This is a genomic window from Rhizobium sp. AC44/96, from assembly GCF_001692185.1.
In the GTDB taxonomy this organism is placed as follows: domain Bacteria; phylum Pseudomonadota; class Alphaproteobacteria; order Rhizobiales; family Rhizobiaceae; genus Rhizobium.
In genome coordinates this window covers 287,723-403,065 of the sequence record NZ_LXKO01000025.1, presented here as the reverse complement: position 1 = coordinate 403,065, position 115,343 = coordinate 287,723, and the positions used below count along the sequence as shown (strand labels likewise).

Genomic DNA, 115,343 nt, shown 5'->3' with positions numbered 1-115,343 from the left:
CGACGGCGCTCCATCGCCCTCGAAAAAGAAACCAACAGGTACGCCAAGGATCTCCGCTATACGCTGGAGTCTCCCTGCGCCAATGCGGTTGGTCCCCTTCTCGTATTTCTGGATCTGCTGAAAGGTGATCCCCAGCGATTCCGCCAAAACACCCTGGCTGATACCAAGGCTCTTGCGCCGGGCCCGGACACGCTCACCGACATAGGCGTCTATCGCATTCGCAGATTTCGCCTTCATGGCGCGCCTCCATCATTATTTATGGTACATCATGATGCATTTCTAAAAAAATGCAACCAAGAGTAAAATTCTTCCGAGGCGTCAGTCCGCGGTTTTTTCCGCTTTTGCCCGGCTCTTGGCGGGTGCCTTCTTCTTCAACTTGCCTCGATTGAGATCGATGGCAGCGCGAATGAGATTCGTCAAACCCGCCCCATCAACCTGATCACCCTCGAAGAAATCGATCGCCCGCCTCGCATTGCCTTCCAGACCGGCGTTGAACAGGTTTTTGGGATCCGCGAGGCTCGCGCCGTGGAGAAACGTAAGCTTGACCTTCCCCTTGTGCGCGTTGGCCACCGCAATCATTCCGTCGCAATACCAGACCGGGCTGCCCATCCATTTCCAGTCCTCGACAATCTCGCTGTCCGCCGCAAGGATGGTTTTGCGAATGGCAGCGAACGTCTTGCCGCGCCAGTCCGGGATCTCCGCGATCAGCTGATCGATACGTTCCGATGGGTTCATTGGATCTCTGCACCTCTCTCATGCGATCCCGTTGCAAACCGGCCGACATCGCCATCGCGATCTTGAAGATCTTCTGCATCGCGCGCTATAAAAATTCGACGATGCAGTTCCCGGTCTATCTAGGTGCAGAAATCCGGAATGCAACCTTATCTGGTGTCACATCGATTTCACGGGTCACGTCCGCTCTTACGGACTATAGTCCGATCGTCAATGCTCGAGGCGTCCGTGACGCCTTGAGGTTGGCCGGGGCAGTTGCAGGCGCGCATGATATCGCGACCTCCTTGCCGTCACGAGACGAGCATGCCGCCTGGCCAAAATCAAATCATCGATGGACCGGAGTTACGACTGTTATGGAATTGCCTTCTATACAAATCGATCATGCCGACCGCCTCTATGCCTGCAGGCAGAAGATTGAGGAGGCCGTTCACCGGATCATCTTTGGCGAGGAGCTCGTCGAATTCTCCTCCGCGGAAATCGCCATGGCAGTCGCCGACATTGCTGATGACTACATTCTGTCCATGGCAAAGAAGAACACCGCGCGCCACTAGGCCGGTTTCCTCCTCATTTCATCCTAGCGATCCGCCATCGCCCAGCGACGGTCTGGGTTTTGCTGCGCGCTCATTTCCCTGCGCGGTGGTCATCTGACCTTTCGACCCGACATCACTCCTCGCGCGGAAATCACCTCGCAGCCTAACCGACGCAAAACACCTCAGACGAAGCGAACTCTTCACACGGTAAAGATTGGATTCAGCATTTCGTGTCAGACTGGCGCAGTTTCTGAATCCCGACGACTGCGTTTTTTGTCGTCGCCAGTTGTGCGTGTGAGTATCTATGCGTCTATCAGGTGTGCCAGCAATCCTCCTCACCTGCCTTGCTTTGTCGGGCTGCAGCTCCAGCCTCGATTCAGAAAGCGTCCTGGCGCGCGCCCCGTCTCGGGAAACGACAAGTTCAATCACGCTTCCGCCTGCGCCTGTTCCCGCAGCCAATGTTGGAGCGCCTGTCGCACAGGCTGCGCCGCCGCAAGAAGAACTGGCATGGGCCGGTCCGGTTCCGAACGCGCCACAGTTCGCGCCGGTGATGCAGACGCCGGACGTTCCAATGCCGAACGAAAGACCGGTGGCAGCGGCCCCCATGCCTGCTAACCCGACACCCCGTGCCAACAGAATGCAGATCTACAGCCACCGCTTTCGCGACGCCAAGCCCATCAACTTCGGTTCCGCCTCGCCACGGAATCTCGCCGTGCATGGCGTCGACGTCTCGCGCTGGCAGGGTGACATCGATTGGGTAAAGCTGCGGACGCAGGGGGCGAACTTCGCCTACATCAAGGCGACTGACGGCGGCGATCACTTGGACCCGATGTTCAAGACGAACTGGCGCAAAGCCAAGGAAGCCGGCCTGAAGCGCGGGGCCTATCACTTCTTCTACTGGTGCCGAACCGCCGGGGAGCAAGCCGACTGGTTCATCCGCAACGTTCCGAGGGATCCCGACGCGCTGCCGCCTGTCATCGACGTCGAATGGAACGGCGAGTCCAGCTGCAAGAACCGCCCGTCGCCTGAACGGGTGCTGGAAAAGATGCAGGTGTTCATGGACAAGCTGGAAAGGCACTACGGCCAGCGTCCGATCATCTACACCGCACCGGACTTTTATCGCGACAACCTGCAGGGCGAGCTGCTCGACTATCCCTTCTGGCTACGCTCGGTGGCAGCCCATCCGTCCAAGATCTACCGCGGACGGAAGTGGCTCTTCTGGCAATATTCGGGCTCGGGCCTGTCGCACGGCGTCGAGGGACGCATTGACCTCAACGTGTTCCACGGCAGCGGCGACGACTGGCACAGCTGGGCGTCAGGACGATCCACCTGAGCCGGCGGGCGACGTTTCCTGCGCGATTTCCTGATCCAATCAGAGAGATCTCCCCCGCACCCGGAGCGCGCGGGCAGCAGCAGTGACTGCCGCGCGCGGCCAAAATGTGATAGCTGAACGCTTGGGCAGCCGAATGGAGAAGCCGACCGATGGCAGCAGTCACCCGTGCTGACGAAACGATAGCCGCATTTGTCGAGCAGATCCTTGTTCAATCGCCGCTGAAGGCGGCAGGTTTTATCGTAACGATCTACGGCGACGTCGTCGAGCCGCGTGGCGGCGTGGCATGGATCGGAAACCTGATCGAGACCTGCGCCGAGGTCGGCATCAGCGAGACACTGGTTCGAACAGCCGTCTCGCGGCTAGTCGCCTCCGGGCAGCTTTCCGGCGAGCGTGAAGGCCGCCGCAGCTATTATCGCCTGTCGCCGTCCGCTGGTGACGAATTTGCGGCAGCCGCCCGCGTCTTGTTCGGCGAACAACAGGACAACAGCTGGCAGTTCGTGCATGTCACCGGAGCAGCGCCCGAGGACACGATGCTGGCGCTCGATCGCGCCGGATACGCGCGGATCGGCGCTCGCTTGGCAGTGGGACCAACACGTCTCCTGGCCATACCCGCCACGCTCGTGTTCAAGGCAGACGCCGCGCAGGACGCCCCGGCACTGCAGGATTTTGCGGCCGAACACTGGGATCTTGACCGCCATGCCAGCGCCTATCGCGCTTTCATCGCTCAGTTCATGCCGATCGCAGATCACGCAGACGCCCAGGCCCTTGCGCCGAAAACAGCGCTCACCGTGCGACTGCTACTGATCCACCGTTTCCGTAGCGTCTTGCTGCACGACCCTCGTCTGCCGGCGCTTGCACTGCCCGCCGACTGGCCGGGGAAAACGGCGCGACAGCTCTTCGCCCGCCTCTACCAGCAGCTTTCGCCGCACGCAGATGAATATGTGACGCGAAGCTTCGTCACGGCGTCTGGACCATTCGCGCCGCTGACCCGAGCGACCGATCTTCGCCTCGCGATGCTTGCGCGCGAAGTGCTCTAAAGCCGCGTCCTACAGTTTGTGAACCGGTCGCTCGGCATTTGTGCTAACCTTGATTAGCACCACCAAATATCACAGAAATTATAAAAAATCGCATTGCCTTGTGACATATCCCATGCTAATACATGACCGATCGGTCGGTTAATCAATTGAGGTCGGGCCGGCTTTGCGCAGCAGGAGGAATTGGCGCATGTCAGAAGCATTTATCTGTGACGCCGTTCGCACTCCGATTGGTCGCTATGGCGGCGCACTTGCCACCGTACGCGCCGACGACCTGGCGGCCATTCCGCTCGTCGCCTTGATGCAACGCAATCCCACCACCGACTGGAGCAAGGTCGACGACCTGATCTATGGCTGCGCAAACCAGGCCGGCGAGGACAATCGAAACGTGGGGCGCATGGCCGTGCTGCTCTCCGGCATGCCAACCACCATTTCTGCCACCACGATCAATCGCCTCTGCGGCTCCGGCATGGACGCCGTCGGCATGGCGGCGCGTGCGATCCGCGCTGGCGACTGCGACATGGTGATTGCCGGCGGCGTCGAAAGCATGAGCCGCGCACCCTTCGTCATGCCGAAAGCGGACAGCGCCTTTTCCCGCACCAATGCGATCTATGACACGACCATCGGCTGGCGCTTTGTCAATCCGAAGCTGAAGTCCGCCTTTGGCGTCGACTCCATGCCGCAGACCGCCGACAACGTCGCCGCCGATTTCAATATCAGCCGCGCCGATCAGGACGCGTTTGCGGCCCGCAGCCAAGCCCGCTGGGCAGCCGCTCAGGAAGCCGGCGTTTTTGCCGAGGAGCTGGTCGACGTACGCGTCCCGCAGAAGAAAGGTGACCCGATCGTCGTTGATCGCGACGAGCATCCGCGCCCCGGCACCACGGCTGAGCAGTTGGCCAAGCTCAAGGGCGTCAACGGCCCGGATCTCAGCGTCACGGCCGGCAATGCATCTGGCGTCAACGATGGAGCAGCCGCCCTGGTGATCGCCAGCGAAGCGACGGCGAAGGCACAAGGTCTGACACCGAAGGCGCGCATCGTCGCCATGGCCGCAGCCGGCGTCGAACCTCGTATCATGGGCATCGGCCCGGCCCCGGCCGCAAGGCGGGTTTTGGAGCGCGCCGGACTTTCCATCGGCCAGATGGACGTCATCGAGCTCAACGAAGCCTTCGCGGCCCAGGCGCTCGCCGTTCTGCGCGATCTCGACCTGCCCGACGATGCACCCCACGTCAATCCGAATGGCGGCGCGATCGCGATGGGTCATCCGCTCGGCATGAGCGGCGCCCGGCTGGTGACGACCGCCGCCTATCAGCTGCATCGCCAGCGCGGTCGCTACGCGCTTTGCACCATGTGCATAGGCGTCGGTCAGGGCATCGCAATCATTCTCGAGCGCGTCTGACGCGCGACGGCAAAGGAGACGAAACCATGTATGCACAGATGGTCAAAACCGACAGCGCCCGCGTCAAGACGCTCGACGAGATGGACCCGATCGAGCGCGCCTTCCAGGAACGTGTCGATGCCGGCCAGAAGATCGAGCCGAAGGAATGGATGCCCGAAGGCTATCGCAAGACGCTGATGCGCCAGATCAGCCAGCACGCGCATTCCGAAATCGTCGGCCAGCTGCCGGAAGGAAACTGGATCACCCGCGCGCCGACCCTCGAGCGCAAGGCGATCCTGCTCGCCAAGGTTCAGGACGAGGCCGGACACGGGCTCTACCTCTATTGCGCCGCCGAAACGCTCGGCATCAGCCGTGACGAAATGTACGAGCAGCTTCACAGCGGCAAGGCGAAATACTCATCGATCTTCAACTATCCGACGCTGAGCTGGGCCGACATCGGCGCCGTCGGCTGGCTGGTGGATGGTGCCGCGATCATGAACCAGGTGCCGCTGCAGCGCTGTTCGTACGGGCCTTACGCCCGCGCCATGGTCCGCATCTGCAAGGAAGAGAGCTTCCATCAGCGTCAGGGCTTCGACATCCTGATGAAAATGGTGAAGGGCACGCCGGCGCAAAAGGCCATGGTGCAGGATGCGCTGAACCGCTGGTGGTGGCCGTCCCTGATGATGTTCGGCCCTTCGGACGACGCGTCGGTCCACTCGGCCCAGTCCATGGCCTGGAAGATCAAGCAGAACTCGAATGACGAGCTCCGGCAGAAGTTCGTCGACCAGACCGTGCCGCAGGCCGAATATCTCGGCCTCACCGTTCCGGATCCAGATCTCAAGTGGAACGAGGAAAAGGGTGGCTACGATTTCGGCGAGCCTGACTGGACCGAATTCTTCGCCGTGATCGCCGGCAACGGCCCGTGCAATGCCGAGCGTCTCAGCGCAAGGCAGAAGGCATGGAACGACGGCGCGTGGTTCCGCGACGGCCTCGTCGCGCATGCCGAAAAGGCACAATCGCGCCGCGCCGCAGCACGGATCGCCGCCGAGTAACAACTGACGCCGGGCTTGGCCCGAACAGCCGAAACACGATGCGTTCCCGGACAGCAAGCCCAGAGGAACGCAAGCCAGGGAGAAATGTCCATGTCCAGCGAATGGCCCCTTTGGGAAGTTTTCATCCGCGGCCAGCACGGCCTGAACCATCGCCACGTCGGCAGCCTGCATGCGCCCGACGCCGAAATGGCCGTCAACAATGCCCGCGATGTCTATACGCGCCGCAACGAAGGCGTCAGCATCTGGGTGGTGCGCTCCAGCGACATCACTGCCAGCGCGCCATCCGACAAGGGCCCGCTGTTCGACCCGTCGAATTCCAAGGTCTACCGCCACCCGACCTTCTTCGACGTGCCTGAGGAAGTGGGGCATATGTGATGAGCGCGACCGCTGCCTCGACCGTCGACCAGACGGCTCTGTTCGAATTCCTGAAGCGCATCGGCGACAATACGCTGATCCTCGGCCATCGCGTATCCGAATGGTGCGGGCATTCGCCGGCACTGGAAGAGGATATTGCGCTCTCCAACACCGCCCTTGATCTCATCGGCCAGACGCAACTCTGGCTCGGTCTTGCCGGCGAAGTCGAGGGCAATGGACGCACGGCCGACAACCTCGCCTATCTGCGCGACGCGACCGAATTCCGCAACGTCCTGCTCGTCGAACGTCCGAACGGCGACTTTGGCAAGACGCTGATGCGCCAGTTCCTGTTCGATGCATGGCATTTCCTGATGCTCAAGGCACTACTCGGCTCGACCGACAAGCGCATCGCCGACATCGCGGAGAAGGCATCCAAGGAAGTCGCATACCATCTCGATCGCAGCCGCGATCTGGTCATCCGTCTGGGTGACGGCACGGCCGAAAGCCATCGCCGCATGCAGGAGGCGCTGGACGACCTGTGGCCCTATACCGGTGAACTCTTCGCCGGCGACGCAGCCGACGCCGCACTCGCTGAAGGCGGGATCGCACCTCAGCCCCAGAGCCTGAAAGCCGACTGGGACGAACTGGTTGGCGAAACGCTCTCTGAGGCGACGCTGAAGAAGCCCGCCGACGGCTACATGCACAAGGGTGGCAAGCGCGGCGTCCATACCGAGCACATGGGCTTCATCCTTGCCGATCTGCAATTCCTCCAGCGCGCCTATCCCGGCGCGACCTGGTAACCAAGGGAGGCGGTTATGACGACCGCGACATTGCCGTCGACCGCCGATGTCTGGCGGTGGCTCGCCGAAGTGCCCGACCCGGAGATCCCCGTGATCTCGCTGGTCGATCTCGGCATTATCAGGAACGTCGGCTGGGACGGCGAGACGCTGATCGTAACCGTGACACCGACCTATTCCGGCTGTCCGGCGACCGCGATCATCAATCTCGATATCGAGAGCGCGCTCGCAGCCAAGGGCATTGAGAAAATGCGGCTCGAGCGGCAGCTCTCGCCGGCCTGGACGACCGACTGGATCAGCGCCGAGGGCCGCGAAAAGCTCAAGGCCTATGGCATTGCGCCACCAGTGGACGGCACCGCCGTCGACGGCCTGCTGCGCCAACGCGTCGACCGCCTCTCGGGGCGGTCCAACCTGACGATTGAATGTCCGCGCTGCGGATCGACGAATACCGAGAAGATCAGCCAGTTCGGCTCAACGCCCTGCAAGGCGAGCTATCGCTGCACCGACTGTCTGGAACCCTTCGATTATTTCAAGTGCATCTGACCCTTTGCCTAGTGAGGTTCGCAATATGGCACGTTTCCATTCCCTTCAGGTCACCGACGTCAGGCGCGAAACGCGCGATGCCGTGGTCGTCACGCTTGCCCCGCAAGACGAAGACCGCAACGCGTTCGATTTCACGCAGGGCCAGTACCTGACCTTCCGCCGCAAGTTCGATGGCGAGGAATTGCGCCGCTCCTATTCGATCTGCGCCGGGCGGGATGAAGGTGTGCTGCGCGTCGGGATCAAGCGCGTCGATGGCGGCTGCTTCTCGACCTGGGCCAACGAGGAACTGAAAATCGGCGACATGCTGGAAGCGATGCCGCCGATGGGCGCGTTCTTCACGGCGATCGAACCCGAGGTCTCGAAGACCTATCTCGGCTTTGCGGCCGGCAGTGGGATTACGCCGGTGCTGTCGATCATCAAGACGACCCTTGCCCGCGAACCGCATGCCCGCTTCACGCTGGTCTATGCCAACCGTCAGATCAGCTCGATCATGTTCCGCGACGAGCTGGACGACCTGAAGAACACCTATCTCGGTCGCCTGTCGATCTTGCACATACTGGAAAGCGAAGCGCAGGACATCGACCTGTTTACCGGTCGCATCGACGCCGAAAAATGCACAAGCCTGTTCCGGCACTGGATCGATCTGAAGTCGGTCGATACCGCCTTCATCTGCGGCCCGGAGCCGCTGATGCTGACGATCGCTGCAGCGCTTCGCGATCACGGCATGGCGGAAGAGCGGATCAAGTTCGAGCTTTTTGCCTCCTCGCAGCCCGGGCGCGCGCGCCGCAAGGCCGAGAGCGCTGTTGCTGCGGACAAGGCCGCCGCCTGTGAGGCGACCGTTACGCTCGATGGCGCAACCCGCATCTTCAAGATGCCGAAGCACGGCCAGAGCCTGCTCGAAGCCGCGCTCGAAAACAACATCGACGCGCCCTATGCCTGCAAGGCGGGCGTCTGCTCCACCTGTCGCGCCAAGGTTATCGAAGGCGAGACCGAGATGGAGGTCAACCATGCGCTGGAGGACTACGAGGTCCGCCAGGGCTACGTGCTCACCTGCCAGTGCTATCCGCTGAGCGACCGGGTTGTCGTTAGCTACGACCAGTAGCCGACAAGGACGGAGGGAGGAACAGCGATGACCGATACGATGCCGATCGAAGAATATCTCCTCAAGGGGGGCCTGCTGACGTCGCCCGCCAACGCCTCGCCGCGCTATCGCGGCGAGCTGCTGCGGCTGATGGCAAGCTTTGTAGACAGCGAGCTTGCGGGTGCCGCGGGCTTTGCCGATACGATCAACGATGCGCCCGGTATCAAGGAGCGCATCGCCTCCGCCCGCATCGTGCTCGAGAAGACCGATCACGCCGGCCGGGTTCTGGAGATCATGGGCACCTTCGGAGCCGATACCGACCGCTATGCCGTCCACCATCCCTGGGACGCACGAATCGCCCGCGAAGCCGATATCGGCGCGGTACGGCAAGGCGCCGACATGCGCCTGTCCGTGTTCCACTACCCGCTTCAAGGTTGGGTGGATGCCGTGGTCATGAATGTTCTCATGGGCATGGCCGGTGCCATCCAGCTGCGGGAGCTGACGCACGTCTCCTATCAGCCGCTGGCCGAGGTGTTTCGAGGCATCCTGCCGCGCGAGACCCACCATACCGAACTCGGCATCGAAGGCCTCAAGGCCATCGCGCAGACCGAAGCCGGCCCCCGCGCGGCACAGGATGCAATCGACTACTGGAAGCCGCGCGTCGCTGCGAGCTTCGGCCTCTCGGGGTCGACGCGCTATGACACGCTGGCGCGCTTCGGCCTTCGCCACACACCCAATGAAGCGCTGCTCTCCGAATGGCGGGCCGCGACCGACAAGCAGCTCGCTGCGTTGAACCTGAACTGATCAGGAAGGAAATGACGATGAACATTGTGGCAAACGGAGCGCGCCGGCTCGAAAGCTATGTCTACGGAAGCTGGCATCCCGGCAAGAAGGATGGCGTGACGCTTCTCGATGCCTCCACCGGCAGCCCGGTCGCCATGATTGATTCAAGCGGCATCGATTTTGCCGGCGCGCTTGCCTATGGCCGTGAAAAGGCCGGCCCGGCGCTGCGGCGGATGTCCTTCCACGAACGCGCCGCCATGTTGAAGGCGCTCGGCCAGGCGCTGATGGACAAGAAGGAAGAGTTCTACGCGCTCTCGTCTGCAACAGGCGCGACGAAGGCCGACAGCTGGGTCGATATCGATGGCGGCATCGGCACGCTCCTCTCCTATGCCTCGAAGGGCCGGCGCGAACTGCCGAACACCCGCGTCCTTGTTGACGGCGATGTCGAAACCCTGTCGCGTGACGGAACGTTTTCGGCGCGCCATATCCTCACGCCGCTGCAGGGCGTGGCCGTTCACATCAACGCATTTAACTTCCCGGTCTGGGGCATGCTCGAAAAGCTTGCCCCGACGCTGCTTGCCGGCATGCCGGCGATCGTCAAGCCGGCCAGCCAGACGGCTTATCTGACCGAACTCGTCGTGCGCCGCATGGTCGAAACCGGGCTCCTGCCGGAGGGCGCGGTGCAGCTTATCTGCGGGTCCGTCGGCGACCTGCTCGACCACGTCGACGGCCAGGACGTCGTCACCTTCACCGGGTCGGCCTGGACCGGCCGCAAGCTGAAGACGCATCCCGCCATCATCGCGAACTCCGTTCGTTTCACCATGGAGGCCGACAGCCTCAATGCCTCGGTGCTTGGCCTCGACGCGGCACCCGGGACCGAGGAATTCGACCTCTTCGTCAAGGAAGTGGCGCGTGAAATGACGACGAAGGCCGGGCAGAAGTGCACGGCGATCCGCCGTGTCATCGCGCCGCGCGCCTATTGCGACGCGCTCGTCTCTGCGCTCGGCCATCACCTCGGAAAGACCACCCTCGGCAATCCGGCCGATGAAGGGGTTCGCATGGGTCCGCTTGCAAGCCTCGACCAGCGCGAGGAAGTCCGTGCCCGTATCCGCGAACTCGCAGCCGATGCCAAGATCGTCGCCGGCGATCCCGACAATCCGCGTGTCGTCTCCGGCGATGCGCAGGCAGGGGCTTTCCTCAATCCTGTCCTGCTTTATTGCGACAAGCCGTGGGAAGCCAGGGCGATCCATGACGTCGAGGCCTTCGGTCCTGTCAGCACCGTCATGCCGTACGATAGTGCCGAAGAGGCGGTCGATCTTGCCCGTCGCGGCAAGGGTAGCCTTGTCTCCTCGGTCTTTACCAACGACCCGGCCTTTGCCGAAGAGGTGGTGCTCGGCATGGCGCCGTTCCACGGCCGCGTCCTGATCGGCAACCGCACCAGCGCCAAGACCTCCACCGGCCACGGCTCGCCCCTGCCCGGTCTCGTGCACGGCGGCCCGGGTCGTGCCGGCGGCGGCGAGGAACTTGGCGGCCTGCGCGGCGTCAAGCATTACATGCAGCGCACCGCGGTGCAGGGATCGCCGACCCTTCTGTCAGCCGTGACCGGTCGCTGGGTCGCGGACGCCGACGTGCGCCGGGACGGCGAGCATCCGTTCCGCAAGTCGCTGGCGGAGCTTCGGATCGGCGACCAACTCGTCACCGCTACGCGCACGGTCACACTTGATGATATCGAACACTTCGCCAACTTCACCGGCGACACCTTCTACGCCCACATGGACGAGGAAGCAGCCAAGGCCAATCCCTTCTTCGACGGGCGCGTTGCGCATGGCTATCTGATCGTTTCGTTTGCAGCGGGGCTGTTCGTCGATCCGGCACCGGGCCCGGTGCTTGCCAACTACGGCGTCGACAATCTGCGCTTCCTGACGCCGGTCAACCCGGGCGATACGCTTCAGGTGCATCTCACCTGCAAGGAAATCAACCCCCGTATCGGCGCCGAGCATGGCGAGGTCCGCTGGGATTGCCGTGTCACCAACCAGAACGCCGCGACCGTTGCCCAGTACGACGTCCTCACCATGGTCGCCAAAACCCGGAGTTAGAACGATGGCGCAGGTCTATTCCTATGACGGCATCGTGCCGGTCATCGACAAGGCGGCCTTTGTTCATCCGGACGCCGTGGTGATCGGTGACGTGATCGTGGGTCCCGGCTGCTATGTCGGGCCGTGTGCAGTGCTCCGCGGCGACTTCGGCCGCATCGTCATGGAGCGCGGGTCGAACGTGCAGGAAACCTGCGTCGTCCACAGCTTCCCGAATGTCGAAGTGGTGATTGGCCAGGACGGCCATATCGGCCACGGCGCCGTGCTGCACGGTTGCCGTATCGGCCGCAACGCCATGGTCGGCATGAACGCGGTTATCATGGATGAGGCGGTCATCGGCGAGAACTCGATCGTAGCCGCCATGGCGTTCGTCAAGGCGGGTGCCGAGATCCCGCCCAATAGCCTCGCCGTTGGGTCGCCGGCCCGCGTCATTCGCGAACTCAGCGAAAAGGAAATCGCCTGGAAACGTCAGGGAACCGGCGTCTACCAGCGACTGGCGCTCGAAGCGAAAGACAAGCTGCAGGCAGTCGAACCGCTGACCGAGCAGGAAGCAGACCGCCGGCGCATCGTCGCACCGGAATATGATCCACTGATCCTTGAGCGGCTGAAGTTTGACGAATGAGGCCGTTCAGCGAACGGCCTTGACGCCCTCGAGGATCAAAGTCGTTGCAATATCCGCATATTCGTCGCGGCTGATCGGACCGCCGGGGCGGAACCACATGTAGACCCAGTTCATCATGCCGAAGAGCGACATGGTCACCGGCGTCAAGAGCGGCCGGTCCTTGTTGAGGTCTGGGTTGATGTCATTGATCGTGTTGGAGAACCGCTTGACGATCCGCCGTTCGATCGCCCTGAGCTCATCGAGCTGTTCAGGCGACAGGGCGCTCGTGCCGTTGAGCTGGACCTGGTGCTCGTTGTCGGCTCCACGGTAGTTTTCAAGAACCTGCCGCACCAGAAGGCGAAGTCTTTCTTCCGGCTTCAGATCGGGACGATCGGCCGCGGCGACGCCTGCCTCCAGCTCTTCGAGATGGTTACGGATGATATCGAAGATAAGGGCGTCCTTGCCCGGATAGTAGTGGTAGAGCAGTGCCTTAGACACATTGCTGCGCGAGGCGATGTGCGCCATCGACGCCTTTTCCATCCCCATTTCAGCGAAGACGGCAGCTGCGCTACTCAAGATGCTGCGTTGCTTTTCTTCAAAATCGATCGCGCGTGTTCTTGCCATACTGATCCTGCGTTCCTGTTCGTCCTCCGCGCCCCCCACTCCGAAAACCTCTTGCGAGGCTTCCGTGTCCGCTTCCCGCCGCGACGCCGCTGCGGGAAGCGACATCAGTCATTCCTTCGGTCGGTTGTCCACAACCCGCTTAGCCTTGCCTTCGGATCGGGCAATGCCGCCCGGGTCGCGAATCTCGATCTTCGTGGTAACACCAACGATGCTTTTGATGTAGTGGGCAAGAGCCTTGGCCGACGATGCACGGGCATTTTCGTCCGCGGCATCAGCGGTGCACTCGACATGCACAGTCATCGCATCCATCCGACCGCTGCGGCTGAGCTCGATCTGGAAGTGCGGTGCCAAGCCCTGACACTTGAGGATCTGCTCCTCGATCTGGGTCGGGAAGACGTTGACGCCACGCAAGATCATCATGTCGTCCGATCGGCCGGTAATCTTCTCGATGCGGCGCATCGAGCGCGCCGTGCCTGGCAGAAGCCTGGTCAGGTCGCGCGTGCGGTAGCGAATGATCGGCAGACCTTCCTTGGTCAATGTCGTGAAGACAAGCTCGCCCATTTCACCATCGGGCAGAACCTCGCCAGTAACAGGATCGATCACTTCAGGATAAAAATGATCCTCCCAGATGTGCAGGCCATCCTTGGTCTCGACACACTCGCTGGCAACCCCCGGCCCCATGACTTCCGAAAGGCCGTAGATATCGACCGCATGCATGTCGAAGGACTGCTCGATTTCCTGGCGCATCGCATTGGTCCAGGGTTCGGCGCCGAAGATGCCGACGGCGAGCGAGCTTTCACGCGGATCTATGCCCTGGCGGCGGAATTCATCGAGGATCGACAGCATGTAGGACGGCGTCACCATGATGACGCGCGGCTTGAAATCCTGCATCAGCGTGACCTGACGCTCGGTCATGCCGCCTGACATCGGAACGACCGTACAGCCGAGACGTTCGGCACCGTAGTGCGCTCCGAGCCCGCCCGTGAAAAGGCCGTAACCGTAGGCCACATGCACCATGTCGCCACGGCGGCCGCCGGCCGCACGGATCGAGCGGGCCACCATATCCGCCCAGGTATCGATATCCTTTTGGGTATAGCCCACAACCGTCGGCTTGCCCGTCGTACCCGACGAGCCGTGAATACGGGTCAGCTTCTCCCGCGGGACGGCAAACATCCCGAACGGATAGGTATCGCGCAGGTCCTTCTTCGTTGTGAACGGAAACTTCGCGAGATCGGAGAGTGATTTCAGATCGGAGGGATGGACGCCCGCTTCGTCAAAGCGCGCCCGGTAAAAGGCCGAGTTCTGATATGCGTGATTCAGCGCCACTTCATTCGGCCAAGCTGAAGTCCCGCGATCTCATCACGCGACGCGGTCTCGATGGCCTCGAGATCGCCGGGGCGGGGTGAAAGGTCTTCCATGTCTGTCTCCTCCGAGATAAGTTCCGGCGGCTTACGCCTGATCCGGCAGATGCGTGCCCTTGACGGTGCGCGAATGGCCACGGAATTCGGCCACATGCTCCCCGTTCTGATTGATGATGTTGATGTCGTAGATGGCGCCGCGCCCGCGTCGCGAAACCTCGCGTGCGGTGGCTGTCAGCCGGTCACCGGCAAAGGCCGGAGCAATGTAGGTGATCGAACAATGCTGGGCGACCGCGCGCTGATTGTAGCTGTTGCAGGCAAAGGCAAAGGCCGAGTCCGCAAGTGTGAAGATATAGCCGCCATGGCATGTGCCGTGACCGTTGGTCATTTCGGGCTTGATGAGCATAGACACCACGGCGACGCCTGGCGCAACGCGCTCGATCGCCATGCCGAGATGACGGGAGGCATTGTCCTCGCGCCACATGGAGTCGGCACAGGCGTCGGCAAGCTCCTGCGCCGTCAGACTTGCCTGCATCATTGTCCCCTGAACTCCGGCTTGCGTTTTTCCAGAAAGGCCGTGACGCCTTCGGCATAGTCGCCGCTGCGGCCGGCCTCACGTTGCAGGTCGCGCTCTAGGTCCAGTTGCTGGTCCAACGAATTGGTGGCGGCCGCCTGCATGGCTTGCTTCGTCATGCCCAGGCCCTTCGTCGGACCCGCGGCGAGCTTTGCCGCCAGCGCTCCCGCCTCATCGAGCAATGTCGCGTCATCGACGGCTTTCCAGATCAGCCCCCAGTTCGCCGCCGTCTCGGCGTCGAGCGGCTCGGCGGTCAGCGCGAGCGCCTTGGCGCGAGCCTCACCAAGCAGGCGCGGAAGGCTCCAGGTTCCTCCGGAATCGGGTACCAGACCAATCTTTGCGAAAGCCTGGATGAACCGCGCAGACCGGGCCGCAAGCGTGATGTCGCAGGCAAAGGCAATGTTGGCGCCCGCCCCGGCTGCGACGCCGTTCACGGCGCAGACAACCGGCTTCTCAAGACTTCTGATCAGGCGCACGAGCGGATTGTAGAAGGTCTCGATCGTGTGTCCGAGATCGGGTGCGCCCCCTCCCTTGCGAGGGTCACGATCGCCAAGATCCTGCCCCGCCGAGAAACCACGACCGGCGCCTGTCAGCAGGACGGCGCGGACGGATCTGTCCTCATGGGCGCGCTCGAAACCGGCGCGCAATGCCAGGTGCATCTCTTCATTGAAGGCATTGAGTTTGTCGGGGCGGTTGAGAGTCAAACGCAATACGCCATCGGCAAGCGCCGACAGGACGGTGTCGGATTCGGGCATGATTCCTCCTGTTCCGCCATGATCCGTTCGGCGGTTCATGAAAAAATCCTTGCATAAACCGACCGGTCAGTCAATTATAAACGCAGAGCATGAGAGGAAGATATGATGGATGCTTTGTTTGACCGGCACCAACCGACACTTGCCGCAGCCCTGAAGGCGGCGCAGGATCGCGGCTATTGGTCGGCTTATCCGGAAGTTCCAAGCGGCAAGATCTACGGCGAAACCGCCAAGGACGACGGCCTGGCATCCTATCGCGCTCATCTGGGAAAGGCTTTTGCCTTGCCAGGGCACCCGGCAACAACGGCCGTTGGCGCCGAAGTATCGCCCTTCGGGGCCGCGCTTGACATCACCTATCCCGCAGCGGACGCCAAGACACTGATCGCGGCTTCGCAGGCGGCTGCGCCCGCATGGACGGCGGCAACGCCTGAGGTGCGTGTCGGCATCTGCCTTGAAATTCTTGCGCGCCTCAATCGCATCAGCTTTGAGATGGCGAACGCCGTCATGCACACGACCGGCCAGGCTTTTGCCATGGCGTTTCAGGCCGGTGGCCCGCACGCCCAGGATCGCGGCTTGGAAGCTGTCGCCTACGCCTGGGCGGAGATGACCCGCACACCGGCACAAGCGACCTGGACCAAGCCACAGGGCAAGGCAGATCCGATCGTTCTCGAAAAGCATTGGCGGATCGTGCCGCGCGGTGTGTCGCTGGTGATCGGCTGCCAGACATTCCCGACCTGGAACAGCTATCCCGGCCTGTTCGCCAGCCTTGCGACCGGCAATACCGTCATTGTCAAACCGCATCCGGGCGCGATCCTGCCGCTTGCGATCACCGTGTCCATCGCCCGAAAAGTTCTGGCGGAACAGGGCTTGCCCGCTGATGCCGTGCTTCTCGCCGCCGACGCGCCCGGCGCTGAAATCACGCGCGATCTCGTCAGCGACAGGGCCGTAGAAATCATCGACTACACCGGTTCGAACAGCTTCGGTGACTGGGTTCGAAAGCACGCTGGCGACGCCCAGGTCTACACCGAGGAAGCCGGCGTCAACTCGATCGTGATCGCCGCCACCGACGATTTTGCCGGCATGTGCGCCAACATCGCCTTCTCCCTGTCGCTTTACAGCGGGCAGATGTGCACCGCTCCGCAAAACATTTATGTCCCTCGCGGCGGCATCGAGACCAATGAGGGACACAAGAGCTTCGAAGCGGTCGCACAGGCCATCGCGGCCGCAGTGGACGCATTGCTTGCCGATCCCACGAGAGCTGCCGGCGTCTGCGGAGCCATTGCGAACCCTCTCACAGCCGATCGGGTCAAGGTCGCACGCCGCCTCGGCCGCATCGTCCGCGATTCAGCCGAAATCGAAGGCCTGCCTGAAGCCCGCACCGCGACCCCTCTGATACTGGCGGTGGACGGCGACCACACGGATGCGCACGAAGAGGAGCGGTTCGGCCCGATAACCTTCGTCGTGGCTGTTTCCGACGGCGCAGACGCTGTTGCCCGCGCAGCTGATCTCGCCCGCAGGAAGGGCGCAATCACGGCGGCATACTACGGCGCTGAGGAAGCGGGCATCCTTTCGGCCGCCGATTCATTTGCGGCAGCGGGCGTGAACCTGTCCGTCAATCTGACCGGCGGAATCTTCGTCAACCAGAGCGCGGCCTTCAGCGACTTTCATGTCACAGGCGCCAACCCTGCCGGCAATGCAAGCCTGACCGACACGGCCTTTGTCGCCAACCGTTTCCGCACCGTCATGTGGCGCCGGCCGAAATCGGCATAGAGCCTGCCTCTTTGACCTGAACAGCATTCGCGAAGCTAATAATGGGGTTTCAACCATGACCGTCACCATCACGCATAATGGCGAGATCGCCGTTGTTACCGTGGACAATCCCCCCGTGAATGCCCTCTCGCAGGACCTGCGCCAAAGCCTGTGGGACGCTGCCGAAACGCTGGACAACGACCCGTCGGTGCGTGCCGTGGTTCTCATCTGCGCCGGACGAACATTCATTGCCGGAGCCGACGTCAACGAGTTCGGCAAGCCACCGATGCCGCCGCACCTGCCGGATCTCGTCAAGCGCATCGAACGCGCCACCAAGCCCTGGATCGCGGCAATCCATGGCAGCGCATTGGGCGGCGGGTTCGAGATCGCGCTCGGCTGCCGTTTCCGCGTCGCGGTCGCCTCCGCGAGCGTCGGGTTGCCGGAGGTTCGCCTCGGCATCGTGCCGGGCGCCGGCGGAACCGTCCGCCTGCCCCGACTGGTCGGGCCGGCGCTGGCCGCTGACATGGTCACGACAGGCACGCCGGTCGCCGCACCAAAAGCACGGTCCCAAGGGCTGATCGATGCCATCGTCGATGGCGATCTCGAAAAAGGCGCGATCGACTTTGCTCTTGCTGCACTCGCTCACTCCTTGCCGCTTGCGCTTAGCGACCGCGCGGTACCGGCTGTCGATACCGCCTTCTGGGACAAGACTGCCAAATCCGTCGCCACACGTGCGAAACGCGAAGAGGCGCCCTTGCGCGCGCTTGCCTGCGTGAAGAGTGCAGCGGAAGCAGATTTTGAAACAGCCCTTGCGTTCGAGAGAGAAACCTTCCTCCAACTGCGGGGTTCGGATCAGGCGGCGGCGTTGCGACACGTGTTCTTCGCCGAGCGCGCAGCACCGCGCCCGCCTGAACTCTCCGGCGCCTCGCCGCGCCCGATCCGGTCGGTGGCCGTCATCGGTGGTGGCACGATGGGCGCCGGCATCGCAGCATCGCTAAGGGATGCCGGCCTGCCCGTGACCCTGGTGGAGCGCGATCAGGCAGCCGTCGAGCGCGGACTTGCCAACCTGCAGGCAATTTTCGATGGCGCCGTGAAGCGCGGCCGGATAGACCCCGAAACCGCCGTGGCACGGATGGCCGGGATCGCAGGCACGACGGACTATGCAAGACTTGCCGATACCGATCTGGTCATCGAGGCCGTCTTCGAGGATCTGGATGTCAAGCGGGCCGTGTTTACCCAGCTGGCGGCGATCTGTCGGCCCGATGCGGTCCTTGCCACCAACACGTCCTATCTCGATCCAGATCATATCGCCGCCTTCATGACTGGGCGCGAGCGCTTTATCGGGCTGCATTTCTTCAGCCCGGCAAACATCATGAAGCTGTTGGAAATCGTGCCAGCAGCCTCAACGGCTCCCGACGTGCTGGCAACCGGTTTCGCCCTTGCCCGCATGCTCGGCAAGATCCCGGTGCGCGCCGGCATCTGCGATGGCTTCATCGGCAACAGGATCCTGAAGGTGACGCGCGCGCAGGCCGAGCGCCTGCTTTTGTCGGGCGCAACGCCACAGGCCGTGGATGCCGCCATGCGCGCTTTCGGCCTACCGATGGGTCCCTTCGAGGCACAGGACCTCGGCGGCCTCGACATTGCAGCCTTCCAGCGGAAGGCCGCGCGGGCCCGTGGGGAAACCCCGTTTGCGCCCATCGCGGATCGGCTGTGCGAAGAAGGGCGCTTCGGCCAGAAAAGCGGCGGCGGCTGGTACGATTACGCCAAGGGCGACCGCACCCCACTGCCGTCCGCGACTGTTACACGCCTCATCGCCGCGGCAGCGGATGGAACGCTTCAACGCGACTGGGACGAAGCGGGCATTGTCGATTGCATCGTCCTGCCAATGGTCAACGAGGCAGCGAAGATCCTTGAGGATCGCACCGCATTGCGGGCATCCGACATCGACTTGGTGAAAATCCATGGCTATGGCTTCCCGCGCTGGCGCGGCGGGCCGATGCATTATGCGCAAGCGCGCGGTCTGTGCGAGGTCGTCGCTACTCTGGACAGGCTGGCCGAAGACGGCTTGGCAGAGCATCCTTGCGACCTCTTGCGGCAAAGCGCAACCAGCGGCACCTTCGAGGTGCCTCGCTAATACCTCTTACAATCTGGCAGCGACGACTGCGGGGCGGCCACGGCCGGTCCGCATCGTCGAAAGACGTACTTGAGATTGTGCAGGCACCAGCGATAATCGAATAAGCGAAACGAGCGGCTACCGAGCCGTTGATCCTTGCGCGCGTAACGGTGTTTTGAGGGCTTGCCCTCGCAGAGTGGTCCCTGATGAGTTCCTTGATCGAAGATCCGACGAGCCCGGCGCCCCTTAAGTCTCCTCTTCGCCCATTGTTGATCGCCGAAGCCGCAAACCCGGAATGGGCCAGTGTCCCACTGGTCGGATGGAACTTCGCGCATGCGATCCTCAAGAAGACCAATGGGCTGATAGCCACCCACATCAGAAACCGCGACGCCATCCTGCGGGCGGGGCTGGTGGAAGGACAGGATTTCGTTGCGATCGACAACGAAAAGGTCGCACGCGCCGCGTTCTTGATGGGCGAATACCTGCGCGGTGGTTCCAACAAGGGGTGGACGGTCGTCACGGCCATATCCGCATTCTCCTATTACAGCTTCGAGAAGGAAGTCTGGCGGCAGCTCGGCCATCGCCTTGCCGCGGGAGAATTCGACCTCGTCCACCGCATCACGCCCCTTAGTCCGACCATTCCGAGCGGCATCACGGGACGGCTGAAGAAACACGGCGTCCCCTTCGTGCTCGGCCCCCTCAACGGCGGCGTGCCGTGGCCGGCCGGCTTCGGAGATGTTCGAAACCGCGAGCGGGAATGGCTGTCGGCGATCCGACGGCTCCACCGGCTGATGCCGGGCTACCGGGCAACAAGGACGAATGCCTCTGCGATCATCGCAGGCTCGCGGTATACGCTGAGTGAATTGCCGGGAAGCTGCGCACAGCGCAGTTTCTTCATTCCGGAAAACGCTGCCGACCCGACACGCTTCCCCTTCCGCAAGCGCGAACTGACAGGCGACACGCTTCGCATTGCCTTTGTCGGACGGCTGGTTCCCTACAAGGGGCCGGACATGCTGCTTGACGCGGTCGCCGCCTACAAGGGAGAGCGCCGGCTGGAGATCGTCATCGTTGGCGACGGACCCCTGCGCCAGGAACTGGAAGACAAGGTGCGCCGTTACGGGCTGGAGGACCAGGTGCGTTTCCTCGGTTGGATACCGAACGAGACACTGGCCGACGCCTTGCGCGATTGCCATGTCATGGCACTCCCCAGCATCCGCGAATTCGGCGGTGGCGTCGTCCTGGAAGCCATGTCGCTCGGGCTTGTGCCTGTTGTCGCCAACTACGGGGGACCGCCCGAACTGATCGATGCCGGCAGCGGCATTGCCATCGACTTTTCCGATCGCGAAAGCCTCATTGCCGGTCTGCGTGAGACGCTGGAACGGATTGCAGCAAACCCATCCCTGATCGCGGAGCTCAGTGCCGGAGCCAGCCGACGGGTACGCGAACTCTTTACCTGGCAGGCCAAGGCCGATCAGGCGCTTGCCATCTATCGATGGGTACTGGGTCAGGGATCCAAGCCGAATCCGCTTGAAGCCGATAAGCCGATTGCCGGCAGCCCCGTTTTAGGCGCCGGCTCTCAATACGCGCATCTGGGGCTTTGAAACGATCGGCTCGGCAGTCTCTTGACGGGTACTGCCGAGCCCCATGCGCATCAACGCAACGCCCATGGCTGCAAACGTCCAGTAGATGTAGGGGACGAAGGTGACGCTGCTCGTCGTGGCAATTGTGAACATGATGGACAAAAGCACGCCGAGAATGCCGACGTAATTGACATGCTTCGGCGCTTTCCGCATCGCAAGGATCGCAAGCTGAGCGGCGTTCAGGATAAAGAACGCAGCAAAGAAGATCAGCGTCACCACCCCAAACTCGAGCGTGATCTGCAAGTAGGAGTTCACGATGTCGATAAGGCCCTGCCCCTGCATCATCTTCTGTAGCTCGGGCGCCTTGAGAAAGGTCGGCGAACCGAACCAGGGATGTTGCCGAATGACCAGCAATGCAGCGTCAAAGAGGTCGGACCGATAGGTTTCGCTCGCCTTGTCGGCCCTGCCCACAAAGGGAAGAAGATTGATGAAGCGGTAGATGAAAGACGCCGAAATAAGCGCCAATCCGGCGCCCACGGGAACGGCGGCCGCAACGAACTTCGAGGCCGCCTTGAGATTTGTCGATAGTATCACCGCCACACAGATAGCCAGACCAAGCCACGGCCCGCGAGAGACACTCGCAAACAGGCCCGCGAGCAGCACTGCCGTCGCGGCGTAGTGCCAAAGGCCGAAACGTTCCTTGGTCTTGAGCGCGAAAAGGCATCCCGCGCCAACCATGCACATGAAACCGAACGAAATCGATATCATCGATGTCGCGCTGGCACGCAGCATGCCGTCCCGGAAAAGATAGCCCGAACCGGTTGCACTGTCCCACCGGGCCGCTACCCCCGGATAGACCGGCCAGCCTTTCAGGAACTCAAACGTACCGATTGCGGCGATCGGTAGTGCAGCAACGGCAAAGGCCAGAAGCGTGCGGTTGACGTCCGAGGCGGTTCGCAGGGCGCGGCTAAAGACAAAATACGGTACGACCACACCAAGGAACTGCGCCATGCACGCCCTCAAGACGGAGTTCAGATCTCCCAACCGCGACGCAAGCGCACAGATCATGAGAACGTAGCCGCCAGCAAAGATATCCGCCAGGCTGACTTTTCGGTTGCCTTTGTCGCGCCAGAGGGAGACCCCGATGGGCAGGAGAATGAAGACGGCAAGCAGCCTGGGTGGATCAAGCGCCGTGATACTGGCGAAAAGGCCGGGAATTCCGAAGTTGACCGACACGCAGGGCGCCGCAAACATCAACACAATATAGAGATACAACGGCTCGCGCGCTTTCTTGAAGCCGTACACACAGACCAGGAGAAGCAAACCCGAAAACACCAGGAAGCTGTTGGACAGAAAGGAAATACAGGTGGTCGCGAGCCAGCAGTTACGCCAGACCAGAAATTCATCCTCGCCAATCACGGGAACGGCAATCCGCCTCACGATGAACACTGTCGGGCCGCTGGCGATGAGAACGTAGATAAGGGCCTTGATATAGTCGGGCATCACGCGGCCCACCCTTGGGCTTGGTAATCAGATTCCATCGTTCTACTCATCACCAATACTCTTGCCCCACCCGTTACATGACACCAAGCGTTCTGCCGCGTGGCGTCGGAGCGTTTGTACAGAAACCCGATCCCGCTCTACTCGCGTGAAACGGGAGCAATGGTATCGGCCGCAGTAACCGACGTGCTAGACTAGGCACGAACTTGGCCGCCAGGCAGTTGCCTAAAAGACGTAGATCGCACCTCCATCAGTGCGGGAGTCAGCAATTTGGCGTTCTTGTTCGCTGATGCGAAACCATCCTAGATAGCTGCAACTACCATGACGCGTAGAGTGCGTCTTCATGTGCGCCCGCGAGGCTTCTCGACAGGTGCGGCCAATAGAAGGAATTTTCCGTGAACCGTCGTGAACTCCTGCAGCTGATCTCCGCTTCCGCGCTTCTCCCTCTCATCGGCGGACCACGGCAGGCGAGTGCCACCGCCGCAAAGTCGACAGCCAAGCTGGGGCTTAATCTGACCGGTATCTCCTACGCTTCCACAGAGCAGGCCTTTTCCAACCTGGCTGCAAATGCGTCCCGCTGGCGCCTGCAGAAGGATAGCGACAAGCAGTGGACTTGGGACAATCCGCTACCGCCGCTCACCGACGACCTCTATCCGAAGGTGGTTCCGCCGAAGTCCATGCTGGAAAGTTTTCTCATTTTCACGCCATATCGTACCAACCTGCCGGTCGCCCTTTCGGTCTACCATGACGGAAAGGGCAAACTGGGCTATCTCAGCGGTGCGGAGCTCGAAGCCCGGATGCCCGGCTACGACAACGTCAGAAACCTTCGCAACGACGCGCCATTCAGTTGCATCCTGCTTGAGACCGATCCGAACGACCCTGTTCGAAACATTCGCGTCTACGAGCGCGGCGAGCAGCCGAAAGGAACATTTCGCGATGCGTTCCTGAAGCGCATGAGTGGCATGTCGACGCTGCGCTTCATGGATTGGATGAACACCAACAACTCGGAAGTCCAGAAATGGGATGATCGCGCCAAGGTGGGCCAGTTCAGCCAGCCGCGCGGCGTTGCGCTCGAGCATATGGTGGAACTTTGCAATATCACCAAGGCAGATCCCTGGTTCAATATTCCTCACAAGGCCGACGATGATTACGTGCGCCGTTTTGCGCAGCAGGTAAAGGACACCCTCGATCCCAAGCTCAATGTCAACGTCGAGTATTCGAACGAAGTCTGGAACCCGCTCTTTGATCAAGCACGGTATGCCGACGAACAAGGCGCGCGACTGGGGCTTCCGGAAGGTGGTCGATCCCTGCTCTACTATGCAAAGCGTACCAGCGAGATCCTGGCCATATGGGAAGATGTATTCGGGGCCGACAAGGACCGCGTCATCGGTATCTACGCCTCAATGGCTGCCGGCAACTGGGTAAGTGAGACGATCCTTTCCGGTGAAGGCGTAAAGGAACATGCCGACGTTCTGGCGGTCGCGCCCTATTTCGGCGGCAGCATCGGCTCTCGTGACCGCGCTGCCGAGGCCGCCAACCTGACGCTCGACAAGCTCTTCGCTGAACTCGAGCGAGAAATCGGAGACGAAAATCGCAAGGCGATGCAAACGCAAGCCGACATCGCTGCTAAAAACGGTCTCAAGCTCTTCGCCTACGAGGGTGGTCAGCATCTCGTCGACACCAGGGGGATCGACGACAACAACGCCCTGACGAACTTGTTCATGGCCGCAAACCGCGATGAGCGAATGGGCCCGCTTTACGTCAAGTATCTGCAGAACTGGGCCGACGTCGGTGGAGATACCTTTGGTCTCTTCTCATCCATGAGCACACCCTCCCAATGGGGAAGCTGGGGCCTTCTGGAGAAGGAAGGCGCTCCCAATCCCAAGTGGACGGCGGTACAGGAAGTCATGCAACGCTGGACCAGCGGCTGAGCGAGCGCGATATCTGCTTTTCCTTGGATACAGAAAGACTAGGGAGCGGCCATCCGGCCGCTCCCTAGTCGTGTCGCGTACGATCGGTTCGCACCCAGGCAACCGCGTTGCCGGCCAACAGCGTCTTCGGATAGAGCTTGAACTTCGACGCGGCATAGAGCGGCACCTGTGCCAAGCTGCGGGCAGGCAAAACGGCTCTTCCATGGGCGAGCCAGCTGGCAGCGACCGCGACAGACAACAGAGCAACATTTGCCGCAGCGATCACCAGCGGCAGCAGACCGATGCCAAGAAAGGCGATGATTGCGGCAAGCGGCACGATCGCCAGCGTCACGAGTACGAGAAGCGTAAGCGGCGGTATGGTGACGTCGAGCAGGAGTGCGGCATAACTGCCCCTCGTCCAGCTTGAGGGAGAGAGCAGCCGGCCGATTGCATAGCGCATGATGCTCAGATGCCCGCCTTCCCATCTCTGGCGCTGCGTATCGGCCCCCTCCTTGGAATAGGGAAACAGGCTCGTCACCAACGCGTCAGGGCAAAACAACGGCGCATGCCCCGCGCGCGCAAGATCCAGGCCGAACTTCATGTCCTCCACCTGATGCCCGCTGGCAAGGCTTGCGTCTTCCAGCAGCGACCACGGGAGCGCCATCCCCGTCCCCGTCATCAGGCACGGCAGCCCTAGGCGTGCGAGGCCAAGTGGCCGGACCTGGTTCTTGACCAGGAAGGCAAATTCCGCGACGGCCAGGTTCAGCCCCGCATCTGTGGGGGCGATCTGGAGATTGCGGGCTTGTATCGGCCGGTTGCTCGAGAACGCAGCCGCAGCCAGACTGTCGAGCGCATCCGCCGCAAGCCGGCAATCGGCATCGACGAAAACGACGACGCGTGGAGGCGACTGCCGCAGGTGCTGAATGCCTGCATCCAGCGCGTAGCCCTTCCCTCGACGCTCCTTGTCCGCTCGCTCGACAACCTCCGCCCCCTCGGCCCGCGCGACCTGCGCGGTATCGTCGTCGCAGTTGTCGGCGACGACCACCAGCCTGTCTCCGTCGCGCATCTGCGCGCGGATGTTTCTCAGCGTATCGGCAATGCCGGCGCTCTCATTGTGTGCCGGGACCAAGATCGCCACCGGCGGCCGGATTGTCATTTCTACGCGTTGTCGTCTCTTTGCCGGCCAGCTTCCGGCAACGCATTCGAGGAAGAAAAATGCAATCGGAACGGAGAGAACTGCAGGCAGCAGCGTCGCGACGGATAGTATTGCCGTGTCAATCACAGTATTGCCCCTCTAATAACGCAGAATTTGGAACATTACTCTGTTTATACCATGAAAAAATGAGCAACCGCCAACGGTCTATGTAGTTCTTTATGATGATCTCGGAGATATCCATTTTCGCTTGAATATCGCGAATCCAAGCGCCGCTTACCTCGAAATGGTAAGCGCGGGGTTAATTGCGTCGGCCTGTTATTCGTATAGTCTGAAATCACCAATAAAAACATATGCTTGCTGAAATTGTTCTTTCAGCGGAGCTGGTTGTGTGCGCGCTTTCAACCGCGGGGAAATACACTATGAGTGCAGTGGAAATACCTACGGCAAGATCTGCATACGTCGCCGGCCACAACCGGCATTATTTCCTCGGGGCGCCCTTCGACCCCATCCCGCAGGACGTAGCCGTCGACCTCGTCGCAGCGCCGGAAGACCAGAGCAAGTTTCGCTATGTCGTGACGCCGAATGTCGATCATGTCGTTCGGCTGAGCAGCAACCGAATGCTGGCGCAATACTATGACGACGCGTGGATATCCCTTTGCGACAGCCGGCCGATTGCAGCGCTGGCCCATGCGGTATCGCTCGACCTGCCCCTGGTCACGGGATCGGACCTGACAGCACGCATCTTCAAGACGGTGGTCAAGGACGGCGATGTGGTCACGCTGATAGCAGCCGACCCATCGATTGTTCACGACATGGAGCTCGCCTACCCCAAGGTCCACTTTCGCAGCCACGTTCCGCCCAAGGGCGTCATGAACGATCCCACCGCCCTTCAGGCCTGCGTCGACTTTGTCGCCGCGGAGCCGGCGCGTTTTGTGTTTATCGCGATAGGATCGCCGCAATCGGAGAAGATTGCGCATGCGCTCGCCCAGCGCACGGATGCCTCCGGCGTGGGTTTCTGTGTCGGCGCCTCACTTGAATTTCTTGTCGGCACCAGAAAACGGGCGCCGTTATGGATGCGCCAGACCGGCCTAGAATGGGCCCACCGCCTCGCATCAGATCCCAAGCGGTTGTGGCGTCGGTATGTCTTTGCGGTAGCACCGCTTACGCAGTTGTTCGTCAAGGAACTCTTCAGCCGCCAGCAGCGCCGCGCCTGACCAGTACCGGCGCGTGTTACACCACGACCGCCGTTGCGATATGGCCGGCGGCAAACCGGATGCGGCCCGACAATCGCTCGCCGGCGCGATAGGGCAGGACATCCTGCTCGAATGTCGCGGCAAATGTCCCGCTATCGACGTCAAGCTCAATTCCGATTGCATCGAAGCCGATCAGCTGCCGGGTGACAGGATACTGGCACTTGTAAGCGCTTTCCTTGGCACAGAAGATTGCTTTCAGGTACAACCCGCGCTCCACGTCCGGCTTTACCGCGAGCCAGCGGCGCTCGGACGCAGTACAGATCTCAACTTCCAGATCAAGCTCCAGTGGCGTCGCCTCCTCGAGGTCGATGCCGATCGAGCGAACGCCATCAGACGTCGCGGCAACCGCGGCTGCGCAATGCGTTCTTGAATGGGTGATGCTTCCAACCAACCCTGCCGGCCATATCGGGGCACGATCTGACCCCATGGGAACCGCAAGTGCCTGCTGTCCAATCCGCGACATCGCAACACGGGCACAGAAGCGACCAAAGGCGAACTCTCGCTGGCGGCCAGCGACGGCACCGCGCACGGCAACCGCCTCCTCAGGCAGCAAAGGCGGGCATTCGCCATCGAGAAGCGTCTCCGCCGTCGCCACGGAACCGTCAAAAAGACCTTCGAACAGCTTCATCACCGCCCGCTAGCTACGCTGAAATTCCCGGCGCCGATCCCCCATCGCGTTTCTCCGCATGGCGGCGCGATCGGCGACCTTAGCCAGGTGCTTCTCGCTCGCTCCGCGATCGGCGATGAAGTCCGCGAGTTGCCCGACGGTCGGGAAACGGAAGAGATCGGTGATCGACAGATCGGGCGCGACGACCGCCTTCAGGTCGCGATGGACCTGCACGGCCAGCAGAGAATGACCACCCAGGGCAAAGAAATTGTCGGCAAGGCCAACCCTCTCGACGCCCAGCACACGTTTGAACGCCTCGGCAATCGACCGCTGCAGTCCGTCGGCAGGAGCTACAAACTCTGCCGCAACGACGCGGTCTCCACCGGCGCCCGGCGCCGGCAGTCGGCCACGATCGACCTTGGCGTTCGGCGTCAGCGGAAACGCATCCATTCGTACGATATGGCTTGGCACCATGTAGTCCGGCAGCGTCTTTGACAGATGCTCGGTCAGCTTCGTTTCGTCCAGAACAGCGCTCGTGCGGACATAGGCGACGATCCTGATATCGCCCGGCTGATCCTCCCGTGCCAGAACCACCGTTTCCTCCACGCCGGGGAACGCATTCGCCCTCGCCTCGATCTCGCCGAGTTCGATGCGATAACCGCGCACCTTGACCTGGTGGTCGGCGCGGCCGAGAAACAGCAATTCGCGCGCCGGCGTCATGCGCACCATGTCGCCGGTGCGATACATCCGCCCTTCATGGAAAGGGTTCGCAAGGAACCGTTCATCGGTCAGTTCCGGCCTGTTCAGGTAGCCACGCGTCACACCGTCTCCGCCGATGTACAGTTCGCCATCCACGCCGCACGGAACAGGTTCGAAGTGCTCATCGAGGACATAGAGCTGCGTGTTGGCGATCGGTTCGCCCAGCGGCACGATCCCGGCGGTCGGTTGTGCGACGCGGGTTGCCGACCAGATCGTCGTTTCCGTCGGGCCATACATGTTTGTCACGGGCGCGCTGGCGACGCGCCGCATATCGTCCAGCAGCGATCCATGCAAAGCCTCTCCGCCGATGAAGATCTGCTCCAGATCGACGAACGCGGCGCGGTCTTCCTCCGAGATCAGGAACATGCGAGCCATCGACGGCGTGCACTGGAAGTGCGTGACCCCATGGCGGCTGACTTCGCCCGCAAATCCGAGCTCGGCGGCAGGTTCGCTGACGGTGACCGTACGGGCTTCGCGCACCAATTGCGCCAGCGGTTCCAGGCGATCGAGGATGACATTGTCGCTGACGCCGAAGTCGATCAGGCAGGCGATTTCGTCCACGCCGATGGCTGCGACCTGGCTGAGCCGAGCGTGGGCATCCTCGAGCGTTCCGAACAGACCGCTATCTTCGAAATACCGCAGGAACGCGAATTCGAGGATGGCATCAAGCTCGTCCGTTGAAAGCGACTGCAGATCGATATCGGACGGAGCCGACAGGCCCTGCGGCTTCTTGAACGCCGGGAAAGCCCAGGCATATTGCTTGATCAGTGCTGCGGCGCTCTTCAGATATTCCTTCATCGGACCGCGCGCGAGATTGCGTACCTCGTCGCGGTCTTCGCCGAGCAAGGTGTGCAACATCAGGGTGACCTTGTAGTCGTCGGGGTTGCGCCCCGTTTCGACAAGAGTCTGCCGATAGATCGCAATCTTTTCCGCAAGCTCTTCGACCGATTGCCCAAGAAGGTGTGTCAGCACATTGGCGCCCGTGCGCGCCGCTTCCCTGTAGCTTTCAGGATTGCCCGCCGTCGTCAGCCAGATCGGCAGTTCCTTTTGAACAGGCCGCGGCTGCGTGACGACGCTAGCCGTTCCCGAACCGAAGCTGTACTCGACGCTTTCGCCGCGCCAGAGCTTCCGGACCGTTTCGATCTCGGTGACGAGGTTCGCCTTGTTGCGCGGCGGCGCATTCTCCGGCCGCAGCACGAAGTCTTCCGGCATCCAACCGGAGGCAAAGGCGACCGCCACGCGTCCATTGCTGATATTGTCGACCACCGCCCATTCCTCGGCGACGCGCAGAGGGTGATGCAACGGCAGAACGCAACTGCCGGCGCGGATCGATACATTCTTCGTGACAGCCGCTACGGCAGCACCCGTGACAGCCGGGTTCGGATAGGGTCCCCCGAAGGCATGGAAATGACGCTCCGGCGTCCAGACCGCCTGAAAATCGTTCTGATCGGCGAACTTCGCCCCTTCCAGCAGAAGGTTATACTTTCCGGCATCGGTTCCGTTGTCGTTGCCCCAGTAGAACAGGCCGAAATCCAGCACCTTGCCCGTCGGGCGCCGCGACGGCGTCTTGTTCTTGGCGACCGCGCTTGCGTGGATCACGACCTTGAAACCGCGCGACAGCGTCCAGAAAAGCTCCAGCACCGAAATATCGAAAGAAAGGCTGGTCACGGCAAGCCAGACATTCTGGCGGTCCGCACGCCGACCAATGCGCTCGTCCATACCGGCGAAGAAATTGACGACGTTGCGATGCTCGACCATCACGCCTTTGGGATTACCGGTCGAACCCGAGGTGTAGATGACATAGGCGAGATTTTCGGGACGAGCGGCGCTTTCAATGCTCTCGACCGACGGATCGCCAGCAGCGATATCGTCCACGAAGACGATGCGAACATCGCCCAGCCCCGAGGTTACCATGCCGCGTTTGGCAATGACCAATCTGACCTTGCTGTCCTTTGCCATGAAGGCCAGCCGCTCGGCCGGAAAGTCCGGGTCGAGCGGGACATAAGCGCCGCCGGCCTTGTGGACGGCGAGTGCGGCGACGACGAGTTCGAGCGAACGGGGCAGATGCAACCCGACCAGAGCATCCGGCCCAACGCCCTCGCGGGACAGCACCTGCGCAATCCGGTTGGCCCAACTGTTCATTTGCGCGTAAGTCAGCGACTGATCTCGATATGCCAACGCCTCGGCATCCGGTGTCAGCCCAACTTGTCTTTCGATCAATTGGTGTACGCAAAGATGACGCTCGTAGTCGAGCGCAGTCTCGTTCCAGTCAAACAGCACCTGCTTGCGCTCGCCGGCGGACATCAAGGGCAATTCGCCCAATGTTCCCGATTTTTCCGCGAACGCCGCGCCAAAGGCCGCAAGCCTTTCACATAGTTGCTTGATGAAGTCACTGGTGACCCGGTTTTCGTCGTAAGCCACCTGTACCCGCTCGCCGAGCACAAACGTAACGGCGCATCCCTCGATCACATCTACGCGAGCATTCTCGCCCACGGCAATTCCAAAGGTCAGGCGCGGCTCGGACACGTCAGGCGAGCGGTCGACCAGGTCACCAAGGTAGGAGCCCCGCTTCACCAGCTGATCAAGCGATTGCTGTGTCTCCTCGGCAAAGGCCGCAGTCTGCATCCCACGCTTTGCCGTTACTGTCAGTGGCACGGCATCGGAGAAATAGCCGGGAAAGCGCCGATTGGGCGCGCGGAGCTCTTCGTCAGCATAGGCGATGCTCAAAGCTTCCCGCTTCGAAAGCCTGCCGATGAATGCAGCAATCATGGCGACTTTGTCACTGTCTGACGCTGCTGGCAGCGGCAGTTCGATGCTGTTGACGCGGGCCGGGCGCGATGACAGATACCCGCCGATATCAAGAAGGTCGACGTCCACGACGTTGGCCAACGCACGGCGATGCCAGGCCTCATGACGAGCAGCCTCGGCCACCATCGCATCCAGTGCATGAGCCGCGTCGTCATCGAACTCTGGCAACCGCTCACCCGGGCGCACGACAGTGGAAAGATCGATGTCACGATGTTCAAGATCGACGCGCACGGCTCCATCCGGCGCAGCCACGACCAGACTGCCCATTGCCGCCGACAGGACTGTTCCCGGCTCTGCAAAGACGGGCTCATCGTGCTTGGCGATATCTGCAACATGGAACAGTTGACGGCCCACTCTCAGCTTCGGCTTGACGAGCGCATTCGCCCTGTCGTTGCCGAAGCTCAGCGCACGCACCAGACGGGAAATCTCTTCGACCGGTCGCCGGAAGGAAATGGTTCCCGCTGCTGCGGGTCGCTGATCACGGCTGAAATAGCGTCGGCTCGAAAACTCCTGGGGTACGGGGACCAGAGAACCGCGCTCGATATCCGAAAGCATGGTGGCAAACGCGCTCATCCCGGCTTCGAAGCACTTCGCGTTCAGCGTCAGTGCCGTCTCGTCCTCTGCCACGTCGAAGAGCGTCTGAGCATAGATCGCGCCTTCGTCGATGCCCGAGGTGATTTCATGCCAGGTGATGCCGTATCGTCTTTCCCCAGCCATGAGCGCCCAGGAGGGGGTGTTCAATCCGGCATAGGTAGGCAGCGGTCCGTCATGGAAATTGACGGCGCCGCGCTTGGCGCCACGCCAGACTGCGTCCGGTACCAGCTTCAGGTTGACGATGCTGAAGAGCCAGTCGTAGTCGAGACCCGCGAGGTGGGATGCATAGGATGCGTCATGGGCGAAAACTGGGACGTCCCTTTCGGCAGCCCATCTCCGCACGGGCTCGCTGGCAGTCACGACGGCAAGGAGTTCATGTCCTCCGTCCCTCAACATCTCCGCGCATTGCGCAAGAAGAAATCCATCTCCAACTAAAACGCACTTGAAATTGGCCATGATCCCTCACTTCCGCTGCACACACATCTACAAAATGCGCCAAAAATGAACGCCGCGGCTTTCGGCCGGCGGCAATACTATCATTGTTATACTTCAATCCTGCACGCAATAAATCAACAAGGCAATTTAGTCTTAATTTGCATAGAATATCTAAGGGCATACCCTAAAGGCGTAATTGAGCTTGTCTGCCCGCGCGAGCACAATGGGATATGGTGATTGCGCCAACACTCAAGTCTTGGTAAGCAACACCAAAGCATTTCGATGTATATCGTTTAAATAGAGTTCGGGATGTTAGATAAATCTGAAGAAGTCGGCAGCAACGATATCGCAATTGTTGGCATGGCACTTAGAGTGCCCGGCGCTCGCAACATTGGCGAATTCTGGTCTAACATTCGCAACGGCGTTGAATCTGTTCGAGATATTTCCGATGAGGAACTGAAATCATCGGGAGAACCAGCCGCGAAGCTACACCATCCAAATTACGTCAGGCGAACTGCTGACCTTCCCGACATGGAGATGTTCGATGCCGAATTCTTTGGGATGAGCCCCAAAGAAGCTGCCATCATGGACCCGCAGCACCGCCACTTTCTCGAGTGTACATGGGAAGCGATGGAAGATGCCGGGATTACGCCTGATAGCAGCGACGGCCCGGTCGGGGTCTTTGCCGGCAGCGGGATGGGCAGCTACTTCTACTTCAATGTCTGCAGCAACAAGCAGCTGGTCGATCAGGTCGGCATGTTCCTGCTGCGCCATACCGGCAACGACAAGGATTTCCTCGCTACGCGCACATCGTTTGCGCTCAACCTTCATGGCCCCAGTGTCAACATCCAGACGGCCTGCTCGACCTCTCTGGTCGCGGTGCACTACGCATGCCAGAGCCTGCTCAGCGGCGAATGCGACATGGCCCTTGCCGGCGGCGTGACCATCGAATTTCCCCATCGTCGCGGCTACATCTTCCAGCCTGGCGAAATACTGTCGCCGGATGGCCACTGCAGGCCGTTCGACCATCGCGCCGCCGGCACTGTTTTCGGTAGCGGCGTTGGCGTCGTAGCGCTGCGCCGTGCATCCGATGCAATCCGCGACGGCGATATTATTCATGCGATCATCAAGGGAACTGCGGTCAACAACGACGGCGCAAGCAAGGCCAGCTATCTGGCGCCGAGCGTAACCGGCCAGGCGGAAGCGATCATCGAAGCACAGGGGCTGGCAGGCGTATCGGCCGACTCGATCGGCTATGTCGAATGCCACGGCACCGGGACGCCGCTCGGCGACCCGATTGAAATAAGAGCACTGACCGAGGCCTTCAGGCAAACCAGCGCCCGCAACGGCTATTGCCGCATCGGTTCGGTCAAGTCGAACATCGGGCATCTGGATACTGCGGCCGGTGTCGTCGGCTTGATCAAGGCATCATTGGCGCTGAAACACGGAGAAATCCCGCCGACCGTAGGCTTCGAGGAACCCAATGAGGCGCTCGATATCGGCAACACGCCATTTGTCGTTGCTGACCGCCTGGTCCGATGGCCATCAGAAGGCGGCCCGCGCAGGGCAGCGGTGAACTCCCTTGGCGTCGGTGGCACCAATGCCCACGCAATCCTGCAGGAGGCACCACCCGAAACACGCCGCGCCAACAACAATACCAGCGAGGAGCCCCTGCTTCTTCTGCTTTCCTCGCGCCAGAAGAAGGGTTTGGCGCGGGCTGCGCAGAACCTATCCGACGCAATCGGCGAGAATCCGCACCTGTCGCTTTCGGATACCGCCTATACGTTGCTCAACGGACGAAAGCACTTCGAGCACAGGCTTGTGCTTGCCGTGTCGGGCAGGGATGACGCACTGGCGGCCCTCTCAAAGATCGACTCCACCCGAGCCTTCGTGCACGCGCCGGTCGCTGACCGGCCGGAGGCCACATTCGTCTTTCCAGGCGGCGGAATCCAGCATCCCGGCATGGGCGCCAATCTTTACAAGACCGACGCCCAGTTTCGTGCGTCGGTCGACGAAGGATTATCCTATTTGCCGAGGGATGCGGCCGACGAAATCCGCTCGATCTGGTTTGCCTCACCTCAAGATTTTGCGGCGGCCAGCGCCCGGTTCCTGCGTCCATCGGTGCAACTGCCCGCCATCCTCATTCTCGAAGTCGCAATGGCGCGTTTGTGGATGCGCTGGGGTATCCGGCCTACCGCGCTCATCGGCCATTCTATGGGCGAAAACGCGGCAGCCTGCATTTCCGGCGTAATGAGCTTCCAGGACGCCGTCGCGCTCGTCCGCCTACGTGGCGAACTCTTCGACACGGTCGAGCCGGGCGGCATGCTGAGCGTCTCGATTGCGCCTCAGGCTCTCAAGGAGATCTTGCCGCCGGAGCTTGATATCGCATCCATCAATGCGCCGGAGCTGTGTGTCGTCTCCGGACGCAACAATGATCTCGACGCTTTCGAGAAGGCGCTTGGCGCACGCGGGATCGATGCCAAGCGCGTTCCGATCGACATCGCCGCCCATTCGAGAATGCTTGATGCGATCCTTCCGCGGTTCCGCAGTTTCCTGCAGACAATCACGCTGCGCACTCCGTTGATCCCCATCATATCCAATCGGAGCGGCAACTGGCTGACGGCAGCGGAGGCCACCGATCCCGACTACTGGGTCAACCATCTGCGTTCAACCGTCCTGTTCTCGGAGGGAGCCTCTGTTCTGGCCCAGACGCCCAGACGCATCTACATCGATGTCGGTCCCGGCAAGACGCTCTCCTCGCTTTTGAAGCAGCAAGGCGGCATCGAGCCGAACCGGGTGATCAACAGTCTGCCCCACGTCGAAGACACGTTTGATGACAATCTTCATGTTCTGGCCGCGATCGGTCGTGCGTGGGCAACCGGCCTTCCGGTCAGCATCGATCGGCTGTGGGAAGGAAAAAACCCGCGGCGTGTCACGATCCCGACCTACGCGTTCCAGCAGCAGAGATACTTCCTCGATCGCGTCGAGACCAGTTCAGCACCTGTGGTGGACGACGTACCCGCCAAGCAGGTCAACATCGAGGACTGGGGATACAAGCCCAGCTGGAAGCAATCGCTTGCCGACTACACGCTCGGCGCCGAACAGCGCAGCCGGACCTGGCTGGTCTTCGTCGATGAAGCCGGCGTAAGCCAGGGCCTTGTCGCGCGGCTGCGCGCGGCCGGTCATCGTGTCGTCACCGTGTCCAATGGCGACACCTTCCTGCGACGGAGCGAAGACGACTACATCCTGTGCCCGGAGCTCGGAAAACCCGGCTATGCGGCGCTGCTTCAGTCTCTCACAACGGACGGCGCCCTTCCCTCTGACATCTTGCACATGTGGCTTGTCACGAGCAAAGAGACCTTCCGTCCAGGGTCGAACTTCTTCCACCGAAACCAGGAATGCGGTTTCTACAGCGTTCTCCATCTCGCCCAGGCCATCGGCGACAGCGGTGACGTGTCGAAGCTCAATCTGATCGTGGCGACGAACGGCATGCAGCGGGTGTTCGACGAGGCCGTGCCCTATCCCGAAAAAAGCACCGTGCTTGGTCCATCCCTGGTCTTGCCAAAAGAAATGGCAGGATCAACCGTCCGGCTGGTCGACGTGGTTCTCCCTACCGTTTCGCCGAAGGCAAAACCACTGGCATCGCTGTTTTCGTCGGGTACGAAAGCAATGGCTCCAGACACGAGTTTCGACGAGCTCCACCAGCAGCTGTGGGAAGATATCCTCGCCGCGCCCTCCTCCGAGACTGTTGCCTACCGCAACGGGCGTAGGTGGACCCGCACCTACAAAAGGCTGCCCCTGAACGACCTATCGGGCGATCAGGCGATGCTGAAACAGGGTGGCGTCTACATGTTCACCGGTGGTCTTGGTGAACTTGCACTTGATACGGCACAGCAACTGGCTAAGCGCTATGGCGCCAAACTCGTTCTCATCGGCCGCACAGAACTGCCAGCACGCGACGAGTGGATTGCCTATGAAAGGCTCCATGGGCATGACGCCGTTCGCCGGGCGATCTCGGCAATACGCAAGCTTGAAGAACTCGGCACCGCCGTGCTCTATCTTGTCGCGGATGTCAGCAACCCACAGGCGATAAGGGATGCCGTATCCAGCGCACGTGCGCAGTTTGGTAGTATTGACGGCGTGTTCCACACGGCAGGTGTCGTCGATGACGACCTCATGCAGCTAAAGACCGAAGACAGCATCGAGCGGGTTCTCGCGCCAAAAACTTTGGGAACCGCGGTGCTGAACGAGGCATTGGCCGATGTACCGCTCGACTTCCTCATCCTGTTTTCATCGACCAGCACGGACACCGCGCCCGCAGGTCAGGCGGATTATGTGGCGGCCAACGCCTACCTGAACGCCTTCGCGGAGAGCTGCGCTTCCAGGAAAGACCGTAAGACCATCGCTGTTCACTGGGGCGTATGGGCAGATGTCGGCCTGGCTGCACGGGCGACGGCCACAAAACGACGTAGCGACGTCGAGGCTTTGTCAGGTTCCGCCAGTGGCCCGTTGTTCCAGCAATGGGTGGAGGACGAAGACGGTACTCCGTGGCTCGAAACCACGATCAGGGACGACCATTGGATGCTGGATGAGCACCGACTGGTTTCCGGCCAGCCGGTCATGCCTGGTACCGGCTTTGTGGAAATGATGCTGCAGGTGGCGCGCGAATATGGCGTCGAGCAGCCGCTAACGCTTGATGACGTCCAATTCGTGCGGCCATTGACGGTCTCGGCGGGAAAACCCCGCATCGTCCGCGCACGGCTTGAACCAGCCGGTTGGGGCTATCGCGTCATGGTACAGTCGGCCGTGTCAACCGGAGAACGCGTCTCCTCCTTTGAAGAACATGCCGAAGGAAGCTTCGGATCGCGAGATCCTGCGAGCATCGGGAGGCTGGATATTCCGTCTATCGAGGCGCGGTGCCCGCAGCGGCGCCATGCGGAAACGGAAAAGACTCTGCGCACGGCGCAGGAAGACCATATCCGATTTGGCCCCCGCTGGAGCGTGCTCAAGTCCATCGCAATCGGCGACGCAGAGGCGATCGCCGAACTCGAATTGAACGCGGAAGGGAAGCAGGACCTCGAAGACGGCTTCATTGCTCACCCGGCGCTCCTCGATATCGCAACCGGTTTTGCGATCGGACTTGCGGACGCATACGGATCTCAATCCGTGCTCTGGGCACCGGTCGAATACGGATCGCTGACGGTTTACGGGCCGCTGCCGAGCCGGATCGTCAGTTGGGCAAGGCTCGTCGACAGTTCGGAGTTCGGCGAAGGTTACGCGGCCTTCGACATAACGATCACAGATGCCGACGGCACCGTCGTGCTGGACATCAGCCGGTTTGTCATGAAACAGCTGAACGACGATCTCAGCCTCAACCAGATGCCGGCAGTCTCCGAGCCATCACCGGTGGAGACCTATACCACCGAGCCGTCCTCGCCTGCACAGATCCGCTTCGCCAGGCAGGTTCAAAACGGGATTCGCCCGCAAGAGGGATTCGACGCTCTGCTTCGCGCACTTGCGACGGGCCAAACACAACCCATCATCAGCTCGATGGATCTGGAGGCACTGCGCAAGTTTGCGGCTGAAGCAGCCGTCGAGGAGCCGCCGAGAACTGACGACGGATTTGAGCGACCCGATCTCGACACCGAATTTGTCGAGCCACGCAATCCGGTCGAGACCGCGATTGCCGATTACTGGAAGACGTTGCTTGGCGTCTCCAAAGTCGGCATTCACGACAATTTCTTCGACCTAGGCGGCCACTCTCTTATTGCCGTGCGACTGTTCCGCATGATCAAGAAAGACTTTGCCGTCGATTTCCCGATCTCCGCACTATTCGAAGCGCCAACCATTTCCAAATGCGCAGCACTCATTCAGGATCAGGTCAGTCCATCTGACCAGGTGACAGCAGAGGGTGGCCAGGGCGATACACCTTTCAAGGCGACGCACCTGGTATTGATGTCGGACGGAAAATCTCGAAGCAGTCGTCCCGTCTTCATCTGCGCCGGCATGTTCGGAAACGTCCTCAATCTTCGGCATCTGGCATTGGCTTTAGGTCAGGATCGTCCGGTCTATGGCTTGCAGGCCCGCGGCCTCTACGGTGACCAGCAACCTCACGAAACGTTCGAAGAGATGGCACGCGACTACATAGCCGAAATACGCACTGTCCAGCCGGAGGGCCCTTATCTTCTGGCCGGATATTCCGGCGGCGGCATCGCCGCCTACGAAATTGCTCGCCAACTCCAGGCTGATGGTCAGGAAGTTGCCAAGCTTGTGATGATCGACACGCCGTTGCCGACCCAGCCTAGGCTGTCGTTCCAGGACCGACTGATGATGAAATTTCAGGACCTGCAGCGCCACAAGAGCGCCTACCTGAGAAAATGGATAGGTGACCACGTGGAGGTGGGCAGGAAAAAGCGACGCGGGAATGAAGTCATTCATGAACAGGGGCAGGCCGATCACTTCAACAACGAGAGGATCGAAGTTGCCTTCCGTGGAGCTTTGCGTCGTTACCAGTTGCATCCGTACGCAGGACAAGTCACCTTGCTCAGGCCCAAGCCTGCAGCCTTTTATCATCTGAGCGGAGGACGCCACCTGCTTGAAAATCGTGACATCATCCTGCCCGACAATGGCTGGTCACCGCTCCTCGCGGACCTGACGATCGTCGAGGTGCCTGGTGACCACAACAACATGGTGCTGCAACCGAACGCGAGCGTGCTCTCGGCCTGGATGCGGAAAGCACTGAACTGCGATAACGGGCTGCAATCAAAAGGCATGGGTGAGGCAACACCCGCTCGTGCGAGTGCTCCGTCTCGCTGGCGCCGGCAGGCCGTGTCGGCATGACCTGTCATCATGCCCGCCGGCTTGCTGAGTTCACCAGGGGCCAGGCCGGAGCTCCGGACCGGAATACACCAAGCGAAACGAACCCGAATGCGGGTTTGCGCAAGTCCTACTTTTTAAAGCGCGGATCACGTCAATGACGCTGGCCATAACAGCCCGACTGGCACGGGCCCTTGAGCAGGCGATACCTATCTATCGCGTAAGGCGCCAGCCAGAATCGTCTGACGCCGAGGACGCCGCGGCACCGCCACCGACCACGAGTGGGGTCGGTATTCGCAAACTGGTGCTGACCGCTGCCAGTTGGTCGATGGGCGGATATGCCGCCGGTCAGGTACTCCGCATTGCCGGCAATCTGCTTCTGACGCGTGTGCTCGCACCTGATCTGTTTGGTCTCGCCGCCGTTGCCACCATGGTATCAGTGCTTGTCGCGCTCCTGTCAGACATAGGTCTTCACCAGGCCGTTATCCGCAGTCCCAAAGGCGAGCTTCAGCGATTTCTCGACACCGCTTGGACCATCCAGATCGTAAGGGGCTTCCTGATTTGGTTCGTCAGCATCCTGATCGGTTTCGGCATCGGCTATATAGCATCGCGAGGCTGGGTCGCGGCGCATTCAGTATATGCAAACCCGCAATTGCCCCTGATCATCATTGGCTCGGGGCTGGGTTTCGCCATATCGGGCTTCCAGTCGACCAACTACATTTCGCATCAGCGCAATCTCGGCCTCAGCCGACTGACGAAGATCGAATTGATCTGCCAGGCAGTCGGCATCGTGACTGCGGTGCTGCTCGCATGGCTTACCCAATCCGTTTGGGCTGTCGTCATTTCCAGCCTTGTCTCCTCGCTCCTCGGAGCTATTCTTAGCCACACCTGGATTCCCGGCCCTCGGAACAGTTTCCGGATGGATCGCGAAGATGCGCGAGAAATCTTCCTATTTGGCCGCTGGATCATGTTCTCGTCCTTCTTCACCGTGTTTTCGGCCAATGGCGACCGCATCCTGCTCGGCAACTGGGCAAGCTCGACGACATTCGGTCTCTATGGCCTTGCCCTCAATCTCGTGGGAATGATCGAGGGTATCGGTGGACGCCTATACGGGGCAGTCGGCACGCCTACCCTGAGCAAGATCGCACGAGAAAGGCCCGAGCGGCTGCGCAGCGCCTATCTTCGACTGCGAGCGCCTTTCGACATCTTCTACATCGGCTGCGCCGGACTGCTCTTTGGCTGCGGACAGACGATCATCGATATCCTTTACGATCATCGATATGCGGCGGCTGGATCGATGCTGCAGATCCTGTCGTTCAGCCTGCTCATGGCGCGGTTTGGCATCATGACGTCGGTCTACATTGCAGTCGGAGAACCCCGTAACGTCGGCATCCTCAACTGTGTCAAGGCTGGGCTGCTGTTCACGGTGGTGCCGCTCTGCTACTGGCTCTTCGATTTCCAGGGGGCCCTGTGGGCAATTGCCCTCTATACGCTGCCGACCGTGCCGCTCATCCTGTTCTTCAACATGCGCCACAAGCTGAACAACTGGATGTTCGAAATCGGTGTCCTCCTTGTATGGCCAGTCGGCTATGCGGCGGGATTGATGATCTCCAAGGTCGCCGGCCACCTCTTTGCCGCTGTCATGTGAATGATTTGTCGAGCAGGCGCATGATGCCGCATTGAGATCTGCCCGAAATTTCCGTAGAACCGCATTCATCGGAAATGGGCGGGAACCCGGTGAAGGCTAGAAACGCGACGATTGTTCAGTGGCTGGTGCGCATGACCTGCGTCATCGCACTGCTGTTCGTTGGTTTTGCGCACAAAGCGCCGGGCTTTGGCGCTACGACCTTCGCCGCCGCCGAATTTGCGGAATATGTCCTGCCGGACGGCACGCTTCCCATCCTGTGCCTCGCCGAAAAGGCGGTCGATACTCAGACACACCACAAGATGCATGCGCCGGGCTGCGAGGCTTGCCGCATCGGCGCGTCGGTGCTGCTTCCCACGCCTGCCGACATCGGCAATGAGCGACTTCGGCTGGAAGGGGTTGTCCAAGCTCCCTATGCGGCGGCCGCTTTCGAAAGACGGCTTTTTGCGCCGAGCAAGGGCCCCCGAGCACCTCCACACGATTCCGCATCTGCGTGAACCGGCATTCCGACCGCGGTCGTCGTGCCTTTTGTCGATAGCTGCCGCGGTTTCGTCGGCGGCTCGCTACGGATCAGATCCATGAACGGTTTTCCACGAGGCCGAGACGCCTCTCAACGCGCCGTCGCGTCGCGCCTGCGCTCGTCCCATTTCATAAAAATTGCCTTTCAGGGAACACCACTATGAAAAAGCTCGCAACTCTTCTCGCAGGCATCCTCTTTGCGGGCCTGCTTGCCACCTTCGCCAATGCGCACGGCTTCAAGATCGGCGACATCGAAATCGGCCACCCCCACGCCCGCGCCATGGTGCCCGGCGCCAAGGTTGGCGGCGGATATCTGAAGCTGACCAACACAGGGACCACTGACGACAAGTTGCTCAGCATCACGACAGAGCGGGCACAGTCGGCTGAGGTCCACCAGATGAGCGTGAACAACGGTGTCATGACGATGCGCCCGGTGGCAGGCGGCCTCGTCATTCCTGCCGGCCAGACCGTCGAGCTGAAGCCGGGCGGCTACCACATCATGTTCATGGATGTGGCCCAGCCCTTCAAGGAAGGCGAAATGGTCAAGGCGACGCTGACCTTCGAAAAGGCCGGTTCTGTCGATGTCGAGTTCGCAGTCGGCAGTGCCGGCGGTGCCAACTCAGGCGCTACCAGCGCACATTCCGACATGGGCACCATGGATATGTCCAAGCCGCAGTAAATTCCATCGCCCCCGTTCAATTCGAAAAGACAGAGAGAAGTATTCACATGTCGAAATCTCATTGGTTTCTCGCCACCTCGTTTGCAGCGGCCCTCCTCATGTCAGGACAGGCCACGGCGCATGCCCACCTTTCCGCCAGCGTCCCGACCGATGGAGCGACAGTTGGGACCTCCCCAACCGAGATCGATCTTCACTTTTCCGAAGAGCTCAATCTCAAGTTTTCCGGGATAAAGATCATCGGCGCAGACAAGGCGGAAGCAAAGACCGGCAATGCCAAGCTGACGGACAGCGGCAAGACGCTGGTCGTTCCCGTTTCCGCCGCGCTTCCCGCAGGAACATACACCGTCGAGTGGCATGTTCTGTCGACGGATGGCCATAAGACAAGCGGCAGCTACAGCTTCAACGTCAAGCCGTGAAACCCGACGTCGCCCTGATCCTCTGCCGTTTTCTCTTCGACGGCGCCGCCCTGTTCCTGTGGGGCGCGTCGGCCTATCTGTCGGCCCTTGTGCCGGCGGAACTGGCGCGGTGGACGGATCGGCGGCTTGGCGCCCCGATCAGGGTTGCGGTCGTCCTCTTGGCAGCAACCACCGCTGTGCTCATTCCCGTGCGCACGGCAACGATCGGCGAGGGATGGCCGGATGCGCTGTCACCCGAACTGCTGCAATCCACCCTGCTGGAGACCAGCATCGGCCAGGCGTGGATTATCCAGGCTACGCTCACTGCGCTGCTTCTAATCGTCATGTTCGCTTCTCCGGCACGATACCGCCTTGGCGGTCGCGCTCTGTGCGCCGGCCTCCTGCTCGCCGGACTGACGATCAGCGGCCATGCGGCCATGAACGGCGGCTGGTTGCGAACCGTCCATCGCCTGAACGATGCCGTCCATCTGCTCGCCGCCGGGGCCTGGATCGGCGCGCTGGCGCCGGTACTTGTCATCTTGCATAGTCTCAATGACGAGCAACGCCAGCGCGATGCCCGCGTCGCATTGATGCGGTTCTCGACAGCAGGCCATGTCGCCGTGGCGCTGGTCCTGCTGTCGGGCGTCGCCAATACATTCCTGATCGTCGGCGGATTTCCGCTAGACTGGTCGTTGGACTACCAGCGCCTGCTCTGCATCAAGCTGGTCTTGGTCGCCTTGATGATCGCCCTTGCCTTGGCCAACCGATATGTCTTCGTCCCACGGCTCGGGCGTGGCCGATCGCTGACAGCGCTGGCGTGGGCAACGCGAGCCGAAATCTTCCTTAGCTTTTGCATCGTCGCGCTGGTCGCTTGGTTCGGTACGCTGCAGCCCACCTGAAGCAGGCAATGACGCCCCTGCCGCATCTACGTCAAATGACGGTGGCACTCTCTTTTTTGCTTTATCGAAGCATGCCGCCGTGGCATTTTTCCCGGCAACATTCTGCAAATAGATAAGGGGCACACATGTTTTCAAAACCTATTAAATTCAATGCCGCGCTGGCGGCTCTCGTCCTTGCTCCCTCGCTGGCCTTTGCCCATACCGGCGTTGGTGGCACGACCGGCTTCTTCCATGGTTTCAGCCATCCGCTGTCTGGCCTCGATCACGTTCTGGCGATGATCATGGTTGGCATCATTGCCTGCCAGCTTGGCGGCCGCGCCCTTTGGCTCGTGCCTGCCACCTTCGTCCTGGTGATGGCCGCCGGCGGCGCACTCGGCATGGCCGGCGTCGGCCTTCCCTTCGTTGAAGCCGGCATTGCACTTTCCGTGATCGTCCTTGGCGCCGTGATTGCGCTCGGCATCCGGGCCCCGGTTGCCATCGCAGCCGGGGTGGTCGGATTGTTTGCGGTTTTCCATGGCCACGCGCATGGCGCGGAGATGCCTGCAGCAGCAGGCGGCATCGCCTATGCCATCGGCTTCATGTTGGCGACTGCGGTCCTCCACATCGCCGGCATTGCGCTTGGCTTCATCGTTGCGCGGATTGGCGATCGCCATGGCATGATCGCGGTTCGCACGGCCAGCGGACTTGCCGCCGTTGCAGGCGTTGGCCTGCTCAGCGGCGTTATCTGACTGATTGTAGGGACGACCACAGTCCCTGTGCGGCCTGGCGTTATACTAGGCCGCTGCGGGCTTCCATGGCGCGCCTCAGCGACTGTTCCACAATCGATGGCATGACCGGCTTGGTCACGACACCGAGCGCCCCATTCAATCGATGGATGACCGCTTCGGGATTGCCGGTCATGAAGACGACGGTGACGCCGTAGTCTTCAATGAGGCTTCGGCCAATATCTGGGCCGGTCGGTCCGTCCGCCAGATTGACATCGACGAAAGCGATGTCAGCGACGGGCGCCAGCTGTAACGCCTGCTCCCTGCCGGCGGCAAGTCCGGCCACTTCCAGCCCCAACGCCTCTACTGTTGCCTCGAGATCAAGTGCAATCAGTGGTTCGTCTTCAACGATCAGCACCCGATGCGTGGTTTCGATCATGTTGGTTGGATTACGCGTGACACTGTTATCCATGAGACGTCCCTTGTTTCCATCGACTTGAGAATGTCCGTATCAGACAAGATATTGTCAGCGAGAAACGACCCGCACATCGAATTGTTCCAGCATGAGGCGAAATAATTCGCCGTTAAGACACTGTTAATATTAACATTTTGTTAATTCTGCGCGCTCCGCCGACCCTCTCGCAGTTCCACCCAGAAATGCCCGGTGACAGTTTCGACGTCGCCGAAGTGGCGAGTTGACAACGTCAGGCGAAGTCCCGAGAGTGGCCGCATCCAGCGCCAGCATCCCGGGGGGAACCTATGTCTGTACGCTCGCTTTTCGCCATTTCTGCACTTGTTCTTTCAACCTTGACGGCGGGATATTCGGTCTTTGCTGCGGACGCCAAACGTGAGATCCAGACCGTCAAGGATGCCGACTATTTCGGCTTCGATCTGCGTACGGAACAAAACGTCACGCTCGACCAGTGCAAGACATCCTGCATCGGCGACAAGAGCTGCAAGGCCTTTACCTATAATCCGAAGGTACAGTGGTGCTTTCTGAAATCCGACTTCAAGACAATGAACGCCTTCCCCGGCGCCATTGCCGGCAAGATCGTCGAGACGGCCGGCCAGCAGGAGCCGGATCTGGGTGCTGCCCCCCGCATCACCTTCCTCTCCGGCGACGTGCTGCAACAGGCACGCGACGACAAGGCAAACCTTGAGGTGGCCGACGACCAGCAGGGGAAATCAGCCGATAGCCTGATTGCCAATGCGCGGATCGACCTGACCTCCGGCAACGTCATCGATGCCTTGAAATCCTTCCGCAGTGCGCTCGCCCTGACCCCTGACAACGCCGACCTTTGGCTGGAAACCGCCCGAGCCGGCGACAGCTTCGTCAAGACCGACGACAACACTGGCAGCGACATCTACGGCCAGGCCGTATTGGATGCGGTGAACGGCTACGACCTGACACGGACAACCAGCAGCCGGGCCAATGCGCTTGCCGTTCTCGCCGCGGCTCTCGAGAAGAACACGAATTATCGCGCTGCCCTCAATGCCTACAAGGCGAGCCTGGCGCTCGTCAGTTCCAAGGATGTGCAAGCGGCATTTCTGCAGCTGAAGGCAACGCAGGGGTTCCGGATTACCGAACACACTGTCGACGCCGATAGCGCAACGCCCCGCGCCTGCGTGACCTTCTCTGAAACATTGATCAAAACGACGGACTATACGCCTTTCGTGACGCTGAACGGAGCTGCACCGAAGGCCCTCGAAACAAAGGACAAGCAGATCTGCGTCGAGGGCCTGACGCACGGCGAGAACTACAAGATTGCCTTCCGCACGGGCCTCCCCTCCTCCGTCGACGAAGTGCTGGAAGCGCCGGTCAGCCTTGATATCTATGTCAAGGATAGGACCGCCAGCGTACGCTTCACCGGCGACAGCTTCGTGCTGCCGTCGACCGCCCGCCGCGGGATCCCGCTCGTTTCCGTCAACATGCCGTCGGCCAATCTGAAGCTCTACCGCATCGGCGATCGTGGGATCGCGCCACTTTTGACCAGCTCGCAGTTTCTGACGCAGATCGACGGCTATAGCGCCCAGCGTATCCAGGACGAGAGTGGTGAATTGGTCTGGCAGGGCGCGATCGATATCGCCAATGACCTCAACAAGGACGTCGTCACCAGTTTCCCGGTGGACGAGGCGCTGCCCGAGCGCAAGCCCGGGGTCTATGTGCTGACCGCGACAGCCCCCAATGCGCCCGATCAGGACTGGAATTCCCAGGCAACCCAATGGTTCGTGGTCTCCGACATCGGCGTTACAACCTATGCTGGAACGGATGGGCTGAATGTCTTTGCCCGTTCGCTTGCCACCGCCAAGCCGATGGCGGGCGTTTTCTTGCAGCTGCTTGCAAAAAACAATGAGGTGCTGGGGACTGCAACGACCGACGACAATGGCCGCGCCATCTTCACCGCCGGCCTCATTCGCGGCACGGCGGCGCTGACGCCGGCCGTGATCACCGCGAAAAACGGCACCTCGGATTATGTCTTCCTCGACATGACGCGCGCGGGCTTCGACCTTTCCGATCGCGGTGTCACAGGTCGCGCATCGCCTGGCGCAATCGACGTCCTGACCTGGACGGAGCGCGGCATCTACCGCGTCGGCGAAACCGTTCATGCCTCAGCCCTTGCCAGGGATACGGACGGCAAGGCGATCGAAAACCTGCCGCTGACCTTCATCTTCCTGCGCCCCGACGGTGTCGAAGATCGCAGGATCGTCAGCCAGACCAGCAACATTGGCGGATATACCATCGATTTTGCCGTCCAGGACAATGCCATGCGCGGCACCTGGACGATGAACGTGCATACCGACCCCAAGGGGTCGCCAATCGCGACAAAGAGCTTCCTGGTCGACGATTTCGTGCCTGATCGCACCGATATGGAGATCAAGACCGAAGCCAAGGTGATCGGCCCAGATACCCCGGCGACGATCCACATATCGGGCAAGTATCTCTATGGCGCGCCGGCGGCCGGCCTCACGCTCGAAGGCGACGTCGTGATCAAGCCGACGCGGCAGGCGGATGCCTTCCCCGGCTATTTCTTCGGCCTCGCGGATGAAGAGGCGAGCGAAGATACGCGCCAGTCGATCGAGGGGCTTCCGGGTCTCGATGAAAATGGCGAGGGTGTTACCGAGCTGACCGTTGGCGACCTTCCGGCAACAACCCAGCTTCTCAACGCGACCGTCTATATCCGCATGCAGGAGGCAGGCGGTCGGGCCATCGAACGCTCGCTTGTCCTGCCGGTCAAGAACCAGGGACCGATGATCGGCATCAAGCCGGAATTTACTGAGCTCGGCGAAAACTCGCTCGCAAACTTCACGGTTATCGGCGTCAGCGCCAACGGCCAGAAGCAGGACATGAAGGGCCTCCACTGGAGGCTCTACAAGCTCAACCGTGACTACCAGTGGTATCGCGACGGCACCGCATGGAAGTATGAGCCGGTCTATACAGCCGAGCAGGTCGGCAACGGCAATGTCGACGCTAGCATGGACGGCGCCAAGATCTCGTCTGCGGTACAATGGGGGCGCTACCGCCTTGAGGTGGAAAGCACCGATACCGACGGCCCGACGTCCAGCGTCGAATTCGATGCCGGCTGGTTCGTGCAGGCGGCGTCGACCGAAACGCCGGATGGCCTGGAAATCGCACTCGACAAGGACAGCTACAAGGTCGGCGATACCGCCAAGCTGAAGGTTACGTCCCGCTACGCCGGCGAGCTGATGATCGCCGCCGGAACCGAGACGCTCGTCGCCGTGCATAACGCATCGATCGGCGACAAGGGCGGTGAGGTGGATATTCCCGTCACCGCCGACTGGGGTGCCGGTGCCTATGTCACCGCAACCTTATTCCGGCCCGGCGACGCACAAGACAGCCATATGCCGATGCGCGCCATTGGCGTGAAATGGCTGAAGGTCGATCCGGCCGATCGCGCCCTGCAGGTGAAGATCGATGCGCCTGAAAAGATGCTTCCGCGCGGATCGCTTCCCATCAGCCTTGCGGTTGCCGGTGCGGGCGCCAACGAGGATGCCTATGTCACGGTTGCCGCAGTCGATGTCGGCATTCTCAATCTCACGCGCTACGACCCGCCAAACCCCGAGGATTGGTATTTCGGCCAGCGACAGCTCGGTCTCGAAATCCGTGATCTCTATGGCCGGCTGATCGATGGCTCCCTCGGCGCGACCGGAAAGCTCAGAACCGGCGGCGACGGCGGAGCGATCGCGTTGCAGGCGAGCCCGCCCACCCAGAAACTGGTCGCCTTCTTCTCCGGTCCTATCAAGCTCGACGCCGAAGGCAAGGCGAAGGTCAGCTTCGACATTCCCCAATTCAACGGTACCGCGCGCCTCATGGCAGTGGCGTGGTCGAAATCGGGCGTCGGTCATGCAACCCGCGATGTGATCATCCGCGATCCTGTTGTCGTGACAGCCAGCCTGCCACGCTTCCTGGCGCCCGGCGACAAGTCGCAGCTGCGACTTGATATCGCCAACACCGACGCGCCTGCCGGCGAATACAAGCTCGCGGTAACCGGCAATGATGCCGTTGGCGTCGACAACGGTGCGCAGACGATCCGGCTGGACGCTGGCGCCAAATCGGCGCTGACGCTTGCCGTCACCGGCCTACAGCCGGGCAACGGCAGCGTTTCAATCAACCTCTCGGACGCATCGGGGCTTTCTCTGGATCAGTCGGTCGACGTTCCCGTTCGGCCTGCGGTTCTGCCTGTCACGGAGCGGCGCGTGCTTGCGCTAAAGCCAGGCGCGAAGCTGACGGTGGACAAGGCGCTGCTGGCAGACAGCGTGCTGCCGGGCGCGTCGGTGAGCGTCAGCGTCACCCGCTCGGCTGCCTTCGACATCCCTGCGCTTCTGATGTCGCTGGATCGCTATCCCTTCGGTTGCGCGGAGCAGACGACCAGCCGGGCGCTGCCCCTGCTCTATCTCAGCGAACTCGCAGAACAAGCCGGGCTGGAGGACGATGCGGATGTCAAGAAACGCGTTCAGGATGCCATCTACCGCGTTCTCTCCTATCAGGCTTCGGCCGGCAGCTTCGGTCTCTGGGGACCCGATAGCGGAGATCTCTGGCTCGATTCCTACGTCACCGACTTCCTGACGCGTGCTCGTGAACAGAAGTACGACGTGCCGGACCGCGCGTTGGCCCAGGCGCTCGAAAATCTGCAGAATGCCCTGAGCTACGACGTCAACGTCAAGGACCAGGGCGATCAGATCGCCTATGCGCTCTATGTGCTGGCCCGCAACAAGAAGGCCGCAATCAGCGATCTCCGCTACTACGCGGATACGATGATCAACGACTTCCCGACGCCGCTCGCCAAGGCTCACATAGCCGCAGCACTTGCGCTTTATGGAGACGCGACGCGCTCCAAGAACATCTTTGTCGATGCGTTGCAGATGTCGCAGCAATCGATGGTGACGAGGGTCAATCTCTCGCGCACCGACTATGGCTCGGTTCTGCGCGACGGCGCCGCGATCCTGGCGCTCGCCGCCGAAAGCCGGCCCGTGCCGCCGGTGGTGCCGGAGCTTGCCAAGGCTGTCGCAAAGGAATGGGAGCGCAGCAAGTATACGAGCACGCAGGAGCAGGCATGGATGCTCCTTGCTGCCCGCGCGATCCAGGGTGGCGACGACTCGCTGAAACTCGACGTCAACGGTGCGCTGCACAGCGGCGCCTACATGGCGCGCATGACCGGTGACGCATTGATGGGCCATCCCCTGACGCTGACCAACCAGACGGGTGATGCGGTGTCTGCCGTCGTCACGACGGTTGCGGCGCCTGCTGTTCCACTGCCTGCCGGCGGCGACGGCTTTGCCATCGATCGGACATACTACACGCTCGATGGGGAACAGGCGAACGTGACGGAAGCCAAACAGAACGAACGCTATGTCGTCGTGCTGCATGTGACCGAGAGCAATCAATGGCCATCGCGCATCGTCATAACCGACCTGCTGCCAGCCGGTTTCCAGATCGACAATCCGAGCCTAGTCGATAGTGCCCAGCTGACGAATTTCGACTGGATCGGCGAGGTTTCGGCCGCACACACCGAATTCCGCAACGACCGCTTCGTGGCGGCATTCAACCGCAGCGCGGACGACAACCGCGAAATCAACGTCGCCTATGTCGTGCGTGCCGTTACTCCCGGCGTCTACGATCATCCGGCCGCCAATGTCGAGGACATGTACCGGCCGCAACTCTCGGCCCGCACGGCGACCGGCAAGATGGAGGTCGTGGCGGCACAGCCATGAGACGGAAGCGAACAGTCGCGATCGCAGCTACGGCGGGCATCCTGCTCGCCGGCGCGGTCGTCTTTGCTCTCCTCGTGCTGGACAAGGCGTTTCCGCCTCCGCTCGACACGGCCAGCGTCTCGGCCGAAGTGCTCGATGCGGACGGTGAGCTTCTGCGCGCCTTCGCGACCGAAAAAGGCAGATGGCGGTTGAAGACGACAGTCGATGATGTCGATCCGCAATTCTTGAAGATGCTGGTTGCCTATGAGGACCAGCGTTTTTACGAGCACGGCGGCATCGACCCCTGGGCCATCGGCCGCGCCGCGTTCCAGCTTGTCACCAACGGTCGTATCGTCTCGGGTGCCTCCACCTTGTCGATGCAGGTGGCGAGGTTGATCGAGCCGCGCCAAGGCCGCTCGTTGTCGGCAAAGCTGTTGCAGGTGGCACGCGCAATACAGATCGAGCGGCTGTTATCCAAGCAAGAGATCCTCAACCTCTATCTCACCCATGCGCCTTATGGCGGCAACCTGGAGGGTGTCCGCGCCGCAAGCCTTGCCTATTTTGGCAAGGAGCCAAAACGCCTGACGGTGGCGCAGGCGGCCCTGCTGGTTGCCCTTCCGCAATTGCCGGAGAAACGCCGCCCCGATCGCAACCTTGCGGCCGCTGAAACAGCGCGCAAGCGCGTGCTTGAGCGTCCCACGGTCGTCGAGGCCGTCGGAGATGGCGAAGCGCAACGCGCCGAGGCAGTCCTCGTTCCGGCAAGGCGGATGCAACTACCATCACTCGCTGCCCACGTCGCGGAAGCGGCGCTGCGCAAGCAACCCGGCGTCTCGACACACCAGACGACATTGAAGAAGCGCGTGCAGGAGGGTCTTGAAAGCGTGGCCCGCGCCGCATCCCTCAAGCTCGGGCCGAAGCTCTCCCTGGCAATGGTGATGGCGGATGCCCAGACGGGCGAGATCGTGGGCGAGGTCGGCTCCGCCGACTATTTCGACGCAAGCCGTTCCGGCTGGATCGACATGACGCGTGTCAATCGCTCGCCCGGGTCGACACTCAAGCCGTTCATCTATGGCCTTGCTTTCGAAGAAGGTCTGGTCAGCCAGGAGACGATCATCGAAGACCGGCCGGCCGATTTCTTCGGATACCGGCCGCGGAATTTCGACATGAGCTACCAGGGTGATGTGACGGTCCGCGATGCGCTCCAGCTCTCGCTCAACGTTCCGGCGGTCAAGTTGCTGGACGCCGTCAATCCGGCCAAGCTCCTCGTGCGGTTCCGCAGGGCCGAAGTGCGCCCCGTTCTGCCGCCCAACGAAACGCCGGGACTTGCGATCGGGCTTGGTGGCGTCGGCGTTACCCTGAAGGATCTCGTTCAGCTCTACACCGCGCTTGCCAACCGAGGCCAACCCGTCAGGATCGGAGACGGCGTGCTCAGCCAACCCGGCAAGATCGACGGCGAGGCGCTGCTGGAGCCGGTGGCGGTCTGGAACATCACGGATATCCTGTCAGGCGTCATTCCTCCAGCCGGCGCCCCGCAACGCGGCATCGCCTACAAGACCGGCACCAGCTACGGCTATCGCGATGCGTGGTCGGTGGGTTACGACGGTCGTTATGTGCTGGGCGTCTGGGTGGGTCGACCTGACAACGGCGCGGTACCTGGGCTGACCGGCTACGGCACTGCCGCACCGATCCTGTTCGAGGGCTTCGCGAAATCCGGTCTCGCGACGACGCCCCTGCCCCGCCCCCCTTCCGGCGCAGTGCGGATCGCGCAGGCGCAGCTGCCGATCAGCCAGCGCCGCTTCGCGATCAATCCGAGCGGCCTTCTCGCAACGTCGGGCCGTGAACCGGCTCCGCAGATCGTCTACCCGCCGGAGGGCGCGCATGTCGATCTCGGCGCCAAGGGAGGAGCGCTTTCGCCGCTGATGCTGAAGCTGCAAGGCGGGCGGGCACCGTTCCGCTGGCTTGCGAACGGCAAGCCGCTGCCGGACATCTCACGCCGCAGGACCAACCAGTGGATGCCGGATGGCGGTGGCTATTCCAAGCTTACCGTGATTGACGCCATGGGGCGCGCCGCAAGCGTCGGCGTCTTCATCGACTGACCCGTCCCTGAACGAACGCGTCGCGTTCGAATTTTCCGCTTGACCTTCCAGTTGCCGGAAGGTTCATAAGCCTATCCACTGCCCAGTGGGCGAAGGAGAACCTTATGGACAACAAGCACTCGCACCATCCCGATCATTGCCATGGAAGTCATCGGCATGACGAACCAGGCGCGCCTGTTGTCCGCGATCCGGTCTGCGGGATGACCGTCGATCGAAACGCCGGAAAGCCCTCGCTGGTCTACAGCGGACAGACCTATCATTTTTGCTCCGCGGGCTGCCGCAGCAAATTCGAGGCCTCGCCTGAGGATTATCGGACAGCCAAGGATCCCGTCTGCGGCATGACCGTTGACCGCGCAACCGCCGCGCATTTCCTGAAGCACGATGGCGAGAAGTTCTATTTCTGCTCTGCTGGTTGCAAGACGAAGTTCGAGGCCGACCCGGAAGCCTACCGCGACGGCACCAAACCGGCGGCCAAGCCTGTGCCAAAGGGCACGCTCTACACCTGCCCGATGCATCCCGAGGTCATCAGTGACCATCCCGGCGATTGCCCGAAATGCGGGATGGCGCTGGAACCGATGGGCATCCCACCGGCCGACGAAGGCCCCAATCCCGAGCTCGTCGATTTCACACGGCGCCTGTGGATCAGCGCGACATTGTCCGTGCCGCTGCTCGTGCTCAGCATGGGTCCGATGGTCGGCATGCTGCTGCGTGATTGGATTGGTGAGCCACTATCGACCTGGCTCGAATTGCTGCTGGCAACACCCGTCGTCCTCTGGGCAGCCCTCCCCTTCTTCCGCCGCGCATGGGCCTCGGTCATCAACCGCAGCCCCAACATGTGGACCCTGATCGGGCTCGGTGTCGCAACCGCCTACATCTACAGTGTCGTGGCAACGCTGATGCCTGGCATCTTCCCGCATACGTTCAGTGGTCATGGCGGCGCTGTTCCCGTCTATTTCGAAGCCGCAGCCGTCATCGTCGCCCTCGTCTTCGTCGGCCAGGTGCTGGAATTGAAGGCGCGCGAACGCACGGGCTCGGCCATTCGCGCCTTGCTCGATCTCGCGCCGAAGACGGCACGTCGTCTGGCCGCGGATGGTGCGGAAGCCGATATCGCAGTCGACGACGTCGTGGTCGGCGACCGCCTGCGTGTTCGCCCGGGCGAACGGATTCCCGTGGATGGAACGGTCAGCGAGGGTCAGTCGACAGTCGATGAATCCATGATCTCAGGCGAGCCAATGCCGGTGGAAAAGGAAACAGGTGCGCCGCTCACCGGTGGCACCATCAACGGCAACGGCACGCTGGTCATGACAGCTGAAAAGGTCGGCGCGGACACCACCCTGTCGCGGATCGTCGACATGGTGGCCAAGGCTCAGCGCTCGCGCGCACCGATCCAGGGAGCGGTTGACCGTGTCTCCGCCGTCTTCGTCCCGGCCGTGGTAGCCGCGGCCATTGTCGCGTTCCTCGTGTGGGCTTTCGTCGGCCCCGAACCCCGCATGGCACATGCGCTGCTCGCCGCGGTGGCGGTGCTGATCATCGCCTGCCCCTGTGCATTGGGCCTTGCAACACCGATGTCGATCATGATCGCGACCGGCCGCGGCGCACAGGAAGGGGTCTTGATCAAGGATGCCGAAGCGCTCGAGCGTTTCGCCAAGGTCGATACGCTGATCGTCGACAAGACCGGCACCCTCACCGAAGGTAAGCCGAGATTGACCGATGTCGTGCCTTTCGCCAGCATCGAGGCCAACGAGCTTTTGCGCCTGGCTGCCAGCCTCGAGCGCGGCTCGGAGCATCCGCTGGCGGAGGCGATCGTTGCCGGCGCACAGGAGGCTGGTGTCTCCCTGCTCGATGTCAGCGACTTCCGATCCATCACGGGCAAGGGCGTGGAAGGCAAGGCAGGCGGTGCAACCGTGGCCCTCGGCAATGCCGCCATGATGGCGGCGCTCAAGATTGATGTGGAGCCGCTCGCCGGCCAGATCCAATCGCTCCGGGACGCCGGCAAGACGGTGATGTTCGTTGTCGTCGACCAGAACCTCGCAGGCTTCGTCGCAGTCGCCGATCGCATCAAGCCCACGACCGCGGCGGCGATCAAGGCGCTGCATGACACCGGCCTCAAGATCATCATGGCGACCGGCGACAACGAGAGAACCGCGCGTGCGGTGGCAGCGAGCCTCGGGATCGACGAGGTCCGCGCCGACGTTCTTCCCGAGGGCAAGAAAGCCCTGATCGATGAGTTGCATGCCAGAGGCGCAGTCGTTGCGATGGCCGGTGACGGCGTCAACGATGCGCCGGCGCTCGCGGCAGCCGATGTCGGCATCGCCATGGGCACGGGAGCTGATGTCGCAATGGAAAGCGCCGGCATCACGCTGGTGAAAGGCGACCTCAACGGCATCGTCCGCGCCCGGCGGCTGGCAGAAGCAACGATGCGCAACATCCGCCAGAACCTGGGCTTTGCCTTCGGTTACAATGCTCTTGGGGTTCCGCTTGCCGCAGGGCTGCTCTATCCGGTTTTCGGCCTCCTGCTCTCGCCGATGATCGCTGCTGCGGCCATGAGCCTTTCGTCCGTCTCCGTCATCAGCAACGCGTTGCGGCTGCGGTTCGCCAAACTTTAGGAGGGTGCCATGAATATCGGTCAAGCATCGGAGCGCTCCGGCCTGCCGGCCAAGACGATCCGCTACTACGAGGATATCGGGCTCATCAACCCTGACCGGAGCGACAACGGCTATCGCGACTATGCGGTGGCCGACGTCCACAAGCTGCGCTTCCTGCAGAAGTCCCGCGGGCTCGGCTTCTCGGTTGAGGAATGCCGGCAGCTGCTGGCTCTCTATGAAGATAAGAGCCGGGCGAGTGCCGATGTGAAGGAACTGACCCAGGCGAAGCTCACGGAGATCGACCGCAAGATCCGTGAACTGACCGAACTGCGCCGGACGCTGGAACACCTCGTGCACGCCTGCCACGGCAACGATCGCCCCGATTGTCCCATTCTCGAAGAGCTGTCCGAGGACCGTGCGATCTAGGATCGCGCTGGGATATCGTACCGTTCAAGTCGGATCGAATGGCACCACGGCTCTGTCCGGCGCGCCATCATGATCTCGTCGACCTCTTCGCCCTCGTGAAGAAAACCGCCTGGAATCCGACCGATCTCGACGAAGCCTTCGCGCCGATAGAAACGGTACGCCGCGGGATTTTCCGCGCTGACCGCAAGCTCCAGCTGCCTGATCCCGTGGTCGCCGGCATATTTCATGACCGCTGCCAGAAGTCTTCCGGCGAGATCGGTTCCGCGCAGGTTGCTGCGCACATAGACCATGATGATCGTTGCTCGATGCATCGTCTTGCTGGGTTTTTGCCGCATCACCCCCATGATGCCGACTGGCTCATCATCCTGGAAAGCGCCAAAGACCGGCATTTCGACCAATCGCCTGCCCCATTCGTCAAGAGAAAGGCTCTCCCAGTCCGTAACAGTGCTCGCATATGCGGCGGGTTCGCAGCGTAGCGCTTCCATTCGAATTTGCTTGAACGCCAGAGCATCCTCGGGCGTCAAGAGCCGGATTGTACCGCCAGACATAGTTCTGTTCCTGCAGTTGTACGGACTTCGCCATGGAAACCATGACATGCAGGCTAAGCGGACGACATTTCAGAGCCAAGTCGCTATTTGCGCATTTTTTTAATTCTGGCGGGAATAAAACCTTCGACAGCCTCGTATACTCAATCATGGAACGGAAAGAACGCCCATTCGATGTCATTGGCCAGCTCGCAGCGCTTCGGCGTTATGCGCGTTCGCTCGTGCGCAATTCGGATGACGCCGAAGATCTGGTCCACGATGCCTTGGTCCGGGCATTGGAAAAAAAGCAGAGCTTCCATCGTGGTGGTAACTTGCGTACCTGGCTGCTCTCAATTCTGCATAACGCTCACATCGACCGCGTCCGGCAGGGCAGGTCGCTGACACGTCGGCACGATGAGGCCGCCACGGCAGCTGACCAGTCCCTGCCGGCCGGCCAGGAACATGCGGTTCGGCTGCAGCAGGTCCGCAACGCGTTCTTCCATCTTCCGGAAGAGCAGCGCGAAGCACTCCATCTCGTCGCCATCGAGGACCTTTCCTACCAGGAAGCAGCAACAGCGCTCGGGATACCGATCGGGACGCTGATGTCGCGCATTTCGCGCGCTCGCGCCCAGCTGAGGGAATTCGAAGAGAAGACGCCGCGTATTTCGCATTTGAGATTGATCGAAGGGGGCGACAATGAAGACAGTTGATCCGATCATCGACGCCGATCTCGACGCCTATGTCGATGGCGAGCTTGACGTCGCACGACGCATCCAGGTGGAAACCTTCCTGTCCGAACATCCGAAGACCGCTGCCAAGGTCATGGCGGATCTCAGCATGAGGGGCGAACTGCGTCTGGCGCTTGCAAACGAGACCGCGTTCGGCCGGGCCGAAACGCGTGATGCGGCTCGCCGCCTGGAACGCGGCCTTGCCTATGGCAGGATCTTCCACACGATGCAGCGCATCGCTGCTGTCGGCGTTCTCGTCGCGGCCGGCTGGGTCGCACACAACTCCTTCGGTGCGTTTACCGCAACCGAAGTGTCAGCATCGGTTCCCGCCCCTGCTTATGTCGAGGACGCCGTGCGCGCCTATCAAACGGCGGTGCTGCGGCAATCCATGCCATCGCAATCGGTTGCGAGCTACAAGCCGGAGGATATCCGCGCGGCAACGGCGATCGTCATGCCGCAGCTTCCGGCGGAATGGAAGATTTCCGACGTTCAGATCTTCCCGTCGGAGTTCGGCCCGAGCGTCGAGATGGCGCTGCGGACCGACGACGGCAAGCAGCTGTCGTTGTTCGCGGTTCGCCCGGGTTCGTTCTCCGTGGCATCCGTCAGCCATATCGCGCTTGATAACGCGGAGGCAGCCTACTGGCAGATAGGCGACGTCGCTTACGCACTCGTCACCGGCGATCGCACCATCACTCTGGATCGAGCAGCTGATCAGCTTGCTCGTACCCTCTACTAGTTCAATCGAGGAGATCTGTATGAACCCGATCAATCCGCGTTACGGTTTCGGCTCCGCCGCCGGTTCGCAGGCACTATTCGACGAAGGTCTGCGCCAGCACATGCTGCGCGTCTATAACTACATGGGCGTCGGCCTTGTCATCACCGGCATCATCGCATTCATCGTCGGCAGCACGCCGGCACTTTACGTGCCGATCTTCCAGTCGCCGCTGAAGTGGGTCGTGATGCTCGCGCCGCTGGCCTTCGTCTTCTTCTTCTCGTTCAAGATCCAGACGATGTCGGCCGGCGCAGCCCAGATGACCTTCTGGGCCTTCTGTGCCGTCATGGGCCTGTCGCTCGCGTCCGTCTTCCTGGTCTTCACCGGCACCAGCATCGCGCGCACCTTCTTCATCGCCGCGACCATGTTCGGCACGACCAGCCTCTATGGCTATGTAACCAAGCGTGACCTCTCCCGTTTCGGTTCCTTCCTGATGATGGGCCTTATCGGCGTGGTCATCGCGAGCCTCGTGAATATCTTTCTGGGCTCAAGCGCACTGCAGTTCGCGATCTCGGTGATCGGCATTCTCGTCTTCGTCGGCCTCACCGCCTACGACACGCAGAATATCAAGGAACAGTATTCGGAGAACTACGACCAGGAATCGAACCAGAAGCTTGCCGTCTTCGGCGCGCTCTCGCTCTACCTGAACTTCGTCAACATCTTCCAGCTGCTGCTCAACTTCACGGGTGAGCGGGAATAGGCTTAAGCGCTTCTGGGGGCAATGGAAGCGCTAGAACGCCCGGTCCGCACGCTGTGACAGGATGCGCGGATCGGGTGTTCACTACACGGAAGCGGCTGAGCCTTGGCTCGGCCGCTTTCTTTTTGTTCAGAGGATACCCCAGGCCCGATAGCGGCCACGGCCGGTAATCTCGCGGATACCGATCTCATTCAGGAGATTGAGCGCGCCGCGGCTGGTGATCCGGAGCTCGCGCGCCACCATGGCGGAGGACACCATCGGTCGCGACAGCACAAAACTCGCAAGGTCCGGAAGACTGCTATTCGAGCGCCGATCCTTGAAGCGCATTTCCATCTGCGTCTGCGCCAGGGAAAGCCGGTCCATCTCCTTCAAGCCCAGGACAGCACTTTCGGTCATGCCATCAAGAAAGGCCTGTAGTCGCGTCAGCCTGTCACGCGCACGGCGACGCTCGTGGCGAACAGTCTTCAGGCCGGCGTAGAAGGAAAAGAGATGCGACGTCACCTTCCCGCGCGACCGGAGGTAACTCGCAACAAGCAAACCGCCGAGCCAGTGTTGCCGCCGCAGCGGCTCGATCTTTTCCCATGCCTCGAAAAGAACCGCTGCGCCTATTGTCGGCGGCAACTGATCCGCGATCGCGAGCACGCCTCTCCATTCGCGCAACCGCGCCGACTCGTCCCATTCCTCGTCATCGAAGAGCCCGAGCGGATCATCGCTACGCTTTTCCTTGGAAGACGTCACGGCGACTTCGGCGGGTGCATTGGCCAGATGGCTGTCCAACAGCCGCTGCGAACGCTCCAGCACCGCATCGATCTCCGCTAGCTCCGCCGAGAGGGCATCGTCAACGCCGTCGTCATCATCGCCCCCGGGCTCGGCACCCTTTTGCTCCGGAGCGCGCTCCTCCCCTCCCCCGCTCCCGGCCAGCACAGCGAGACCTGCGGCACTCAACGACCAGCCAGGCTCGCCCGTCCATATCCTCCGCCGGGCACGCAAGACCCCATGCGCGATCGTCAGCTCATGGCTTGGCGTGCGCGTGTCCATATGCGCGTCGTGAAGCACAAGATCCTCGACATGGACAAGCTCGCCAGCAACCCACATTGCGCCCACGGCATCGAAGAAATGTCGGCGCTCGGCAAAGCCCTCTCCGACTGAGGAGCGCAAAGCCCTCTCGTCCAGCCGCGCCAGAGCATCCTCCGCCCTAACGAGATCGGGTAGCAAAGTGTTTACCATCGATGTATCGATGTCGTAGCGCATTGTTATCTTTTTCAATTTACCGCAAAGCGAAGCGAAACGTGACTTTGCTTCGTCCAGTTATGACATGGTTAACAAATGCATTCAAACCATTTGCTGAGGATTTCGCGTCGGAGGACGGGCGCATCTTCGAAGGCAAGCCTATCCGCCCGTGCTGAGGTCGAGCTTGCCGTCATATCCCAGCCTGCCCCAACAGGCATCTCACATCGGCGCCATGGCCGTCAGCATCTGCCCGTGAACCCCTGATCGGCACGCTTCGTTCTGCCGCCAGCTAGCCGCAGACGATCAACTACAGAGCAATCGGCGCCCAAACCACTGGGGCGCGGTAGTGACTGCTGCTCCTGCAAGTGTCAGCGTTGCTCATCTTCCGTCGTCGGTCAACTGGCTGATTGTACTCCCGGCTTCGAAGCCGGTCTGCTCTGGCGATCGAACAACGCTTGGGGCGCAATACCGTCTCGCCTTCCATGAGAGTGCTGGATCATTCTCGTGAATTCCCGACGCTTGCGATCAAAGCTGTCGAGTTCAAAGAATATTTTGCGTCCTTAGAAGTTTGCGGCCGTCACCAACAGCGAGCGCGGCTCGATGAACCCAGCTGCCGGTCATAAACGGAGCTTGCTGCGCGCCAAAGCTCACCGACAGCGGGCTCCCTCCCCCACTGCGCAACGCGGAGTTCCCTGTCTCGGGCTGTCCGAACGCGAACATATCTGCCGTCCATTTTTATCGCCGAGATGCAAGCCAACGGCCAGTCCAGGCCCGAACCCATAGGGGCGCATTGAGACCGGGACCGGTGCAAATGCCACCCGCCGTCGCGGCAACCTCATCAGCGCTCAGAAGAGATACCTAGATGGGAGGTTACTCACCCCTACTCAAGCCCGGCTTCCGACGGCTATACCTCCGACCGCAATGCGCTATAGCACCGACTTTCCCCTCGAATAGGCAACCCTGTCCAGAGCTTCACGATCGGGTTCGTTAGACGAGCTGCGGAAGAGGAGCGCCGACGTATCGCCCCCACGCTGACCTCGGAAGATAATCTTTCTGGCATCTACTATCGATCGCCTGGCAGGTTGGCGCGCGGCGATGTCGCCATTCAGCTCAAACAAGTGGTGAGCGCCAGCCCCTGCACGGTCAAACGGCCGTCGTGCTATCGCAATCTGATTGATTCTGATGGGAAACAGCTTCGGTCGAGACGCTTACAGGAATACCGACTCCCACGAATTGAGACTACCGATGTACCGGTCACACCGTTCGGCTCAGGAAGCCGGCTGTGTGCGGAAGTAACTGCGCGCGGTTTTGTGCCTACCCGTGACGGTTCATGTCACTGACGACCCAGCGAAAGAATACAAAGGCACCCGCAGCGATCCAGATCAGGGGCGAGATATCATCGAGCATCATGCTCATTCTCCTATCGATAATCCGACGCTGACTAGAAAACACCGGAACGTCTTCCACCTCATTAATATCGGACCCCTAGGTGAACTAAACTTGCACACAGGATGAACCGAGCGTTAAGTCGCCGGACAAATGCCAGCAACAAACCCCGTATCGATGGACCAACACCCCTGGCCTGTTTTGGCGTCCAACCACACCCGAAGACCGCGTAGTTCGTGACGACACCTTCCCTAATGCTGGTATAGACGAGACCTCTCCGTCCTTAGGCTCGAAGATTGCCGAGACCAAGTGGCGGGCGGCACGGCCATACGCCAGGGATAGCCGTCGCTTTAACCTCCTCGGCGAACTGATCGCGGCGGCTGGAAGCTCCCCTCGCCCGCAACAAGTGGAGCGAGTTTTGGAGACGGGAGACGCACATCCTTGGTCGGCTCCAAGCCTCGCGAGTTGCGAGAGCCTGCCCCATGCACTCCTGAAGACCAAAAGCAGCAGGAAGGCGAAAAACCCTGTAGGCCGCGGCCCACAACACTAAGCGATTGATGAATATATACTTTTCGGAACGGCGGCCTTTCACCAACTTGACGGACCCTTGGCGTCGTCATGCGCAGGAAAACCGACCGCAACGCCGCGTGATTGCCGAATCGCGCAAGCGGTTGGCACAGCCGTCGCCCTGCGAGATCACTGGACGGCGGGTCATCGGAGCACCGGAGGTACTCTCCGCTAAGCAGGCCCTTAGCGAGCCGGCATCAAACGGGCCAGAATGACAGCCCGATTTGGGGACGAATTGGAAGAAGACCGCTGTGGGTCACGGCCCACGGCTTTAAGCGGCTGAGTATCAACAGTTTTCTCGAGTCCGGCTCTCAGAGTGCTCTGCGCACACAACATTCCGCATCTCCTGGGCGTAGGAGCTGGCAAGCGAACGGGAATGCCAGTTCGATCGGCTACAACGGCCATTGTGACGGTGGCCGAACGGACGCGCAAGGAATGAACTACCGAGACGGGATAGGAGAGGCGGGCTACTACCCGGATCGAGGACCGAGTGGCACGCCAGGTTCCGGTCGCTAAAAGCATTCGTGCGGTGTTGAACACCTGAACGTCCGGCTGACCTCCGAGCGGCTGGCATCTTTCAGCCACCGTATTCATTCGCCGGTGCGAGATCGGTCGGGCTCGTTTGGGTCACGATGCCAGAGAGTGAGAGCGCGCGGTCGTGTCGACTGCCATATCGCTGCGCAACATGCCGGCGCGCCAGCCAATCGCCAATCTGCAACTCGACACACAAGCGAACTCCCGCTCGGGTTCATGCCGACGGCGCCTCTACTCGATGGAGCTCTGCGAGCGGAGCAATTCGTCACTTTATGGGTTGTGCTGCCTGTGCCGGTCGACGGCTTAGCAATGCAGCCCGGATCTGTTCCGTCTTGGTGAGGCTGGGCGGGACTGCGGCTATGGCGATGGGAGCAGGGGAGGCCTCCTTGCTTTGGAGCAGGCTTTGATACCGTTGCTGGGCGACTAGGCGATCGGCAGTCGAGACCGGGCCTGTGCTGCGGCCGTGAAGATCGAAGCGCATCGACTCCGGCTGGGCGGTCGCGAGGTAGTAGCGCTTGGAATGCAGATAAGAGCCGGTGGCCCGTCGTAGGGCGGTCACGTTCGCATCTGGCCTCAGAAGAGGTCGGATCTCGTTCCAAAGCCCAAGCGCAAAAGGCTTGATCGGGTCACCGATTGTGGAGGGGAGGATATCGATCGGCTGCAACAGGAGGGCATTGATCGCTTTCGCCTTCAGCAGATCTGTTTCGTTTGCCGCGATTGGTCCGCGACTGGATGTCCAGAGTTTCGTCATCGATCACCTCGTCTCCGTCCGGTCCTAGGAGAAGATCATGAAGACAATTTGACATCGCCCCCCTCCAGTGGAGCGCGGTCCACGTACGCGACGAGAACAAGTTGGAGATTTCAGGGCCTGAGACGATCGAAGCATGCTTGAGGGCGGCGATTTCAATGCCGAGATAGCATATTCAATCATAAATTGAGTTTTTATCTGCTACAGGTTGCTGTGGTCACCGATCTTGCGGAACCTGAAAGCTCTCAGAGCTGGGTTAGACGGTGGCACGCCACGTCATCGTCCGACATAGGTTCGCGCTAACGCGCGCTGCCTAACCGCACTGCCGGCGCCGATATCTATGCCCGCAATTCTCGCATAGGACATTCACCCACATGTTTGATCGGCCTACAGCTCGATCAACCGCGCCGCAGTGAACTTGTCGGTAACGAGCGTATCGATCACCCGCGCACGCAAGGCGCCCGCGATCGCGACCGTCTTCTTCTGTCCGCCGGCAAGTGCGATCACCCGGTCGATGTGCGATAGCTCATCGAGTGAAAGGCCGATGACGCGCTCGTCGAGAGGAGTCTTTACGGCCTTGCCCTGTTTGTCGAAAAAGCGCAGCGAGATGTCGCCGACCGCGCCGGCCTCCGCGAGATCGGCGAGCTCTCGAGACGAAAAGATGTTGCCGGACCTTGCGAGCAACTCGGATGGCTCGACAGCGCCGACGCCGACGATGGCAAGCGTTATGCTGGCAAAGAGGTCAAAGGTCTCCCGTACGAACGGGTCAGCCATCATCAGGAGTTTCGCCTCGCGAGACGACGCCAACCCCTGGACGGGCAGGAGCTTGGGTTCGGCGCCGGTGATCCTCGCGAGCCGTGTCGTCAGCTGCGTCGCATGTGTCTGCACCGATGGATCGCCCATGCCCCCCAGCGTCTGGACGATGAACTTCGCCTGGGCACTCCTCTGCGGGTGGATGGCCTCGACCATCTTGAAGATCGTCTGGCTCCAGCTCGATACGCCGATGATTTCGCCGGGCGAGAGCGTCACCTCCAGCAGGTGGGCTGCGGCTTCGCCGATGCGCGCCATAATTGCGCCGTCGCGATCTTCAGAACACTCGACAACGATCGCCTCCGGCAGGTCGAACTTGTCCCGCAACTCCTTCTCCAGATCGGAATAGGTGCCGACCGGCGGGATCACGCTTGTCCGTACGATGTCCTCGGCCTCGGCACGCTTCAGCATGCGCGACACGGTCGCCTGGGAGAGCCTAAGATGCTGAGCGATCTCCGCCTGTCGCCGCCCCTCGATGTGATACATCTGGGCCACTCTGGAAATGAGACGGAGTTCGTTCAGTCGAGTCATCGTTGATCCCAGTGTGAATTTTTATTCACCTTTAGCGGGTGTCAGCGCCAACGTCGAGCGGCTCAATGCATCATTCCAGGTATTCAGTAGCGTGGCGCGATCGGCGGCTTCGGGCGCGATGGTCTGCGTGCTGCGCGGCAGTGCCGCGATGACCTCAAGATCACGCCATAGGCCGAGCGATAGCCCTGCCAGATAGGCGGCCCCTAGGGCCGACGCCTCAGGTGCTTCGCACTGGATGACGGCGTGCTCGATGAGGTTGGAGACGCATTGCATCAGGAACCGGTTCTGGCTGGGGCCACCATCGACATAGAGGGCACCGAGCTCGCCACCGCTCTGTGCGCGCATCGCCCGGATCACGTCGTGGACTTGAAATGCAATCGAGTCCGTAACGGAACGCGCCATCTGGGCACGGGTCGTGCTAAAGTTGATCTGCGAGAAGAGGGCGCGCGCGTCGGAATTCCAGTAGGGCGCCCCAAGTCCGACAAACGCCGGCACGAAACCCGGGCCATTTGCTTCGGCGGTGGCTGCAAGGTCAACAAGCGAGGCGACGTCGGGCAGGCCAAGAATGCCCGCCATCCACGGCAGGCTCGCCGCAGAAACGAGAATGTTGCCCTCGAAAGCAAACGTGGGCTTGCCGCCGATCCGCCATGCCACCGTTGTGGTGATACCGTTCCTGGGAGCGATGAAAGAGGGGAGGGTGGTCATGACGGACGATCCCGTCCCGAAGGTCACCTTGCCATCACCCGGCTTGAATGCCCCGTGGCCGAAGAGAGCGGCATGGCTGTCCCCGATGGCGGCACGGATCGGCGTGCCGTCCGGGATACCCGGGAGGCCCAGCGTGGTCCCGAAGTCGGCGGAGCTATCCATCACCTTGGGAAGCAATGAAATGTCGACCCCAAAAATCTCGCCGAGATCGGCACTCCAGGTTTGCGCCTGAAGGTCGAACAACTGGCTTCGTGCCGCATTCGATGCGTCGCATGCATGCAGGCGGCCGCCTGTAAGGCAGTGGATCAGCCAGCTGTCGATCGTTCCCAGCCGGATCGGACGCCCTTTCGGTGCACGATCGAGGAGCCAACGGAATTTCGAACCGGGAAACATCGGGTCCAGGGGCAGGCCCGTCAGCGCCTGCACGCGCTCGAGGCGCCCCTCGGCGATGAGCCGCTCGCAATCGGGCGCCGTGCGCCTGCACTGCCAGCTCAGGACAGGTCCCAGGGACTCGCCTGTTTCCGCGTCCCAGGCCGTGACGGACTCGCGCTGGTTGGAGATCGCGATCGCCTCGACAGTCACATCGGCGGCCGAGTTCAGGCAGGCATCGATTGCCTCGCAAACGGATGCATAGAGGCGGCTCGGATCTTGCTCCACCCAGCCGGGCTTTGGATAGGAAATGCCAACGGGCGCAGCCCCCCTTGCTAGAACCTCTCCCTTTTCGGAAACAAGAACTGCCTTCGAATTGGTCGTGCCCTGGTCGATGGCCAGAATAGCCCGCATCGTATCCTCCAGAAAATTACGGGCCGGGGCGCCTATGCGTCCCGGCATGATGGCGTGCTATCGCTTACTTGCGCTTGATCAGCGCCTGCGCGGCATCCGCGATCGCCGACGGAGCCATGCCGAACTCGTCGAGCAGGAACTCGGCCGAACCGGTCGGAGCGTAAATGCCCGGAACGCCAAGACGCTTCATCGGCACGGGAGCGTTGTCAACGACAACCTCGGCAACGGCCGAACCAAGGCCACCGAAGATCGAATGTTCTTCGGCTGTCAGGATCGCTCCTGTTTCCTTCGCGGCGGCAATGATTGCCTCTTCATCGATCGGACGAACGGTTGCCAGGTTGAGAACGCGAGCCTTGATGCCACGTTCCGCGAGGATCTCGGCAGCAGTCACGATACGGTGCGTAAGAGTGCCGTTGGCAATCAGAGTGACGTCGGAACCTTCGCGCAGCACGTTGGCCTTGCCGAGTTCGAACTTGTGACCTTCGGGAAGAAGGTCGGGAACGCCGACACGCGACAGACGCAGGAAGCAGGGACCATTGTAGCTCGCCGCCCACTCGACCGCCGCCGCCGTTTCGATGCGATCGCATGGCGCGATGACAGGCAGGTTCGGAAGCACGCGCGTCCACGCGAAGTCTTCGATGGAATGGTGGGTTGGCCCGAGTTCGCCATAGGCCATACCGGAGGAGATACCGACAAGCTTTACGTTCGCGTTCGAGTAGGAAATGTCGGCCTTGATCTGCTCGAGCGAGCGACCGGTCAGAAACGGGGAGGCGCCGCAGACATAGGGCAGGCGACCGCCGTTGGCGAGGCCGGCGCCGACGCCGACCATGTTCTGCTCGGCGATGCCGACGTTGACCAGGCGATCCGGAAACTTCGACTTGAAGCCCCCGAGCTTCGACGATCCGACTGAATCGTTGCAAACCGCGACGATCGTTTCGTTCTCGGCTGCCAGACGCTCGAGCGTTGCGGCAAACGCATCGCGGCAGTCATACAGCTTGGGTGCATTTACTGGCGCGTTCATTAGAGTGCCTCCGACAGTTCTGCCAATGCGATTTCGTACTGTTCCTTGCTCGGAACCTTGTGGTGCCAATCGACACGGTCCTGCATGAAGGAGATACCGTGTCCCTTGTTGGTGTGCGCGACGATGCAGTGCGGGCGGCCGTTGCTCCGATGCTCAAGAGCCGGAACCACTTCACGCATGTTGTTGCCGTCGATTTCAGTGACTTCCCAACCGAAAGCTTCGAGCTTGGGACGCAGCGGCGCGATATCGTTCGTATCGGAGAGCGATGCGCCCTGCTGGAAGCGGTTGTGGTCGATGACCAGGGTCAGATTGTCCAGACGGAACTGGGCGGCAGCCATGATGGCCTCCCAGTTCGATCCTTCCTGCATTTCGCCGTCGCCGGTGATCACAAAGGTGTGGTAGTCGGCGCCTGAGAGCTTGGCGGCCTTCGCCATGCCCACGGCCACGGGAAGGCCGTGTCCGAGCGGTCCGGTGTTGGTTTCAACGCCGGGAACCTTGTTGCAGTTCGGATGTCCGTTCAGCCGGGAATGCGGCTTCAGGAAGGTGGAGATTTCCTCTTCCGGGATGAAGCCGCGCTTGGCCAGCGTGACGTAAAGCGCACAGGCCGTGTGCCCCTTGGACAGCACGAAGCGGTCGCGATTGGGATTCTTGGGTTCGTCCGGCCAGAGGCGCAGCACGCGGAAATAAAGCGCGGTCAACAGGTCGATAACGGACATCTCGCCGCCAATGTGGCCAGCTCCAGCCTCGTAAACGGCCTGGAGGTCGCGCAGACGTATCTGGCGAGCGATACGTTCAAGTTCCGGTAGCTCCATTGGGTTGTTTCCTCTCTTGCATATTTATTCATGTGGTTATATTTTTGCACATGAAGAGGGTTAGTCAAGCCCCCTGAACGATTTCTATTCGCCAAGAAGGCCTAGAAACGCAGTTGACACCGAGTGGACAAGTTTGTTAATGAATTTTCCAGCAGGCATGAATATTTATTCGTGCTTGAAGATTTATAGGCCGCGGCCTTAGTCTCCAGGGAGGAATGATGGTGGCGATCGACGTAAATGAGCAGAGCCGTCCGTCTGGCGCATGGGTCAGAAAGCTCACGGGAGCCACGGGCCCCCTGATCGGACTCCTCGCCCTGTGCATATTCCTGACCTTCAGCACCGATGCGTTTCTCTCGCTTCGGAACGGTCTAAACATCCTCGACCAGATCACGGTGCTCGGCATCATGGCCGTCGGCATGACCTTCGTCATCCTGATCGGCGGCATTGATCTGTCGGTCGGATCGGTTCTGGCGCTTTCGATGATGGTGATGGGTTGGACAGCCAACGTCGCCGGCATGCCGCTTGCCGTCGGGATCGTCTTTGCCCTCTTGGCGTCCGCCGTGAGCGGACTGATCGTCGGTATTCTTGTGACCTGGTTCAGGGTCCCCGCCTTTATCGCGACGCTCGCAATGATGTCTGCCGCACGTGGCGTGGCGAACATGATCACCGATGGCCAGCAGATCGTCGGTTTTCCCGATTGGTTCATGATGCTTGCCATCGACCGGCACTTCGGAATCCTGACAGCAACCGTTTTCCTGATGCTTGCGGTCGTTCTAGTGGCCTGGATCTTCCTGCATTTCCGTTCGGAAGGCCGGATGCTCTACGCGGTCGGCGGCAATCCTGAAGTCGCCCGTCTCGCCGGTATCAATGTTCAGCTCGTAACCATCGGCGTCTACGTGATCAGTGCGGTCCTGGCAGGTCTCGCTGGCATCGTTCTGGCGGCAAGGCTCGACTCCGTCCAGCCATCGAGCGGCTTTGGCTACGAACTGGATACCATTGCAGCCGTCGTGATCGGTGGAACGTCTCTATCCGGCGGGGCAGGGGGCATCGGTGGAACGCTGATCGGCGTGCTGATCATCGGCGTCCTGCGCAACGGTCTCAATCTGCTCAATGTCTCGCCATTCCTGCAGCAGGTGATCATCGGCATCGTCATTGTTCTGGCAGTTGGCGCCGAGACCATCCGTAAGCGGCGGGCTGCATAGCAGCCGCCTGCCCGCCCGCATGGGCGGGCATCAAGAATTCCTCTCCGAAAGGTTTGGAGCGGATTACTGCCCGAGGGGGAGGATACCCAAGGGTTCATCAACGAAGGAGGAAATAACATGAACTTTGCGCGCACATTGCTCGCTTCCGCAGCCATTCTCGGTCTGACCCTCGGTTCTGCCCACGCAGCCGAAGTGAAGAAGCTCGGCCTCGCCGTCGCGAACCTGCAGGCAAACTTCTTCAACCAGATCAAGCAGGCCGTCGAAGACGAAGCCAAGAAACGCGGCATCGAAGTCGTTACGGTCGATGCAAAGGGCGACGGCCCGACCCAGGTCAACCAGATCCAGGACCTGCTCACGCAGAAAATCGACGCCCTGATCTATATTCCGGCAGGTGCTGCCGCCGCGACTGTTCCGGTGAAGCTTGCAAAGAGCGCCGGCGTTCCTGTTGTGAACGTCGACCGCAACGCCGAAGGCGCACCGGGCGACACGTTCCTTGCAACGGATTCCGTCGCTTCCGCCAAGGCAGTTTGCGACTACATCCTCAAGGAAGCTGGCGGCAAGGGCAAGATGGTCATCATCCACGGCCAGAAGGGCACGACGCCTGAACAGGACCGCTCGAAAGGCTGCGCTGAATCTCTCAAGGCCTATCCTGATGTGAAGATCGTTGCTGAGCAGTATTCCAACATCTGGGGTCAGGACGAAGGTTTCCAGATCATGCAGAACATGCTGCAGGCAAACCCTGATGTCTCGATCGTCTTTGCTCAGGCTGACGCCCTCGCACTCGGCGCCGCTCAGGCAATCAAGGTTGCAAACCCGTCTCAGAAGATCGTTGTCGGCGGCTTTGACGGTGACACCGCTGCACTCGAGGCTCTGAGCAAGGGCGTCTTCGACGTCACCGCAACCCAGCAGACACAGAAGATGGGCCGCGATGCAGTTGCAAACGCCATCAAGCTCGTTGCTGGCGAAAAGGTACCGCCGGTGCAGCTCATGGACGCAACCTTGACGACCAAGGAAAACGTCGCAGGCTTTATCGCCAACCATCCGTAATACAGTCTTAAGTCTCTAGGAGGTGTGTTGTGACCGAGCCGGTTCTTTCCCTGAGGGGCATATCCAAACGCTACGGACTACTCCAGGTTCTGAAAAACGTGGACCTGGACGTCTATCCCGGCGAAGTGGTCGCACTTCTCGGTGAGAACGGCGCTGGCAAATCGACGCTTTCGGGCATCATTGCCGGGTCACGCACGCCATCCGAAGGCACGATGACATGGTTGGGGCAGCCCTATGCCCCAACCGCACCGCGCGACGCAATCGACAAGGGGGTCGTCCTGATCCACCAGGAACTGCAGCTTCTGCCGCACTTGTCCATTGCCGAAAATGTCTTCATCGGCCGTTGGCCGATGAAGAACGGCGTAGTCGACCGGGCGCAGATGGTCCGCCGCGCCCAGGAGCAGCTCGCCCGACTGAATCTGCATATTCCAGCGACCCGAAAGGTCGCTGGTCTTTCCACCGCCAACCAGCAGCTGATCGAAATCGCCAAGGCGCTTGCTCTCAACGCCAAGCTTTTGATCCTCGATGAGCCAACTGCCGCACTGGGCGGTGCCGAAACCGAGGCGCTGTTCGAACAGGTCAGAAAGCTTCGTTCCGAAGGCGTGGGTATCATCTACATTTCCCACCGCATGGAAGAGATCAAGAAGATTACCGACCGGATCGTGGTCCTACGCGATGGCGAGCGTGTTCACGAATTTGCAGACAGCGCGACGCCCGTCCGGACAATCGTCGAGAGCATGGTGGGCCGTTCGCTCGATCGCATGTTTCCACCTCTGCCAGAACCGTCCAGCCGGCCGGTTCTTCAGGTATCCGGTCTTACGTCACCGGAAGATTCGTTCCGTGACGTCACGTTCGACGTTCATGCCGGCGAAATCCTCGGCATTGCCGGCCTCGTCGGTGCCGGCCGCACCGAACTTGTTCGCGCGATCGCAGGCGCGGATCCCGTCAGCGCTGGATCGATCAAGCTCGAAGGCGTGAACCTCAAGCTTCGCGATCCGGCGGACGCGATATCCAGGGGGATCGTCATGGTACCCGAGGATCGAAAGGAACAGGGGCTCGTCGTCGGGCATCGCATTGGCGAAAACATCATCTACGCGAACCTCGACAAGCTCGGCAGCGGCTGGATCACAGCCGGCATCAAGCGCTCGTTCGCCGACAAAGCGGTCGCCAAGTTTGGCGTCAAGGGACGGGCGGAGCAACTTGCATCGGATCTCTCGGGTGGCAACCAGCAAAAGGTCGTCATCGCCAAGTGGCTGATGCGCGATCCCAAGGTGGTCGTTCTCGACGAGCCGACGCGAGGGATCGATGTCGGTGCACGAGCCGGTATTTACGACATTATCGCCAATCTCGCCCGACAAGGCGTCGCGGTTATCGTCGTCAGCTCCGATCTCGAAGAGGTTCTCGGCGTCTCAAACAGAATTCTCGTGCTCGCTCAAGGCACGCAGGCAGGCATTTTGTCCCGTGAAGAGGCAAACGACGTGTCTGTCATGGAACTGGCAACAATCTAGGAAAACAAAGAAAGGAAGAGCGGTGTCCGACATCACTCTGAACGCGCCGAAGCTTTTCGATCTCAGCGGCCAGGTCGCCATGGTGACCGGCGCCGGAAGCGGTATCGGTCAACGAATTGCAATCGGTCTCGCCCAGTGTGGCGCGGACGTTGCACTGCTTGATCGCCGCACCGACGATGGCCTGGCAAACACCGCCAAGCACATCGCGGCCGCCGGTCGCCGCTCGATCCAGATCGCCGCCGACGTCACCAGCAAATCCTCGCTCGCCGACGCGGTCGCCCGGACGGAGGCAGACCTCGGCGCGCTGACGCTCGCGGTCAACGCTGCCGGGATCGCAAACGCCAACCCCGCCGAAGAGATGGAAGAAGACCAGTATCAGACGTTGATGGATATCAACCTTAAGGGCATCTTCCTTTCCTGCCAGGCCGAAGCACGCGCCATGCTCAAGAATGGACGCGGCGCAATCGTCAACATCGCATCGATGTCCGGCGTTATCGTCAACCGCGGACTGAGCCAGGCGCATTACAACGCGTCGAAAGCGGGTGTGATCCACATGTCAAAATCAATGGCGATGGAATGGGTCGACCGCGGCATCCGCGTCAACACGATCTCGCCTGGATATACCGCGACGCCGATGAACACCCGGCCCGAAATGGTTCACCAGACCAAACTTTTCGAAGAGCAGACACCGATGCAGCGCATGGCATCAGTCGATGAAATGGTCGGACCGGCCGTGTTCCTGCTCTCGAACGCCGCAAGTTTTGTCACGGGCGTCGACCTCCTCGTCGATGGCGGCTTCTGCTGCTGGTGATCCGATGAAAAAGCTGATCGCAGGCAACTGGAAAATGAACGGTCTCGCTTCCTCCCTGGCTGAGATCGTCGCGCTGAAGGGACTAACGGGCAGTACGGCGTGCGATATCGTCGTCTGCCCGCCCTTCACGCTGATCGACCGGGCGGTCACCCAGGTCGAGGAAACGAACATCATCATCGGTGCGCAGGATTGCCACGCGAAGGTGTCCGGCGCCTACACCGGTGACGTCTCCGCCGAGATCCTGGCAGATGCTGGCGCCCGATACGTGATTGTCGGACACTCGGAGCGACGTCTCGCTCACGGCGAGGACGATGAAATCGTCGCGGCCAAGACCGCCGCCGCGCATCAAGCCGGGCTCATCGCCATTGTTTGCGTGGGCGAGACACAAAGCGAACGCAACGAGGGAAGGGCGATCGAAGTGGTCGCCGAGCAGTTGCGTGGCTCAATTCCCGCCGGCGCCACCTCAAGCAACACTGCGATCGCCTATGAACCGGTCTGGGCGATCGGTACCGGGCTCGTTCCAACGCTCGAACAAATCGCCGAGGTCCACTCGTCCATCCGCAAACTCCTCGTCGATGCATTGGGCTCGGACGGTCGGATCGTTCGTATCCTCTACGGAGGATCGGTGAAGGCCAGCAATGCAGGCGAGATTTTCAGCGTCGGGAATGTCGACGGCGCCCTCGTCGGTGGAGCATCGCTCAAGGCAACAGATTTCGCAGGCATCATCTCGGCGGCCGGCTGATCCGGCACCACCAGAAAGCTGGCGGCTTCCGCAAGCCGCCAGCTGAACTTAGCTGACACCATGAAAGGATGACAACATGAGCCGCTTCGACAACAAGACCGTGGTGATCACGGGTGCCAGCCGCGGGATTGGAGCGGCGATCGCCAAGCGTTTTGCCAGGGAAGGCGCCAATCTGGTCGTCTCCGCAAACGAAGATTCGGTCCACGCCGTGGCCGAGCAGATCAAGTCGGATGGCGGAAAGGCAATTTCCTTCGTCGGCGACGTGACCGACAAGGCAAGCGTCAAGGCTCTCTACGACGCCGCCGAGACAGCATTCGGTGCAGTCGACGTCTCGATCCAGAATGCCGGCGTGATCACGATCGCCCGCATCGAGGACATGACCGAGAACGAATGGGACAAGGTTCTGGCCGTCAACACCAAGGGCGTCTTCCTCTGTGCGCAGGAAGCAATCTTGCGGATGCGAAAGCACGGACGTGGTGGCCGCATCATCAATACCGCCTCCGGCCAGGCACGCGACGGCTTCATCTTCACACCGCACTACGCGGCTTCGAAGATGGGTGTTGTCGGCATTACCCAAAGCCTTGCCAAGGAAGTCGCGACGGAAAAGATCACCGTCAACGCGTTCTGCCCCGGCATCATCGAAACGGACATGTGGGCCTATAACGATCAGGCGTGGGGCAAGCTTCTAGGCAATTACGCTCCCGGCGAACTCATGAAGGAATGGGTCGAGGGAATTCCGATGAAGCGCGCAGGATCGGGCGAAGACGTCGCCGGCCTTGTTACCTTCCTTGCCAGTGACGACGCGGCCTACATCACCGGCCAGACCATCAACGTCGATGGCGGCCTGATCATGTCGTAACCGTTATTCGGCGACGGGAAACAGTGTGTTCACCAATGGAACCTCGTTCTCATCGGTTGAACGCGCCGAGCCCCCTTGCGGAACCGGCTATCGATTGTCTATGTTACATTTGTTCTCAGGGCGGGGTGCAATTCCCCACCGGCGGTATCGAGGAGACTCGGAGCCCGCGAGCGCCTTCGTGAAAACGAAGGGTCAGCAGATCCGGTGAGATGCCGGAGCCGACGGTTAAAGTCCGGATGGAAGAGAGCAACGCAGCGAACGCCGCCTTGGGTGCGGCGTGTCGTGTGCTTGTTCGCCCAAGGGATAATGATGGCTGTTAAAGGCCATGCACGCCGGTCAAACGGCTAACCCTTGAAAGGCACGATGAATGACTATTTCGAAGATTGAAGATGCGGTTGCCGCGATTGGCCGTGGCGAGATCGTTGTGGTCGTCGATGACCGGGACCGCGAAAACGAAGGCGATCTGGTAATTGCTTCGGAAGCGATCACGCCTGAGGCGATCGCATTCATGATGAACCACGCTCGTGGTCTCATCTGCGTCGCCATGGAAGGCGAGCGGCTCGATGAGCTCGACATTCCGCTGATGGTTCCTCGCAACACCGAAGTTCTGAAGACGGCATTCACCGTCTCCGTCGACTACATCCCGGAAACGACCACCGGCATTTCAGCCGCCGACCGGGCAGCGACCGTCCGCGCGCTTGTGCGGGAAGGAACCCGTCCCGAGGAATTCGCTCGGCCTGGTCACATCTTTCCCCTGCGCGCCCATCCGAATGGGGTCCTGTCTCGCCCGGGTCACACCGAAGCTGCCGTTGATCTTGCACGGCTGGCCGGCCTTTCCCCTTCCGGCGTCATCTGCGAAGTCGCAAAGGACGATGGCACGATGGCACGCCTTCCCGACCTTGAGATCTTTGCAGAACGCCACGGCCTTCATCTGATCACGATCGAAGACCTGATCGCATTTAGAACAGCGGCCGCTCTGCCCGTGAAGGCGGCCTGATCTCCACTCACAATCTCGTCTCGAAGTGGCAAGGTTTTCTGCTTCGAGACGACTACAAATGCAGCGCCCAGCAACTGTCTACAGATTTGGTTCGCGCACCTCTTTTCATAGAAATCTTCCCCTTCTCCCGACCCTAATCACTCCGACGCAGCAGGCATTTCCCGTCGAGAAATGCGTACCCGCGCGCCATCCTCGATGCTCTGTCGTCAGAGCGCGACGACGCCGACTATTCGGCCTGGTGTTCTGGTCTCGACCGAAATTGGATGAAACCAATAGGAAACTCGAACGTTTATGTCTCTGAAATCAATGGAGAATGTAATGAAGAGACTTATCGTCGCGACCGTTCTTGCTATGTCATCGCTTGCTGCAACCGCAGCCCCTTCTTACGCTGACAGCGTTACCATCCGCATTGGCGAGCAGGGTCGGAGTGACCACAGATATTACCAGGACCGCTATCATCACGACCGACATCACGTGCGATATGACCATTGCTGGAAACAGCCGTACCATGTGTGGAACCACCATCACCGGATAACGAAATACCGCACCGTTTGCCGCTAGGCGAAAAAGGGCGGGGGAGCCGCCTCTCCATTCTGGGGAGGCGGCTATTTCCGGTAAATAACACAGCCACTCCTCTATCATTCCAACGTCGACCGGACCGGTTCGCGAACTGCGCTCCCAGCAAGCAGTCGTTGTGAAAAGGGCATCGTTCAGCACCTCGCCGGTGCGCAATCCGCCCACGGCTATCCTGCCTTCAGGCCTCTTTCTCCGTTCGCCTTGAGTAGCGCCATGATCATCGGCCCGAGCGAAAATTCGCCACGTTCCGTCCGACGGGTCAGATCGCGGAGGTAGGCACCCGGAGAGTTGATCATGTTCGCCCGCTCCAGAATGCAGGCCACGGTCGCCGCCGCATTCTCCGGCCCCATGATTTCACAAGCATCCTGATAGGCCGACGGGCTGATCCCAAGCATCGATCGGACCACCACGGCCGCCGACATCAGATCGCGCCAACTCGCAATTGCGCCGCCCGGTCCGTAATCAGCCACCTGAGGGCAGGCCTTCAGCACGACCCCAAGAGGGAAAGCCTTCAGCGGCTCACTGGTCGGCCGGACCATTTGGCTCGATTTCGCCCCTAGCTCTTTTTCAGAGCTTGGTTCAATTTCATTTAAGAAGTTGGTGTTTGAATTCTGTATGTGCCGCTCGATATGAGCATCATTGGTGCTGGTATTTTCTGTTTTTTCCTGAATTTCCAGCCTGTTGAGGATCTCTTGCTTCAACATTTCCATTTCATCGAGAATTCTCATCACGTCGTCGATCGATGGTGCGCGCGGGAGACGGGCGATCAGCGCGATATAAATGGCTTCGACAGCCTGCCAGTCACCGTCGGCCCCCTCCTCCATCGCTGCGGTTATCAGCTTGCGAACGTCGCGACGGCAAATTGTCAGGTTCTCCTTGGCCTTCCTGAAGGCCGCACGGGCCGCGACGACCTGCTGAGCCAGCGCCGCCAGCTCTTCCGCACGGGCAAGCAGCGGAGAAAGATCAAAGCCGAAAGCGCTCTCGACATCGCCGGCGTCATCCTTGCGGGCGAAGCGCTTGCCGTTGGCGCTGTCCTTTCGCACGATCAATCCCGCTTCGACCAGTGATGCCAGGTGGCGCCGAAGCGTGGATCCCGGCATGCTGTGAGCTCTGAGCGACAGCTGCACGTTCGATGGGAAGACGATCAGTTGCGCGTCCTGGCGCAGTTCGTTTTCCGGATAGAAGCTCAACAATGCGTCGAGAACCGCGAGGCTGTTCGACTGCAGCCCGAGCGGTTCCATGGCCGCCGAAGTGTCCCGCATGACTTTCCATTTGTCCGCCGATTTGCCCGCCTTGATCTCCGCGGTCGCCTGTTGTCGCCGCATGAGGGCAAGCGATATCGGCCGCCGCCCGAAAGGCGTCGTCACACTTCCCGTTTGCATCGTCTTTCACCTTTCAGCAGGCAAAAGAAATCCGCTCATCAAAACGATGCCAAAGACTCTTGACGATGATTCCCGGAAATGCGATTCTACTGGTGCTTAGACAGATAGGGGCTTCCGAGACGGCGACGTTTTGGGGGCTCTTTTCTTTTGCGGGTTACGCTTCCTTCTTTTGTCGATGCTTGGCCCGGTACTCCGCATAGAGCGCCGGCACTTGTTCCAGAACGAAGGCCGCGAAGTCTGGCGTTGCCTTCCTGTCAATCATGATTTCAACCTTGGCCTTGCTCTGCTTGACCTGCGCCAGCCGCGAGCCGTCAGGCGCTGCGAGAACGTCGGGCACGCCGCGCGCAACAATACGCCGCGGTTTCAGGTGAGTAACGACTTCCTTGAAGCGATCCTGCGAGGCAAGGGCACGAAGACCAAGCGCGAACTGGGTGGCTTCCTGTGGCGCCGGCGCCTTCTCGAGAAGCTCGACCAACTCGATCCAGCTCCGCCGTCCGACACCCGGGGCCGGCCCGATCGCGTCGATCAGTTCCACAGGCAACGCATCGACGATATTAAACATCCGCGTTAGATCGCTCTTATCGACCGACATTGCCGCCGTGATCACGTCGCGCGAAAAACGTTCTTTCAGTCGAGCTGCGAACCGGGCTTTCTCGATGAAGCTCAAGTCCTCGCGTTCGTTGTTTTCCTGACCCTGGGCGATCACCAGCTGCTCGTCGGTCAGGTCACGCACGATCGCCTTGACCTGACGCCCCAGCTCCGTGATGGCGCGAAGACGACGATGGCCGAAGGCAACCTGGTATTGACCTGGCTGCTCAGGGTGAGGACGCACGAGGATCGGAACCTGCTGGCCCTGCTCACGGATCGAAGCGAGAAGGCCGTCGATATCGCCTTCCATGCGATCCTGCACGAAGGATGGTTCGATGCTCGCCGTATCCAGCTCGATTACCGCCTGGCCTTCAGCCAGCTTGCGTTCGATCTCGTTGGCACGACGGCTGCGATCGTTCAGATCCCCGAGCGATTTGCTGACAGCCGCCATCGGCTTTGATTTCGACGCATCCATAAGCGGGCGGATGGGTGGCGGCGGGGCCGCAGGAAGCTGATCCTGCTTTCCCTCACTGTGCAGCAAGGAGAGAAGGTTCTTTCGGCTCATGATCTACCCCATGTCGCCTTGATCAAGGACTCGATCTCGGCGTTGACGTTGTTCATCGACTCGAGCGCCCGGTCGTAGGTCGAACGCGTGAACTGGCTGCGTTCAACCTCGAAGAGCGTCTGATTTGTTATCCCCGCGTCGGAAACGGCCGTGCTCTTCAGCATTGGATTGACAAGCACATCCTCGCCGAACATCGAGCGGAGGAAGGCGACCATCTGGTTCTGGGGACCATCGGTCGGCTCGAAACGGGTGACGAGATACCGCATCCAGTTGTTGCGGTCTTCAGCGCCCGCTTCTGCGATTTCTTCGAGAAGCGCGCTCGTCATGGCGAGGAACTGGTTCATCGACATGACATCCAGCATCTGCGGATGAATGGTGATCAGCACTGACGTAGCTGCGGTCAGCGCAGACAGCGTGAGGAAACCGAGCTGGGGCGGGCAATCGATGACGACGACGTCGTAAGCGTCCTCGACATCGCTGATAACGGCCTGAAGCCGCGCAAAGAATAGCATGTCGTCGGGCTTGCGCTGGAGCAGAGCTTTCGGTGTGTCGTGCTCGAACTCCATGAGTTCAAGATTGCCCGGGATGAGGTGGAGGTCGGGAATGTAGGTCCCTCGAATGATCTCCTGTACCGGACGGCGCTCCTCGTCGTAGCGAATGGCGCCATAGATCGTTTCATTGACACCGACATCGAGTTCCGGCTGGTTGCCGAACAGCGACGAAAGGCTTGCCTGCGGGTCAAGGTCGATGGCCAGCACGCGGTAGCCACGCAAGGCGAGATACTGGGCGAGGTGCGCGGACGTCGTCGTCTTGCCTGACCCGCCCTTGAAGTTCATGACCGAGATGACCTGAAGTTCTTCACCCTGGCGACGGTGCGGCAGGTAGCGGCCGTTGGATCGCGCCGGCTTGTCCAGATAGGCGCGCATCGCCGCGATATCCTGGACGGAATACATGCGCCGGCCACCCGCGAGTGCCGGGCTGAATTCGCGTTCCGAGCCTTCTGCGGCCTTTCGCTCCAACTCGACGGCGCTGGTGCGCAGATAACCTTCGGCAACGCCGAGAAGCTTGGCCGCCTCAGACGGCGAGAACGAACGGATCCCCTTGCGAGCATGCGGCTGGAAAATATTGGTCTGATGCTCCTGCAGCTTGGCTGAAAGAGATGCCGAATGCCCCGCGATTTTGGATCGGAGTGGTGATGTTCGGTCAGTTGCGACCTTTGCGGTTTTCGTCATCTTCTCGCCTGTTAGCTCTCATATGCGGAAGACGCCCGGTAAAGGCCAAAACTCCGCACGCGACGAATAAGAACCGATTCTATCGCGGGCGCAAGCGTTTTAAGGTTAACGAATTCCTGACAAACCTATTGGTTCTTAAAGGCAAATCAACTCTGAGCGCCCGTACCTCAAGCAGAACAGGCTATTTCGCCTGATCGGCCTCGTCACGGCCACCATGAGAGAAAAATTTCTCAAGACAACGAACAGGGCGAATGCGCCGCCAAGAACGCTCCATGCATCATCAAAATGCACCGATTTTCGCGACTCACTTGCGTGACTCCGCGGCGTCGCGTGCACCTTACTCCATCCCCGCCTGCACCTGCCACTAGGCGATGTCCATCGCTCTCTTGTGTTCCTCGACCTCGGCCAGCAGCCAGTCCTGAAACAGGCCGGCCCCGGGCTTGTTGCCGATGCTGCGACGCTGCTGCAGATAGTAGCCGGCGGGATAGGCATGGCGATTGGCGAACGGCGCGACGAGCTTGCCCTGACGCAGGAGATCCTGTGCCATGATGGTGTCGGCAAGGGCGATCCCCGCGCCGTTCATCGCCTCACGCATGATGAGGGTGCAGTCATGAAGAATAGAGCTGGAGCGCGATGGCACGTACGCAATGGACTCACGCTCCAACCATTGCTTCCAACGCGTCGTCTCGCATTCGTGGATAAGGTGATGCCGAACGAGGTCCGCGGGTGAGCGGAGCGGTATCGGGCCCTCCAGCAGGGAAGGGGCGCAAACCGGCGTGAGCAGAAGCGGAACCATCATCGTCAGCGCCGGACCGGCCTTGTAGGCGAACTCGTCGACGATCGCCAGATCGACGCTGGCCCGCTTGCCTGATGTCGATATTTCGAGATCGACGGTTGGATGCTGGCGACGGAAGCTCGGCAGCCGATCAGCCAGCCAGAGGTTGAGGAAGGTCGGCTCGCACATGAGCTTGACCCGTTGCGCCTTGTCGCCGCGCGGCTTCTCGTAAAGGCTGACATCTTCCGTCGCGCGCCAGAGCGCCTCGAATGCCTCCGAAAGGCTGCGCGCATAGTAGGATCCACGCATCGTCGGGGTCACCTGGCGGAACCCGCGTTCAAACAGATCTTGGCCCAGGGTTTTCTCGAGCGTGCGGATGTGCCTGCTGACCGCAGAAGGCGTCAGATGCAACTCTTCTGCCGCGTCTTTGATGCTGCCGAGGCGTGCGGCCGCCTCGAAAGCGCGCATGCCGTTGAGTGAAGGTAAAGCCATGCGTAGACCATGAATTATCACTTGAGTTTTTGTCAATCGATATGAGCGAAATTGGCGCTTGAACGCCTGTCCCGTTCGGCGTTACCGATTTGTGACGAGCCTCTAAGTCGCCATGAGAAAACGATTATTCGGTCTCTGGCACGCATCCATCCATCGGTGATGGCTTCCGGCACGAAGCATCGCTTCGACGGGCGGCAAATGCCGTTCTCCGGATCGATGCCCCATGCCTGCGGCAGCCACCTCCGCGTTGCTGAACAGGAAGCATACCTTCATGCCCCAATCGCCCGTTCCGGTCCTTCAAGCGGTGGATGCAATCTCCGCCGAAGCGTTGATCATCGTGATCCTCCGGCTCGCCGGACAGGCTCTTGGCCCTCGCGCCGCTGAACTGGATGCCGCAATGAGCGGGATTATCACCAGGGCCTGCTCCTCCGAAAAGCTCGCCGAAAGCGGCGCCTGCATCGACCTCGTGCCGCCGCAGGCGATATCGACGCGCCGCGTTATCATCCTGTCCCTCGGGAAACCGGAAGCGTTAACTGCGCTGTCGCTTGCGCGAGCAGGCGGGAGCCTTGCAGCTCACCTGGAGGATCTGGGCGAGACAGAAGCCACGCTCGTTCTCGATTCCGTTGCCGAAGCAAACCTTTCGCAGGCTGAGATCCTGGCGCGCGTGGCGCTCGGCAGCCGGCTGCGTCGCTATCGTTTTGACCTGCGCAACAAGCGCCCCGTGGCTGAAGCCGACAAAGCTTGGCACCTGCAACTGGTTGGCGCTGACAAGCATGCGCTCGACGTGGCGCTTACTCGCACCAACGCCGTTGCCGAGGGGGTCGAGTACGCCCGTACGCTGGTCAACCTGCCGCCGAACTACCTCCATCCCGATAGTTTCGCGGCCCATCTCGCGCCGCTGCGGGAAGCCGGCATCGAGGTGCAAGTGCTCGAGGCCGCCGAACTCAAGGACCTCGGCATGAATGCCCTGTTGGCTGTCGGCGCAGGATCTGTACGTCCGCCGCGACTGGCCGTTCTGCGCTATCGCGGCGAAGGTTCGGGCGAACAGCCCCTTGCCTTCGTCGGCAAGGGCGTCTGTTTCGATTCCGGCGGCCTTTGCATCAAGGGCGGCATGCAGATGTTCGACATGAAGGCGGACATGGCCGGGGCGGCGGCAGTTGTCGGTCTCCTCCTGTCGCTGGCACGTCAAAAGAGCCCCGTGCATGCCGTCGGCGTGCTTGGCATTGCCGAAAACCTCCCTTCCGGCACCTCCCTCAAGCCCCGTGACATCGTCACCACCGCGTCCGGCCAGACGGTCGAGGTGTTCGATACCGACGCGGAAGGCCGGCTGATCCTTGCCGACTGCCTGCACTATACGGCGACACGCTTTGAACCATCGGTAATCGTCGACCTGGCAACACTGACCTATTCGGTGATGCGCGGCCTCGGATCGATCTTCGCGGGCCTGTTCAGCACGGACGACGCGATTGCAACCGAAATGATCGCCGCCGGGGAAAAGGTCGGCGAACGCTTCTGGCGCCTGCCGCTCGACCGGGCCTATGACGAAGGGCTGAAATCGCCTCTCGCGGACCTGCGCCACCATGCGAAGGACATGGAGGATGGCGATTCCCCTTATGCCGCGGCCTTCCTTCGTCACTTCACCGAGGATCGCCCGTGGGTGCATCTCGACATCGCCGGCAAGGAACTGGCCCCCGAGGATCGTCCGCTTGGCCGGGAAGGCGCCACGGCTTTCGGCGTGCAGATGCTGGAGGAATGGGTGCAGACGAACCGGAAGGGCGCCTAGGCGCCTTCAATTGCGGGAGAAGCGGATATGTCAGTTTCCATCAGCAGCACAGAAGGCCGGGCACCGTTCAGGGGCTACGAAACCTGGTATCGCATCAGCGGTGAACTCGGTGGCGACAAGCTTCCGCTGGTGATCCTGCACGGCGGGCCGGGCGTCGCGCACAATTACGTCGATGCCTACAAGCTGCTTGCCAACGACGGTCGGACCGTCATTCACTACGATCAGCTGGGATGCGGCAACTCCACGCTGCTCCCGGAAAAAGGCGCGGACTTCTGGACGCCGCAGCTGTTCATCGACGAGCTGGAGAACTTGGTAGACCACCTCGGGATCCGCGACGGATTCCACGTGCTGGGACAGAGCTGGGGCGGGATGCTCGGCGCGGAATATGCGGTGCAGCGCCCAAAAGGGCTTGTGTCGCTGACCATCGCCAATTCACCAGCCTCCATGACGTTGTGGGTCGAGGAGGCCAACCGGCTGCGCGCCGATCTCCCGCAAGACATCCAGGATACGCTGACGCGCCATGAGAACGCAGGCACGACGGATCATGAAGATTACCAACAGGCGACGATGGCCTTCTACGAACGCCATGTCTGCCGCGTCGTGCCGTTCCCGCCCGAGGTAACCGCAAGCTTCGAGCAGGCGGCACGCAACCCGACGGTCTATACCCTGATGAACGGGCCGAACGAATTCCATGTCATCGGAACGCTGAAGACCTGGAGCATCATCGACCGCCTGCCGGCCATCAATGTGCCGACGCTGATCGTTTCTGGACGATACGACGAGGCCACGCCGGCGACCGTGCAGCCCTTCATGGACGGCATCAAGGGCGCGCGCTGGGAGATTTTCGAGCATTCGAGCCACATGCCGCATGTCGAAGAGCAGGAAGCCTGCATGCGGGTTGTGGGAACTTTTCTCAATCAATACGATCAATAGAAAAAAGGGGATCGAGAATGAAGAAACTGCTTATGACGGCAACGGCCGTAGCGCTCCTCAGCGGCGGATGGCTGGCTCCGGCGCAGGCCGGTTATAATCCGGAACATCGCGGTGGCACCATGCGCCTCCTGGCGCGCTCCGCGGCCGGAACGCTCGATCCGCATATCAACTACACCGATCAGGGCTGGCAGATGTATCAGCCGATCTACGACGGCCTCGTCGCCTTCCGCAAGGCAGAGGGCGTCGATGGTTTCACCATCGTACCGGATCTGGCCGAGGCGCTGCCTGAAGTCAGCAACAATGGCACGACCTTCACCTTCAAGCTTCGCAAGGGCATCAAGTTCTCGACCGGCCAAGACGTGGGCGTCAAGGACGTGGTCGCCTCGTTCCAGCGGATCTTCAAGGTTTCCGGCCCGACATCGGGAACCTTCTATGCCGGCATCAACGGCGCCGACAAATGCCTTGCCGATGCCAAGAGCTGCACGCTTGAGGGCGGCGTAGTGGGTGACGAAGCAGCCGGCACGATCACCATCAATCTCGCCAAGCCGGATGCCGAGTTCCTCTACAAGCTCGCCTTGCCGCACGCCGTCGTCCTGCCGGCCGATACCGCGGCCGAAGACATGGGCTCGGTTCCGATCCCGAGCACTGGTCCCTACATGATCTCGGCATTCGACCCGAACAAGGGCATGACCGTCTCCCGTAATCCGCACTTCAAGCAGTGGAGCGAGGAAGCCCAGCCGGACGGCTATCCCGACGTTGTCCAATACGACTTCGGTCTTTCCGAAGAGGCGGCCGTCACGGCGATCCAGAACGGCGAAGCCGACTGGATGTTCGATGCGCTGCCGAGCGATCGCCTGGCCGAACTCGGCACCAAGTTCAAGGAACAGCTCCACATCTCGCCGCTGTCCGCCTGGTGGTACGCGCCGCTCAACACGCGCCTTGCACCGTTCGACAATGTGAAGGCGCGTCAGGCTGTCGCCTTCGCCGTCGATCGCAACACGCTGGTCAAGCTGTTTGGCGGCAAGGTGCTGGCTTCGCCGGTATGCCAGGTCCTGCCGCCGGATTTCCCCGGCCACGAAGATTATTGCCCCTATACCAAGAACCCGGGTGCAAAGTGGTCGGCTCCTGATCTCGACAAGGCCAAGCAGCTCGTCGAGGAATCTGGAACCAAGGGCCAGAAAGTGACGATCATCGTCGAAGACACCGCTGTGTCGCGTTCGATCGGTGTCTACCTCCAGAGCGTGCTTACCAGCATCGGCTATGTTGCCGACGTCAAGCCGATCTCGACCAACATCCAGTTCACCTACATCCAGAACACCAACAACAAGGTGCAGATGTCCGTCAGCCAGTGGTACAAGGATTATCCGGCGGCTTCCGACTTCCTGCATATCCTGTTCGGCTGCGCATCCTTCCGTGAAGGCTCGGACGCCTCGATCAACATCTCCGGTTTCTGCGACGCAGGCATCGACGCCAAGATGCAGAAGGCGCTTGATCTCGGCGTGACCGACCAGAAGGCAGCGGACGCATTGTGGGCCGAGATCGACCGCGAGGTCACCGATCAGGCTCCGGCTGTTGGCCTGTTCACGCCCAAGCGCCTGGACTTCACCAGCAAGCGCCTCGGCAACTTCATGTTCAACCGCCAGTTCAACTGGATGATTACCCAGGCGTGGGTACAGTGATATCCAGGCGGAGACATGAGCGTGTCAACTGAAGCCGTTGCAACGCAACGCGCGGCGCGAGGGCCATGGGCCCTCGCATTTGTGAGGCTGAAACGAAACAGGGCCGCCATGGCGTCCCTGTCGATCTTCCTCATCATCGTACTGGCCTGTCTCAGCGCGCCGCTTTATGCGCGCTGGGCCGGCGTCGATCCTTTCACATCGACCCTCGATGCCGTCATTCAGGTCGGGGGCACTGAGGTCCCGGTCATGGAGCCCTCGACGGAGGGACTTGGACTTGGCTATACGCCGATCGGCCCGACCTGGGAGCTCGGCAACTATTTCCTCGGCGCAGACAGTCAAGGCAGGGACGTCATGGCACGCCTGCTCTATGGCGGGCTCAACTCGCTGCTGATCGCCGGCGCGGCCACCATCTTCACGCTGTTCTTCGGCACCGCGGCAGGGCTGACAGCAGGCTATTTCGGCGGCGTCACCGATACGCTGCTCTCTCGTTTTCTCGACGTCCTGTGGGCGTTTCCGATCTATCTGCTGGCGATCTCGCTTTCCATCGTGATGATCGCCAAGGGCATCGCGATCGGACCGATCCAGATCGAATCCGGCAGTCTCTGGCTGCCCGTCATTATTATCGGCATCGTCTACGTGCCGTACGTGGCTCGTCCGATCCGTGGTCAGGTACTGTCGCTTCGCAACAGTGAATTCGTGCTCGCCGCCATCAATCTCGGCGTGCCGGGCTGGCGCATTCTCCTGCGCGATATCCAACCGAACATCACCACGACGCTCATCGTCTTCGTGCCCCTGATGATGGCACTGAACATGCTGACGGAATCGGCTCTTTCTTTCCTGTCGATCGGCGTACAGCCACCGGCGGCCAGCTGGGGCACGATCATTCAGGACGGGCAGGCGCTGCTCTACACGCGCCCGGTCGTCGCGCTCGCGCCGGGGTTGGCCATTGCCCTCTCCGTGATGGCGCTCAACGTTTTCGGCGATGGTTTGCGCGACGCGCTCGATCCGCGTTCGAAGGTTCAACTGGGGCGAAGCTGATGATTTATGCCATCCTCCGCCGCTTCGGTCAGATGCTGTTCGTGATGTTCGGCATATCCGTCATCGTCTTCCTAATCTTCTTCGCCACGCCGGGCTCAGACCCAGCGGCCCGCATTGCAGGCCGCAATGCGTCTCCCGAAGTGCTTGAGGCGGTCCGTCACAGCTTCGGCTTCGACCGCCCGCTCTATGTGCAATACGCGCTGATGATCAACAAGATCTTCATAACCGGCGATCTCACCTCCTTCGTCAATCGTGGCTGGAAGGTGGTTCCGGCCGTCCTCGACGCAATCCCCGTTACGCTGTCGCTCGTCTTCGGCGCGGCTGTCCTGTGGGTTGTGATGTCCGTGATCATCGGCGTTGTCGCAGCGGCGACCCGCGACAGCTGGCTGGATAAATTTCTGATGGCGCTTGGCCTGCTCGGCATCTCTATGCCGGTCTATTGGCTCGGCGAGGTCATGAATCTGTTCACCCAGAGCCGCTATCACGACACCTGGCTGTTCTCCTGGGTGCCGCCGCTCGGCTACAAGCCGCTGATGAGCGATCCCAAGGGATGGTTCCTCACACTCGTCATCCCCTGGATCACGCTTGCCGTCCTCTATATCGGCATCTACGCGCGCGTGCTGCGCGCCGCCATCATCGAGTCGATGCAGGAAGATTTCGTGCGCACGGCGAGGGCCAAGGGCCTGTCGGAAACCCGTATCCTGCTGCGCCACGGTCTGCGGACCTCGCTCATCGCCTTCGTGACGCTCTTCGGCCTCGATTTCGGTGCGCTGGTTGGTGGCTCCGCATTGTTGACCGAGGTGGTCTTCGGCCTGAACGGCATTGGCAAGCTCACCTACGACGCCATGCAGAACCTCGATCTGCCGATGATCATGGCAACGGTCATGTATGCCTCGATGTTCGTGGTCATCGCCAACGCGGTGGTCGATTTTGTCTATATCCTTCTTGATCCGCGAGTGAGGACCTCATGATGCTCTCCGTGCGCGACCTGCGGGTATCGTTCCGCACCGAAGATGGCCTGGTCAGAGCCATCGACGGCATCTCCTTCGATCTCGACCAGGGCGAGATCCTCGGCGTCGTCGGTGAATCCGGCTCCGGCAAGACTGTCTCACTACTCGCGGTCATGGGCCTCATCACCGATCCCAACGCCATTATCGAAGGCTCTATCCGCTATAAGGGCCGCGAGCTCCTCGGCCTGCCGGCGCGCGAACTGCGACGCCTGCGCGGCAACGAAATTGCCATGATCTTCCAGGATCCGATGACCGCGCTGACGCCCGTCTATACGATCGGCTGGCAGATCGCCGAACAGATCCTCGCACACCAGAAGATCAGCAGGAAGAAGGCGCTTGAACGGGTCGAGGAGCTATTGGCCGAGGTCAACTTCCCCAATCCGCGCGAGGCAATGTCACGCTATCCGCACCAGCTCTCGGGCGGCATGCGCCAGCGTGCCGTTATCGCCATGGCATTGTCCTGCAATCCGGCTCTACTTGTTGCCGACGAACCGACGACGGCGCTCGACGTGACAGTCCAGGCCGGCATTCTCGATCTCGTTCGCAAGCTGCGCGCCACCCATAACTCGGCGATCGTCTTCATCACCCACGACATGGGCGTCGTCTCCGAACTCGCGGATCGGGTGATGGTGATGTATGCGGGCGGTGTCGTGGAGCGCGGCAGCCGAGCGGAGCTCTTCTCCGATCCGCGTCACCCTTATACCCGCGCCCTGCTGGGCTCGATCCCGCCTCTGACCGGCGCAAACCCAGCGCGCCTGCCAGCCATCCCGGGGTCGCCGCCATCACTGCTGCGGCTGCCGCCAGGCTGTGCCTTCGGGCCGCGCTGTCCCGTGCGTTATGAACCATGCACCAGCCAGAAGCCAGCCCTCGGCACCGGCGGACACGCAGCCGCCTGTCTTCGAGAGGTGCAAGCATGAGCGAAGCGATGACACAGACAGATCAGCCTATTCTCGAAACCCGCTCGCTCGGAAAACGCTTCTCGATTGGCACCCGCTTTTCGGCGGAAGGCAAGCGGACGGTCCACGCGGTTGACAACGTCTCGCTCACAGTCAGACGGGGAGAGACGCTCGGGTTGGTCGGCGAATCCGGCTGCGGCAAATCCACGCTCGCTCGCTGTCTGGTGCGGCTCTACGACGTCAGCGAAGGCGAACTGATTTTCGAAGGCGAGGATATCACCGCCAAGTCGCTGAACCAGCTGCGGCCATTGCGTCGCCGTCTGCAGATGGTCTTCCAGGATCCGTCAGCCTCCCTTAACCCGCGGCGGCGCGTGGGCGACCTGGTCGCCGAACCGCTGCGCATTCACACCAAGCTTTCCGCCGCCGACATCAACCGGCGTGTCGCCGAACTCTTCGAAATCGTTGGCCTCTTGCCGGATCATGTCGGGCGCTACCCTCACGAATTCTCCGGCGGACAGCGCCAGCGCGTCGGCATCGCGCGCGCAATTGCGCTGAACCCCGACCTCGTCGTGCTCGACGAGCCCGTCTCCGCCCTCGACGTGTCAGTGCAGGCGCAGATCGTCAACCTGCTCGCCGACCTCCAGGAAAAGCTCAATCTTACCTATGTCTTCATCGCCCATGACCTTTCGGTCGTCCGTCAGGTCTCGACCCGCATCGCCGTCATGTATCTCGGTTCGGTCGTCGAGGAGGGGCCGGCGGAAGAGGTGTTTGCCGCACCGGCCCACCCCTACAGCCAGGCGCTGATCTCCGCGGTGCCCGTGGTCGAGACGATACCGGGCGGAACGCGCAAGCGAATCCTTTTGACCGGCGATGTCCCAAGCCCACTCAACCCGCCCTCCGGCTGTCGCTTCCACCCCCGCTGTCCAATCGCCCAGGACCGCTGCCGCACGGAGCGCCCGCAGCCGACCTCCTACGCCGGGGACCGGAAGGTGGCTTGTCACTTCCCAACGATCTGAGGGGCAATAAGTAGCGTCTAGCAAAGAACGAGCTGCGGCCGTTAAAGGCAAAGGCAGCGGCAACTTTGCCGCTTACTCAATTCCATTGCTTGGCCCGAACAAAAGAGGCTCGCCAACGGGCGAGCCTTAGAGGTGGTTGCCACCAACAGATGCGGCGCCACCTCCTAGCATTCATTTCCGACGGCCACTCAGGCCAACTTTGGGTTGATTCACCTCTTGCGCAAGGCAGCGATGCGACGAGCGCTTTCAGTCACTTGGCGTGCGCTCAGAAAATCCGAATCCGGGCCAGGATACCAAATATGAAAACCCGCCGTGACGGTCGATCGCGGCGGGTTGCTGCTGGACCGGCGATGATTGTTAACGTCACAATGCCAGTCCAGCGCCAGTAGCGTAACATAGCATATCCCGATCACTCTGTCGGCAAAAAGGATGCCTCTCGGGCGTGCTTAGGGTCGCATATGCCGTGGAGAAACCACCGACTTCGGTAAGACCATGAAATGCATGACACCTGCGCCCGAAACCGTGCCGCAACCACGACAACTCGCAACCGTTGAGCGCCAACCAAAGACGTATGCTCGATGCCCGCAGATTTGTTCGACGGAAGAAAATTCCCTTCAGGAGTGCATATCGGGAGGCCTTGTGTGCCCGAAAATCCTAACCAATCCGATGCGAAACATTGAGAATATCGGTGCCATTCAGTCGCGAACGGTTGTTGCGCCCGGCGTCCAAATTGGTTCTCTGCATTCACCCTAAAAAACACGCCAAGCGTACAGCTTCGCGGCTCTGTGGGCTTGAGCGGGTCAATCGGCTGAACTAGGTCCTCCCAGGTCGTCGTGATCTCGCGATGGCGATCTGGAGGATAGGTCGATCTTCAAGAACAGCAAAGTGGCAAGCGGATACGCATTCACCCTGCTTGCGGTCGTTATTTTCGCGATACAGGACAGCTTCTCCAAATACCTTGGCGAGCGGTATTCTCCCATCTTTATCACGATGATCCGCTACTGGGTCTTTGCAGCGTTCGTTATCCTGCTGTCTTCCAGACGACCGGGCGGCTTGCGTGCGGTTGCCGCTACGAAACATGCCGCGCTCCAGATCCTGCGTGGCGTCCTTCTGGTCGCCGAGATTGCCGTGTTCGTTTACGGACTGGCCCATACGGGCCTTGCCGTCACCCAGGCGATCTTTCAGGCCTCACCGCTGATCGTCACGGTCCTGTCGATCCCGTTTCTCGGCGAGCATGTCGGCTGGAGACGGTGGCTCGCCGTCGTGGCAGGCTTGTTTGGAGTGCTGCTGATCATCAACCCCGTGGGCCATGAGTTTAACGCCTATCTCCTGCTGCCGTTGAGCTGTGCTTTCATGTTCGCCATTTACAGCGTGGCAACGAGAGCGGTCAGCCGCCAGGACGCGGCATTCACGAGCCTGTTCTACACGGCTGTCGGCGGTGCGGTTGCCATTTCGTTGCTGGGTCCCTTTTACTGGATGCCCATCGCGCGGTCGGATTGGCCGTTCGTCGCCGCGCTGGCGATCTGCGGTGCGGTTAGCCACTATTGCCTGATCCGCGCTTATGACTCGCTGCAAGCGTCGGACGTGCAGCCGTTGACCTATCTCCAGCTCGTGGTGGGTGCGGTCATCGCCGTGCTTGTTTTTGACGAAACCCTCACTTGGAACATGCTGTTGGGCGCCGCAATTGTCGTGGGTGCCGGGCTGTTTACGATGTGGCGCGAGCCGCGAGCGCATTCCAAGAACAACCCGGCGAGCCGCTCGGGCGTCATGCCTTGACCCAAACAAACGCGTGCGCGTTCTGTGTTGATGGTTAGCTGCTTGAGTCTCTAGTTCCTGGCGACATCGCAGAGCCGGACGACGATCGATGCCGGTGCTTTGTCAGGCGCGCCAGGATGTTTCGCGTCCTCTTATGTGGGACCAGATCGACATCGCTCACCAATCTCGCGCCCCCTTGTCGGCGTTCCAATGTGATCTTGCGGCTGTGAAATGCCTCCAATTCAGCTCTGTGCCCAACGCTGACGATGGTGGCTTTCGGCAGTTCGCGTATGAGCATCTCCATGATGTAGTCCTGGCTTTTCTCATCGAGCGCGGAGGTTGCTTCATCGAGGACAATAATATCCGGGTTGTGCAGCAGAAGCCGTGCGAATGCGAGCCGCTGCTTTTCGCCGCCAGACAGGGTTTGGTCCCAGGGCGCCTCTTCGTCGATCTGCTCCTTCAGATGGCCAAGGCCAACTTTCTCGAGCGCGGCTTTGATCTCATCGGGCGCCCAGCTATCGGCGCCGGCGGGATAGGTGACGGCGCGGCGCAGCGTTCCTGACGGAATGTATGGTCGCTGCGGCAGCATGAACAGCCGCCGATCAGCGTGAAAGTTGACGCTGCCATTGCCCCACGGCCAAAGGCCCGCGATCGCCCGGACCAGCGTGCTTTTTCCAGAACCGGATTCTCCCGCCACAAGCACGCGTTCGCCCGGCTGGATTTCGACCTGGGTTTCCTTGACCACGGCCGTGCCATCACCAAGCGAGATCGAGAGATCATTCAGGCTGAGCACGGTATCGCCTTGCGTCTCGCCCCGCTTGATGCGTCCAAGCGAGTCACTCTGTTCGGCGCGCTCCAAGCCGTCGATCGACATCATCAGCGAGGCGACGCGCCTGGCGCAGGCATTCCAGTCGGCCAGGCGTGGGTAGTTGTCGACCAACCACCCAAACGCACTCTGGACGATCGTGAATGCGGACGCTGCCTGCATGACTTGGCCCAACGTCATGCTGCCATCAAGGAATTTCGGCGCGCAAAGCAGAACCGGGACGACAGGTGCGATCAGCATCGAACCATGCGAGACCAATGTGGTTCGCATGTATTGACGCGCGAGCAACGCCCATTGGTGCAGAACATTTCCGAAGGTCTTGTCGAGGTCGTTGCGTTCCTCCTCCTCACCGCCGAGCAGGGCTATGCTTTCGCCGTTTTCTCGCACGCGCGTCAGAGTATAGCGGAACTCGGCTTCGACCTGGTTCTTGACCTCGGAGACCTGGACGAAATGGCGCCCGATGAATGCTATCGAGCTGGACGTTATGATCGCGTAGAGGACAGCCGTCACGACAAGAAAGCCGGGAATAGTAATGACTGCTCCACCGATCGGAAGCTGAAGAGCACCGCCGATCATCCAGAGCACGACGATGAAGGTCGAAGCCGATACGAATGCCGATATCACGCCAGCGACAAAGTCAACCGGGGACTCGGTTGCGATCCGCATGTCCTCGGAGAGGCGAGCCTCGGGGTTCTTGTGATCTCCTCCGATGAGGTTCAGCTGATAGTAACGGCCATTTGCAAGCCAGCGGCCGATGAGCGCGGTCGTCAACCATGAACGCCACCGTCGCTGCATCTTCATGCGGACATACACCTGGATGGTAACGAGCGCGACGCTTCCAAACACCAGCGGCGGAAACAGGGCGCCAAGGAAATATACGTTCGGCGCATTGCGCTGCTCGATGGCATCAAAGATGCCACGATTCCAGATGTTGATCCCGTACTGGAAGCCTACATTTATCCCGATCAGGATGAGCAGCCCTATGGAGAGCGGCCAGGAAAGCCTGTCGCCACTGCGCCCCCAATAGCCGCGTGCGCTGATCCAGAACCGCTTGAGAAGATACGCTTTGCGAGCCTGCTCGATTTCCTCGGGCGTCATGTCTTCGGATTCATCAAAGGGTGGCGGCTTGGCCTCGGCGGGAGGCTGGCTTTCATGGTCCGACTTGTCGTTACAATCCCGGGTATCGTCGAGCGATCCGGACTTCTTCCTCAGGTCCCACATAAGGCGCATAACGCCTTCAAAATCAGAAAGTTTCATCGCGAGAGCAGCGCCACGACGGGCTACCGCAATATCCGCCTAGCACTCCTGGAGGTTCCGAAGCACCGCTTCCCTCATGCAGGTAGGCCCGCAAGCCTCAGCCCATCGCGCAGGCGCTCGACGTCTCTGTCTTCTCTGAGATACGAAACGTCGATCAGCCAAGCCACGTAGTCCGGCGGGCCTGCCGACGAGGCCCCCTGCCAGCGTCTGCTGACGGCATCGAGAAAGACCTTTCCGCACTTTTCGGCCTCCTCGATCCGGCCCAGATGAGCATAGGCAGCGGCTCGCCACGCCATATCTCGCGGTTCCCGTTCCGGCGTGTCGAAGGTTCGCTGTTCAAGCAGAATTGCGGCTTCGCCATATCGCCCTGCCTGAAACAGCAGTCGCGACTTGTAGTAATTGTACCAAGCGGGATGCAGCGGGTTCAGCCGATATGCGACCTCTGCTCCAGCCAAGCCCTGTTCAGGTCGCCCAAGCGCTCCCTGCATCCATGCCCACAGGATCAGGATCGTGGCATCGTTGGGGTTCATGGACTTCGCCAGGCCGAGATGATGCTCCGCTCTTTTGAAGTCGCGCCAAGTCATGCAGATATAGCCCAGCGTGCACTGCACCCTCGGATCGCTCGGGTCGAGCGCAAACGCTCTTTCCGCCGAACGCAATGCCTTGATTCGGTTCTCGTCCTGTTGCCTTGGAATGCCGATGCCGCCATCGGAAGCTCGGTTGAGATAGATATAAGCGAGGCCGGTGTGGGCGCGCGCAAACGTGGGGTCGGTCTTGGCCGCCTGCTCGAACAGTGCCTCTGCCCTTTCCTGCGCTCCGGCGGCAAAATCATCGGAGAGGCGGTTGCCTTGCAGGAAGAGATCGTAGGCGCGCACGTCTTCCGGTCGGCGTCTTCGCGACGTCAGCTCGTTGTTGTCGATGACCCGCTGCGCGACCATCGCGACGATGTTCTGCGCTATCTCTTCCTGGGTGGAAAAGATGTCCTCCAGGGACCGGTCGTATCGGTCTGCCCAAAGATGTGTTCCGCCCGTCGTCTCGATGAGCTGCACACTGATACGGACGCGATTGCCGGCTCGCCTGACGCTTCCCTCGACAACGTAACCCGCATTGAGAATACGGCCAATCTCGCGTGAATCGAGCATCCGACCGCGCAGCGCAAACGACGAGGTTCTTGCGATTACCATCAGTTCGCTAAAACGAGCCAGCTCGGTGATGATATCCTCGGTGATACCGTCGCTGAAATAGCTCTGCTCCGGATCAGCCGACATGTTCTCGAATGGGAGGATTGCGATCGCCGGCCCGGCCAGCTTCGGCGCTTTGGTCGCGACGAAGGATGAGCCGGTGAGAGGCAGATGATAGGCTCTGATCGGCCTTGCGATGTTCTTGAGGTTCTGTTCACCTGCATATTCAAAGCGGGCATCGATTTTCCCGGCCAACTGCTCGTGAGCCGAGCCGGAAATCAGCACATCGCCCGGCGGGCACAGCTGCTCCAGGCGTGCCGCGACGTTCACACCATCGCCCAGGAGATCATCGCCCTCGACAACGACGTCGCCGAGATTGATGCCCATGCGCAGGACGATTCCGCTGACTGCGGCAGGATAATTCCGCTCGCTCGAAAGAGCGGTTTGCATGGCGATCGCACAGGACACGGCCTCCACGACCGATGTGAACTCGGCAATCAAGCCGTCGCCCATCAATTTGACCAGCCGCCCTGAATGTTTCTCAATCAGCGGCCGGAACACCGACGTCTGCAGGTTCATCAGCGTCGAAAGCGTCTTGCCTTCGTCCGCTTCGACGAGGCCCGAGTAACCGACAACGTCGGCGACCAAGATGGCTGCCAGCCTTCGCTGCAACGAGTAGCCCTCCCTTGTCGCAGTGGTCGAAAACCTCTGCTCTCACAAAACAGGTAGGCAACATCACACGTCCGGCCAGTGGCAAAGACCGAGATGATTTGGTGCCATGCCCGACTGCCATGCGGAGTGTCGCACACGGTTAGGCCACGCGATATGCATCGGCGGCATGGCTGGGATCACGTCTTGGCGCTACACAGTCACGCCGTCCCCGCTTATATCAGCGTCATCGAAAGGAACGAAGCGCCAAGGACTGGCAGCTACCTTTCGAAAGCCCAAGGAAAGGGGATTATCATGAACGTAGCACGCACTTTCAACAATTGGCGCAAGTACCGTCAGACGGTCTCCGAGCTCGGCCGCATGAGCACCCGAGAACTTAACGACCTCGGCATTGCCCGCGGTGATATCGAACGGATCGCGAAGGCCGCTGCTCTGTAAGACTGCAGCTATACGCAGACTGCTTTTGAGCGCTCGTCCATTCATGACGGGCGCTTTGTTTTTTCATGCGTCCGGCGGCTAGGCCTCAGCCCTGTAGCAGGCGAGCGTCAAGGTGGTGACAAAAGCCACGCTGACCGCCGCGAGCGAGCCGGGAAATCCCCATTGCGCCACGGCCACGACCGCAAAGAACGCCGCGACCCGAAGAACTCCGGCCAACAGCTGGGCGTCCCGGCGCGTCGCCTCCCAATCCAGCAGACTTCGCGCTGCGACCATCCCCCCGCTCACGGGGTACAAGGTCCAGGAGAGCGTCAGCGCCAGATCACCGTCCCCCGTCCTGAGCCAGGCGAGACACAACGACAGGACAACAGCCAGCAAGACGATGCGAAGAAACCCGAAGATCCATGTCATTTCTGTCTCTCCGTCGCGAGGATCATCTTCTTTGACAGCGTGAACACGAGCGCAAGCCAACCAGCGCCGCAGATAAAGGTGGCAAAAGCCGTCCTGCTATCCTCGAAGATCCAGGCAAGCAGCGTTACCGGAAACAGGGCGGCGCACATGACCATGCTGAGCATCACCCAGACAAAGCCATTCGCCCCCGAAATCCCGTTCTTCAAGGCTTGGCACTCCATGCACGCGGCAAGGAACAGCACGATAAAGACAGCGGCCATATAGCAATAGAGAAACGTCAAGCTGGACCCTCCGAGGTCAAGGTCTCCGACACTGCTTACACCTTGATCCTACTGCCATATCGGTTCGTTTTCGTCCGATCAAGATCTGACGAATTATGGTCCGCGGCGTGCGAGGTGACCGAGCACATGGCAGATCAGCCGCCCGGCAACCGTAGCCGTCATTCCGTTCACGTCCGCCGCCGGGTTGAGCTCCACGATCGAAAAGCCTGCCAGCGTTCGGCCCCGCATTGCTTCGGCTATCAGTTCGGTGACTTCGTCGAGACGCAGGCCGCCGGGTGACAGCGCGTTGACGCCGGGGCAGATCGACGGGTCCAGTGCATCGAGATCAATGTGGATCAACAACGCGCCCTCCCGTGGAATGGTATCCGCGATGGCCGCCATCCCACTCCGGCGTGTCTGCTGAACGGTGAAAATTCGTGCACCCCATGACACCGCCGCGTCTACTTCTTCGCGACGTGCGCTACCGACTGCGCGGATCCCAACCTGCGTTATCGAGCGAACAGACGGAACCTCCGAGGCGCGGCGCATCGTGCTTGAGTACCCCAAAGGCTCGTCCCCGATCCGATCGCGCCAGTCGATGTGGGCATCGATCTGCAGGATGTGCAAAGCCGGCAGGTCCGATAGCGAGCGAATGAATGGTATCGCTGTCGAATCGTCCCCGCCGATGAGGATCGGCAGAGCCCCCCGCGCTCGAACGCTGCGTGTTGCCTCGCCGATCGCCTCGCGGTTCTTCTCATTGGCATTAAATGCGGTGGGCACGTTTCCGAGATCGACGACGGTCAAGGCACCATCGTTCAGCAGCGGCCCACCGAAATCGAAATCCCAGTGGTCGATGTTGACGGACGCAGCAGTAATCGCACGGCGAACAGCATCCGGCGCGATCGTCTCTTCGGTTGCCGAGGAGGCGTGAGGATAGGCCGTCCCATGGACTGCGCCAAAGATCGCAACATCTGCGCCCGCCGCATCCGCCGCCGTTGGGATACCCAGGAAAGTCTCAGAAGTTTGCTGGAACCGAAACACTATATCTTCTCCGCCTTCATACACGAGACTTGTCTAGTGCGGATAACAGCTGATGCCCAGATAGAGTAGTGCCCAGACCTTGTGAGATCACCGAATAAAGCGATGGCCGAGATCGGCGCGACGCGTTCGAATCGGCAATCGCTTAATTAAACTCTTACTACATAGCGTTAGGAGTGCCGGCACTGATCTCACGGCATCGACTATGGCACATATCTGGCAGACACTTCTCGGCAATCTCGCGACCGTTGCGCTGATGATGACAGCGTGGGCGCTTCTTTCGCCATCCATCCGGCCACGTTTCGGCCTATCGCGCGAAGCTTTCTTCGGCATGGCGATGGGCGGCGGCGCCGTAATTTCGATGGCGATGTCGGCCGAGATAAAACCCGGCATCTATTTCGACCTTCGCGCCGGATTGGTGGTGTCGGCCGCACTCTTCGGCGGGCCGGTAGCAGCCGTTTTCGCCACCGTCATGGCGGTTATATTCAGGCTTTGGATGGCGGGCGCCGGCGCAACAATCGGCGTTGCCGGAATTGTTGCCGCCACAGTCTTATCGCTCCTGATGCGCGAGGCGGCCGGATCAAAAATTCTGTTCCGGCACGTCGCAGTTCTGGCGGTTCTCCAGAGTGGCGCTGCCTACCTCATCGGAAACAGTTCAGTTTCTCCTCTGCGCCACCTCGGCACTGCCGTCGCGGGCGGTGCTGTCGGATTGAATTTCGTCTGCATTCTGGCGTCCGGTTTCATTATCCTGAAACTCCGTCGCATAACCATGGAGCGTGATCTTCTCAGGGCAGCTTTGGCGCAGTCGCCAGACTTCTACTATGTGAAAGACACCAAGAGCCGGTTCCGCTTTGCCAACGAAGCCGTGGCGCGTTTCAACAAAATCAATGATCCGGCAGCCATGATCGGCCTTTCGGATTTTGACATTGCGGAAACGTCGCGAGCGGCGGCACTCTTCGATGAAGAACGCCATATCATGGCGACCGGAGGTGCCCTGGTTAACCGCGAAGAATGTCTCGCTGGGGAGAACGGCGAACGCTGGTTCCTGACCTCAAAAGTTGCCGTCCACGATAGCGAAGGTGATGTGATCGGGCTCGCCGGGATCACCCGCGATATAACCGAGCGCAAGCACCTGGAAACAGAGATCGTGCAGAGTCGGGACCTGTTGAAGCAGGTGATGCGCGACATGTCAGATGGGTTGGCCCTATTCAGCGAGACGGGCGTTCTGCTCTTCTGCAACGATCGCTATCGTGAATTCTTTCCCGCAACTGCCCATCTGCGCGTTCCCGGCACGCATATCCGCACGATTCTCGAGGGCGTGGTCGCCTCCAAGGAGCAGACCAATCTTCCTCTCGATAAAGCGACCTGGATAGAGGACATCGCACGTGGGCTCTTCGCCGACCATGACCAAGATATCCAGACGGACGCAGGACGTCGGCTGCAAATAAGAACGCGCGTCACCTGCAATCGCATGGCCCTTGCAGTCGTCACGGAAACGACCGCACTGAAGCAATCGGAACTCGCGTTCCGTTCTCTCGCAGAGAGACTTCAGCTTCTGGCAGAGACCGACGGCCTCACCGGGCTCGCCAATCGTCGTGCATTGGACGAAGCGCTTGCCGCAGAACTGGACAGGGCAACGGCCGCAAGGCCGCTTTCGATCATCATGATCGATGTCGATCGGTTCAAGGCGTACAACGATCACTATGGCCACCTGATGGGAGATGATTGCCTCAAGCAGGTGGCCCACTGCCTCATCCAGGCCCGGCAGCGACCGGATCAGATGATGGCACGCTTCGGCGGCGAGGAGTTCATGGTCGTGTTGCCGGACACGGACGCGGCAGCCGCCATGGATTTTGCCGAGCACCTCCAATCCAAGGTGATTGGCATGGGGATCAAGCATGCAAAAAGTGAGCACGCGATCGTAACGGCGAGCATGGGTATCACTGTTTGCGCCGGCAGCCGATCGGCCGACGGCGTTACCCGGTTGCTGCAGGAGGCAGATCTCGCTCTCTATGATGCAAAGAATGCCGGCCGTCATTGCGTCCGTGTTTTCGGAAAAACGGACGAGATGCTCCAACGTGTCTTTAGCTGAGTGTGCCTGCGACTGAGTTCTGCGGTGCCGGCTTCGCGAACGGCAGGCATATGACGGCCACGAAGGTGATGATTGCGACGATCATCCACGCTTCGTTAAGCGCTTGCACGGTCGCCGCGGTTTGAACTAGGCCATCAAGGCTCGCCACCGTCTGGGGATCGAAGGGGCCGGTGTGGTCTTCTATCGTTGCCAGAGGCGCCCCGACGAACTCGGCCGTTTTGAGATTGCCGTCTTGCAGGCTTTGCCAGAGCTGTTGGGTCAACGGTTCGGATCGCGTGTAGATGATCGTGTCGATCAGCGCTATGCCGATCGCGCCGCCCAGGTTTCGCATGAGATTGAAGAGGCCACTGGCGTCAGGAACACGTTCAGGCGAGAGATTGCCAAGGGCCAGCCGGGTAGGGGGCAGGAGGCAAAACATGATTGCGATGCCTCTGATAATCTGCGGCCAGAACATCGCGTCATAATCCGACCGGGGATCCTGCCAAGCGCTCATGGCCATTCCGGCAGCGAACAATATAAAGCCGGCCGCCGACAATAGCCGAGGATCCGTTCTTTTTTCGAGGGCAACCGCAATCGGCGCCGTGCACAGTTGCGCGATGCCCGTGACAAGCATCGTCAATCCGATCTCCAGGGCGTTATGCCCCCGCACGAATGCCAGGAAAACCGGCATCATGTAGACCGAGCCGAACAGCCCGATGCCAAGAACAAAACTCAGGGTCGAACCAATGAGAAAGTTCCAATCCTGAAAATTACGAAGGTTTACCAGGGGGCTCGCAATAGAAAGCGTTCTCCTGATGAAAAGCGCCCCCGAAAGGGCGAAAACACCAAACAGGGCAAGGCTGTCGATCGACAGCCATCCGCTGGTCGGCGCGCCCTTCAGTCCAATCTCCAGGCAGATGAGGGACAGAGCCATGGAGACCAGCCCCACTGCATCGATACGGCGTAGTTGCAACAGAGAGACCTGTTCACGGGGAAGCGACCGCGCCGCCACCAATGCGGCAAGAGATCCAGGGACGACGTTGATCAAGAAGAGCCAGTGCCAGGAATAGCTACTCGTCAGCCAGCCACCGACGATCGGCCCGACAGTTGGCGCAAGCACCGCCAGGACACCGGCAATGGTCGTGGCAAGCGCCTGACGCCTTTCGGGGAACAGCAGGAAGACGGCCGAGAAGACAGACGGTATGAGCGTACCGCCTGAGAACCCCTGCAATACCCGCCAACAGAGCAGTTGAGGGAAGCTGGTGCTCGCCGCGCATCCTGCCGAAGCGAGCACAAACATGGATAGCGACGTCACGAATAGCCAACGCATCGTCAAAACGCGCGTCAGGAAGCCCGTTAGCGGGATCGCAACGACTTCGGCGATCAAATAGACCGTCTGGATCCAACTCATCTGATCGGGATCGATATCCAGAGCTGACTGGATTGTCGGCAGTGACGTCGCCACGACCTGCACGTCGAGGATTGCCATGAACATGCCAACGCACATGGCAATGAAGCCTAGCCAGACCCCAGGCTTGTGGCGGTCTGCCGGATACGGATCAAGTTGTGCCTGCACCGGACGATCCTGTCAGCGTTGCTTCCCCTGAGAATGACGATGGCGCAACGGAAAAGCGAAACTGGGTATGAGCGCCAGTGCGGATGGACTGAGCCTCACCTTCCGGGAGCTCTAGTCCGCGCGGGTCCATGTCTGTGTCTTGCAAAGAACATCGGTGGCACAGCCTCGAAGTTTCAAACTGTCACCGAGAACCGTCAGCTTTCCGCTGTAGGTGGTCTTGTTCCTCGGATCCGTGATCCGTCCTGAATAGCTGTCGGCAGCACCGGAAAAGGTGCCGATCTTCTGTCCCGCATACTCGCCAGACTTGGCGAAAATGCAGTAACTCGCGCCGCAACGCTCGACAACGGAGATCTTGCCATCTTCCGTCTTCCAGGTCCCCACCACCGCGTCGGCGCTCATCGCGTCGGTGGCGAGCAGGGTGATAACCAGTGTGACGCCAAACCTCGGTCGCATGTGGAAATGCTCGCATTGACTTCAGGCAGATATGTACTCCTGTCGTCACACAACAAGAGCGGCTTGGCATCATCAAATGGGCCGCTTGCCGACCCAACGCACTTATTCAAAGAAGCGGTTGACCGGCCGGGGTAGTCCAAGGTGCTCGCGCAATGTCTCGCCGTCGTATTCTTTCCGGAACCGGCCGCGTCGCTGCAGCTCAGGTACAAGAAGGTTCACGACGTCATCGAGTCCCTGGGGCAGGTAGGGGAATACGATGTTGAAGCCATCGGAAGCCTCCTCGTCGATCCATCGCTCCATCTCATCGGCGACAGACGCCGGCTTCCCGACAAATGCGAGCCCGGCATATCCGCCGTACCGCTGCGCAAGTTGCCGGACGGTGAGATTCTCCTCCCTTGCCAGTTTCAGCACCTGCGCCTGACCGGACTTACTGGCGTTCGTCTCCGGTATGTCGGGCAGCGGCTTATCAGGATCGAAAGCCGACGCATCGTGGCCAAGAGCAATCGAGAGAGACGCGATCGCGCTGTCGTAGTGGACAAAGCTGTCGAGTCTAGCCCGCTTGGCCTTGGCCTCCTCAATGCTATCTCCCAACACGACAAACGCTGCCGGCAGCATCTTCAGATGGTCGCGACTTCGGCCGAAATCGCTCATGCGTCCCTTGATGTCCGAATAGAGTGCCTTTGCCGCATCGATGTCCCTTGGAGCACAGAAAACGACCTCGGCCGTTTCCGCCGCCAGCTGTCGCCCCGGCTCCGACTGACCGGCCTGCACGATCACCGGCCAGCCTTGCACGGGTCGAGCGATGTTCAATGGGCCGCGAACACTTAGCTCCTCTCCCTTGTGATCGAGCACATGCATTTTCTCCGGGTCGACGAAGATGCCGCTTTCCTGGTCTTGGATGAACGCATCGTCGGCAAAGCTGTCCCACAGGCCCGTCACCACATCATAGAACTCACGCGCCCGCTTGTAGCGTTCGCCATGTTCGACATGCTCGTCGAAGCCGAAGTTCAGGGCGGCATCCGGATTTGCCGTAGTGACGATGTTCCAGGCAGCCCTGCCGTTGCTGATGTGGTCGAGCGACGCGAAGCGGCGTGCAACGTGGTATGGGGCATCGAACGTTGTCGACGCGGTGGCTGCCAAACCTATCCTTTCCGTGACAGCGGCGAGCGCGGACAGAAGCGTAAAGGGTTCAAAGGACGTTACCGTCTGGCTTCGCTTGAGGGCCTCGATCGGCATGTTCAAGACGGCGAGGTGATCGGCCATGAAGAAAGCGTCGAACTTCGCAGCTTCCAATTTCTGGATGAACGATTTGAGATGCGAGAAATTGAAGTTGGCGTCCGGAAAGGAGCGGGGATAGCGCCACGCGCCGGTATGGAGACTCACGGGACGCATGAATGCTCCAAGATGCATTTGACGCTGCTTTGTCATGTTCGAGCTTTCCCGCTGTTTGATACACGCTTTCTGTCAGTTAGGAACTCGCCGCATCCCGATCAACGGCCACCCGCTTCGTTCTTCTTCCTTCAACTGCGCGCTGGCGACACCTTGCGGACAGACCAATAGCTGACGTAAACCCTAGATCCGCTCAAGAGTGATGCCGGGCGCGATGCTGCCTGCAGGAGAATGACAGATATGACCGACGACGTGCCGTCCGACATCTATGCAATCGCCGACATTCACGGACGCGCCGATCTCCTACAAGCCATGCTGGATCATATCGCAGCCGCCTCGAGCGAGCGCCGATCGCCGCCGACCGTGATCTTTCTGGGCGATCTGATCGATCGCGGACCACGTAGTCCGCAGGTACTCGACCTGGTGGCGTCGACCCTCAATCTCTATCCGGGTTCGCAACTGGTGCTGGGCAACCACGACTTCTATCTGCGCGCCCTGCTTCGCGAGGAGCTCACATACGAAGATGCCGTCAACTGGATGGATTGGGGCGGGGTCGCAACGGTAAGTGCCTATTCCGATCGACCGGTTCCCGACTTCAAGGGCATCGCCGCAGATATCCGCAACGCCTTCCCACACCATTCCGCCTTGCTGGATAACGCTCTGACGTACAAGGAGATCGGAAGCTTCTGCTTCGTTCACGCGGGGATCCGCCCAGGGCTTCCGCTCACGGCACAGACCGACTACGACCTGCGATGGATCCGGGCAGGCTTTCTGGACCATGCGGATGCGTTCGACCATGTTGTCGTCCATGGCCATACGATCACAAGCTCCTTGCGTCCTGAAATTTACGACAACCGCATCGCGGTCGATACGGCTGCTTACCGAACCGGCCGCCTCAGCGCCGCCGTGATCCGGCAAGACAAGCTCTCCCATTTCGTCTGCACGCAATTGGTCGAGACGGGTGATATCACTGTCGAGACTTGGTTACCCTGACGGATCAAGGATGCAGATTATCGGCTAGGAAAAGCCCAAGGGATTTCCCCTCCGCCGATAGGCTTGCCCTGCCTTTGACCAAGGCCATTTCCGATGCGGGCTGATCGTCAAAGCCCTCTGCTGCGCCAAGTTCTTGATGTTCGGGAAGAACTGCATCTGACGGGAGGAGACTGATGCCGAGACCGGAGGCGACCGCCGCCTGCACTCCCATCAGGCCCTGGCTGGTATAAGCGATCCTCCAGCGGCGCCCGCTTTGCTCGATCGCCTGTATGGCGCGATCTCGATAGATGCAGCCCACGGGAAAGACCGCTAACGGAACGGGATCCGCGTCGACAGCCCGCGCGGCGCTCGCTACCCAGACAAGCTTCTCGGCCCAGCTCGCAAGACATGCGCCGTCCCCCGGCTCCCGCTTTATCAAGGCTAGGTCGATCTCGCCTGCATCAAGCAGTCGGCGCAGCTCGGTGCTCCAACCGCTCACCGTGTCGAGCCGTATGTGGGGAGATGCCGCGGAAAATCCCGACAGCAGATCGATGAGCCGCCGCCCGGCAAAGTCCTCGGGCACGCCGAGGCGGACCGTCCTTGGCGCCGAAGGCCTGCGCATCACCTCTGCCGCCTCCGCCGCCGTCGCGAGTATCCTGCGCGTATAGCTGAGCAGCAGTTCGCCAGCCTCCGTCGTTTCGACGGTCCCCGCTGATCTGTCCCGACGTAACAGCGCAGTGCCTAGATTGGCCTCCAGCTTCTTTATCTGCTGGCTCACCGTTGATTGGGTTAGGTGAACCCGCTCTGCCGCCTTCGTAAACCCGCCGCAATCGACAACTGCCGCGAAGGTTTTCAGCAGATCGAGATCAAAGCCAAAGCTCATTTGATTTTCCAATGTCCAGCATATGGAGATTTAATTTCTCAATATCTTGTATTCCTGTCAACCTCGGCATGCTCAAGGAGACAAAGCCGATGACACTTGCCGGACCTAAGCCGACGTGGCTGACTTTTGATTGCTATGGAACCCTGATCCAATGGGACGAAGGGCTGCTTGCCGCGATGGGACAAATACTGTCCGCAAAGGGCGGCGACATCGATCAGCGCAGCTTCATTGCGGTCTACGACCGTCACGAACATGCGCTGGAGGAAGAGCGTCCCCATCGCACCTTCGCGCAGGTCAGCGCTCTAGCCCTGGAGCGGGCGATGGTCGATTTCGGACTGCCCTTCGACCCTGCGGATGCCGAAATCGTGACATCGTCGATCGGCAAGATGCCGCCCTTTCCAGAGGTGGTCGCAACGCTCGAAGCTCTGAAGGCTACCGGTTTTCGCCTGGCGATCATCTCGAATACCGATGATGCCATCATCGCCGGAAATGTCGCCCAGCTTGGTGGATATGTCGATCGTGTCATCACCGCGGAACAAGCGGGGGCGTACAAGCCGTCTTCCCAGATTTTCCATCACGCCTGGAAAAGCCTTGGCATCGGGATCAACGATCTAGTGCATATCTGTGCCAGCCCGCATCTCGACCTTGCGGCGGCGCGTGAACTTCGATTTCGTACGATCTGGGTTGATCGCGGCACGGGCCGACAACCGCTACCGGACTATCGCCCGAATGAGATTGTCGCGGCGCTCGACAAGGTACCCGCGGTGCTTGCGGCGACAGAATGGAAGTAGTGTCTCGAAGGAGAGAGCATGGCCCACGAACTCAATATTTCGAAAGCGCAGCATAGTGTTCGGCGCAGTATTTCATTGGATACCGATGAGATATGGCAGGCGAGGATTGATCTCGCCGCCTGCCTTCGAACAGCGGCGCGCCATGGACTTGAAGAGGGCATCTGCAACCACTTTTCGGCTGTCGTCCCCGGCCATCCGGATCTGTTTATCGTCAACCGTCTGGGTTGGGCCTTTCAGGAAGCAACCGCCTCATCACTGCTGATCTGCGACTTCGAAGGCAACGTCGTTGCAGGCGAAGGCGTACCGGAAGCGACGGCATTCTTCATTCATGCACGCCTGCATAAGATGGCCCCGCGGGTGGGAGCCGCTTTTCATACTCATATGCCCAACGCCACCGCGCTTAGCATGGTAGAAGGCAAACCGCTGGTCTGGGCAGGGCAGACGGCGCTCAAATTCTACGGCCGCGTAGCCGTCGATGAAAACTATAATGGTCTCGCACTGGATGAAACCGAGGGCGACCGGATCGCCTCGGTTCTCGGTGACAAGGACATATTGTTCATGAGGAACCACGGCGTAATGGTGTGCGCGCCGAATATCGCCGAGGCCTGGGATGATCTCTACTATCTGGAGCGAGCTGCCGAGGTACAGTTGAAGGCGATGGGCTCCGGTCGCAAGCTCCTCCCCGTCTTGCCAGAAGTCGCCGCCCAGGCGGCCAAGCAGATGAGGGAAGGGGACCCGGAAAGTGCCCGGATGCATCTGGAAAGCATCCGGCGCGTCCTCGACCGGCAGGAGCCGGAGTATCGCGACTGATCGCTGCTTTCGCTCAGCGGCCACAACTACGGGGACACTGAGCCGCCGCCTCATCCGTTCGCGAGCAGAAAGGCAGGCGATCGGTTCGCGCTACCGCACGCGAAAACACCGTCTGGCCTATTCGGCCTGAGACAGGGCCTTGCGAAACCCTTTGGTCTGCGCCAGAAACGGCCGGAACTGATCGAGGCAAGCGCGTGCGCCATATCTACATCATCGGCATTGGAACCGGAAATCCCGAGCATGTCACCATTCAGGCGATCAATGCCATGAATGCGGCGACCGCTATTTTCATCCCGACCAAGGGAGCGAGCAAGGAAGGCCTTGCTGCGGTGCGTCGTGATATCTGCCAGCGCTACGTCACGAACCCGAAGACATCCCTGATCGAGTTCGCGGTCCCCACCCGGGCGATGCAAGATCGCACATATGTGGAAAGTGTCGACGAGTGGCACGCCAAGCTCGCGACAACCTATGTACACCTGATCGACGACCTGCCGGACGATGGGATCGGTGCCTTTCTGGTCTGGGGCGATCCAAGTCTCTATGACAGCACCATCCGTATTATCGAGAGGGCAAAGCAGATCGGAAGGGCAGCCTTCGATTATAGCGTCATCCCCGGGATCACGAGCGTCCAGGCACTCGCGGCCAGCCATCGCATCCCGATTAATCTCGTCGGCAAGCCTCTGGAAGTGACCACGGGTCGCCGGCTCGCCGAACATGGCAACCGAGCAGAGACCACGATCGTCATGCTGGACGGCGAACAGGCATTTGCGAAGATCGACGACCCCGATGCCGAAATCTTCTGGGGCGCTTACCTCGGAACCGAAGACGAAATCGTCCGCTCGGGACGATTGGGTGACGTAGCGGACGATATAGTAAGGACACGCGCGGAGGCTCGCGCTCGCCACGGCTGGATCATGGACATCTATCTGCTCCGCAAGGGCCACGACTTCGACGACCTTTGACAAGCATCATTTTGCCCAACAGCCCCCAATCCTATAAAGACATGAATGAAGGAATTGGGACAATGACGCGCGCCGAGCAGATCGCACCTGAGAATACGAGAGCCCCTCTACCGGCAACGCAACGTGGCGCCTGTCCGACCCTGATGGAACCGATGCGAACCGGCGACGGATTGCTCGCCCGATTGCGCCCCGAACACGGTATCTTCACGATTGGCCAATTCAAGCAATTGGCACAGGCGGCGCAGCGCCACGGAAATGGCATCATCGAGATTACCGCGCGCGGGAGCGTGCAGATACGCGGCCTGACGGCGGACACGGCGCCGATGCTGGCCTCGAACATCGACGCGGCGGGGATCGTCATTCCTCCGGCACCGGTGATCGAGTTACCTCCACTGCACGGCATCTTTCCCGACGAAATGGCCGACGCGGCCGTGATGGAGCGGGAGCTTCGCCGCGACCTCGCATTGCTCTTCGGATCGCCCTTGCTCGCACCGAAGCTTTCGATCGTCATCGATGGCGGTGGTCGCCGGGGGCTTGCCGCGGTCAGCGCCGACATTCGCCTCTGTGCCGTCTCGTCAGACGTTTGGCACGTCGCAATCGATGGGGATGCGCAGTCCGCCCGTACTGTCGCGACAGGAAGCAGCGCCGAGGCAATTCGCACCGTTGGCGCGGTTCTGGAACTCCTGCTTTCCATGGGGCGGCACAAGCGGGCCCGGGATATCACGGCTGAACACTTGTCCGCGGCACACTTGCCTGCGACCCCCACCGCGCCCGGGAGCTTGCCTGGGGGGGAGACTGCGGCGCCGGGCGTTCACGCGATTTCCGCGCATGCCGCCGTTGTCGGGCTCAGACCTCGGTTTGGGCAATTACTTGCATCGGATGTCATTGACTTCCTTGGCCTCGCAGAACGCGCCGGCGCACAGGAGGTCAGGCCTGCGCCAGGCCGCTGCTTTATCGTGACCGGGCTGACCCAGACAGCCGCGATCACTCTCAAGAACGCAGCCATTGCCTACAATATGTTCGCAGATCACGAGGATCCTTATGGCTCCATCGCGGTTTGTGCCGGAGCGGGGGCGTGCGCATCCGCTTTTTATCCCACCAAGACGCTGGCCGAGACGATTGCCACTGCTGCTCCCGAGTTGCTGGACGGCTCGCTGGATATTCACCTTTCAGGTTGCATCAAGGGCTGCGCCCATCCACGGCCAGCCGCATTGACGCTGGCCGGTACAGCCGACGGCTACCATCTCATCGTCGATGGCGCCGCTTCGAGCCTGCCAGACGCACAGATCGCTAGCGGCGATATCGATTCCGCTATACAGAGGCTCGCCCGCCTCATCAAAACCGAGAGACACGCTGGCGAATCGGCTGGTGCCTGCCTTAGACGGCTGGGCAAAGGAACCGCCACGCGGGCACTGCGACAGGAATAGGAATGCCAGAATACGACTACATCCACAGCGGCGACGCGATTTATGAACGGTCCTTTGCGATCATCCGCAGCGAGGCCGACCTGTCCCGGTTTTCCTCGGAGGAAGCCGATGTCGCAGTTCGCATGATCCATGCCTGTGGATTGGTAGAGGCGGCCGAACATTTCGTCTTTGCACCACACTTCGTCAGCGCGGCCCGTTCGGCGCTGCATGCGGGCGCTCCGATCTTCTGCGACGCGGAAATGGTCTCTCATGGGGTGACGCGCACCCGCCTGCCGGCGAAGAACGACGTGATCTGTACACTCCACGATCCCCGCACGGCAGAACTTGCCAAGCAGACCGGCAACACACGCTCGGCAGCGGCGCTCCACCTGTGGCTGGATCGTCTTGCCGGCAGCGTTGTTGCGATCGGCAATGCGCCGACGGCACTCTTCCATCTGCTCGAACTGTTGCGTGACGGTGCACCGAAGCCCGCCGCCATTATCGGCATGCCTGTGGGCTTCGTCGGCGCCGCCGAATCCAAGGACGCGCTGGCGGAAAACTCCTATGGCGTCCCCTTCGCGATCGTCCGCGGCCGCCTCGGTGGCAGCGCCATGACCGCAGCGGCGGTGAATGCATTGGCGAGGCCGGGCCTATGAGTGGCAGCGGCAAGCTGATCGGAGTTGGCACCGGCCCCGGTGACCCCGAACTCCTGACGGTCAAGGCGGTCAAGACGATCGAAACCGCCGATGTGGTTGCCTATTTCGCAAAGCAGGGCCGGGGAGGAAACGGAAAGGCGATCGTCGAGCATCTGCTCACCAGCGATACCACGCTGCTACCGCTCTATTATCCCGTTACCACCGAGATCGACAAGAATGAGGCCGCGTATCGCAGCCAGATAACCGCCTTCTACGACCAGTCGGCAGCGATCGTCGCGGGCCATCTGGATGCCGGCAGAAGCGTCGCGGTCCTCAGCGAAGGCGACCCGCTGTTCTACGGCTCCTATATGCACCTGCATGTGAGGCTCGCCGATCGTTATCCGACCCAAGTCATCCCTGGGATCACCGCAATGTCCGGATGCTGGTCGGTGGCCGGCATTCCGATCGTTCAGGGAGACGATGTCCTGTCTGTCCTTCCCGGCACCATGGCGGAAGCGGAATTGCAGCGCAGACTGGTCGATACGCAAGCGGCCGTGATCATGAAGGTCGGCCGCAACCTTCCGAAAATCCGCCGGGCACTGGCGGCCTCCGGACGCCTCTCCGAAGCGGTCTACGTCGAACGCGGCACCATGGCGAATGCCGCCATGGTCAAGCTCGCCGATCGGCCCGATGGCGACGCTCCCTATTTCTCCCTCGTGCTTGTGCCGGGTTGGGAGAGCAACCGATGACAGGCAAGCTCTTCGTGATCGGGACCGGTCCCGGCAACCCGGATCAGATGACCCCACAGGCGCTCGCCGCGGTATCACAGGCCACGGATTTCTTTGGCTACGGGCCTTATCTCGACCGGCTCAACCTGAGGGAAGACCAGCGGCGGCAGGCCTCCGATAACAGGGAGGAACTTGACCGAGCAGCGGCGGCGCTGAAGGCGGCATCCGCAGGATCAATCGTGTGTGTCGTTTCCGGCGGCGACCCGGGCGTATTTGCGATGGCTGCGGCAGTTTGCGAGGCGATCGACAATGGACCCGACGAATGGCGCGATATCGACCTCGTCGTGCTGCCAGGTATCACAGCCATGCTTGCCGTTGCTGCGCGCATCGGCGCGCCACTCGGCCATGACTTTTGTGCCATATCGCTCTCGGACAATCTGAAACCTTGGGACATAATAGAAGCGCGCCTGCAGGCGGCAGCATCCGCCGGTTTCGTGATCGCGCTCTATAATCCGATCAGCAAGGCAAGGCCCTGGCAATTGGGCAAGGCGTTCGAATTGCTGCGTGGGCATTTGCCACCAACGACGCCGGTTATCTTCGGGCGAGCGGCCGGACGGCCCGACGAGCGCATGACCGTACAGCAACTCGGCGACGCAGACGCGACCATTGCTGACATGGCGACATGCGTCATCATCGGGTCAGCCGAAACGAAAATTATTACCAGGCAAGGCCAGCCTGATCTCGTTTACACGCCGCGCTTCATCGCAGGGGGAAACAGGTGAGCGATTGCCGCCAGCGCCTCCTCGACCGTTGCGACCGTCTGCATGGCCGGTGCTGGGGCGCGCGTGACCATCACGACCTCGAGACCGAGGCGCCTGGCGGCGGCAATCTTCGCATAGGTCGCGGAACCGCCGCTGTTCTTTGCGATCACGACATTGATGTCGTGCGCGGCAAGCAGCGCGACCTCGCGTTCGATCTCGAACGGACCGCGATCGAGAATGCACACTGCGTTCGGCAGCATGAGAGGCGGCTCTACGGGGTCGACGCTGCGAATGAGATAGAAATGCTGCGGGGCGGCCAGCGCACAATGGGCTTCCTGCCGTCCGATTGCCAGAAACACGCGCCGCGGCGAGGTGCCGAGCGCCGCTATCGCCTCCGGAATGTTGGCAACATGCTTCCAGTGGTCACCCGGCTCAGCCTTCCATTGCTCCCGGCGCAGCACGAACGCCGGTATGCCGACATCGACAGCGGCGTCATGGGCATTCTGCGAAATCCTCGCCGCGAAGGGATGCGTCGCGTCGATCAACAGATCGAAGCCCCCGTCACGCAGAAAAGCAGCAAGGCCTTGCCGACCGCCAAACCCACCGGTTCTCGCTGGCACGGGCTGCGCGGAGGGCTTTTCCGTACGTCCGGCCAGCGAAAGCAGGACGTCATAGAGGTTGTCGGCAGACAAGGCTTGCGCGAGGGACCGCGCCTCCGTCGTCCCGCCAAGCATCAGAATGCGGATCTTGCCCATGGCTGATATCTCTTCCGCCTCCAACAAACGCTGGCTGACTATTATCGGCATCGGTGAGGATGGTCCAGATGGCCTCGGAGAGGAGGCAAAACGTCTGATCGTCACCGCACCCGTTGTCTTCGGCGGCAGACGGCACCATGCGCTGGTCGCACCGATCGCGATCGGAGAATGCCTGACGTGGGAAAGCCCCTTCGATCGATCCATCGCCGCGATTGTCGCCCGTCGCGGCTCTCCTGTCGTCGTCCTCGCATCGGGAGACCCGTTCCTTTATGGTGTCGGCGCGACCCTCTCCCGGCATGTGAATGCCGATGAGATGCACACCATTCCCGCCCCGTCCTCCTTCAGCCTTGCCGCTTCGCGCCTCGGTTGGCCACTCCAGGACGCCACGACGATATCGCTGCATGGCCGCCCGATCGATCTGATCCGGCCGCATCTTCACAATGGCCGGCGGATCATCGCACTGACGTCTGATGCCGACACACCCCGCCAGCTTGCCGATCTCCTGTCGGCCTCGGGTTTCGGGCAATCCGAGCTTTGCGTCCTGGAGACCCTTGGCGGCACACGCGAACAGTTTCGCCGTTGCAAAGCTGATCACTTCGATCTTGCAGACATCGACCCCCTGAATGTCTGTGCCATCGACGTCGTGGCGGCGGGTGGAGCCCGAACCTTGGCCTTTTCCCCCGGGCTGGAAGACACATTGTTCGAACATGACGGGCAGATCACCAAACAGGAGATCCGTGCCGTCACGCTGTCCGCATTGGCGCCACGCCACGGAGAACTGCTCTGGGACATCGGCGCCGGATCCGGCTCGATCGGCATTGAGTGGATGCTTTGCGATCCCTCCCTCCGCGCGATTGCGGTCGAGCAGTCAGAAGAACGCGCGCAACGCATCGCACGCAACGCGGCGGCTTTTGGCGTGCCCGGCCTCGCCGTCGTGGAGGGATGTGCGCCCGCAGCGCTTCAGCACCTCGCCACTCCGGACGTCATCTTCGTCGGCGGTGGCGGCAGCGAAGCCGGCGTGCTGAATGCGGCGATCGGCGCCTTAAGGAATGGAGGGCGGATTGTTGCAAACGCCGTTACTCTCGAAATGGAAGCAAAGCTCATTGCCACTCAGGCTGAGCTCGGCGGAACGCTGACACGCATTGAGATCAGCCGGGCGGCCCCGATTGGCGGCATGACCGGCTGGCGACCGGCAATGCCGGTCACGCAATGGCGCTGGACAAAGAATTAAAGGTATAGAGATGACCGTTCATTTCATTGGCGCGGGGCCGGGCGCCGCAGACCTGATTACCGTACGCGGACGCGAGCTGATCGCGAGATGCCCGGTCTGTCTCTACGCAGGCTCGATCGTGTCACCGGAACTGCTTCAATATTGCCCGCCCGGTGCCCGCATCATCGACACGGCGCCAATGTCTCTCGATGAAATCGAGGCGGAATATCTTCGCGCCGCAAACGCCGGCGAAGATGTCGCAAGACTGCATTCGGGCGATCTTGCCGTCTGGAGCGCGGTTGCCGAGCAGATCCGCCGGCTCGAACGGCTTGGGATCGACTATACGATGACACCAGGCGTTCCGGCCTTCGCTGCCGCCGCCTCGGCGCTCGGACGCGAACTCACCATTCCGGCCGTTGCTCAGAGCCTTGTTCTGACACGAGTCTCCGGTCGCGCATCGCCGATGCCCAACGACGAGACCCTGACAAAGTTCGGCGCGACGGGCTCAACGCTCGCGATCCATCTGGCGATCCACGCCTTGAACCAGGTGGTCGATGAACTGACGCCGCTCTACGGCGCCGACTGCCCCGTCGCGATCGTTGTGAAGGCATCATGGCCGGACGAACGGATCCTGCGCGGCACGCTTGCCGATATCGAGGCAAAGGTGGCCGCCGAGCCGGTCGAGCGAACAGCCATCATCTTCGTCGGGCGATCGCTGCATGCCCATGATTTCCGCGAGAGCTCGCTTTACGATCCCGTCTACCAGCGCCGCTTCAGGGGCAAAGAATAGAGTGTGACTACGTCCACATTGGTACAGCAGTTTTGCCATACGCCTGTTCTTTTGAGGTGTTCGCTGTAAATACAACCCTTGACGCATCTTCCCAAAATAATACGGCTCAAAGCAGTAAAATCGACTGAAACTCAACTGATTCGCATTATCGTTAAGGAACATTATTTCGCCATATTGCGGAAGCGGCCCCACATTTCTGCCATTTTCCGAATCAAGTGCAAATAAATTTCCCATTTCGGACTTGGCTGGTATATTTTTATATACTGAGCAGTTTTTCTTTATATTTACAAAAATATTTTATATTGATTATTAGTACCTATGTATGTAGGTTCTAAATCAAGTAGAAACCAAACGTCTCAATTTTTACCGCTGATGCAAGACGAAGAAACTACTTAGTTACGCACTAACAATGGATGCCTACAGAGTATTGCATTTCGTTGCGAATGGTCACCTCTAACACTACTGAGTATGAGGCTAGTATGAATTACGTACCTTCGGAATTTGAAAGCACTGGAAAACCAGTTGGTAACCTTAGAGCCACAGCAATGTCGCCCCGGATAGTCGGCGACCTTGCGCATAACCGTGATACCCTCGATGAGGAGCGCTGCTTGCTCATCATCGACAGCCGGACATTGGAACGCGAGTGCCTCGCGACCACATTGACGAGAAACGGCCTCGGCATGGAAGCGTTCGCCGTGGGATCGATCGCTGAATGGAAGCGCCGGAAAGACAATACGCAGCGTGTAAGTGCCATTTTGTTGAATATTGCCGGGCGAAAGGCCAATGATGGCGCTTTGTCCGACGAAATCGCTGCAATTAGTGCCGAGTTTGCGCCAGCTCCAGTCGTAATACTTGCAGATGGCGACGACCTCAGCCAGACGTTGAAAGTTCTCGAGTATGGCGCTCGTGGCTTCATTCCGACGTCCGTCGGTATCGAAGTCTGCGTAGAAGCGATCGCGCTTGCGATTGCGGGGGGAACATTCATTCTTGCCAGCAACAGCTTCTCGGCACCGGCCCCCATGGATCGCAACCCGAAAGCTCGTGAACTGGCCCGCATGTTTACCTTGCGTCAGGCGGAAGTCGTTCAGGCCCTCCGCAAAGGCAAGGCAAACAAGATCATCGCTTATGAACTCAATCTGCGCGAAAGCACGGTGAAGGTTCACATCCGGAATATCATGAAGAAGCTGAAGGCAACCAATCGCACCGAAGTTGCTTACAAGCTGAACGATATATTCCAGAGCGATTCCAGATGGAACATCCCAGCCGAGTAATTCCACCATCTTTACTTGATTTAGGAGCGCTGTGGGTCAGCGCTCCTTAGGTCGATTTACTTGACTCCGCCGAAATCTTCTCGCTAACGGCCTTCCGGCCAAGTATCTGGCGAAACCCTCTTTTCGTAAACGGCTGCAACAGCTGCGCCAGAAACCCTTCGGCGACACGACCGCTTATGCCGATATCGGCGGGCGGGCGACGATCGGGATTGAAGTACGTACCGAAGACCTGATCCCACAGAACCAGGTTCTCACCATAATTGGTGTTTCCTTCAGCCAGCACCCTGGAATGATGCCATCGATGCAGGCGAGGGGTGCTGAATATCAGATCAAGAGGCCCGGTCCGTACATCGATGTTGCAGTGGGTCAACAGCCCGATGAAGGCCGTCACCGCGCTGATCCATAGGAATACAGGCAAGGGCGCTCCGATCAGATAAAGAGGAGCCTGGCTCAGCGCGATCTTGAAAAGCGAGTCGACGACGTGGAACCGGCCCGTATTCACGACCCAAAGCCGCTCGACGCTATGATGCAAGGCGTGGAAACGCCAAAGCGACAAGATCTCGTGTGCCGCCCTATGCGCGACATAAAGACCGAACTCCGCGATGACCAAACCCAAAGCGACTTGAAGCATGAGTGGCCAGCCGTCGGGCCATACCTGCCACGGCGTCCGTACCGCCGGCTGCACGACAGTGGCGACCGCCATGGGGGCTGAAACCCCGATTGCCGCAACGATCTGAACCCCGCCCTTATTGAGCAGCGTGTGCGCTATATCGTTGAATGTTTCGCCATCGCGGGCGAGCCACTGCCGCTCATAGGGCATGAAACGTTCGAACGTTGCTATGACGGCGACCGTGCCGAGGTAGACGACATTGAACCACAGGAGGGGCGCTTTGGTCTCGAATGCAAAACCTGCACCCGTGAGGCCCGCGACGAAAAGCCCCGGCCAAAGAACCCAGGCGAGCGTTTTATACAGAGGCGATCTTTCCTCGTCACGCATCGGCCACCCCTCGAGAAGTTGCGGTTTGTGCCATGATAGACTTCAGTTGACGCCGAGAAACAAGCCAAACCGTGGTTCGGCAGAGGCCGACAACGGGATCGTGATCGGCCGTCCGATCCAAAATCTAGCAATTGTCTTGGCCAGGCCTTCTTGCTAGTCCCCCAGCATCTACTTCTGTTCCCGCCGCAGGCCACAATGCTCAGTCGATCTCCCCATGCCGAACCAGGTCCGCTTGCAGGAATTGGCCTTGCCTGTTCCGGCTACTCGTTGTTTGCCATCCAGGACGCAATCGTCAAATGGCTTGTGGCCGACTATTCGGTTCCGCAGATCCTCTTCATGCGCAGCATCATGGTTACCGTCATCGCGAGTATTGTCGTTCGACGGCTGCGGCATCCATCGATCTTCAAAAGCCCGCACCGCAATTCGCTATTGCTGCGGGCTGGCCTGATGTTCGCGGCATGGATGTCCTTTTATTCGGCGGCACGGCAGCTCGGCCTTGCCGAAATCACCACCATGTACTTCTCCGCGCCGGTTATGGTCCTGTTCCTCTCCATTCTGATCTTGAAGGAGAACGTGGGACCGATCCGGTGGCTCGCCTGCATCGCCGGGTTTCTCGGCGTCCTGCTGGCAGCCAATCCGACGCAAGCGCCCAGCCTAGTGCCGGCGGGCATGGTTCTATTTGCCGGGTTCTGCTGGGCTTTGAGCACGGTGCTTATCCGAATCGTCAGCCGCACGGAAAGCACCCCGAACCAGATGATGGCCACCAGCTTCCTCTTTGTCATCGCCTGTGGCGTGACGCTGCCTTGGCTATGGAAGGCGCCTGACCTATTTGGCTGGATCTTGATGATCAGCTTGGGCTTGATCGCGGCCGCAGGGCAATATCTGCTCTATGAGGGCTTCCGATACGCCCCCGCCTCGACATTGGCTCCTATGGAATATAGCGGCCTCGTCTGGGCGTTTCTCTACGGCTTTGTGATCTGGAATGAGGTCCCCACGATCAACGTGATCGTCGGCGCCG

92 protein-coding genes, 1 pseudogene and 1 riboswitch (2 of these 94 running past the window's edge) are annotated in these 115,343 nt (G+C 60.6%); of the genes and pseudogenes, 60 read left to right on the top strand and 33 right to left on the bottom strand.

Going from position 1 to position 115,343, the window contains the following annotated elements; genetic code table 11:
- Positions 1-237, bottom strand: the 5' portion of a protein-coding gene (locus A6U87_RS19350) for a helix-turn-helix domain-containing protein (RefSeq protein ID WP_065692899.1). 201 nt of this gene lie to the left of the window's left edge; the window shows 237 of its 438 coding nt (coding positions 1-237); the start codon lies at positions 235-237; its stop codon lies beyond the left edge, outside the window.
- A gap of 81 nt (positions 238-318) precedes the next feature.
- Positions 319-735, bottom strand: coding sequence for a DUF1801 domain-containing protein (locus A6U87_RS19345; RefSeq protein WP_065692898.1), 417 nt, complete (start codon positions 733-735; stop codon positions 319-321).
- Here A6U87_RS19345 and A6U87_RS30490 point away from each other — a divergent pair.
- The 12 genes from A6U87_RS30490 to A6U87_RS19285 all read left to right on the top strand — a co-directional run bounded on the left by A6U87_RS30490 (position 726) and on the right by A6U87_RS19285 (position 12,329).
- Positions 726-1,283: a hypothetical protein gene (locus tag A6U87_RS30490; RefSeq protein ID WP_244499533.1), complete on the top strand. Its 558-nt coding sequence runs from the start codon at positions 726-728 to the stop codon at positions 1,281-1,283. The genes A6U87_RS19345 and A6U87_RS30490 overlap by 10 nt on opposite strands.
- Positions 1,284-1,566: 283 nt before the next feature.
- Entirely contained in the window at positions 1,567-2,595 is a 1,029-nt protein-coding gene (locus tag A6U87_RS19335) for a GH25 family lysozyme (RefSeq protein ID WP_065692897.1), read from the top strand.
- A 149-nt stretch (positions 2,596-2,744) separates the two neighbouring features.
- On the top strand, positions 2,745-3,632 hold the full coding sequence (locus A6U87_RS19330; RefSeq protein WP_065692896.1) for a PaaX family transcriptional regulator C-terminal domain-containing protein: 888 nt from the start codon (positions 2,745-2,747) through the stop codon (positions 3,630-3,632).
- A gap of 187 nt (positions 3,633-3,819) precedes the next feature.
- Positions 3,820-5,025 (top strand): 3-oxoadipyl-CoA thiolase, encoded by a 1,206-nt coding sequence (gene pcaF / locus A6U87_RS19325; protein WP_065692895.1) that lies wholly within the window; start codon positions 3,820-3,822, stop codon positions 5,023-5,025.
- 26 nt (positions 5,026-5,051) lie between these two features.
- Positions 5,052-6,056 (top strand): 1,2-phenylacetyl-CoA epoxidase subunit PaaA, encoded by a 1,005-nt coding sequence (gene paaA / locus A6U87_RS19320; protein WP_065692894.1) that lies wholly within the window; start codon positions 5,052-5,054, stop codon positions 6,054-6,056.
- A 90-nt stretch (positions 6,057-6,146) separates the two neighbouring features.
- Positions 6,147-6,431, top strand: coding sequence for a 1,2-phenylacetyl-CoA epoxidase subunit PaaB (gene paaB / locus A6U87_RS19315; RefSeq protein ID WP_018856780.1), 285 nt, complete (start codon positions 6,147-6,149; stop codon positions 6,429-6,431).
- Positions 6,431-7,210, top strand: a complete 780-nt coding sequence (gene paaC / locus A6U87_RS19310; protein ID WP_065692893.1) for a 1,2-phenylacetyl-CoA epoxidase subunit PaaC — start codon at positions 6,431-6,433, stop codon at positions 7,208-7,210. Before paaB ends, paaC begins: the two co-directional genes overlap by 1 nt.
- A gap of 15 nt (positions 7,211-7,225) precedes the next feature.
- Positions 7,226-7,750, top strand: coding sequence for a 1,2-phenylacetyl-CoA epoxidase subunit PaaD (gene paaD, locus A6U87_RS19305; protein ID WP_065692892.1), 525 nt, complete (start codon positions 7,226-7,228; stop codon positions 7,748-7,750).
- 25 nt (positions 7,751-7,775) lie between these two features.
- On the top strand, positions 7,776-8,852 hold the full coding sequence (paaE, locus tag A6U87_RS19300) for a 1,2-phenylacetyl-CoA epoxidase subunit PaaE (RefSeq protein WP_065692891.1): 1,077 nt from the start codon (positions 7,776-7,778) through the stop codon (positions 8,850-8,852).
- A 27-nt stretch (positions 8,853-8,879) separates the two neighbouring features.
- Positions 8,880-9,635, top strand: coding sequence for a Phenylacetic acid catabolic protein (locus tag A6U87_RS19295; RefSeq protein ID WP_065692890.1), 756 nt, complete (start codon positions 8,880-8,882; stop codon positions 9,633-9,635).
- Positions 9,636-9,652: 17 nt separating this feature from the next.
- Positions 9,653-11,710, top strand: coding sequence for a phenylacetic acid degradation bifunctional protein PaaZ (gene paaZ, locus A6U87_RS19290; RefSeq protein ID WP_065692889.1), 2,058 nt, complete (start codon positions 9,653-9,655; stop codon positions 11,708-11,710).
- A gap of 4 nt (positions 11,711-11,714) precedes the next feature.
- Positions 11,715-12,329 (top strand): transferase hexapeptide repeat family protein, encoded by a 615-nt coding sequence (locus A6U87_RS19285; protein WP_065692888.1) that lies wholly within the window; start codon positions 11,715-11,717, stop codon positions 12,327-12,329.
- Positions 12,330-12,335: 6 nt separating this feature from the next.
- On the opposite strand, the gene A6U87_RS19280 is transcribed toward A6U87_RS19285, so the two are convergent.
- The 4 genes and pseudogenes from A6U87_RS19280 to paaG all read right to left on the bottom strand — a co-directional run bounded on the left by A6U87_RS19280 (position 12,336) and on the right by paaG (position 15,619).
- Positions 12,336-12,932 (bottom strand): TetR/AcrR family transcriptional regulator, encoded by a 597-nt coding sequence (locus A6U87_RS19280; protein WP_065693002.1) that lies wholly within the window; start codon positions 12,930-12,932, stop codon positions 12,336-12,338.
- Positions 12,933-13,040: 108 nt separating this feature from the next.
- Positions 13,041-14,350 (bottom strand): annotated as a pseudogene (paaK, locus tag A6U87_RS19275) (phenylacetate--CoA ligase PaaK).
- A 31-nt stretch (positions 14,351-14,381) separates the two neighbouring features.
- On the bottom strand, positions 14,382-14,828 hold the full coding sequence (gene paaI, locus A6U87_RS19270) for a hydroxyphenylacetyl-CoA thioesterase PaaI (RefSeq protein ID WP_065692887.1): 447 nt from the start codon (positions 14,826-14,828) through the stop codon (positions 14,382-14,384).
- Positions 14,825-15,619 (bottom strand): 2-(1,2-epoxy-1,2-dihydrophenyl)acetyl-CoA isomerase PaaG, encoded by a 795-nt coding sequence (paaG, locus tag A6U87_RS19265; RefSeq protein WP_065692886.1) that lies wholly within the window; start codon positions 15,617-15,619, stop codon positions 14,825-14,827. The genes paaI and paaG overlap by 4 nt, the downstream gene beginning before the upstream one ends.
- 105 nt (positions 15,620-15,724) lie before the next feature.
- On the opposite strand from paaG, the gene paaN reads away from it, so the two are divergent.
- The 3 genes from paaN (at position 15,725) to A6U87_RS19250 (ending at position 21,079) form a co-directional block, all read left to right on the top strand.
- A complete protein-coding gene (gene paaN / locus A6U87_RS19260; protein ID WP_065692885.1) occupies positions 15,725-17,386 on the top strand; it encodes a phenylacetic acid degradation protein PaaN in 1,662 nt (553 codons plus the stop codon).
- 55 nt (positions 17,387-17,441) lie between these two features.
- A complete protein-coding gene (locus tag A6U87_RS19255) occupies positions 17,442-19,499 on the top strand; it encodes a 3-hydroxyacyl-CoA dehydrogenase NAD-binding domain-containing protein (protein ID WP_065692884.1) in 2,058 nt (685 codons plus the stop codon).
- A gap of 185 nt (positions 19,500-19,684) precedes the next feature.
- Positions 19,685-21,079 carry a glycosyltransferase family 4 protein gene (locus A6U87_RS19250; protein ID WP_065692883.1) on the top strand — a complete coding sequence of 465 codons (1,395 nt, stop codon included), beginning with the start codon at positions 19,685-19,687 and terminating at the stop codon, positions 21,077-21,079.
- On the opposite strand, the gene A6U87_RS19245 is transcribed toward A6U87_RS19250, so the two are convergent.
- Complete coding sequence (locus A6U87_RS19245; protein WP_065692882.1) at positions 21,041-22,561, bottom strand: O-antigen ligase; 1,521 nt, start codon at positions 22,559-22,561, stop codon at positions 21,041-21,043. The genes A6U87_RS19250 and A6U87_RS19245 overlap by 39 nt on opposite strands.
- Before the next feature lie 392 nt (positions 22,562-22,953).
- Between A6U87_RS19245 and A6U87_RS19240 the strand changes: the two genes are divergently transcribed.
- The gene (locus tag A6U87_RS19240; protein WP_244499532.1) at positions 22,954-24,489 is read left to right on the top strand and encodes a hypothetical protein; all 1,536 of its coding nucleotides are present in this window, start codon (positions 22,954-22,956) and stop codon (positions 24,487-24,489) included.
- A 64-nt stretch (positions 24,490-24,553) separates the two neighbouring features.
- On the opposite strand, the gene A6U87_RS19235 is transcribed toward A6U87_RS19240, so the two are convergent.
- On the bottom strand, positions 24,554-25,750 hold the full coding sequence (locus tag A6U87_RS19235) for a glycosyltransferase (RefSeq protein WP_083199565.1): 1,197 nt from the start codon (positions 25,748-25,750) through the stop codon (positions 24,554-24,556).
- A 293-nt stretch (positions 25,751-26,043) separates the two neighbouring features.
- On the opposite strand from A6U87_RS19235, the gene A6U87_RS19230 reads away from it, so the two are divergent.
- On the top strand, positions 26,044-26,838 hold the full coding sequence (locus A6U87_RS19230; RefSeq protein ID WP_065692881.1) for a WecB/TagA/CpsF family glycosyltransferase: 795 nt from the start codon (positions 26,044-26,046) through the stop codon (positions 26,836-26,838).
- 16 nt (positions 26,839-26,854) lie between these two features.
- On the opposite strand, the gene A6U87_RS19225 is transcribed toward A6U87_RS19230, so the two are convergent.
- Positions 26,855-27,505: a 4'-phosphopantetheinyl transferase gene (locus tag A6U87_RS19225; RefSeq protein ID WP_065692880.1), complete on the bottom strand. Its 651-nt coding sequence runs from the start codon at positions 27,503-27,505 to the stop codon at positions 26,855-26,857.
- Positions 27,506-27,514: 9 nt separating this feature from the next.
- Positions 27,515-32,041: a MupA/Atu3671 family FMN-dependent luciferase-like monooxygenase gene (locus A6U87_RS19220; protein ID WP_083199563.1), complete on the bottom strand. Its 4,527-nt coding sequence runs from the start codon at positions 32,039-32,041 to the stop codon at positions 27,515-27,517.
- A 348-nt stretch (positions 32,042-32,389) separates the two neighbouring features.
- Between A6U87_RS19220 and A6U87_RS19215 the strand changes: the two genes are divergently transcribed.
- The 7 genes from A6U87_RS19215 (at position 32,390) to A6U87_RS19185 (ending at position 43,761) form a co-directional block, all read left to right on the top strand.
- Positions 32,390-38,920, top strand: coding sequence for a type I polyketide synthase (locus A6U87_RS19215; protein WP_083199561.1), 6,531 nt, complete (start codon positions 32,390-32,392; stop codon positions 38,918-38,920).
- Positions 38,921-39,053: 133 nt separating this feature from the next.
- Entirely contained in the window at positions 39,054-40,544 is a 1,491-nt protein-coding gene (locus tag A6U87_RS19210; RefSeq protein WP_244499531.1) for an oligosaccharide flippase family protein, read from the top strand.
- Positions 40,545-40,633: 89 nt separating this feature from the next.
- Positions 40,634-41,038, top strand: coding sequence for a hypothetical protein (locus tag A6U87_RS19205; protein ID WP_141683997.1), 405 nt, complete (start codon positions 40,634-40,636; stop codon positions 41,036-41,038).
- A gap of 182 nt (positions 41,039-41,220) precedes the next feature.
- Entirely contained in the window at positions 41,221-41,739 is a 519-nt protein-coding gene (locus A6U87_RS19200; protein WP_065692876.1) for a copper chaperone PCu(A)C, read from the top strand.
- 47 nt (positions 41,740-41,786) lie between these two features.
- Positions 41,787-42,155: a copper homeostasis periplasmic binding protein CopC gene (copC, locus tag A6U87_RS19195; protein ID WP_065692875.1), complete on the top strand. Its 369-nt coding sequence runs from the start codon at positions 41,787-41,789 to the stop codon at positions 42,153-42,155.
- Complete coding sequence (copD, locus tag A6U87_RS19190) at positions 42,152-43,033, top strand: copper homeostasis membrane protein CopD (protein ID WP_065692874.1); 882 nt, start codon at positions 42,152-42,154, stop codon at positions 43,031-43,033. Before copC ends, copD begins: the two co-directional genes overlap by 4 nt.
- A 125-nt stretch (positions 43,034-43,158) precedes the next feature.
- A complete protein-coding gene (locus tag A6U87_RS19185; RefSeq protein WP_065692873.1) occupies positions 43,159-43,761 on the top strand; it encodes a HupE/UreJ family protein in 603 nt (200 codons plus the stop codon).
- Between the two features lie 40 nt (positions 43,762-43,801).
- Here A6U87_RS19185 and A6U87_RS19180 read toward each other — a convergent pair whose 3' ends face one another.
- Positions 43,802-44,209 (bottom strand): response regulator, encoded by a 408-nt coding sequence (locus tag A6U87_RS19180; RefSeq protein WP_065692872.1) that lies wholly within the window; start codon positions 44,207-44,209, stop codon positions 43,802-43,804.
- 287 nt (positions 44,210-44,496) lie between these two features.
- Between A6U87_RS19180 and A6U87_RS19175 the strand changes: the two genes are divergently transcribed.
- The 4 genes from A6U87_RS19175 (at position 44,497) to cueR (ending at position 55,054) form a co-directional block, all read left to right on the top strand.
- Positions 44,497-49,968: an alpha-2-macroglobulin family protein gene (locus A6U87_RS19175; RefSeq protein WP_065692871.1), complete on the top strand. Its 5,472-nt coding sequence runs from the start codon at positions 44,497-44,499 to the stop codon at positions 49,966-49,968.
- Positions 49,965-52,043: a penicillin-binding protein 1C gene (pbpC, locus tag A6U87_RS19170; protein ID WP_065692870.1), complete on the top strand. Its 2,079-nt coding sequence runs from the start codon at positions 49,965-49,967 to the stop codon at positions 52,041-52,043. The genes A6U87_RS19175 and pbpC overlap by 4 nt, the downstream gene beginning before the upstream one ends.
- A 104-nt stretch (positions 52,044-52,147) precedes the next feature.
- Positions 52,148-54,649: a heavy metal translocating P-type ATPase gene (locus A6U87_RS19165; RefSeq protein WP_065692869.1), complete on the top strand. Its 2,502-nt coding sequence runs from the start codon at positions 52,148-52,150 to the stop codon at positions 54,647-54,649.
- 9 nt (positions 54,650-54,658) lie between these two features.
- Positions 54,659-55,054: a Cu(I)-responsive transcriptional regulator gene (gene cueR, locus A6U87_RS19160; protein ID WP_065692868.1), complete on the top strand. Its 396-nt coding sequence runs from the start codon at positions 54,659-54,661 to the stop codon at positions 55,052-55,054.
- Here the strand turns inward: cueR and A6U87_RS19155 are convergent.
- The gene (locus A6U87_RS19155; RefSeq protein WP_065692867.1) at positions 55,051-55,602 is read right to left on the bottom strand and encodes a GNAT family N-acetyltransferase; all 552 of its coding nucleotides are present in this window, start codon (positions 55,600-55,602) and stop codon (positions 55,051-55,053) included. The genes cueR and A6U87_RS19155 overlap by 4 nt on opposite strands.
- A 146-nt stretch (positions 55,603-55,748) precedes the next feature.
- Between A6U87_RS19155 and A6U87_RS19150 the strand changes: the two genes are divergently transcribed.
- Genes A6U87_RS19150 through A6U87_RS19140 form a run of 3 tightly spaced genes read left to right on the top strand, consistent with a single transcriptional unit; the run spans position 55,749 to position 57,778 of the window.
- Entirely contained in the window at positions 55,749-56,288 is a 540-nt protein-coding gene (locus A6U87_RS19150; protein ID WP_065692866.1) for a sigma-70 family RNA polymerase sigma factor, read from the top strand.
- The gene (locus tag A6U87_RS19145) at positions 56,275-57,042 is read left to right on the top strand and encodes an anti-sigma factor (RefSeq protein ID WP_065692865.1); all 768 of its coding nucleotides are present in this window, start codon (positions 56,275-56,277) and stop codon (positions 57,040-57,042) included. Before A6U87_RS19150 ends, A6U87_RS19145 begins: the two co-directional genes overlap by 14 nt.
- Before the next feature lie 19 nt (positions 57,043-57,061).
- A complete protein-coding gene (locus tag A6U87_RS19140; protein ID WP_065692864.1) occupies positions 57,062-57,778 on the top strand; it encodes a Bax inhibitor-1/YccA family protein in 717 nt (238 codons plus the stop codon).
- Positions 57,779-57,904: 126 nt separating this feature from the next.
- Here A6U87_RS19140 and A6U87_RS19135 read toward each other — a convergent pair whose 3' ends face one another.
- The 6 genes from A6U87_RS19135 to A6U87_RS19110 form a co-directional block, all read right to left on the bottom strand.
- The gene (locus A6U87_RS19135; protein ID WP_065692863.1) at positions 57,905-59,026 is read right to left on the bottom strand and encodes an RHE_PE00001 family protein; all 1,122 of its coding nucleotides are present in this window, start codon (positions 59,024-59,026) and stop codon (positions 57,905-57,907) included.
- Positions 59,027-61,757: 2,731 nt separating this feature from the next.
- Positions 61,758-62,243, bottom strand: coding sequence for a ProQ/FINO family protein (locus tag A6U87_RS19130; RefSeq protein WP_065692862.1), 486 nt, complete (start codon positions 62,241-62,243; stop codon positions 61,758-61,760).
- A 384-nt stretch (positions 62,244-62,627) separates the two neighbouring features.
- Positions 62,628-63,581, bottom strand: a complete 954-nt coding sequence (locus tag A6U87_RS19125) for a sugar-binding transcriptional regulator (RefSeq protein ID WP_065692861.1) — start codon at positions 63,579-63,581, stop codon at positions 62,628-62,630.
- A 21-nt stretch (positions 63,582-63,602) separates the two neighbouring features.
- Complete coding sequence (locus A6U87_RS19120; RefSeq protein ID WP_065692860.1) at positions 63,603-65,069, bottom strand: FGGY family carbohydrate kinase; 1,467 nt, start codon at positions 65,067-65,069, stop codon at positions 63,603-63,605.
- A 64-nt stretch (positions 65,070-65,133) separates the two neighbouring features.
- Positions 65,134-66,090, bottom strand: coding sequence for a transketolase family protein (locus tag A6U87_RS19115; protein WP_065692859.1), 957 nt, complete (start codon positions 66,088-66,090; stop codon positions 65,134-65,136).
- The gene (locus A6U87_RS19110) at positions 66,090-66,902 is read right to left on the bottom strand and encodes a transketolase (protein WP_065692858.1); all 813 of its coding nucleotides are present in this window, start codon (positions 66,900-66,902) and stop codon (positions 66,090-66,092) included. Before A6U87_RS19110 ends, A6U87_RS19115 begins: the two co-directional genes overlap by 1 nt.
- 218 nt (positions 66,903-67,120) lie before the next feature.
- Between A6U87_RS19110 and A6U87_RS19105 the strand changes: the two genes are divergently transcribed.
- From A6U87_RS19105 to ribB, 7 genes are all read left to right on the top strand, one after another.
- Positions 67,121-68,104 (top strand): ABC transporter permease, encoded by a 984-nt coding sequence (locus tag A6U87_RS19105; protein WP_065692857.1) that lies wholly within the window; start codon positions 67,121-67,123, stop codon positions 68,102-68,104.
- 117 nt (positions 68,105-68,221) lie between these two features.
- A complete protein-coding gene (locus tag A6U87_RS19100; protein WP_065692856.1) occupies positions 68,222-69,151 on the top strand; it encodes a sugar ABC transporter substrate-binding protein in 930 nt (309 codons plus the stop codon).
- 29 nt (positions 69,152-69,180) lie between these two features.
- A complete protein-coding gene (locus A6U87_RS19095) occupies positions 69,181-70,659 on the top strand; it encodes a sugar ABC transporter ATP-binding protein (RefSeq protein WP_065692855.1) in 1,479 nt (492 codons plus the stop codon).
- A 22-nt stretch (positions 70,660-70,681) separates the two neighbouring features.
- Positions 70,682-71,470 carry an SDR family oxidoreductase gene (locus A6U87_RS19090; protein ID WP_065692854.1) on the top strand — a complete coding sequence of 263 codons (789 nt, stop codon included), beginning with the start codon at positions 70,682-70,684 and terminating at the stop codon, positions 71,468-71,470.
- Positions 71,471-71,474: 4 nt separating this feature from the next.
- A complete protein-coding gene (tpiA, locus tag A6U87_RS19085; protein ID WP_065692998.1) occupies positions 71,475-72,212 on the top strand; it encodes a triose-phosphate isomerase in 738 nt (245 codons plus the stop codon).
- A gap of 76 nt (positions 72,213-72,288) precedes the next feature.
- A complete protein-coding gene (locus tag A6U87_RS19080; RefSeq protein ID WP_065692853.1) occupies positions 72,289-73,071 on the top strand; it encodes a glucose 1-dehydrogenase in 783 nt (260 codons plus the stop codon).
- Positions 73,072-73,178: 107 nt separating this feature from the next.
- Positions 73,179-73,323, top strand: a riboswitch (FMN riboswitch).
- A 115-nt stretch (positions 73,324-73,438) separates the two neighbouring features.
- The gene (gene ribB / locus A6U87_RS19075; protein ID WP_065692852.1) at positions 73,439-74,068 is read left to right on the top strand and encodes a 3,4-dihydroxy-2-butanone-4-phosphate synthase; all 630 of its coding nucleotides are present in this window, start codon (positions 73,439-73,441) and stop codon (positions 74,066-74,068) included.
- Between the two features lie 743 nt (positions 74,069-74,811).
- On the opposite strand, the gene repC is transcribed toward ribB, so the two are convergent.
- From repC to A6U87_RS19050, 4 genes are all read right to left on the bottom strand, one after another.
- Positions 74,812-76,026, bottom strand: coding sequence for a plasmid replication protein RepC (gene repC, locus A6U87_RS19065; protein ID WP_065692850.1), 1,215 nt, complete (start codon positions 76,024-76,026; stop codon positions 74,812-74,814).
- Between the two features lie 154 nt (positions 76,027-76,180).
- Positions 76,181-77,179, bottom strand: coding sequence for a plasmid partitioning protein RepB (gene repB, locus A6U87_RS19060; protein ID WP_083199556.1), 999 nt, complete (start codon positions 77,177-77,179; stop codon positions 76,181-76,183).
- On the bottom strand, positions 77,176-78,411 hold the full coding sequence (gene repA / locus A6U87_RS19055) for a plasmid partitioning protein RepA (RefSeq protein ID WP_065692849.1): 1,236 nt from the start codon (positions 78,409-78,411) through the stop codon (positions 77,176-77,178). Before repA ends, repB begins: the two co-directional genes overlap by 4 nt.
- A 364-nt stretch (positions 78,412-78,775) precedes the next feature.
- The gene (locus A6U87_RS19050) at positions 78,776-79,678 is read right to left on the bottom strand and encodes a LysR family transcriptional regulator (protein WP_065692848.1); all 903 of its coding nucleotides are present in this window, start codon (positions 79,676-79,678) and stop codon (positions 78,776-78,778) included.
- A 271-nt stretch (positions 79,679-79,949) separates the two neighbouring features.
- Between A6U87_RS19050 and A6U87_RS19045 the strand changes: the two genes are divergently transcribed.
- The 8 genes from A6U87_RS19045 to A6U87_RS19010 all read left to right on the top strand — a co-directional run bounded on the left by A6U87_RS19045 (position 79,950) and on the right by A6U87_RS19010 (position 89,809).
- The gene (locus A6U87_RS19045) at positions 79,950-81,461 is read left to right on the top strand and encodes a leucyl aminopeptidase (protein WP_065692996.1); all 1,512 of its coding nucleotides are present in this window, start codon (positions 79,950-79,952) and stop codon (positions 81,459-81,461) included.
- Between the two features lie 27 nt (positions 81,462-81,488).
- Positions 81,489-82,394: a proline iminopeptidase-family hydrolase gene (locus tag A6U87_RS19040; RefSeq protein WP_065692847.1), complete on the top strand. Its 906-nt coding sequence runs from the start codon at positions 81,489-81,491 to the stop codon at positions 82,392-82,394.
- 17 nt (positions 82,395-82,411) lie between these two features.
- Positions 82,412-84,073 (top strand): ABC transporter substrate-binding protein, encoded by a 1,662-nt coding sequence (locus tag A6U87_RS19035; protein WP_065692846.1) that lies wholly within the window; start codon positions 82,412-82,414, stop codon positions 84,071-84,073.
- 21 nt (positions 84,074-84,094) lie between these two features.
- Positions 84,095-85,111 (top strand): ABC transporter permease, encoded by a 1,017-nt coding sequence (locus A6U87_RS19030; RefSeq protein WP_083199581.1) that lies wholly within the window; start codon positions 84,095-84,097, stop codon positions 85,109-85,111.
- Complete coding sequence (locus A6U87_RS19025) at positions 85,111-86,082, top strand: ABC transporter permease (RefSeq protein WP_065692844.1); 972 nt, start codon at positions 85,111-85,113, stop codon at positions 86,080-86,082. The genes A6U87_RS19030 and A6U87_RS19025 overlap by 1 nt, the downstream gene beginning before the upstream one ends.
- Positions 86,079-87,038 carry an ABC transporter ATP-binding protein gene (locus tag A6U87_RS19020; protein ID WP_065692843.1) on the top strand — a complete coding sequence of 320 codons (960 nt, stop codon included), beginning with the start codon at positions 86,079-86,081 and terminating at the stop codon, positions 87,036-87,038. The genes A6U87_RS19025 and A6U87_RS19020 overlap by 4 nt, the downstream gene beginning before the upstream one ends.
- 8 nt (positions 87,039-87,046) lie before the next feature.
- Positions 87,047-88,033: an ABC transporter ATP-binding protein gene (locus A6U87_RS19015; RefSeq protein WP_065692995.1), complete on the top strand. Its 987-nt coding sequence runs from the start codon at positions 87,047-87,049 to the stop codon at positions 88,031-88,033.
- Between the two features lie 885 nt (positions 88,034-88,918).
- Positions 88,919-89,809: a DMT family transporter gene (locus A6U87_RS19010; protein ID WP_141683996.1), complete on the top strand. Its 891-nt coding sequence runs from the start codon at positions 88,919-88,921 to the stop codon at positions 89,807-89,809.
- Between the two features lie 34 nt (positions 89,810-89,843).
- On the opposite strand, the gene A6U87_RS19005 is transcribed toward A6U87_RS19010, so the two are convergent.
- Positions 89,844-91,835 carry an ABC transporter ATP-binding protein/permease gene (locus A6U87_RS19005; RefSeq protein WP_065692994.1) on the bottom strand — a complete coding sequence of 664 codons (1,992 nt, stop codon included), beginning with the start codon at positions 91,833-91,835 and terminating at the stop codon, positions 89,844-89,846.
- A 110-nt stretch (positions 91,836-91,945) separates the two neighbouring features.
- Complete coding sequence (locus A6U87_RS19000; protein WP_065692841.1) at positions 91,946-93,724, bottom strand: adenylate/guanylate cyclase domain-containing protein; 1,779 nt, start codon at positions 93,722-93,724, stop codon at positions 91,946-91,948.
- A gap of 291 nt (positions 93,725-94,015) precedes the next feature.
- Between A6U87_RS19000 and A6U87_RS18995 the strand changes: the two genes are divergently transcribed.
- A complete protein-coding gene (locus A6U87_RS18995) occupies positions 94,016-94,159 on the top strand; it encodes a DUF1127 domain-containing protein (protein WP_065692840.1) in 144 nt (47 codons plus the stop codon).
- 78 nt (positions 94,160-94,237) lie between these two features.
- Here A6U87_RS18995 and A6U87_RS18990 read toward each other — a convergent pair whose 3' ends face one another.
- The 3 genes from A6U87_RS18990 to A6U87_RS18980 all read right to left on the bottom strand — a co-directional run bounded on the left by A6U87_RS18990 (position 94,238) and on the right by A6U87_RS18980 (position 95,868).
- Positions 94,238-94,567, bottom strand: coding sequence for a hypothetical protein (locus tag A6U87_RS18990; protein WP_065692839.1), 330 nt, complete (start codon positions 94,565-94,567; stop codon positions 94,238-94,240).
- Entirely contained in the window at positions 94,564-94,848 is a 285-nt protein-coding gene (locus tag A6U87_RS18985; RefSeq protein WP_141683995.1) for a hypothetical protein, read from the bottom strand. The genes A6U87_RS18990 and A6U87_RS18985 overlap by 4 nt, the downstream gene beginning before the upstream one ends.
- Positions 94,849-94,941: 93 nt before the next feature.
- Positions 94,942-95,868, bottom strand: a complete 927-nt coding sequence (locus tag A6U87_RS18980) for an arginase family protein (RefSeq protein WP_065692837.1) — start codon at positions 95,866-95,868, stop codon at positions 94,942-94,944.
- Between the two features lie 202 nt (positions 95,869-96,070).
- On the opposite strand from A6U87_RS18980, the gene A6U87_RS18975 reads away from it, so the two are divergent.
- The gene (locus A6U87_RS18975; RefSeq protein ID WP_065692836.1) at positions 96,071-97,957 is read left to right on the top strand and encodes a diguanylate cyclase; all 1,887 of its coding nucleotides are present in this window, start codon (positions 96,071-96,073) and stop codon (positions 97,955-97,957) included.
- Here the strand turns inward: A6U87_RS18975 and A6U87_RS18970 are convergent.
- The 3 genes from A6U87_RS18970 to A6U87_RS18960 form a co-directional block, all read right to left on the bottom strand.
- On the bottom strand, positions 97,950-99,512 hold the full coding sequence (locus A6U87_RS18970; protein ID WP_065692835.1) for a DHA2 family efflux MFS transporter permease subunit: 1,563 nt from the start codon (positions 99,510-99,512) through the stop codon (positions 97,950-97,952). The genes A6U87_RS18975 and A6U87_RS18970 overlap by 8 nt on opposite strands.
- A gap of 111 nt (positions 99,513-99,623) precedes the next feature.
- Positions 99,624-99,965: a DUF2147 domain-containing protein gene (locus A6U87_RS18965; protein WP_065692834.1), complete on the bottom strand. Its 342-nt coding sequence runs from the start codon at positions 99,963-99,965 to the stop codon at positions 99,624-99,626.
- A 102-nt stretch (positions 99,966-100,067) separates the two neighbouring features.
- Positions 100,068-101,393, bottom strand: coding sequence for an LLM class flavin-dependent oxidoreductase (locus A6U87_RS18960; protein WP_065692833.1), 1,326 nt, complete (start codon positions 101,391-101,393; stop codon positions 100,068-100,070).
- A 201-nt stretch (positions 101,394-101,594) separates the two neighbouring features.
- On the opposite strand from A6U87_RS18960, the gene A6U87_RS18955 reads away from it, so the two are divergent.
- Entirely contained in the window at positions 101,595-102,347 is a 753-nt protein-coding gene (locus A6U87_RS18955; protein WP_065692832.1) for a metallophosphoesterase, read from the top strand.
- Between the two features lie 4 nt (positions 102,348-102,351).
- Here A6U87_RS18955 and A6U87_RS18950 read toward each other — a convergent pair whose 3' ends face one another.
- On the bottom strand, positions 102,352-103,209 hold the full coding sequence (locus tag A6U87_RS18950) for a LysR substrate-binding domain-containing protein (RefSeq protein ID WP_065692831.1): 858 nt from the start codon (positions 103,207-103,209) through the stop codon (positions 102,352-102,354).
- Positions 103,210-103,298: 89 nt separating this feature from the next.
- On the opposite strand from A6U87_RS18950, the gene A6U87_RS18945 reads away from it, so the two are divergent.
- From A6U87_RS18945 to A6U87_RS18915, 7 genes are all read left to right on the top strand, one after another.
- Entirely contained in the window at positions 103,299-104,000 is a 702-nt protein-coding gene (locus A6U87_RS18945; protein ID WP_065692993.1) for a haloacid dehalogenase type II, read from the top strand.
- An 18-nt stretch (positions 104,001-104,018) separates the two neighbouring features.
- Positions 104,019-104,810, top strand: a complete 792-nt coding sequence (locus A6U87_RS18940; protein WP_065692830.1) for an aldolase — start codon at positions 104,019-104,021, stop codon at positions 104,808-104,810.
- Positions 104,811-105,004: 194 nt separating this feature from the next.
- Positions 105,005-105,772: a precorrin-6A synthase (deacetylating) gene (cobF, locus tag A6U87_RS18935; protein ID WP_065692829.1), complete on the top strand. Its 768-nt coding sequence runs from the start codon at positions 105,005-105,007 to the stop codon at positions 105,770-105,772.
- Between the two features lie 62 nt (positions 105,773-105,834).
- Positions 105,835-107,199, top strand: a complete 1,365-nt coding sequence (gene cobG / locus A6U87_RS18930) for a precorrin-3B synthase (protein ID WP_065692828.1) — start codon at positions 105,835-105,837, stop codon at positions 107,197-107,199.
- Positions 107,200-107,201: 2 nt separating this feature from the next.
- The gene (locus A6U87_RS18925; RefSeq protein ID WP_065692827.1) at positions 107,202-107,834 is read left to right on the top strand and encodes a precorrin-8X methylmutase; all 633 of its coding nucleotides are present in this window, start codon (positions 107,202-107,204) and stop codon (positions 107,832-107,834) included.
- Entirely contained in the window at positions 107,831-108,562 is a 732-nt protein-coding gene (locus A6U87_RS18920) for a precorrin-2 C(20)-methyltransferase (RefSeq protein ID WP_065692826.1), read from the top strand. Before A6U87_RS18925 ends, A6U87_RS18920 begins: the two co-directional genes overlap by 4 nt.
- A complete protein-coding gene (locus tag A6U87_RS18915) occupies positions 108,559-109,323 on the top strand; it encodes a precorrin-3B C(17)-methyltransferase (protein WP_065692825.1) in 765 nt (254 codons plus the stop codon). Before A6U87_RS18920 ends, A6U87_RS18915 begins: the two co-directional genes overlap by 4 nt.
- On the opposite strand, the gene A6U87_RS18910 is transcribed toward A6U87_RS18915, so the two are convergent.
- The gene (locus A6U87_RS18910) at positions 109,287-110,057 is read right to left on the bottom strand and encodes a cobalt-precorrin-6A reductase (protein WP_065692824.1); all 771 of its coding nucleotides are present in this window, start codon (positions 110,055-110,057) and stop codon (positions 109,287-109,289) included. The two genes, A6U87_RS18915 and A6U87_RS18910, sit on opposite strands and share 37 nt — an antisense overlap.
- On the opposite strand from A6U87_RS18910, the gene A6U87_RS18905 reads away from it, so the two are divergent.
- From A6U87_RS18905 to A6U87_RS18895, 3 genes are all read left to right on the top strand, one after another.
- Positions 110,056-111,288: a bifunctional cobalt-precorrin-7 (C(5))-methyltransferase/cobalt-precorrin-6B (C(15))-methyltransferase gene (locus tag A6U87_RS18905; RefSeq protein WP_065692823.1), complete on the top strand. Its 1,233-nt coding sequence runs from the start codon at positions 110,056-110,058 to the stop codon at positions 111,286-111,288. The two genes, A6U87_RS18910 and A6U87_RS18905, sit on opposite strands and share 2 nt — an antisense overlap.
- 10 nt (positions 111,289-111,298) lie before the next feature.
- A complete protein-coding gene (gene cobM / locus A6U87_RS18900) occupies positions 111,299-112,057 on the top strand; it encodes a precorrin-4 C(11)-methyltransferase (RefSeq protein WP_065692822.1) in 759 nt (252 codons plus the stop codon).
- A gap of 479 nt (positions 112,058-112,536) precedes the next feature.
- Positions 112,537-113,328: a response regulator transcription factor gene (locus A6U87_RS18895; RefSeq protein WP_065692821.1), complete on the top strand. Its 792-nt coding sequence runs from the start codon at positions 112,537-112,539 to the stop codon at positions 113,326-113,328.
- Between the two features lie 46 nt (positions 113,329-113,374).
- Here the strand turns inward: A6U87_RS18895 and A6U87_RS18890 are convergent, their stop codons facing one another.
- Entirely contained in the window at positions 113,375-114,325 is a 951-nt protein-coding gene (locus A6U87_RS18890) for a sterol desaturase family protein (protein ID WP_065692820.1), read from the bottom strand.
- Positions 114,326-114,520: 195 nt separating this feature from the next.
- Between A6U87_RS18890 and A6U87_RS18885 the strand changes: the two genes are divergently transcribed.
- A protein-coding gene (locus tag A6U87_RS18885; protein WP_065692819.1) for a DMT family transporter crosses the window boundary here: on the top strand, positions 114,521-115,343 show its 5' portion. Its footprint extends 80 nt past the window's final position; 823 of the gene's 903 nt are visible here — the first part of the coding sequence; it begins with the start codon at positions 114,521-114,523; its stop codon lies off the right edge, out of view.

What these genes read in the sequence shown, in the direction of transcription:
- A6U87_RS30490 (WP_244499533.1), top strand. Translation starts at nt 726, where the DNA reads ATGGGTTCATTGGATCTCTGCACCTCTCTCATGCGATCCCGTTGCAAA.
- A6U87_RS19345 (WP_065692898.1), bottom strand. Translation starts at nt 735, where the DNA reads ATGAACCCATCGGAACGTATCGATCAGCTGATCGCGGAGATCCCGGAC.
- A6U87_RS19335 (WP_065692897.1), top strand. Translation starts at nt 1,567, where the DNA reads ATGCGTCTATCAGGTGTGCCAGCAATCCTCCTCACCTGCCTTGCTTTG.
- A6U87_RS19330 (WP_065692896.1), top strand. Translation starts at nt 2,745, where the DNA reads ATGGCAGCAGTCACCCGTGCTGACGAAACGATAGCCGCATTTGTCGAG.
- pcaF (WP_065692895.1), top strand. Translation starts at nt 3,820, where the DNA reads ATGTCAGAAGCATTTATCTGTGACGCCGTTCGCACTCCGATTGGTCGC.
- paaA (WP_065692894.1), top strand. Translation starts at nt 5,052, where the DNA reads ATGTATGCACAGATGGTCAAAACCGACAGCGCCCGCGTCAAGACGCTC.
- paaB (WP_018856780.1), top strand. Translation starts at nt 6,147, where the DNA reads ATGTCCAGCGAATGGCCCCTTTGGGAAGTTTTCATCCGCGGCCAGCAC.
- paaC (WP_065692893.1), top strand. Translation starts at nt 6,431, where the DNA reads ATGAGCGCGACCGCTGCCTCGACCGTCGACCAGACGGCTCTGTTCGAA.
- paaD (WP_065692892.1), top strand. Translation starts at nt 7,226, where the DNA reads ATGACGACCGCGACATTGCCGTCGACCGCCGATGTCTGGCGGTGGCTC.
- paaE (WP_065692891.1), top strand. Translation starts at nt 7,776, where the DNA reads ATGGCACGTTTCCATTCCCTTCAGGTCACCGACGTCAGGCGCGAAACG.
- A6U87_RS19295 (WP_065692890.1), top strand. Translation starts at nt 8,880, where the DNA reads ATGACCGATACGATGCCGATCGAAGAATATCTCCTCAAGGGGGGCCTG.
- paaZ (WP_065692889.1), top strand. Translation starts at nt 9,653, where the DNA reads ATGAACATTGTGGCAAACGGAGCGCGCCGGCTCGAAAGCTATGTCTAC.
- A6U87_RS19285 (WP_065692888.1), top strand. Translation starts at nt 11,715, where the DNA reads ATGGCGCAGGTCTATTCCTATGACGGCATCGTGCCGGTCATCGACAAG.
- A6U87_RS19280 (WP_065693002.1), bottom strand. Translation starts at nt 12,932, where the DNA reads ATGGCAAGAACACGCGCGATCGATTTTGAAGAAAAGCAACGCAGCATC.
- paaI (WP_065692887.1), bottom strand. Translation starts at nt 14,828, where the DNA reads ATGATGCAGGCAAGTCTGACGGCGCAGGAGCTTGCCGACGCCTGTGCC.
- paaG (WP_065692886.1), bottom strand. Translation starts at nt 15,619, where the DNA reads ATGCCCGAATCCGACACCGTCCTGTCGGCGCTTGCCGATGGCGTATTG.
- paaN (WP_065692885.1), top strand. Translation starts at nt 15,725, where the DNA reads ATGGATGCTTTGTTTGACCGGCACCAACCGACACTTGCCGCAGCCCTG.
- A6U87_RS19255 (WP_065692884.1), top strand. Translation starts at nt 17,442, where the DNA reads ATGACCGTCACCATCACGCATAATGGCGAGATCGCCGTTGTTACCGTG.
- A6U87_RS19250 (WP_065692883.1), top strand. Translation starts at nt 19,685, where the DNA reads ATGAGTTCCTTGATCGAAGATCCGACGAGCCCGGCGCCCCTTAAGTCT.
- A6U87_RS19245 (WP_065692882.1), bottom strand. Translation starts at nt 22,561, where the DNA reads ATGCCCGACTATATCAAGGCCCTTATCTACGTTCTCATCGCCAGCGGC.
- A6U87_RS19230 (WP_065692881.1), top strand. Translation starts at nt 26,044, where the DNA reads ATGAGTGCAGTGGAAATACCTACGGCAAGATCTGCATACGTCGCCGGC.
- A6U87_RS19225 (WP_065692880.1), bottom strand. Translation starts at nt 27,505, where the DNA reads ATGAAGCTGTTCGAAGGTCTTTTTGACGGTTCCGTGGCGACGGCGGAG.
- A6U87_RS19220 (WP_083199563.1), bottom strand. Translation starts at nt 32,041, where the DNA reads ATGTTGAGGGACGGAGGACATGAACTCCTTGCCGTCGTGACTGCCAGC.
- A6U87_RS19215 (WP_083199561.1), top strand. Translation starts at nt 32,390, where the DNA reads ATGTTAGATAAATCTGAAGAAGTCGGCAGCAACGATATCGCAATTGTT.
- A6U87_RS19210 (WP_244499531.1), top strand. Translation starts at nt 39,054, where the DNA reads ATGACGCTGGCCATAACAGCCCGACTGGCACGGGCCCTTGAGCAGGCG.
- A6U87_RS19200 (WP_065692876.1), top strand. Translation starts at nt 41,221, where the DNA reads ATGAAAAAGCTCGCAACTCTTCTCGCAGGCATCCTCTTTGCGGGCCTG.
- copC (WP_065692875.1), top strand. Translation starts at nt 41,787, where the DNA reads ATGTCGAAATCTCATTGGTTTCTCGCCACCTCGTTTGCAGCGGCCCTC.
- A6U87_RS19185 (WP_065692873.1), top strand. Translation starts at nt 43,159, where the DNA reads ATGTTTTCAAAACCTATTAAATTCAATGCCGCGCTGGCGGCTCTCGTC.
- A6U87_RS19180 (WP_065692872.1), bottom strand. Translation starts at nt 44,209, where the DNA reads ATGGATAACAGTGTCACGCGTAATCCAACCAACATGATCGAAACCACG.
- A6U87_RS19175 (WP_065692871.1), top strand. Translation starts at nt 44,497, where the DNA reads ATGTCTGTACGCTCGCTTTTCGCCATTTCTGCACTTGTTCTTTCAACC.
- pbpC (WP_065692870.1), top strand. Translation starts at nt 49,965, where the DNA reads ATGAGACGGAAGCGAACAGTCGCGATCGCAGCTACGGCGGGCATCCTG.
- A6U87_RS19165 (WP_065692869.1), top strand. Translation starts at nt 52,148, where the DNA reads ATGGACAACAAGCACTCGCACCATCCCGATCATTGCCATGGAAGTCAT.
- cueR (WP_065692868.1), top strand. Translation starts at nt 54,659, where the DNA reads ATGAATATCGGTCAAGCATCGGAGCGCTCCGGCCTGCCGGCCAAGACG.
- A6U87_RS19155 (WP_065692867.1), bottom strand. Translation starts at nt 55,602, where the DNA reads ATGTCTGGCGGTACAATCCGGCTCTTGACGCCCGAGGATGCTCTGGCG.
- A6U87_RS19150 (WP_065692866.1), top strand. Translation starts at nt 55,749, where the DNA reads ATGGAACGGAAAGAACGCCCATTCGATGTCATTGGCCAGCTCGCAGCG.
- A6U87_RS19145 (WP_065692865.1), top strand. Translation starts at nt 56,275, where the DNA reads ATGAAGACAGTTGATCCGATCATCGACGCCGATCTCGACGCCTATGTC.
- A6U87_RS19140 (WP_065692864.1), top strand. Translation starts at nt 57,062, where the DNA reads ATGAACCCGATCAATCCGCGTTACGGTTTCGGCTCCGCCGCCGGTTCG.
- A6U87_RS19135 (WP_065692863.1), bottom strand. Translation starts at nt 59,026, where the DNA reads ATGCGCTACGACATCGATACATCGATGGTAAACACTTTGCTACCCGAT.
- A6U87_RS19130 (WP_065692862.1), bottom strand. Translation starts at nt 62,243, where the DNA reads ATGACGAAACTCTGGACATCCAGTCGCGGACCAATCGCGGCAAACGAA.
- A6U87_RS19125 (WP_065692861.1), bottom strand. Translation starts at nt 63,581, where the DNA reads ATGACTCGACTGAACGAACTCCGTCTCATTTCCAGAGTGGCCCAGATG.
- A6U87_RS19120 (WP_065692860.1), bottom strand. Translation starts at nt 65,069, where the DNA reads ATGCGGGCTATTCTGGCCATCGACCAGGGCACGACCAATTCGAAGGCA.
- A6U87_RS19115 (WP_065692859.1), bottom strand. Translation starts at nt 66,090, where the DNA reads ATGAACGCGCCAGTAAATGCACCCAAGCTGTATGACTGCCGCGATGCG.
- A6U87_RS19110 (WP_065692858.1), bottom strand. Translation starts at nt 66,902, where the DNA reads ATGGAGCTACCGGAACTTGAACGTATCGCTCGCCAGATACGTCTGCGC.
- A6U87_RS19105 (WP_065692857.1), top strand. Translation starts at nt 67,121, where the DNA reads ATGGTGGCGATCGACGTAAATGAGCAGAGCCGTCCGTCTGGCGCATGG.
- A6U87_RS19100 (WP_065692856.1), top strand. Translation starts at nt 68,222, where the DNA reads ATGAACTTTGCGCGCACATTGCTCGCTTCCGCAGCCATTCTCGGTCTG.
- tpiA (WP_065692998.1), top strand. Translation starts at nt 71,475, where the DNA reads ATGAAAAAGCTGATCGCAGGCAACTGGAAAATGAACGGTCTCGCTTCC.
- A6U87_RS19080 (WP_065692853.1), top strand. Translation starts at nt 72,289, where the DNA reads ATGAGCCGCTTCGACAACAAGACCGTGGTGATCACGGGTGCCAGCCGC.
- ribB (WP_065692852.1), top strand. Translation starts at nt 73,439, where the DNA reads ATGACTATTTCGAAGATTGAAGATGCGGTTGCCGCGATTGGCCGTGGC.
- repC (WP_065692850.1), bottom strand. Translation starts at nt 76,026, where the DNA reads ATGCAAACGGGAAGTGTGACGACGCCTTTCGGGCGGCGGCCGATATCG.
- repB (WP_083199556.1), bottom strand. Translation starts at nt 77,179, where the DNA reads ATGAGCCGAAAGAACCTTCTCTCCTTGCTGCACAGTGAGGGAAAGCAG.
- repA (WP_065692849.1), bottom strand. Translation starts at nt 78,411, where the DNA reads ATGACGAAAACCGCAAAGGTCGCAACTGACCGAACATCACCACTCCGA.
- A6U87_RS19050 (WP_065692848.1), bottom strand. Translation starts at nt 79,678, where the DNA reads ATGGCTTTACCTTCACTCAACGGCATGCGCGCTTTCGAGGCGGCCGCA.
- A6U87_RS19045 (WP_065692996.1), top strand. Translation starts at nt 79,950, where the DNA reads ATGCCCCAATCGCCCGTTCCGGTCCTTCAAGCGGTGGATGCAATCTCC.
- A6U87_RS19040 (WP_065692847.1), top strand. Translation starts at nt 81,489, where the DNA reads ATGTCAGTTTCCATCAGCAGCACAGAAGGCCGGGCACCGTTCAGGGGC.
- A6U87_RS19035 (WP_065692846.1), top strand. Translation starts at nt 82,412, where the DNA reads ATGAAGAAACTGCTTATGACGGCAACGGCCGTAGCGCTCCTCAGCGGC.
- A6U87_RS19025 (WP_065692844.1), top strand. Translation starts at nt 85,111, where the DNA reads ATGATTTATGCCATCCTCCGCCGCTTCGGTCAGATGCTGTTCGTGATG.
- A6U87_RS19020 (WP_065692843.1), top strand. Translation starts at nt 86,079, where the DNA reads ATGATGCTCTCCGTGCGCGACCTGCGGGTATCGTTCCGCACCGAAGAT.
- A6U87_RS19015 (WP_065692995.1), top strand. Translation starts at nt 87,047, where the DNA reads ATGACACAGACAGATCAGCCTATTCTCGAAACCCGCTCGCTCGGAAAA.
- A6U87_RS19005 (WP_065692994.1), bottom strand. Translation starts at nt 91,835, where the DNA reads ATGTGGGACCTGAGGAAGAAGTCCGGATCGCTCGACGATACCCGGGAT.
- A6U87_RS18995 (WP_065692840.1), top strand. Translation starts at nt 94,016, where the DNA reads ATGAACGTAGCACGCACTTTCAACAATTGGCGCAAGTACCGTCAGACG.
- A6U87_RS18990 (WP_065692839.1), bottom strand. Translation starts at nt 94,567, where the DNA reads ATGACATGGATCTTCGGGTTTCTTCGCATCGTCTTGCTGGCTGTTGTC.
- A6U87_RS18975 (WP_065692836.1), top strand. Translation starts at nt 96,071, where the DNA reads ATGGCACATATCTGGCAGACACTTCTCGGCAATCTCGCGACCGTTGCG.
- A6U87_RS18965 (WP_065692834.1), bottom strand. Translation starts at nt 99,965, where the DNA reads ATGCGACCGAGGTTTGGCGTCACACTGGTTATCACCCTGCTCGCCACC.
- A6U87_RS18960 (WP_065692833.1), bottom strand. Translation starts at nt 101,393, where the DNA reads ATGACAAAGCAGCGTCAAATGCATCTTGGAGCATTCATGCGTCCCGTG.
- A6U87_RS18955 (WP_065692832.1), top strand. Translation starts at nt 101,595, where the DNA reads ATGACCGACGACGTGCCGTCCGACATCTATGCAATCGCCGACATTCAC.
- A6U87_RS18950 (WP_065692831.1), bottom strand. Translation starts at nt 103,209, where the DNA reads ATGAGCTTTGGCTTTGATCTCGATCTGCTGAAAACCTTCGCGGCAGTT.
- A6U87_RS18945 (WP_065692993.1), top strand. Translation starts at nt 103,299, where the DNA reads ATGACACTTGCCGGACCTAAGCCGACGTGGCTGACTTTTGATTGCTAT.
- A6U87_RS18940 (WP_065692830.1), top strand. Translation starts at nt 104,019, where the DNA reads ATGGCCCACGAACTCAATATTTCGAAAGCGCAGCATAGTGTTCGGCGC.
- cobG (WP_065692828.1), top strand. Translation starts at nt 105,835, where the DNA reads ATGACGCGCGCCGAGCAGATCGCACCTGAGAATACGAGAGCCCCTCTA.
- A6U87_RS18925 (WP_065692827.1), top strand. Translation starts at nt 107,202, where the DNA reads ATGCCAGAATACGACTACATCCACAGCGGCGACGCGATTTATGAACGG.
- A6U87_RS18920 (WP_065692826.1), top strand. Translation starts at nt 107,831, where the DNA reads ATGAGTGGCAGCGGCAAGCTGATCGGAGTTGGCACCGGCCCCGGTGAC.
- A6U87_RS18915 (WP_065692825.1), top strand. Translation starts at nt 108,559, where the DNA reads ATGACAGGCAAGCTCTTCGTGATCGGGACCGGTCCCGGCAACCCGGAT.
- A6U87_RS18905 (WP_065692823.1), top strand. Translation starts at nt 110,056, where the DNA reads ATGGCTGATATCTCTTCCGCCTCCAACAAACGCTGGCTGACTATTATC.
- A6U87_RS18910 (WP_065692824.1), bottom strand. Translation starts at nt 110,057, where the DNA reads ATGGGCAAGATCCGCATTCTGATGCTTGGCGGGACGACGGAGGCGCGG.
- cobM (WP_065692822.1), top strand. Translation starts at nt 111,299, where the DNA reads ATGACCGTTCATTTCATTGGCGCGGGGCCGGGCGCCGCAGACCTGATT.
- A6U87_RS18895 (WP_065692821.1), top strand. Translation starts at nt 112,537, where the DNA reads ATGAATTACGTACCTTCGGAATTTGAAAGCACTGGAAAACCAGTTGGT.
- A6U87_RS18890 (WP_065692820.1), bottom strand. Translation starts at nt 114,325, where the DNA reads ATGCGTGACGAGGAAAGATCGCCTCTGTATAAAACGCTCGCCTGGGTT.